This window comes from Nocardia sp. CDC519 (genome assembly GCF_059509835.1).
Window position 1 is genome coordinate 2021962 of record NZ_CM183377.1, and the last position, 86726, is coordinate 2108687.

75 protein-coding genes (1 of these 75 running past the window's edge) are annotated in these 86726 nt (G+C 68.1%); 47 read left to right on the forward strand and 28 right to left on the reverse strand.

Annotation, left to right across the window (positions count from 1 at the left end; translation table 11 throughout):
• Positions 1-116: the 5' portion of a LysR family transcriptional regulator gene (locus AC5W7N_RS08980; protein WP_280211802.1), read on the reverse strand. Its footprint begins 742 nt before the window's first position; only the first 116 of its 858 coding nucleotides appear in the window; it begins with the start codon at positions 114-116; its stop codon lies beyond the left edge, outside the window.
• A 133-nt stretch (positions 117-249) separates the two neighbouring features.
• Here AC5W7N_RS08980 and AC5W7N_RS08985 point away from each other — a divergent pair, with 133 nt between their 5' ends.
• The 3 genes from AC5W7N_RS08985 to AC5W7N_RS08995 all read left to right on the forward strand — a co-directional run bounded on the left by AC5W7N_RS08985 (position 250) and on the right by AC5W7N_RS08995 (position 3539).
• Positions 250-1554 carry an NAD(P)/FAD-dependent oxidoreductase gene (locus tag AC5W7N_RS08985; protein ID WP_194989301.1) on the forward strand — a complete coding sequence of 435 codons (1305 nt, stop codon included), beginning with the start codon at positions 250-252 and terminating at the stop codon, positions 1552-1554.
• Between the two features lie 198 nt (positions 1555-1752).
• Positions 1753-2580, forward strand: a complete 828-nt coding sequence (locus AC5W7N_RS08990; RefSeq protein ID WP_194989300.1) for a GNAT family N-acetyltransferase — start codon at positions 1753-1755, stop codon at positions 2578-2580.
• 5 nt (positions 2581-2585) lie between these two features.
• Entirely contained in the window at positions 2586-3539 is a 954-nt protein-coding gene (locus tag AC5W7N_RS08995) for a lysophospholipid acyltransferase family protein (RefSeq protein ID WP_228815124.1), read from the forward strand.
• Positions 3540-3699: 160 nt separating this feature from the next.
• On the opposite strand, the gene AC5W7N_RS09000 is transcribed toward AC5W7N_RS08995, so the two are convergent.
• From AC5W7N_RS09000 to AC5W7N_RS09010, 3 genes are all read right to left on the reverse strand, one after another.
• Complete coding sequence (locus AC5W7N_RS09000) at positions 3700-4881, reverse strand: NADH:flavin oxidoreductase (protein WP_495923504.1); 1182 nt, start codon at positions 4879-4881, stop codon at positions 3700-3702.
• A complete protein-coding gene (locus tag AC5W7N_RS09005) occupies positions 4878-5462 on the reverse strand; it encodes a TetR/AcrR family transcriptional regulator (protein ID WP_495923505.1) in 585 nt (194 codons plus the stop codon). Before AC5W7N_RS09005 ends, AC5W7N_RS09000 begins: the two co-directional genes overlap by 4 nt.
• An 87-nt stretch (positions 5463-5549) precedes the next feature.
• Positions 5550-5909 carry a hypothetical protein gene (locus AC5W7N_RS09010; protein ID WP_195019773.1) on the reverse strand — a complete coding sequence of 120 codons (360 nt, stop codon included), beginning with the start codon at positions 5907-5909 and terminating at the stop codon, positions 5550-5552.
• 229 nt (positions 5910-6138) lie between these two features.
• On the opposite strand from AC5W7N_RS09010, the gene AC5W7N_RS09015 reads away from it, so the two are divergent.
• The 5 genes from AC5W7N_RS09015 to AC5W7N_RS09035 all read left to right on the forward strand — a co-directional run bounded on the left by AC5W7N_RS09015 (position 6139) and on the right by AC5W7N_RS09035 (position 13204).
• A complete protein-coding gene (locus AC5W7N_RS09015) occupies positions 6139-7365 on the forward strand; it encodes a cysteine desulfurase family protein (protein WP_495923506.1) in 1227 nt (408 codons plus the stop codon).
• Positions 7365-8465, forward strand: a complete 1101-nt coding sequence (mnmA, locus tag AC5W7N_RS09020; RefSeq protein ID WP_163817193.1) for a tRNA 2-thiouridine(34) synthase MnmA — start codon at positions 7365-7367, stop codon at positions 8463-8465. The genes AC5W7N_RS09015 and mnmA overlap by 1 nt, the downstream gene beginning before the upstream one ends.
• 70 nt (positions 8466-8535) lie before the next feature.
• Positions 8536-9579 (forward strand): methionine synthase, encoded by a 1044-nt coding sequence (locus AC5W7N_RS09025; RefSeq protein ID WP_195019771.1) that lies wholly within the window; start codon positions 8536-8538, stop codon positions 9577-9579.
• Between the two features lie 173 nt (positions 9580-9752).
• Positions 9753-11864, forward strand: a complete 2112-nt coding sequence (gene ligA / locus AC5W7N_RS09030) for an NAD-dependent DNA ligase LigA (protein ID WP_495924063.1) — start codon at positions 9753-9755, stop codon at positions 11862-11864.
• Between the two features lie 8 nt (positions 11865-11872).
• Complete coding sequence (locus tag AC5W7N_RS09035) at positions 11873-13204, forward strand: MFS transporter (RefSeq protein WP_495923507.1); 1332 nt, start codon at positions 11873-11875, stop codon at positions 13202-13204.
• Here AC5W7N_RS09035 and AC5W7N_RS09040 read toward each other — a convergent pair.
• Positions 13143-13703, reverse strand: coding sequence for a peptide deformylase (locus tag AC5W7N_RS09040; protein WP_495923508.1), 561 nt, complete (start codon positions 13701-13703; stop codon positions 13143-13145). The genes AC5W7N_RS09035 and AC5W7N_RS09040 overlap by 62 nt on opposite strands.
• Before the next feature lie 46 nt (positions 13704-13749).
• On the opposite strand from AC5W7N_RS09040, the gene AC5W7N_RS09045 reads away from it, so the two are divergent.
• The 5 genes from AC5W7N_RS09045 to AC5W7N_RS09065 all read left to right on the forward strand — a co-directional run bounded on the left by AC5W7N_RS09045 (position 13750) and on the right by AC5W7N_RS09065 (position 18178).
• On the forward strand, positions 13750-14295 hold the full coding sequence (locus tag AC5W7N_RS09045; RefSeq protein ID WP_495923509.1) for a PadR family transcriptional regulator: 546 nt from the start codon (positions 13750-13752) through the stop codon (positions 14293-14295).
• 171 nt (positions 14296-14466) lie between these two features.
• Entirely contained in the window at positions 14467-15945 is a 1479-nt protein-coding gene (locus tag AC5W7N_RS09050; protein WP_495923510.1) for an FAD-dependent oxidoreductase, read from the forward strand.
• Positions 15946-16003: 58 nt separating this feature from the next.
• Positions 16004-17248 (forward strand): AAA family ATPase, encoded by a 1245-nt coding sequence (locus AC5W7N_RS09055; RefSeq protein ID WP_163817205.1) that lies wholly within the window; start codon positions 16004-16006, stop codon positions 17246-17248.
• 37 nt (positions 17249-17285) lie between these two features.
• Positions 17286-17621, forward strand: coding sequence for a hypothetical protein (locus AC5W7N_RS09060; RefSeq protein ID WP_163817207.1), 336 nt, complete (start codon positions 17286-17288; stop codon positions 17619-17621).
• A 50-nt stretch (positions 17622-17671) separates the two neighbouring features.
• Positions 17672-18178, forward strand: coding sequence for a GNAT family N-acetyltransferase (locus tag AC5W7N_RS09065; protein ID WP_163817209.1), 507 nt, complete (start codon positions 17672-17674; stop codon positions 18176-18178).
• A 33-nt stretch (positions 18179-18211) separates the two neighbouring features.
• Here the strand turns inward: AC5W7N_RS09065 and AC5W7N_RS09070 are convergent, their stop codons facing one another.
• A complete protein-coding gene (locus AC5W7N_RS09070; RefSeq protein ID WP_036538548.1) occupies positions 18212-18862 on the reverse strand; it encodes an ACT domain-containing protein in 651 nt (216 codons plus the stop codon).
• A 434-nt stretch (positions 18863-19296) separates the two neighbouring features.
• On the opposite strand from AC5W7N_RS09070, the gene gatC reads away from it, so the two are divergent.
• Positions 19297-19596, forward strand: coding sequence for an Asp-tRNA(Asn)/Glu-tRNA(Gln) amidotransferase subunit GatC (gene gatC / locus AC5W7N_RS09075; RefSeq protein WP_163817211.1), 300 nt, complete (start codon positions 19297-19299; stop codon positions 19594-19596).
• Positions 19593-21119: an Asp-tRNA(Asn)/Glu-tRNA(Gln) amidotransferase subunit GatA gene (gatA, locus tag AC5W7N_RS09080; protein WP_195019766.1), complete on the forward strand. Its 1527-nt coding sequence runs from the start codon at positions 19593-19595 to the stop codon at positions 21117-21119. Before gatC ends, gatA begins: the two co-directional genes overlap by 4 nt.
• A gap of 47 nt (positions 21120-21166) precedes the next feature.
• On the opposite strand, the gene AC5W7N_RS09085 is transcribed toward gatA, so the two are convergent.
• The 3 genes from AC5W7N_RS09085 to AC5W7N_RS09095 form a co-directional block, all read right to left on the reverse strand.
• Positions 21167-21601, reverse strand: a complete 435-nt coding sequence (locus tag AC5W7N_RS09085) for an SRPBCC domain-containing protein (RefSeq protein ID WP_324197329.1) — start codon at positions 21599-21601, stop codon at positions 21167-21169.
• A gap of 52 nt (positions 21602-21653) precedes the next feature.
• Positions 21654-22889: an alpha/beta-hydrolase family protein gene (locus tag AC5W7N_RS09090; protein WP_495923511.1), complete on the reverse strand. Its 1236-nt coding sequence runs from the start codon at positions 22887-22889 to the stop codon at positions 21654-21656.
• A 458-nt stretch (positions 22890-23347) separates the two neighbouring features.
• Complete coding sequence (locus AC5W7N_RS09095; RefSeq protein WP_228807031.1) at positions 23348-24136, reverse strand: hypothetical protein; 789 nt, start codon at positions 24134-24136, stop codon at positions 23348-23350.
• A gap of 167 nt (positions 24137-24303) precedes the next feature.
• Here AC5W7N_RS09095 and AC5W7N_RS09100 point away from each other — a divergent pair, with 167 nt between their 5' ends.
• From AC5W7N_RS09100 to AC5W7N_RS09110, 3 genes are all read left to right on the forward strand, one after another.
• The gene (locus AC5W7N_RS09100) at positions 24304-25560 is read left to right on the forward strand and encodes a sensor histidine kinase (protein WP_163817218.1); all 1257 of its coding nucleotides are present in this window, start codon (positions 24304-24306) and stop codon (positions 25558-25560) included.
• 111 nt (positions 25561-25671) lie between these two features.
• Entirely contained in the window at positions 25672-26337 is a 666-nt protein-coding gene (locus AC5W7N_RS09105; RefSeq protein ID WP_036538541.1) for a response regulator, read from the forward strand.
• 69 nt (positions 26338-26406) lie between these two features.
• Positions 26407-28842 (forward strand): serine/threonine-protein kinase, encoded by a 2436-nt coding sequence (locus tag AC5W7N_RS09110; RefSeq protein WP_495923512.1) that lies wholly within the window; start codon positions 26407-26409, stop codon positions 28840-28842.
• Between the two features lie 79 nt (positions 28843-28921).
• On the opposite strand, the gene AC5W7N_RS09115 is transcribed toward AC5W7N_RS09110, so the two are convergent.
• From AC5W7N_RS09115 to AC5W7N_RS09125, 3 genes are all read right to left on the reverse strand, one after another.
• On the reverse strand, positions 28922-31414 hold the full coding sequence (locus AC5W7N_RS09115; RefSeq protein WP_495923513.1) for an FtsX-like permease family protein: 2493 nt from the start codon (positions 31412-31414) through the stop codon (positions 28922-28924).
• Positions 31411-32118: an ABC transporter ATP-binding protein gene (locus AC5W7N_RS09120; protein WP_495923514.1), complete on the reverse strand. Its 708-nt coding sequence runs from the start codon at positions 32116-32118 to the stop codon at positions 31411-31413. Before AC5W7N_RS09120 ends, AC5W7N_RS09115 begins: the two co-directional genes overlap by 4 nt.
• A gap of 83 nt (positions 32119-32201) precedes the next feature.
• The gene (locus AC5W7N_RS09125; RefSeq protein ID WP_163817226.1) at positions 32202-32522 is read right to left on the reverse strand and encodes a hypothetical protein; all 321 of its coding nucleotides are present in this window, start codon (positions 32520-32522) and stop codon (positions 32202-32204) included.
• Between the two features lie 195 nt (positions 32523-32717).
• Here AC5W7N_RS09125 and AC5W7N_RS09130 point away from each other — a divergent pair, with 195 nt between their 5' ends.
• The 7 genes from AC5W7N_RS09130 (at position 32718) to gatB (ending at position 42396) form a co-directional block, all read left to right on the forward strand.
• Positions 32718-34106 carry a sensor histidine kinase gene (locus AC5W7N_RS09130; RefSeq protein ID WP_194991963.1) on the forward strand — a complete coding sequence of 463 codons (1389 nt, stop codon included), beginning with the start codon at positions 32718-32720 and terminating at the stop codon, positions 34104-34106.
• The gene (locus AC5W7N_RS09135) at positions 34103-34786 is read left to right on the forward strand and encodes a response regulator (RefSeq protein WP_163817230.1); all 684 of its coding nucleotides are present in this window, start codon (positions 34103-34105) and stop codon (positions 34784-34786) included. The genes AC5W7N_RS09130 and AC5W7N_RS09135 overlap by 4 nt, the downstream gene beginning before the upstream one ends.
• Positions 34787-34864: 78 nt before the next feature.
• Complete coding sequence (locus tag AC5W7N_RS09140; RefSeq protein WP_495924065.1) at positions 34865-37126, forward strand: serine/threonine-protein kinase; 2262 nt, start codon at positions 34865-34867, stop codon at positions 37124-37126.
• Between the two features lie 212 nt (positions 37127-37338).
• A complete protein-coding gene (locus tag AC5W7N_RS09145) occupies positions 37339-38241 on the forward strand; it encodes a serine hydrolase (protein ID WP_178128404.1) in 903 nt (300 codons plus the stop codon).
• A 76-nt stretch (positions 38242-38317) separates the two neighbouring features.
• Positions 38318-39352 carry an ATP-dependent 6-phosphofructokinase gene (locus AC5W7N_RS09150; RefSeq protein WP_104359124.1) on the forward strand — a complete coding sequence of 345 codons (1035 nt, stop codon included), beginning with the start codon at positions 38318-38320 and terminating at the stop codon, positions 39350-39352.
• A 72-nt stretch (positions 39353-39424) separates the two neighbouring features.
• Positions 39425-40822, forward strand: coding sequence for an alpha/beta hydrolase family protein (locus AC5W7N_RS09155; protein WP_495923515.1), 1398 nt, complete (start codon positions 39425-39427; stop codon positions 40820-40822).
• A gap of 65 nt (positions 40823-40887) precedes the next feature.
• Positions 40888-42396 (forward strand): Asp-tRNA(Asn)/Glu-tRNA(Gln) amidotransferase subunit GatB, encoded by a 1509-nt coding sequence (gene gatB / locus AC5W7N_RS09160; RefSeq protein WP_495923516.1) that lies wholly within the window; start codon positions 40888-40890, stop codon positions 42394-42396.
• A 123-nt stretch (positions 42397-42519) separates the two neighbouring features.
• On the opposite strand, the gene AC5W7N_RS09165 is transcribed toward gatB, so the two are convergent.
• Entirely contained in the window at positions 42520-43632 is a 1113-nt protein-coding gene (locus AC5W7N_RS09165) for a PQQ-dependent sugar dehydrogenase (protein WP_195007009.1), read from the reverse strand.
• 133 nt (positions 43633-43765) lie between these two features.
• On the opposite strand from AC5W7N_RS09165, the gene AC5W7N_RS09170 reads away from it, so the two are divergent.
• Positions 43766-44671, forward strand: coding sequence for a DoxX family protein (locus AC5W7N_RS09170; protein WP_495923517.1), 906 nt, complete (start codon positions 43766-43768; stop codon positions 44669-44671).
• A gap of 193 nt (positions 44672-44864) precedes the next feature.
• On the opposite strand, the gene ilvD is transcribed toward AC5W7N_RS09170, so the two are convergent.
• Together ilvD and AC5W7N_RS09180 are read right to left on the reverse strand one after the other, a co-directional pair.
• Complete coding sequence (gene ilvD / locus AC5W7N_RS09175) at positions 44865-46706, reverse strand: dihydroxy-acid dehydratase (RefSeq protein WP_163817393.1); 1842 nt, start codon at positions 46704-46706, stop codon at positions 44865-44867.
• 162 nt (positions 46707-46868) lie between these two features.
• Positions 46869-47483 carry a PH domain-containing protein gene (locus AC5W7N_RS09180; RefSeq protein WP_495923518.1) on the reverse strand — a complete coding sequence of 205 codons (615 nt, stop codon included), beginning with the start codon at positions 47481-47483 and terminating at the stop codon, positions 46869-46871.
• Between the two features lie 332 nt (positions 47484-47815).
• On the opposite strand from AC5W7N_RS09180, the gene AC5W7N_RS09185 reads away from it, so the two are divergent.
• From AC5W7N_RS09185 to ilvC, 3 genes are all read left to right on the forward strand, one after another.
• Positions 47816-49783 (forward strand): acetolactate synthase large subunit, encoded by a 1968-nt coding sequence (locus AC5W7N_RS09185; protein ID WP_194991969.1) that lies wholly within the window; start codon positions 47816-47818, stop codon positions 49781-49783.
• A complete protein-coding gene (gene ilvN / locus AC5W7N_RS09190) occupies positions 49780-50283 on the forward strand; it encodes an acetolactate synthase small subunit (protein ID WP_014352179.1) in 504 nt (167 codons plus the stop codon). The genes AC5W7N_RS09185 and ilvN overlap by 4 nt, the downstream gene beginning before the upstream one ends.
• 64 nt (positions 50284-50347) lie before the next feature.
• Entirely contained in the window at positions 50348-51349 is a 1002-nt protein-coding gene (gene ilvC, locus AC5W7N_RS09195) for a ketol-acid reductoisomerase (protein WP_174343942.1), read from the forward strand.
• Between the two features lie 61 nt (positions 51350-51410).
• On the opposite strand, the gene AC5W7N_RS09200 is transcribed toward ilvC, so the two are convergent.
• Positions 51411-51833 carry a PPOX class F420-dependent oxidoreductase gene (locus AC5W7N_RS09200; RefSeq protein ID WP_163817397.1) on the reverse strand — a complete coding sequence of 141 codons (423 nt, stop codon included), beginning with the start codon at positions 51831-51833 and terminating at the stop codon, positions 51411-51413.
• A gap of 95 nt (positions 51834-51928) precedes the next feature.
• The gene (locus AC5W7N_RS09205; RefSeq protein ID WP_495923519.1) at positions 51929-52177 is read right to left on the reverse strand and encodes a hypothetical protein; all 249 of its coding nucleotides are present in this window, start codon (positions 52175-52177) and stop codon (positions 51929-51931) included.
• A gap of 456 nt (positions 52178-52633) precedes the next feature.
• On the opposite strand from AC5W7N_RS09205, the gene AC5W7N_RS09210 reads away from it, so the two are divergent.
• Positions 52634-53995: a DUF2252 domain-containing protein gene (locus AC5W7N_RS09210; RefSeq protein ID WP_195019755.1), complete on the forward strand. Its 1362-nt coding sequence runs from the start codon at positions 52634-52636 to the stop codon at positions 53993-53995.
• Here AC5W7N_RS09210 and AC5W7N_RS09215 read toward each other — a convergent pair.
• Positions 53925-54677: a hypothetical protein gene (locus AC5W7N_RS09215; protein ID WP_194992691.1), complete on the reverse strand. Its 753-nt coding sequence runs from the start codon at positions 54675-54677 to the stop codon at positions 53925-53927. The two genes, AC5W7N_RS09210 and AC5W7N_RS09215, sit on opposite strands and share 71 nt — an antisense overlap.
• The gene (locus tag AC5W7N_RS09220) at positions 54677-55108 is read right to left on the reverse strand and encodes a VOC family protein (RefSeq protein WP_163817405.1); all 432 of its coding nucleotides are present in this window, start codon (positions 55106-55108) and stop codon (positions 54677-54679) included. Before AC5W7N_RS09220 ends, AC5W7N_RS09215 begins: the two co-directional genes overlap by 1 nt.
• A 159-nt stretch (positions 55109-55267) precedes the next feature.
• Between AC5W7N_RS09220 and AC5W7N_RS09225 the strand changes: the two genes are divergently transcribed.
• The 11 genes from AC5W7N_RS09225 (at position 55268) to AC5W7N_RS09275 (ending at position 69214) form a co-directional block, all read left to right on the forward strand.
• Positions 55268-56242 (forward strand): GlxA family transcriptional regulator, encoded by a 975-nt coding sequence (locus AC5W7N_RS09225; protein WP_195007011.1) that lies wholly within the window; start codon positions 55268-55270, stop codon positions 56240-56242.
• A 39-nt stretch (positions 56243-56281) separates the two neighbouring features.
• Positions 56282-57175 (forward strand): AAA family ATPase, encoded by an 894-nt coding sequence (locus AC5W7N_RS09230; protein WP_495923520.1) that lies wholly within the window; start codon positions 56282-56284, stop codon positions 57173-57175.
• A gap of 214 nt (positions 57176-57389) precedes the next feature.
• Positions 57390-58763 carry a vWA domain-containing protein gene (locus tag AC5W7N_RS09235; protein ID WP_495923521.1) on the forward strand — a complete coding sequence of 458 codons (1374 nt, stop codon included), beginning with the start codon at positions 57390-57392 and terminating at the stop codon, positions 58761-58763.
• 135 nt (positions 58764-58898) lie between these two features.
• The gene (locus tag AC5W7N_RS09240) at positions 58899-60056 is read left to right on the forward strand and encodes a DNA cytosine methyltransferase (RefSeq protein WP_495923522.1); all 1158 of its coding nucleotides are present in this window, start codon (positions 58899-58901) and stop codon (positions 60054-60056) included.
• Positions 60057-60254: 198 nt separating this feature from the next.
• On the forward strand, positions 60255-62810 hold the full coding sequence (locus tag AC5W7N_RS09245) for a Z1 domain-containing protein (protein WP_495923523.1): 2556 nt from the start codon (positions 60255-60257) through the stop codon (positions 62808-62810).
• Complete coding sequence (locus AC5W7N_RS09250) at positions 62810-63826, forward strand: PD-(D/E)XK motif protein (protein ID WP_495923524.1); 1017 nt, start codon at positions 62810-62812, stop codon at positions 63824-63826. The genes AC5W7N_RS09245 and AC5W7N_RS09250 overlap by 1 nt, the downstream gene beginning before the upstream one ends.
• Positions 63823-65781: a hypothetical protein gene (locus AC5W7N_RS09255; protein ID WP_495923525.1), complete on the forward strand. Its 1959-nt coding sequence runs from the start codon at positions 63823-63825 to the stop codon at positions 65779-65781. Before AC5W7N_RS09250 ends, AC5W7N_RS09255 begins: the two co-directional genes overlap by 4 nt.
• 260 nt (positions 65782-66041) lie before the next feature.
• Positions 66042-66674, forward strand: coding sequence for a hypothetical protein (locus AC5W7N_RS09260; protein ID WP_495923526.1), 633 nt, complete (start codon positions 66042-66044; stop codon positions 66672-66674).
• Positions 66671-67480, forward strand: coding sequence for a DUF6339 family protein (locus AC5W7N_RS09265; protein ID WP_495923527.1), 810 nt, complete (start codon positions 66671-66673; stop codon positions 67478-67480). The genes AC5W7N_RS09260 and AC5W7N_RS09265 overlap by 4 nt, the downstream gene beginning before the upstream one ends.
• Before the next feature lie 127 nt (positions 67481-67607).
• Entirely contained in the window at positions 67608-68756 is a 1149-nt protein-coding gene (locus AC5W7N_RS09270) for a helix-turn-helix domain-containing protein (protein WP_495923528.1), read from the forward strand.
• Positions 68757-68914: 158 nt separating this feature from the next.
• Positions 68915-69214 carry a hypothetical protein gene (locus AC5W7N_RS09275; RefSeq protein WP_495923529.1) on the forward strand — a complete coding sequence of 100 codons (300 nt, stop codon included), beginning with the start codon at positions 68915-68917 and terminating at the stop codon, positions 69212-69214.
• A 241-nt stretch (positions 69215-69455) separates the two neighbouring features.
• Here the strand turns inward: AC5W7N_RS09275 and AC5W7N_RS09280 are convergent, their stop codons facing one another.
• Positions 69456-70259, reverse strand: coding sequence for an LLM class flavin-dependent oxidoreductase (locus AC5W7N_RS09280; protein WP_495923530.1), 804 nt, complete (start codon positions 70257-70259; stop codon positions 69456-69458).
• A 259-nt stretch (positions 70260-70518) separates the two neighbouring features.
• Here AC5W7N_RS09280 and AC5W7N_RS09285 point away from each other — a divergent pair, with 259 nt between their 5' ends.
• Positions 70519-70722, forward strand: coding sequence for a cold-shock protein (locus AC5W7N_RS09285; protein ID WP_030521844.1), 204 nt, complete (start codon positions 70519-70521; stop codon positions 70720-70722).
• Between the two features lie 66 nt (positions 70723-70788).
• Here AC5W7N_RS09285 and casI read toward each other — a convergent pair whose 3' ends face one another.
• From casI to AC5W7N_RS09315, 6 genes are all read right to left on the reverse strand, one after another.
• The gene (gene casI, locus AC5W7N_RS09290) at positions 70789-72444 is read right to left on the reverse strand and encodes a steroid-22-oyl-CoA synthetase (protein ID WP_495923531.1); all 1656 of its coding nucleotides are present in this window, start codon (positions 72442-72444) and stop codon (positions 70789-70791) included.
• A 30-nt stretch (positions 72445-72474) separates the two neighbouring features.
• A complete protein-coding gene (locus AC5W7N_RS09295; protein ID WP_495923532.1) occupies positions 72475-73026 on the reverse strand; it encodes a nuclear transport factor 2 family protein in 552 nt (183 codons plus the stop codon).
• Positions 73027-73056: 30 nt separating this feature from the next.
• Positions 73057-74100: an alcohol dehydrogenase catalytic domain-containing protein gene (locus tag AC5W7N_RS09300; RefSeq protein ID WP_194989342.1), complete on the reverse strand. Its 1044-nt coding sequence runs from the start codon at positions 74098-74100 to the stop codon at positions 73057-73059.
• 3 nt (positions 74101-74103) lie between these two features.
• Positions 74104-75285, reverse strand: coding sequence for an LLM class flavin-dependent oxidoreductase (locus AC5W7N_RS09305; protein ID WP_194989343.1), 1182 nt, complete (start codon positions 75283-75285; stop codon positions 74104-74106).
• Positions 75286-75432: 147 nt separating this feature from the next.
• Entirely contained in the window at positions 75433-76071 is a 639-nt protein-coding gene (locus AC5W7N_RS09310) for a TetR/AcrR family transcriptional regulator (RefSeq protein WP_163811539.1), read from the reverse strand.
• A gap of 77 nt (positions 76072-76148) precedes the next feature.
• Positions 76149-76820, reverse strand: a complete 672-nt coding sequence (locus tag AC5W7N_RS09315; RefSeq protein ID WP_495923533.1) for a dihydrofolate reductase family protein — start codon at positions 76818-76820, stop codon at positions 76149-76151.
• A 108-nt stretch (positions 76821-76928) separates the two neighbouring features.
• On the opposite strand from AC5W7N_RS09315, the gene AC5W7N_RS09320 reads away from it, so the two are divergent.
• Positions 76929-77426, forward strand: a complete 498-nt coding sequence (locus tag AC5W7N_RS09320; RefSeq protein ID WP_495923534.1) for a winged helix-turn-helix transcriptional regulator — start codon at positions 76929-76931, stop codon at positions 77424-77426.
• Positions 77427-77589: 163 nt separating this feature from the next.
• On the opposite strand, the gene AC5W7N_RS09325 is transcribed toward AC5W7N_RS09320, so the two are convergent.
• A complete protein-coding gene (locus AC5W7N_RS09325) occupies positions 77590-78864 on the reverse strand; it encodes an APC family permease (RefSeq protein WP_495923535.1) in 1275 nt (424 codons plus the stop codon).
• Positions 78865-79733: 869 nt separating this feature from the next.
• Here AC5W7N_RS09325 and serA point away from each other — a divergent pair.
• Positions 79734-81332 (forward strand): phosphoglycerate dehydrogenase, encoded by a 1599-nt coding sequence (gene serA, locus AC5W7N_RS09330; protein WP_036538467.1) that lies wholly within the window; start codon positions 79734-79736, stop codon positions 81330-81332.
• Positions 81333-81581: 249 nt separating this feature from the next.
• Positions 81582-82589 (forward strand): 3-isopropylmalate dehydrogenase, encoded by a 1008-nt coding sequence (locus AC5W7N_RS09335; protein WP_163811552.1) that lies wholly within the window; start codon positions 81582-81584, stop codon positions 82587-82589.
• Between the two features lie 217 nt (positions 82590-82806).
• On the opposite strand, the gene AC5W7N_RS09340 is transcribed toward AC5W7N_RS09335, so the two are convergent.
• Complete coding sequence (locus AC5W7N_RS09340; RefSeq protein ID WP_195019742.1) at positions 82807-84003, reverse strand: MFS transporter; 1197 nt, start codon at positions 84001-84003, stop codon at positions 82807-82809.
• 369 nt (positions 84004-84372) lie between these two features.
• Here AC5W7N_RS09340 and AC5W7N_RS09345 point away from each other — a divergent pair, with 369 nt between their 5' ends.
• Both AC5W7N_RS09345 and gltX read left to right on the forward strand, forming a co-directional pair.
• On the forward strand, positions 84373-85146 hold the full coding sequence (locus tag AC5W7N_RS09345) for a fumarylacetoacetate hydrolase family protein (protein ID WP_163811554.1): 774 nt from the start codon (positions 84373-84375) through the stop codon (positions 85144-85146).
• Between the two features lie 13 nt (positions 85147-85159).
• Entirely contained in the window at positions 85160-86632 is a 1473-nt protein-coding gene (gltX, locus tag AC5W7N_RS09350) for a glutamate--tRNA ligase (protein ID WP_163811556.1), read from the forward strand.
• The last annotated feature ends 94 nt before the right edge of the window (positions 86633-86726 follow it).

Here is an 86726-nt window from a genome sequence, read left to right on the forward strand (position 1 = left end):
AGCCGGGCGATCTGATGACTGATCGCCGACTGCGAGATGAAGCAGCGGGTCGCGGCCCTGCTGAAGCTGAGCTCCTCGCACACCGCGACGAAGTAGGTGAGCTGGCGCAGCTCCACCGTTACCTCCATTAATTAGTGATTCAGATAAGAGTCATCTGAATTATGCGCCCTGACGGGTGAAATATCTCGACTCCTGATAACGGTTCTTCATGATGAACAGGCTGTCATGATCAACAGGGGTGTTGTGAGGATGCGTAATACGGAAGCCGTACGGGCTGCGGAAACGGAGTTCGTCGAAGTCGTCATCGTCGGATCGGGCTTCGGCGGCCTCGCCGCGGCCAAGCAGTTGGCCAAATCGGATGTGCCCTACGTGCTGATCTCGAGCACGCCGGAACATTTGTTCCAGCCGCTGCTGTACCAGGTCGCCACCGGCGTGCTGGCCGCCGACGAGATCGCACCGCCCATCGCCTCGATCCTGCGCAGGCACGAGAAGGCCGATGTCCGGCTGGGCAAGGTCACCGCGATCGATCCCGATGCCGCCGAACTCGTCTACGAGACCGCCGATGGGCCGCGCCGTATCCGCTACGGCTCGCTGATCGCCGCCACCGGCGCCAACCAGTCGTATTTCGGCCGCGACGATTTCGCCGAGAAGACCTTCTCGCTCAAGACCATCGACGACGCCAAGCGGCTGCGCGCCCAGATCGACCACGTCTTCACCGAGGCGAAGCGCGCCGACAAGGAGACCCGCGAGCGGCTGCTCAGCTTCGTCGTCGTCGGAGCCGGTGCCACGGGTGTCGAGGTGGCAGGCCAGCTGGCCGAACTCGCCAAGCGCTACTACCACCAGGACGTGTCGGTCACCCTGGTCGAGGGCGCCGGTGAGGTGCTGCCGCCGTTCGGTGGCGGACTGTCGGAGTACGCGAAGCAATCGCTCACCAAGGGCGGGGTCGAGGTGCTGCTCGGCACCTTCGTCACCGATATCGAACCCGGCAAGGTGACCGTCAAGGACAAGCAGGGCGTCGAGCACCGGATCGCCGCGGAGACCGTCGTCTGGTCGGCGGGTGTGCAGGCCAGCGGCTTCACCGAGATCCTGGCCGAAGCCACCGGCGCCGAGACCGACCGCGCCGGGCGGCTGCTGATCAACCCGGACCTGACCGTCGGTGGCTACGCCGACATCTACGCCATCGGCGATATGACCTCGCTGAAGGGCTACCCGGGCCAGTCGCCGGTCGCGATGCAGGAAGGCAGGCACGCCGCCGACATCATCCGGCGCAAGAAGCTGCCCGGCACCGAGTTCGAGTACTGGGACAAGGGCAGCATGGCGGTGATCCGCCGGCGCAGCGCCATCGCCAAGGTGAGCGACAAGATCAAGTTCAAGGGCCTGATCGCCTGGTACATGTGGCTGGCGGTGCACCTGTTCTATCTGGTCGGCTTCCGTAACCGGTTCATGGCGGTGATGGGCTGGCTGGTCGCCTTCACCGGCAACGGCCGCCCCGGTTTCGCCGAGATCGACAAGGACCGCCCCGCCGTCGAGCAACAACCACCTATAGCTGCCTGACCAGGCTCGATACCTGCCGCGATCGCGTTGTCCCGCACCGGGACGGCGCGATCGGTTGTGCGTGGCCGACGCCGCAGGGAACGCGCGTCGACGTCGCGGTGAACACCGGGTGTGACGGCCGTCTCGTTCACCGAACGGGCATACACGCGACACTCGGCGGACGCTCCGGCGCAGTCTGCGGCTGGCCTCATAACGGATATGACTATTACGTCCGTGTTGACAGCCCCGGCTCGACCGACGGACACCGGGGTGGAACGGTCTCGGTATTCACTGGTCGTCTCCTCCGATACCGAGCACCGCACGGCAGCACAGCGCCTGCGCTACGACGTCTTCGCCGCCGAACCCGGCTTCGAAATCCCCGATGACGGCACCGGCCTCGACGCCGACCGCTTCGATGAGCACTGCGATCACCTGCTGGTTCGCGACGAGCTGACCGAGCAGTTCGTCGGCTGCTACCGGATGCTGCCGCCGGACAAGGTCGCCGCCGCGGGCGGCTATTACACCGCCACCGAATTCGACCTCACCCGCCTCGATCCCACCGGCCACCGCATCGTCGAGATGGGCCGCGCCTGTGTGGTGCCCGATCACCGCAACGGTTCGGTGCTGACCCTCATGTGGGCGGGCATCCTGCACTACATCCAGCTCACCGGATACGAGTGGGTGATGGGATGCGTGTCGGTGCCGATGCGCGACACTCCGGAGGATCCGGCCGGCGTCAACGTGCGCGGCGTACGCGACCTGCTGCTCGGCCGCCACGCCTGCGACCCCGAACGCCGGGTTGACCCGTATCGCCCGGTCGTGGTGGACGGCAAAACGCTCGACGAGCTCACCCCGCCCGCACGCCCCAAGCTGCCGCCGCTGCTGCGCGGCTACCTGCGCCTCGGTGCGGAGATCTGCGGTGAACCGGCTCACGACCCCGACTTCGCGGTCGCCGACTTCGTCGCCCTGCTCGGCCTCGACACCATCAACACCCGGTACCTGGAGCGGTTGCAGGGCGCCGCCGCCGGATTCGACAGCGGGCGGTGAGCGTCATGGTGTTCGACGCCCCGCCCGCGACCGCGGTGCATTCGTGGATGCCGGTCAGTCCCTGCGGGCCCGGCTGCGTTCAGGCCACCGATGCCGCGGGTTCGGCTCGGGTGGCCGGCCGTGCGGTCCGCCTGGCCGGACTGCTGGCCAGCTACCCGGCGGCCCATATCCTCACTCCCGCGCGCCGGCGCGAACAGCTGCAACGCGAGTACGCCCGCGCGGTGCTGCGCAGCTGCGGTATCACGCTGCGCGTGATCGACAATCGCGGATCGGGCGGTGGGCTCGGCGGGGATGCGCAGGGCCCGAGGGCGCAGTATGCCTCGCCCGGCACCGGTGTACTGGTGGTCGCCGGACATATCAGCTGGTCGGATGTGGTCGTGCTGGCCGCGGTGCAGCCGCTGAGCTTTGTCGCGCGCGCCGATCTGATCGACTGGCCGATGCTCGGCGGGCTGGCCAAGCTGATGCGGATCATTCCCATCGAGCGCGAGCGGTTGCGGACGCTGCCCGGGGTGGTCGCGCAGATCGCCGAACGCCTGAGCGCCGGGGAGCGGGTGGCGGCGTTCCCGGAGGGCACCACCTGGTGTGGGCGGGCCTTCGGCAAGCTGCGGCCCGCGCTGTTCCAGGCCGCGATCGACACCGGCACGCCGGTCCAGCCGATCCGGTTGCGCTACCTGGACGCGCACGGAGAGCCCTGCACCGCACCGGGTTTCGTGGGTGACGACACCTTCGCCACCTCGGCCCGGCGCATTCTGCGCTCGCGCGGCATCGTCGCCGAGATCGTGCTGGAGCCGATCCAGCAGCCCGGCTCCGACCGGCGTGAGCTGGCTCGGCGGTGTGAGGAACTGATGCGCACACCGCAGCTCTCCGATGGCGCGCGTTCGGCCCTCGCGGCGGCGAACTCCCACCTGGCAGATGCGGTCGCGCGGACGGAGCGGGCGCACACTGTCGCAGGGGTCTAGCGGGCGCACGTTCGCGAAAGGGAGGTAGGCGTCCGTCGTCGCCGCCCAGCGGCCACCCGCGCGGCAGGCCCACGCTGTCGGCGGAATCGCCGAGTCGAGTGCCGCCCAGCGCAGGGCAGCCGAGTGTGTGGTCAGCAGTTGTCCACCGACGACGGCGGATTCACCGCGGCACCGGCTGGTCCGGGCCTGCGAGCACGCAGGTGGTGCGGCTGAAGATCGACGGCATGCACTTGTTGCAGTGCGTGCACAGTGATGGCGTGTTCGCGTTCTGCTGGATCCGCAGCAGCAGATCCGGTTGCCGCAGCAGTGCCCGCGCCATCGCCACGAACTCGAATCCCTCGTCCATCGCCCGCTGCATGGTCTCGGCGGTGGTGATGCCGCCGAGCAGGACCAGCGGCATCTTCAGCTCGTAGCGGAACTGGCGGGCCAGGTCGAGCATGTAGGCCTCGCGGTACGGGTATTCGCGCAGGAAGAACCGTCCGCCCAGCCGCATGCCCCAGCCCATCGCCCCGGGGAAGGCCTTGGCGAATTCCTTGCGCGGGGCATCGCCGTGGAACAGGTACATCGGGTTGAGCAGCGAACTTCCGATGGTCAGCTCCAGGGCATCGAGGGTGCCGTCGGCTTCGAGCCAGCGCCCGATCTGCAAGCTCTCCTCCAGCCGCAGCCCGCCGACCACACCGTCGTCCATGTTCAGTTTCGCCAGCACCGCGAGGCGTCCACCGACCGCCTCGCGCACCGCCTCGGCGACCTCACGCGCCAGCCGTGCGCGGTTGACGAGGCTGCCGCCGTAGGCATCGCGCCGGTGGTTGAGCAGCGGGCTGAAGAACGAGCTGATCAGGTAGTTGTGCCCGAAATGCAGTTCGACAGCGTCGAACCCGGATTCCTCGGCGGTGCGGGCGGCGTCGGCGAAGGCGCGCACCACGCGCCGCAATTCGGCCGCGTCGGGGCGCACGGTCCGAGCCATGCCCAGCGGACTGAACATCCGGCCCGGTGCGAGCGCGGGTACACGGTTGGACGCGGCATTGGCGACCGGCCCGGCGTGCCCGATCTGTGCGCTGGCGGCCGCGCCTTCGGCATGGATGGCGTCGGTGAGCCTGCGCAGGCCGGGCACCGCCTCCGGGCGCATCCAGATCTGATGCCGGTCGGTGCGGCCCTCGGGGGAGACGGCGCAGTAGGCGACCGTCGACATCGCGACTCCGCCGGCCGCGGGCGCGCGGTGGTACTCGATCAGATCGTCGGTGACGAGCGCGTCGGGTGTGCGGCCCTCGAAGGTCGCCGCTTTGATCACCCTGTTGCGCAAGGTGATCGGACCGAGCCCGGCGGGGGTGAAAACCGTGTTCATCGTGCCTCCACCGATGCGCTCAGGCCCGCGGTCACGAACGCCCGCAGTGTCGCGACCATCTGCGGCGACAGGTCACGATCCTCGGCCAGCGGCGAACCGAACTGGCCCAGAATGAGATCGAAGGCGAGCATCCAGCGCGACCGCGCCTCATGCGCGGACAGCGCCGGATACTGCTGCTGCAGCAAGTCGGCGAACGGGTCGAGGGTGAACCAGCGCGCGGTCCAGCCGATGTCCTGACGACCGAGCACCAGCCGCGCGAGCAGCCGGATATGCAACCGGCCGATCGGATCGTCGGCCAGCCGGGCCAGCGGGTCGAGCACCGCGTCCACGCATTCGGCCACCGTGGCCGCCCGCTCGGCGAGATCGTCCAGCGACGCCTCCCACAGCGGTCCGAGCCTGCTCTGCAACAACGCGGCGACCAGCGCCTGCTTGGACCCGAAGTGGTAGTGCACCGCGGCCGGGTTGACCTCGGCCGCGGCGCACACCGCGCGAATGGATACCCGCTCATAGCCCGATTCGAGCAGTAGGCGCTCGGCGGCCGCCAGCAGCCGCTCCCGGGTATCGGTGTCGACTCGACTCATGACACCGAGTAGAACACGTTTCAATCAGTGATTCAAGCAGTGATCGGAAGGCGGTCCTGCGCCCGCCGTGTTCGGCGTTGCGCCAGGTCAGAAAGCGCTACCGGTGGATGGCAGCGGGAAATGCCCACGGCCGTGGTGGCCTCGATCCCAGTCGTGGCGACCGTGGCGGCCCCGGTTCCAGTCGTGGTCGTGGTCGTGGCCGCGATTCCAGCTGCCGTGCCCGCCGTGGCCGTGGCCGTGGCCGTGGCCGCGACCATGCCCGTGGCCATGACGCCCGTGACCGGGCCGTTCGGCGGCGTCGAGACCGTCCGCAGGTTCCAGCGCGACGGGCGCCGCGAAGGCGGGGACCGCGAGTGCGGTGATCGGTGCAAGAGCGAGTGTGGAGGCCACCGCGATCCTGGCCAGAGTGCGCCGGGTGCGGTTGTGCGGGTGATTGTTTCGGCTCATCGGAATTACCTCGTTCGATACGGTCGCCGAGCCGGAACGGCCCGGCCGTGGTGATCGCGGGCCCGTTCGGCCGAGCCGCAACCATCTATCGACGAGTAATGTACCGCTGAATAACGGCACGATCAATAGGTATATGATCCGGATGTTGGCCGGTGGCCCGGCTCACCGTTGACGAGGGGCGACCGGCCGGGAATAACCGGATGCCGGTGACGGCTATCCTTTACTGGTCATGAAGTCGGGTTTCCCGGGTCCGGTCAACGCTGCGCCCAAGACGGTCTACCTCGATCATGCGGCGACCACACCCATGGTGCCCGCCGCCATCGAGGCGATGACGGCTGCGCTGGGACTGGTCGGGAACGCCTCGTCGCTGCACGGATCGGGACGGGCGGCGCGGCGGCGGGTGGAAGAGGCGCGCGAATCCATCGCCGCCGATCTGGGCGCGCGGCCGTCGGAGGTCATCTTCACCGCGGGCGGCACCGAAAGCGACAATCTCGCGGTCAAGGGCATCTACTGGGCCCGCCGCGATGACGATCCGCGCCGCACCCGCATCATCGCCAGCGCGATCGAGCATCATGCCGTGGTCGATACGGTCGAATGGCTGGAACAGCACGAGGGTGCCAGCGTGACGTGGTTGCCCGTCGACGCCGACGGTGTGGTGTCGGTGACCGCCCTGCGCGCGGAGCTGATGGCGCACGCCGATGAGGTCGCGCTGGTGAGCGTCATGTGGGCGAACAACGAGATCGGCACCATCCAGCCGATCGCCGAACTCGCCGCGGTGGCAGCCGAATTCGGCGTGCCCATGCACAGCGACGCGGTGCAGGCGGCGGGGCAGGTGCCGATCGACTTCGGCGCCAGCGGACTGTCGGCGGCGAGTTTCGCCGGGCACAAGGTCGGCGGTCCGCACGGGATCGGCGTGCTGTTGCTCGGCAGGCAGGTGCCGTGCGTGCCGCTGCTGCACGGTGGCGGGCACGAGCGCGATCTGCGGTCGGGCACGGTCGATGTGGCCGCTGCGGTCGGTCTCGCGGCCGCCCTGCACGAGGCGGTGAGCGAATTGCCCGCACGCACCGTCGAATTGACGCGGCTGCGCGACGAACTGATCGCCGGCGTGCGGGAGCTGATCCCCGACGCCGTGCTCAACGGCCCGCACGACGAGCGCAGGCTCGCAGGCAACGCGCACTTCACCTTCGCAGGCTGCGAGGGCGATTCGCTGCTGATGCTGCTCGATGCCGCCGGTATCGAATGCTCCACCGGCTCGGCCTGCAATGCCGGGGTCGCCTCGCCCAGCCATGTATTGATCGCGATGGGCGTCGAGCCGTGGCAGGCGCGCGGATCATTGCGTTTTTCGCTGGGGCACACCAGTACCGGCGCGGATGTGCAGGCGCTGCTTGAGGTGCTGCCGCAAGTCGTCGAACGAGCCAGGGCCGCGGGCCTGGCCGGTGCGAAGGGAGGCCTCTGATGCGAGTACTCGCCGCGATGAGCGGTGGTGTGGATTCGGCGGTGGCCGCCGCGCGCGCCGTCGACGCGGGCCACGAGGTGGTCGGCGTCCATCTGGCGCTGTCGGCCACACCGGGCACGTTGCGCACCGGTTCCAGGGGCTGCTGCTCCAAGGAAGATGCCGGTGACGCCCGCAGGGCGGCCGATGTGCTCGGGATCCCGTTCTATGTCTGGGATTTCGCCGACCGCTTCAAGGAAGACGTGATCGACGATTTCGTGGCGGCCTACGCGGCGGGGGAGACCCCGAACCCGTGCCTGCGCTGCAACGAGAAGATCAAGTTCTCCGCCTTGGCCGATCGCGCGATCGCCCTCGGTTTCGACGCCGTCGTCACCGGCCACTACGCCCGCCTGTCCGATGGCGTGCTGCGCCGCGCGGTGGACGCCGACAAGGACCAGTCCTATGTGCTGGCCGTGCTGACCGCCGAGCAGCTCTCGCGGGCCATGTTCCCGGTCGGCGACACCCCGAAGCCGCAGATCCGCGCGGAGGCCGCCGAGCGCGGACTCGCGGTCGCGAACAAGCCGGACAGCCACGACATCTGCTTCATCCCCTCCGGTGATACCCGCGCGTTCCTCGGCGCCAAGATCGGCATCCGGCCCGGTGCCGTCGTCGATTCCGACGGCACCGAACTGGCCACCCACGACGGCGTGCACGGCTTCACCATCGGCCAGCGCAAGGGCCTCGGTCTGCCGGGCCCGGCCGCCGACGGCAAGCCGCGCTACGTCACCGAGATCGACCCCGACTCGGGCACCGTGAAGGTCGGTTCGGCCGAGGAGCTGCAGGTGTGGACGATCGAGGCCGATCGCGCGATCTGGACTTCGGGTTCGGCGCCGGATGGTCCGATCGAATGCGTGGTGCAGGTGCGCGCGCACGGCGGCACCGCCCCGGCGGTCGCCGAGGCCACCGGTTCCGGCTTGACGGTGCAGCTGCGTGAGCCGCTCACCGGTGTCGCCCGCGGCCAGGCCGTGGTGCTGTACCAGCCCGACGCCGACGGCGATCGGGTGATCGGCAGCGGCACCATCGCGGCGACCGCGCGCACGGCCGCGTCCGGCGCGCATCGGTGACCGACACCGTCGTCGCCCGGTGGCCGGGCCTGCCTGGTGCGAGCTGCGACATCGCGGGCGAGGGTGAACTGTGAGCACGGAAACACGAGCGGGCCTGCCCGCAGGCGTCGCGACCGCCATCGGCTCATGGCCCGGCACCGATCCGCGCGAGGCGGCCGCCATCTCGGTGGGTGAAATGCCGGGTCTGCCGCATCTGGTCGAGCTGCCCGACCGTGGGGTGGGCGCCGACATGATCGGCCGGGCCTCGGCGCTGCTGGTCGACCTGCGGTTCGACACCACACCGCGCGGCTACCGGCTCGCGGACCGCCCGGGCGCGACCTCGCGCCGCGCGTCGGATCTGCTGCGCACCGATCTCGACGCGCTCGACGAGGCGTGGGAGACGGCGGGCCTTCGCGGCTCGGGCCGCACGGTCAAAGTGCAGGCCGTCGGCCCGCTGACGCTGGCCGCCGAGGTCGAATTGCGCTCCGGGCACCGGGCGCTCACCGATCCGGGCGCGCTGCGCGATCTGTCCGCCTCACTGGCCGAGGGCCTGGCCCAGCACGTGGCCGACGTGGGCAAACGCCTCGACGCCGAGGTCGTGCTGCAATTGGACGAACCCGACCTGACCGCGGTACTCAATGGATCGCTGCGCGGCGCCAGCGTGCTCAATACCGTGCGCGCACTGCCGGAACCCGAGGCGCTCGCGTTGCTCGATGCCGTCATCGCCGCACAGAACGTTCCCGTCCTTGTCCACACCTGCGCCGCCCCGCCCGCCCTGCCATTGCTGCGGCGTTGCGCCGCGACGGCCGTCGGCTTCGATCTGGCCACCATCGGCACCGCCGAACTCGACGCCATTGGCGAGCTCCTCGATGGCGGCACACAGCTGGTCCTCGGCCTGGTGCCGACCGCCGCGCCGGCCACGCCGCTCGGCTGGCGCGAGATCGCCGAGCCCGGAGTGCGTTTGATCGACCGGCTCGGCTTCCCCCGCCGCACCCTCGCCGACCAGATCCTGGTGTCGCCGGCCTGTGGTCTGGCGACGGCGCCGCTCGATTGGGCTCGGCGTGCGCTTGCCCTCGCCAGGGACGTCGCGACCGCATACTCCGATGAACCGGAGTCGCTGTCGTTCGACGGTTAGACCGGCGGCACGCCGAAGGGCCTCGCGTCGGCGTATCCGCCCGGTGCGCGGTTGCGGCAGCGCGTGGACGTGCGTGAACGTGGCGGGAATTGTCGGTGGGCTCGGCTAATGTTCGACTCGTGAGTGACACCGGAAGCCCCGCCACCTCAGCGCCCGAGGAGACCGTGCCTGCCATGGATGCCGCCGCGCCGGCTGCCGAGTCCGCGAGCTCGCAGCAGCGTCAGGAATGGCAGCAACTGGCCGACGAGGTGCGCGAGCATCAGTTCCGCTACTACGTGCGTGACGCTCCGATCATCTCCGACGGCGAGTTCGACGCGCTGTTCCAGCGGCTGCTGGCCATGGAGGAGGCGCATCCGGATCTGCGCACGCCCGATTCGCCGACCCAGCTGGTCGGCGGCGGTTTCGCCACCGATTTCACCGCTGTCGACCATCTCGAACGCATGCTGTCGCTCGACAACGCCTTCGATTTCGACGAGCTTCGCTCCTGGGCCGCGCGCGTGGAGGCCGAAACCGGGCCGGGCCTGCACTATCTGTGCGAGGTGAAGATCGACGGTGTCGCGCTGAATCTGGTGTACGAGAAGGGCAAGCTGGTGCGCGGCGCCACCCGCGGCGACGGACGCACCGGTGAGGACGTCACCCTCAATGCCCGCACCATCGACGACATTCCCGGCGAGCTCACCGCCCACCCCGATCACCCGATTCCGGATCTGCTGGAAGTCCGCGGCGAGGTGTACTTCCGGCTCGAGGACTTCGAGACGCTGAACGCCGCCATCGTCGCCGAAGGCAAACCGCCCTACGCCAATCCGCGCAATACCGCCGCGGGTTCGCTGCGCCAGAAGGACCCGTCGGTCACCGCGCGGCGGCGGTTGCGGATGATCTGCCACGGCTTCGGCCGCATCGAGGGATACACGCCGAGTTCGCAGCACGAGGCCTACAACGCGCTGGCCGCGTGGGGGCTCCCGGTGTCCACGCACACCAAGCTGGTGCAGGGCGTCGACGCGGTGCTGGAACGGGTGGCCTACTGGGGCGAGCATCGCCACGATATCGAGCACGAGATCGACGGCCTGGTCGTCAAGGTCGACGAAATGGCGCTGCAGCGCCGACTCGGCTCCACCTCGCGGGCCCCGCGCTGGGCCATCGCGTACAAATATCCGCCCGAGGAAGCCACCACCAAGCTGCTCGATATCCAGGTCAATGTCGGCCGCACCGGCCGGGTCACCCCGTTCGCGGTGATGGCGCCGGTGAGCATCGCCGGGTCCACCGTCGCGATGGCCACCCTGCACAACGCCTCGGAGGTGCAGCGCAAGGGTGTGCTCATCGGCGACACGGTCACCATCCGTAAAGCCGGCGACGTGATCCCCGAGGTGCTCGGGCCCGTGGTCGACGCCCGCACGGGCGAGGAACGCGCCTTCGTGATGCCGACCCACTGCCCCGAATGTGGCACCGAACTCGCCCCGGAGAAGGAAGGCGACGCCGATATCCGCTGCCCCAACCAGCGGTTCTGCCCCGCCCAGCTGCGTGAACGGGTCTTCCACATGGCCGGGCGCGGCGCCTTCGACATCGAGGCGCTCGGCTATGAAGCCGCCGTCGACCTGCTCAAATCCGGGGCCATCACCGACGAGGGCGATCTGTTCGACCTCACCGATGAGCGCCTGCTCACCACCTCGCTGTTCGTCAACAAGAACGGCACACTCTCCACCAACGGGCGCCGGTTGCTCGACAATCTCGCCGCGGCCAAGAACCGCCCGCTGTGGCGGGTGCTGGTCGGGCTGTCCATCCGCCACGTCGGCCCCACCGCCGCCCGCGCGCTCGCCGCCGAATTCGGCAGCCTGGAGCGCATCAGCGAGGCCTCGGTCGAGGAGCTGTCGGCCACCGACGGCGTCGGCCCCACCATCGCCGTCGCGGTCGCGCAATGGTTCACCGTCGACTGGCATCGCGCCATTGTCGACAAATGGCGGGCCGCCGGGGTGCGGATGGAGGACGAACGCGACGAGTCCATCGAACGCAACCTCGAAGGCCTGTCGATCGTCGTCACCGGCTCGCTGGAAGGCTTCTCCCGCGACGGTGCCAAGGAAGCGATCATGGTGCGCGGCGGTAAGGCCGCCGGCTCGGTATCGAAGAAGACGGCCTTCGTCGTGGTCGGCGATTCCCCCGGATCCAAGGCCGCCAAGGCCGAGGAACTCGGTGTCCCCATTCTCGACGAAGACGGTTTCCGCACCCTGCTGGAATCGGGCCCGGACGCGGTGCGGCCCGCGTCGAGTGAGATCGAGACGCCCGCCGAGTAGCGCGCGGGATGGGGGGACGACTCGACGAGCGCGGCCGGTCGACCGGCGCTGTCCTAGCACCGGCCCAGCGGCTCGCCCCGGATTTCTACCGGCTATGGGGCGCCTACACGGTGAGCCAGATCGGTAGCGCGCTCGGCGCCGGCGCGCTACCGATGGTGGCGATCCTCGTGCTCGACGCCTCGAACCTGCAGGTGTCGTTACTGGCGGCCATGGCAGGCGTGGCGAGCGCGGCCATCGCGCTGCCGATGGGTTCTTTCATCGATTTCCGGCGGAAACGCCCGATCATGGTGTGGGCGGACCTGCTCGTCTTCGCGGCGTTGGCCAGTGTGCCCGCGGCCGCATGGCTCGGTGTGCTCACCTACGCGCAGCTGTCCGTGGTCGTCACGGTGCAGACGGTGTGTGCGATCGTCTTCAACGCCGCCAACAGCGCGTACCTGAAATCGCTTGTGCCGCAGGAGCAGCGAATCGGCGCCAACAGCCGGATGGAGACGACGTTCTGGACCGCCTCCACCCTTGGCGCGCCGGTCGGCGGCGCGCTCATCGCGATCTTCGGTCTGACGCTCACCGTCCTCATCGACGCCGTCAGCTATCTGCTCGCGGCGCTCGGAATCCGCAGCATCCGCACCCCCGAGCCGAACCCGCCCGGCCGACGCCCGCACCGTCATCGGCTCGCCGAGCTCCGCACCGGCTGGGCCGTTATCTTCGGCCATCCGGCGCTGCATCGGCTGTTCTGGAACGCGATGGTCTTCGGCGGGTCCATCCTGATGACCACACCGCTGATGGCGCTGCTCATGCTGCGTGAACTGGGTTTCGCGCCTTGGCAATACGGGCTCTCGCTCGGCCTGCCATGCGTGGGAGGGTTGATCGGGTCGATCTGCGCACCCGGACTGGTCCGCGCCTTCGGCGAACGGACCGTGCTGCTCGGATTCGGCGCCCTGCGCACCTGCTGGCTCGCGCCGCTGCTGCTCGCCGGCCCGAACCCGCTCGGCCTGGTCATCATCATCGCCACCGAAACCCTGCTGCTGTTCTGCGCGGGTGTGTTCAACCCGGTGTTCACCACGTTCCGGATGAACAACACCGCCGACGGGCAGACGGCTCGGGTCGGCACCGCGTGGTCGATCAGCTCTAAATGCGCGCAGCCGCTGTTCATCGCCGCCGGTGGTTTGCGTCGCGGCCGCGGTCGGGCTGCGGGTCGCCATCGCCGTCGCCGCGATCGTCGTCATCGCGAGTTCGGTGCTGCTTCCCTGGCGCCACATGCCACCGGCACAGCAGTGACGTTCAGCGGGCCGGTTCGGACGGCAGCCAGGAACGGCCGGGCTCGGTCCAGTTGTTGGCCTTGATCATCCGGCGCGCGGCGCGCTGGTTGCGGCCGATCAGGCGATCCAGGTAGAGGTGGCCGGCCAGATGGTCGGTTTCGTGCTGGAAACAGCGGGCCAGATAGGCGGTGGTGGCTTCGATGGTGACCGGGCTTCCGGTGACGTCGACGCCGGTGATCTTCGCGTACCCGGCGCGCCCGGTGGGGAACCATTCGCCGGGCACCGACAGGCAGCCTTCGAGGTCGTCGTCGGGGTCGGGCATGGTCTCGGGCAGCGCGGAGGTCTCCAGGACCGGGTTGATCACGTGTCCGCGGTGGTGGACGCCCTCGTCGACCAGGTCGTAGACGAATGCCGCGCGGGGATCGCCGACCTGGTTCGCGGCGAGTCCGGCGCCATTGGCCGCGGTGTTGGTCTCGAAGAGGTCGTCGATGAACGCGCGCAGTTCGTCGTCGAACACGGTGACCGGGGTGGCCGGTGTGGTCAGCCGGGGATCGCCCGCGATGAGGATGGGTCGCACAGTCATGCAATGCAGAGTACTCAAATCCGAGTACTCGTGGCAGACTGGCACGGTGAACGAGACTCGGCTGTTCGTCCTGGCCGCACTGGCCAAACGCGGCCCCATGCACGGCCATCAGCTGCGCCGCGATGCCCGGCTCGACCGCGCCGACCTGTGGTCGCGGGTCAAACCCGGTTCGCTCTACAGCGCTCTGCACCGGATGGCCGACGAAGGCCTCATCCGCGCGCTGCGCACCGAGCAGCCCGGCGCGCTACCGGCTCGCACCGTCTACGAGGTCACCGACGAAGGCTTGCGGGAATTGCGCGCACTGCGCGATGAAGCCTTCACCGAGATCGACATCCGGCCCGACCCTGTCGATCTCGCCCTCGCCGTCAGCGCCGATCTCGACCGGGAACTGTTGCGCGGTTACCTCGACGACCGGATCGCCGCCCTGCGGGCCCGCGCCTCGCACATCGAACACCTCCTCGATCGGCGCTGGCCGGATCAGAGCGCGGCCGACGACCTCATCGCCGAGCACGCCCGCATGCGCATCCGCAGTGAAATCGACTGGCACAAAAAGGTCCTGGCAGATCTGGACAAGCTCGATCAGCCGCACTGATCCGGCGACGCGGCCCCCTCGCCGCACCGGTCTGTGGTCGAGCCGGGTGACGGCGGGTGGCGCCGCGCCCGTCTCCCACTGACTGGACACACCGCTGCCTCCGCCGATCCGCCGACCCTACTGTGACCCGCACCACGCCGATGACGTAGTTGCCGAGCACAGGAGAACCGGATGAGCGCCCGCGTCCCCGTCACCCCGATCGCCGCCGCCGATATCGCGGCCTACGACCACGAAACAGACGTTCTCGTGGTCGGTTACGGCTGCGCGGGAGCCGCCGCCGCACTCGACGCCGATGCCGCCGGGGCCGAGGTGATCCTGCTGGAACGGCAGAGCGGCGGTGGCGGTTCGTCGGCGCTGTCCGGCGGTGAGATGTATCTCGGCGGCGGCACACCCATCCAGCAGGCCTGCGGATTCGACGACACCGCAGCGGATATGGAGAAGTTCCTGCTCGCCGCGCTCGGACCCGACGCGGACCAGGAGAAGGTGGGGCTCTACAGCCGCGAGAGCGTCGCGCATTACCAGTGGCTGACCGGACACGGCGTACCGTTCAAGCCTTCGCTGTGGGATTCGCCGACCTGGGTGCCGCCCACCGACGACGGTCTGATGTGGATGGGGGAGAACGCCTATCCGTTCAACGAGATCGCCACGCCTGCCCCGCGCGGGCACCGCGTCACCTCCGACGGCTTCGGCGGCAAGGTGCTGATGGCGGTGCTGAGCGAGGCCGTGGACCGCACCGATATCGCGGTGCACACCGATACCGCCGCGCTGCGGTTGATCGTCGACGGCACTCGCGTTGTCGGCGTGGCGGCGCGGCATTTCGGTGCCACGGTGACCTACCGGGCGCGCCGCGGCGTCGTCCTCACCACCGGCGGGTTCGCCGACAACGCGGAGATGCTCGCCCAGCACGCGCCGCAGCTGGTGGGGCTCGGCGTCAACAGCGACGGCGGCGACGACGGACGCGGCATCGTCATCGCGCAGGCCGTCGGCGCGGCGGTGAAGCACATGTCCGCCGGACAGGTCGGCATCTCGCTGGTGCCGGGGATGATGGTGCGCGGCATGATCGTCAACGATGTGGGCCAGCGGTTCATCAACGAGGACGTCTACCCCGGTCTGGTCGGCCAGGCCGCCCTGTTCAAGCACAACCTGCGGGTGTGGGTGATCCTCGACGAGCAGGCCTACGAAGAGGTGCCGGTCGACGAACGCTGGGGCGTGCAGCCACATTTCGTCGCCGAGACCCTTGCCGAACTCGAGCAGGAGATCGGCATGCCCGAGGGCGCGTTGCAGCGCACCGTCGGCGAATACAACAGGTACGCCGAGCGCGGTGAAGACCCGTACTTCCACAAGTCGGCGCGCTGGCTGCGGCCGCTGCGCTCACCGTTCGCCGCGATCGACGTGCGCCGTGGCATGGCCCCGCCCGAATACGGTGACGGCGGGACCGCGGGCGGTGGCGCCGAGGTGTTCACCATCGGCGGGCTGCGCACCACCGTCGACGGGCACGTCCTCGATCTCGACGGCGAGCCGATCCCCGGCCTGTTCGCCGCGGGCCGGGCCACCTCCGGCCTGCACTCGTGGGGCTATATCAGCGGAACCTCGCTCGGCGACGGTACCTTCTTCGGCCGCCGCGCGGGCCGGGCCGCCGCGGCGCAGTAGCCGCGCCTGCCGCGAGCCGATGTCGCGATAACCGCGCGGAGCGGGAAGGATGGCCCGCATGCTGCGCAGTTTTCAGGTGACCAATCACAAATCGCTGGCCGACCGGCAGGAGTTGCGGTTGAGTCGCGGATCCGGCCCGGTCGCGGTGCCGGTGACGGCGGTCCACGGCGCCGCGGGTGCGGGCAAGTCCAGCCTGATCGACGCGCTCGGCCAGATGCGTGACGCGGTGCTGCATTCGGTCACCGGCTGGGATCCGTATGCGGGGCCGGTGCGTTCGCCGCATCTCGGGTTCGCCGATCGGCCGACCGAGTTCGTGGCCTCGTTCGTGGCCGAGGGCTGCCCGTACACCTATGGCTTCGCACTCGACAATGCCGACGTCATCGCGGAATGGCTGTACGCGCACCCGCGTTCGCGTAAGCGGATCGTGTTCGAGCGCACGGGCGAACAGATCAAGATCGGTCCGATGTTCGAGGCGGCGCGCTACGGGATCAGCGCGCTGGCGCCGCTGGTGCGGCCGAACTCGCTGCTGCTGAGCCTGGCGGGGCAGATGTATGCCGAGGCGCTGGTGCCTGCCTACCGCTGGTTCGAATCGATGCTCGAGGTGCAGCGCGGGCCGGTCGAACCGGAACGGGTCGAGCACCTGGTGGGCAGCCACATCTCCCGGTCCGCGGAGAACGCCGCCCGGCTGCTGACCCTGCTGCGCACCGTAGACCTCGGCATCACCGATCTGCTGATCGCCGAGAACGATCCGCTCTACGCCGATTACCTGCGCGAACTCGACGTCGATATCGCCGGGCTCACCGAGCAGGCCGAGCGGGCGGTGTCTTCACCCGCCTACGCCGAGTCGCTGCTCAGCGATAACGGCGTCACCCCCGTGCTGCTGGAACGCGAGCTGACCAATCTGAAGAACGCGCGCGACGCTCTCTACGAGCGGATGGTGGACCGTCGCGGTGTCGGGCTGCGGCTGGTGCACGAGGGCATCGACGTCCCGTTCCACATCGGCGACGAATCCACCGCCACGCTCACCTTGCTGCGGCTGCTGCCGACCATGCTCGACGCGCTCGACTCGGGCAAGGTGCTGGCCGTCGACGACATCGGCGGGCAGCTACCCGCCGAGGAGACCGACCGGCTGATCCAGCTGTTCCAGAACCCCGAAACCAATGCCCGTGGCGCCCAATTGATCTTCACCACCAACAACCGCACTCTGATCGACCGGGGCAACGGCCGGTCGAGCCGGACCCGCTCCTCGGTCTGGCAATTGCGCCGCACCGAGCACGGCACCAGCGAACTCACCCAGCGCTGAGCGCCGTCGCCGGCCGGGTCGCCACTAGGCTGTGCTCATGCTGGAATTCGCGATGCTGGTGATCATGGTCGGCGCTCTGGCCGGGATGATCGCGCTGGTCCTGCGCGGCCGTCGCGGCGTCCGGCTGTCCGAGCCGGAGGTCGGCACGCTCTATGTCACCGGGGTGAGTCCGCGCCCCGACGACCTCACCGGGGAGCAGTACGTGACCATCACCGGCAACCTGACCGGTCCGATGGTCGAGGGCGCGGTCGTCTACGGCCGCTTCGCCTGGGACGTGAACAACTGGCCGTCCATCGGCGACACCTTCACCGTCGCCTACCCGCCGGGCAAACCGGACAAATGGCAGCTGTACAGCCCCGGCGCCGCGGGGTAGCCCGGCGCCCGCCCCGGAGCCGGGCGCGCTCGCGATGGCAGGATGCTGGCATGGGTGTGAATGCCGAGCCGATCGTCCGGGACGCACTGCCGGGGGAGTACGCGACAGTGTCGGAGCTGACCGTCGAGGTGTACGTCGGCGAGGGTTATGTGCCCGCAGGCAACCCTTACGTGCACGAACTCGCCGATGTCGAGCATCGGGCGGCGTCGGCGCAGGTGCTGGTGGCGGTGCACGAGGATCGAGTGGTCGGCTCGTTGACCGTGGCCCGCCCGGGGACGCCGTATGCGGAGATCGCGCGGCCCGGCGAATTGGAGTTCCGGATGCTCGCCGTCGACAAACGTGCCCGCGGTCTCGGGGTCGGGACGACGCTGGTGCGGACGGTGATCGAGATGGCTGCGGCGCAGGGGTTCGACGCGGTGGTGCTGACCACGATGGCGCCGATGGTCGACGCCAGGCGCATCTACGACCGATTCGGTTTCGTCCCGGTGCCCGAACGGAATTGGCACACCGAGGACGGCCAGCCGCTCACGGTGCTGCGCTTGCCCCTGGCCGGCTGAGCGGAGGGTTCGGTCGTCGCGTCGAGCCGCGGATCAGCCGAGGACAGTGGCCACGATGCCGGCCAGATAGCCGAGCCGCGCGACCTCCGAGGGCCGGAAGTCGGGTCCGCCGGGGCGTCCGAGCAGCAGCACCTTGCTGGAATCGCCCAGCGGGGCGGCCGCGAGTTTGGTGTCCATATCGCGCCAGATCTCGGGCACCCAGTCGGCCTCGGGATCGAGCACGGTCGGCTTGTTCAGTGGCATCCACGGCGCCGAGGAGGCCTGGGTTTCCGGGGCACTCTGGCTGCCGACGACGCGGTAGGCGCCCTGCGGGCCGAGGTCGAGAATGGTGCTCCAGCCGACGCGCAGCACCCGGGGCGCGCCGTCGACGAGCACCTGTAATCGGTCGTCGCGGGCGCTGGCGACCTGGTCGATCAACTCGAGCTCGCGGTGGGTGTCCAGCACTCCGGAGTACGGCCGGATGGAATCGACGCGCACATCGCTGATCGATTCCGCGGCGGTGATCAAGGTGTCGGGCAATGCCCCCGGCGACACCTCGACGACCAGATCGTCGACCGCGAAGCCTGCCCCGCGTTCCACGACATCCAGGGAGAGGATGTCGGCGCCCACGGAGCCGAGTGCGAGTGCGAGTGCACCGAGGCTTCCCGGACGATCCGGAAGTTGCACGCGGAGCAGGTAAGACACGTGCTGTCCTTTCCTTGGCGGCCGAGCCTGGCGAACGTATACCCGGTCTGGCAATCCTTACACCCTCGAGCGCCGGTTATCGAGTCGAAAGTTTCCGTGATCCACTCGGTTTGCCGATGCTTCCGGTGATTTCAGCATGTCGGTCGGATGTCTCGTAGATGTATCGAACATGAACCAGTCGTGAACGAAGCGGTGTCGATCCATGGCGTGCCGCCGGCGCGATGAGGGCTGCGGTGGGCGATGTGCCGACCGGATACCTGTCTCGGCGCGTGACCGGCGCCGGCGTCGGCGCGACCGAGGGAGCGACGCGCTGGGCGCGGGAAGGGCGCGGCGGGCCGGTCGCTAGGCTATGCGTGGCTGTCGCGTATGCAGCGGTGTCAGACGCTGTACGCAACGCACGTCCGTCCACGCGCAACTTTCGAAAGGGGTCCGCGGTGCCCGCCATCTCCCGCGACGAGGTCGCCCACCTCGCCCGGCTGTCCAGGCTCGCCCTGACCGACGACGAACTGGATCAGTTCGCCGGTCAGCTGGATTCGATCCTCAGCCACGTGCGGACCATCTCCGAGGTCGCCGCCGCCGACGTCCCCGCCACCGCCTCGCCGAACCCGGCGACCAATGTCACCCGCCCGGACGTGGTGGTGCCCGGCCTGACCCCGAACGAGGCCCTCTCGGGTGCGCCCGCGGTCGAAGAGCAGCGGTTCATGGTGCCGCAGATCCTCGGGGAGGAAGAATGAGTTCAGCATCGCAGAGCGATTCCGTGAGGGGCGGTGGCCGGGCGACGGGTGGGCGCGACTTGACGCAGCTGTCGGCGGCGGAGCTGGCCGGCAAGATCCACTCCCGCGAGGTCACCTCCACGCAGGTCACCCAGGCGCATCTGGACCGCATCGCCGAGGTCGACGGCGAATACAACGCCTTCCTGCACGTCGCCGGTGAGCAGGCGCTCGAGGCCGCCGCGGCGGTGGACGCCGCGCTGGCCGCGGGGCAGGCGCCGGCCTCCCCGCTGGCCGGAGTTCCGTTGGCGCTCAAGGACGTGTTCACCACGACCGATATGCCGACCACCTGCGCGTCGAAGATCCTGGAAGGCTGGGTGTCGCCGTACGACGCCACGCTGACCACGCGGCTGCGCGAGGCGGGAATCCCGATCCTCGGCAAGACCAATATGGACGAGTTCGCCATGGGTTCGTCCACCGAGAACTCCGCCTACGGGCCGACCAAGAACCCGTGGGACACCACCCGCATCCCGGGCGGATCCGGCGGTGGTTCGGCCGCGGCGCTGGCCTCGTATCAGGCGCCGTTGGCGATCGGCACCGATACCGGTGGCTCGATCCGGCAGCCCGCCGCGGTCACCGCGACCGTCGGCACCAAGCCCACCTACGGCACCGTCTCGCGTTTCGGCCTGGTCGCCTGCGCGTCCTCGCTGGATCAGGGCGGCCCGTGCGGGCGCACGGTGCTCGACACCGCGCTGCTGCACGAGGTGATCGCGGGCCACGATCCACGTGATTCCACCTCGCGCGATGTGCCCGTCCCCGCGGTGGTCGCCGCGGCGCGCGCCGGCGCGAGTGGTGATCTGCGCGGGGTGAAGGTCGGTGTGGTCAAGGAATTGCATTCCGACAGCTATCAGCCCGGTGTGCTCGAATCCTTCGATGCCGCCGTCGCGGTGCTGAAGGAGCTCGGGGCCGAGGTGATCGAGGTGTCGTGCCCGCACTTCGAATACGCGCTGTCCTCGTACTACCTGGTCATGCCGAGCGAGGTGTCGTCGAACCTGGCCCGCTTCGATGCCATGCGCTACGGCCTGCGCGTCGACGACGACGGCGCGCACAGTGCCGAACAGGTGATGGCCGCGACCCGCGCCGCCGGTTTCGGTCCCGAGGTCAAGCGCCGCATCATGATCGGCACCTACGCGCTGTCGGCCGGCTACTACGACGAGTACTACGGCCAGGCGCTCAAGGTCCGCACCCTGATCGCCCGCGATTTCGACGCCGCCTACGAGCAGGTCGACGTCCTGGTCTCGCCGACCAGCCCGTTCACCCCCTGGAAGCTGGGTGAGAAGGTCGACGACCCGCTGGCGATGTACCTGTCGGACCTGTGCACCCTGCCCACCAACCTGGCCGGTCATCCGGCGATGTCGGTGCCGTCGGGGCTGAGCAAGGACGACGGCATGCCCGTCGGCCTGCAGATCATGGCGCCGGCGCTGGCCGACGACCGGCTGTACCGGGTGGGTGCGGCCTATGAGGCGGCCAGGGGCCCGATCGCCTGAGTTCGCGATGATCCCGCACCGCGTTCCTCCGGTGCGGGATCGTCCGGTCAGGAGGCGTGCAGGCGCTCGGCTTGTCGCGCAACGCCTTCGGTCATGCCGGTGAACCCGCGCCGCAGCGCCTTGCCGAGCGCGAGTTCCACGACCGGCTTCAACCAGCCGCCCAGTTCGAAATGCGAGTCGTAGCGGGTGCGGTCCGGTCCGAGCGCGGTGACGGTGTGGGTGCGCCTGCTGTGCAGCGCCCCGAACGGCACCGGCTTCATCGAATAGCTGAACTCCTCGCCGGGAGTGTGGCTGGTGATGAACTCACGCTGGCGTCGCGGCTTCGAGCCGGTGAGGTGGACGACCATGTCGATCGGCGCGCCGACCTCGAGGGTGGAGCGGCATTCGCTGACGAAGGGGTTCCACTCGCCATATCGCTCGAATCCGGTGATCACACCCCACACGACATCGGCGGGTGCGGCTATCTCGACTGTTCCGTCCACGACAAACACACCCAAAACTAGAACCTGTTTCACAGTGGGGTCAACCCCTGCCTCAGCAGTCGGGCAGTGCGGTGCCCTGGTCCGCGCCGTAGCGGTGACCGTGCCCGGGTGGGGCGTCCAGGGCGGCGAGCAGGTCGGCGGTGGTCTGCAGGAAGCTCACCACCGGCAGCCAGCCCGGTACCGGCGCGTCCACGCGCGCGCCGCTCAGATCCGGGGCACGCCACAGCAGCGACGGCGACCAGTGCACCACCGGGTCGGAGGAGTTGGCCAGCACGGTGGCGCCGGTGCGGTGCACGGACCCGACGGGCGGCCCGGCCCACAGCACCGAGCAGGTGCGGCGGTCCTGCTCGGCGGCGTCGGCGAAGATCGCGCTCCCGCCCAGCGCGCCGAGGCTCTGGCCGTAGACGTGCAGGTGCGGCTTCACCGCGAGGCCGGCGATGCGTTGCTCTACCGCTGTGAACAGGGCCCTCGCGGATTCGGCGGCGGCGTCACGGCCGAACAGGAACGTCGCCCAGCTCGGCGCGTAGGAGTACTGCAGGCCGACCAGCGCGACGTCGCCGTGGAAGCGTTCGTCGAGGCCTTTGATCGCATTGGCATCGATCCATCCCGACCCGGTGGGGACCGCGATCACCACATGCGAGCGCGTCAGCCCGCCCGCCCGTTCCAACTCTCGAACCGCCAGCGCGACACGGGAATCCAGGTCTGGCGCCGACTGCACGCCCACGTACACCCGCACCGGCCCGAGCGGCTCCCCGGAGACGAACCGCCTGCCCTCCGCGCCCAGTGACGGCCAGCTGACCGCGGAATCGGCGCTACCCGAACGCGTCGCCGAGACCGGGCGCGGCACCTCGGGATCGATCGCGGCATTGGCGCTTGCGTACGCGCCGCGCCGCCAGTCGACGATCGAGGGCACACCGAGCAGACCGAGCGCCGCGGCCACGACCACGCCGACGGCGATCGTGCGAGTGCGGCCGAGTGTGCGTACCACCCAGGCGGTTCCGCGAGCCAGGCCGTAGAGCGCTCCGGCGATCGCCGTCGCCCCGAGCGCGCACCACAGCCAGTATTCCGGTCCGATCGCCGGGGTTCCCATCGCCGCGCGCAGCCGGTTCTGCCAATGCCCCGCGTGTGCCGTCGCGGCGGCGATCAGCATCGCCGTCGCGCCGAGCACCGGCATCCGCCACCGGGACAGGTCCCCGGCCACACCACACCTGCGCAGGATGAAACGCCCGACGCCCGCGACCCCGAGCACGAGCGCCACCAGCAGGCCCGTCAGCACCGCCTGAGCCATCGGTGTCCGCGGCAGCAGACCGGGCGCGAGGGACATCAGCGTGCCGGCGCCGACGGCCAGTGTGGTGCCGATGCGCGGTGCCCGGAGGGCCTGCCCGCGGCGCCCGCGCGGGACCGGTCTCTCGCGGCCACGGCGATGACGCGGGGGCGCGGCCGTCCGGGCGCGACGGAGCCGAGGCGCCGCGACGCTAGCCCCCGGCGAATTCTGAAGGCCGACAAGGGCCTTGGGTGCGGTGGGGGACTGTTCGCGGGTGGCCGCGGCATGTGCCCGCCTGCTCGAACCATCCGGCGGCCGGGTGGCCGGTTGCGGTCGGCGGTGGGTCGGCCGCTCGGACGCGCGAACGCGGGCGGTCAGGGTCGTGGAATCGCTCATCGGGCAACCTCTGCTGTGCTGAAAGGAATGTCGACGGTGCCGGCGGAAGGGTGGACGGGGGCAGCTGATGGTGGTTTCGGTGCCGCTCAGATCGCCGGGACAGGTGCGGCGCCCCACGACGCCGGGCCGGCCGGCCGCGTGCGCGCGATCGCGCGACGTCCACGGCCGAGCACGATGACGCCGGTGAGCGCGGTGGCGGTGAGCGCGGCGCCTCCGAACAGCCAGGGCCGGGCGGACGTACTCGCGCCGGCCCCGCCGAGGAAGGATTCGGTGACCGGGACGCCATAGCCCTGCCGACGCGAATTCAGGTCGACAAAGGTGTCGGCGACCGCGGCCATGGTGTGGCAGCGGCCCCGGGCGAAGGGTGCGGTCCGGGTATCGCAGGCCAGGCTCATCCGCTCACCCAGCCTGCGGTCGATCGCCTGTCGCGCCCACGGGCCCAGCGGTGCGCCCTGCCGATCGGCATACCGCAGCAGGTCGTAACCGAGGTCGTGTGCCTTGCAGGCGGTGTCGAACTCGGTGGGCAACGGCACCGGTGACGAGCAGTCGCCGTGCGGGGCGACCAGCAGCCCGTCGACCAGCGCGGGGCGGTAGCCCATCACCTCGGCGAAATCGGCGGGGACGGCGGCGGCCGAACCGGGGCCGCCGGAGGTGAGGTCGGTGACAGCGGCGGTGGCCGAGGGGTCCTGCGGGACGGGCGCGATGGTCGCGGCCTGCGCGGCGGGGGCCAGCATGACGGTGGCCGCCATGGTCGTCAGCGCGGCGGCGGTCAGGGCGGCGACCCGGCCGCGGCGCACTCGGCTGGCGCAAGGGCGGGCGGGGTCGGCCGGCGTCGACGGGCGGAAACCGCGACGGGCGCTGGTCGGTGTGCTCATGATCATCGACGCTAGGAACGCGCGGTCTACCGGGGCGTCCCGCCGCGGAGCGGTTCGCGGGCCGTGCCTGCGGGGGAGCGGTCACCCGGGGTAGGACCTGGGTAGGGGGTCGGAATTCATCCGCCGGTATGAGGCCCACCCGGGCCGGAGTTCCTAGGGTCGTAGCTATGACGGACCCGACTGTCGCGACTACCGACCTCAGCACCCCCGCCGCCCGGCGCCGCGCCCGGCTGCGGCAGCTGAACGCCAGGATGTGGTTCGACCTGTTCACCGTGCTCGCCGCGGTGGTGCTGTTCACCGTGGCCTGGCCGACGCTGCACCTCACCCACGACGTGCCCGCCGCAGTGCAACCGTTCCTCGCCGCGCTCGCGGCCTTCCCGGTCCTGCTCGTCCGGCTCAACCCGTCGCTGGGCTGGGCCATCTCGGCGGGCTCTGCGCTGGTGATCGCCCTGGCGATCCCGCACACACCGGGCAACGACATCCCGTTCCAGGTCGTGCACATCATCACCCTGCACGTGCTGCTGTTCGCGGTGGCGCTGCGGGCGCCGGTGCCGATGATCGTGGTGGTGTGGGGCGCGACCTCGCTGCTGCTCGGCACCACCATGGCCGGTGACAGCGCGTTCTCCGAGTCGGTGTGGGCGTGGCCGGTGTCCTTCGGCGCCATTGTGCTGTTCGCGCTGCTGATCCGGTGGCTGGTGCAGTCGCGCCAGCTGCTCACCCAGCAGGAGGAGGCCAACGAGCTGGAACGGGCCCGGCGCGCCATTCTGGAGGAGAAGGCGCGCATCGCCCGCGATCTGCACGATGTGGTGGCCCACCACATGTCGCTGGTGGTGGTGCAGGCCCAGACCGCGCCCTACCGGGTGGAGGGCGTCACCCCGGCCGCGCGCGCCGAATTCGAATCCATCGGGTCCACCGCCCGCGAAGCGCTCAACGAGATCCGCGGCATGCTCGGCGTGCTGCGCAGCGACGGCCAGCTGCCCGAACACGCGCCGCAACCCACCGCCGCCGACGTCGAGACGCTGTTCCTCGGTGCGAGCCGCGCCGGCGTCGCGATCGACTGGAACGTGGACGGGCCGCTGTCGGCGGTGTCGGATACGACCGGCCTCGCGCTGTACCGGATCGTGCAGGAATCGCTGTCGAACGCCTCCCGGCACGCGCCGGGCGCCGCCGTCCACGTCCGGATCACCGTGTCCGCCGATGTGGAGATCGTGGTGAGCAACGATCCAGGGGCCACCGCCGCCCGCCCGGTCGGCAACGGCGGCCACGGCATCACCGGTATGCGGGCCAGGGCGCTGGCCGCGGGCGGTGAGCTGACCGCGAGTCCGCGCGCGGACGGCGGCTTCGAGGTGCACGCCCGGCTGCCGATCGGCCCCGCCCCGGCACTCGGGGTGCCGTCCTCGACGAGCGTCGAATCGGTGGGCTGAGACCGGATCATCGCCGGGTGGGCGAAGGATGCTGCCCGTGCGCGTCATCGGTCCCGGCGCGGGACGTGGCGCAGGGCGCTTGCTTCCGCCGACGGCAATTAGGGTGGGCGCGTGGCTATAACGGTTCTGATCGCCGACGACCAGGCGATGGTGCGCCAAGGCTTCGGCGCCCTGCTCGCCGCGCAACCCGATATCAGTGTGATCGGTGACGCGCCCGACGGGAAGGTCGCGGTGGCGGAGGCCAAACGGCTGCGACCCGACGTGGTGCTGATGGATGTGCGCATGCCCGAGATGAACGGTCTCGACGCCGCCCGCGCCATCCTCGCGGCCGGCTTCGATCCGCCGGTGCGGGTGCTCATGCTCACCACGTTCGACATCGACGACTACGTCTACGAGGCGCTGAGCATCGGTGCCAGCGGGTTCCTGCTCAAAGACGCACCTGCCGAGGAACTGGTGCGCGCGGTGCGGGTGGTCGCCGACGGTCAGGCCCTGCTCGCGCCGACCGTCACCCGCCGCCTCATCGCCGACGTCACCAGCCGCCGCGCCGCCGCCCGCGCCAAACCGGCTCCCGCCCTTGCCGCCCTGACCCCACGTGAACGGGAAGTGCTCGAGCTGATCGCCAAGGGCATGTCCAATACCGAGATCGCCGAGGCGCTGTTCGTCGCCGAGCAGACCGTGAAGACCCACGTGTCGAAAGTGTTCGCCAAGCTGGACCTGCGCGACCGCGCCCAGGCGGTGGTACTCGCCTACGAATCCGGGCTCGTCACCCCTGGTTGATGCGTTGACCGCAAACGCGTCGCGGCCCGGTAGGCTCACGGGGCCGTCTGTCACCGGAAGGGGGTCGCGTTGCTCAACAGCGGTGACGTTTTCGCCGGGTTCACCATCGAGCGACTGCTCGGCCAAGGGGGCATGGGATCGGTGTACCTGGCCCGTCATCCCCGGCTGGACAAGCAAACCGCGCTCAAGCTGCTGAACCGGGATCTGTTCGCCGACGCCTCGGTACGCGCGCGTTTCGAACGCGAGGCCGACCTGGCCGCCCAGCTCGACCATCCGAGCATCGTCGCGGTCTACGACCGTGGCACCGAAGCCGATCAGCAGTGGATCAGCATGCAGTACATCGATGGCGCCGACGCGTCGTCGGTGACCGCGCTGACCCTGCCGCCCGAACGTGCGGTGCAGATCATCGAAGGGGTCGCCGACGCCCTCGATTACGCGCACGGCATCGGCGTGCTACATCGGGATGTGAAGCCGGGCAACATCTTGCTGGCCCGTTCCAGCGCGGGCCACGGCGAACGGGTATTCCTCACCGACTTCGGCCTGGCCCGCTTGCGGGCGCAGACCACCCAGCTCACCCAGCAGGGCATGTTCACCGCCACCCTGGCCTTCGCCTCGCCGGAGCAGATGACCGGCTCCGAACTCGACGGCCGTTCCGACCAGTACTCGCTGGCGTGCACGCTGTATTGGCTGCTCACCGGTATGGCCCCGTTCGATTCGCCGAACCCGGCCGACATCATCCACGGCAATCTGCAACTGGCCGCGCCGCCGCTGGCGGTGAAACGGCGCGGGCTGCCGCAGTCTCTGGATGCGGTGCTCACGGTCGCGATGGCCAAGCATCCGAGCCACCGTTTCGGCACGTGTGTGGAATTCGCCGCGGCCGCCCGGCACGCGCTGAGCAACCCGGGGTATCAGCCGGTGCCCCCGCGCGGCGCGCCGCCGGCGGCCTACCCGCCGCCCGTCGCGGGGTATCCGGCCGTGCCGCCGATGGCCCAGGCCCCGGCTGCCGCGCCGATGCCCCCGGCCCCGGCTGCCGCGCCGATGCCGCAGCATCCGCCGGCGGCGCCGATGACCCCGGCCGCGCCGCCGTATCCGGCCCAGCACGGTATGCCCGACCAGACCGCCAGCGCGGGCTCGGCGGCCCCGCAGGCTCCTCCGGCTCCGCCGGCCGGGCAGCCCTCCTATGCGGTACAGCAGAGTGCGCCCGCCGATCAGGCACCTCAGCCGGGTGGTCCGGCGGCCCAGGGCGTCGCTTCATCCGCCGGACAGCCGGGCGGCGGTTCCTTCGCGCCGTCGCCGGCGCGGGGGCAGCCCGGCGCCATGCCGCTACCTGTGGAAAGCGTTATCCCACAAGCGGTTCCCTCGACCGCGTCCGGTTCGGACTCGCGCGGGCAGGCCGATCCCGCAGTAGGATCCGAGGCACAGCAGTCCGGGCCGAACGGGCACGAGACACCCGCTGGGTCGAGTGCCGGGACCGATTCCGGGAACTCGGGAGCCGGCGGTGCGGTCGTGAGCGACTCGGCCAGCGGCACCGGTCATCCGGGGGAGTCCGCCGGTACCGGCGACGCCGCTGACACCGGCGGCAACGACAACAGCAACCATCCGACCACGGTGACCGCCTATCCCGGATCTCAGGCCGCGTCGTCGCTTCGGCTCAAAGGCGAACCCGCACAACCGGCTTCACCGGACGCCGGTAACGGGTCGTCCGGCGCGCCCGCAACCGCCGCCCCGCAGGGTCATCGGCAACCCGCGCACAACGGCGGCCCGGGATTCGGCGCCGCACCTCCGTACGCTCCGAATCCGCATCCGGGGCAACAAGCTCCGGTCAAACGCGGCAGCAGTCCGGCATTGATAGCGGTGTTCACCATCGTCGGCTTCCTCGTGGTACTGCTGGTGCTCGCGGTCGTGGTGCTCGTGGTCGGCGGCGACGACAGCGACGAGGCCGCTGCCTCGGCAGGGTCCACGTCGACGTTCACACCGGCGAAAGACATCACCCCGCAGGAGGATCCGGTCGAGCGCAGCCGCCGCATCTTCCCGAGCCTGCTACCGCAGGGAACAGCTGACACCGGCCAGGGGTATCAGGGTGCCGTGTGCACCGCCTACGAGCCCGATGATCCGGTACGCATCGAAGACCGCGCACTGTCGTCACGCCCGTGGACAACGGTGTGGGAGTGCCGTCGCCGCGTCGAATCCGATACGCACATGAGCTACACCATCGTGGTGTACGAGGACGCCGACGATGCGCGGGCTGTGCTCGGCGAACTTCCGCCCAATTCCCGCAGCACCGGGGCCAAGAGCGGGGCGGCGTACACCTCCTACCACTGGATCGAGCCGGAACCGGACGGGCCGCTGACCACCACCCATCTGGTGGTGGGTTTCGGCGGTGCCGATCCGATCCGCGCGAATGCCTTGATCTCGGTGCGGCACTCCGGTCCGATCGCCGACGAATTCGGCCGGCTGTCCTCGGAGAACGCCGTCATGCAGTGGTGGGCGGACGCGCCGCTGTAAACCACCGACGGCCGGCGTTGCCGATAGCGAACGGCCCGGTGCGCGGCAGATCGCGTACCGGGCCGTTCGTCGTCACCCGTCAGTCGACGGCCAGCGCCTCCACGATCGGCATCCGCGCCGCGCGCACGGCGGGCGGGATCGAGCCGAGCAGCGCCAGCAGCAGCGCGAGCGTGCCGTAGACCAGCAGCAGCGGGCTCGGTTCCCACACGACGTCGATGGTCATCGCATGGCCGATCGCGATGGTGGACAGATACTGCACCACCACGCCCACCACCAGACCGATGGCCGCGCCGGTGATGCCGATGCCGGCCGCCTCGGCCAGCACCGAGCGCAGCAGGAACTTGCGGCCGGTGCCCATGGCCCGCAGCACACCGAGTTCGCGGCGCCGATCCAGCACCGACAGCATCAAGGTGTTCAGCAGCGCCACCGTCGCCACCAGCACCACGATCCACAGGATGGCGTTGCTCATCGACGTGCCCTGCCGCAAGCTCGCCGAAATCGCGTCCACCGCTTCGCTTCCGGACTGGATACTCAACTGCGGCCCGGCCAGCTCGCGGATCGCGGCCTTCGCCGCCGCGACGTCGACGCCCGGTTTCAGGTCGATGCCGATGATGGTCTCACCGGGCCGCTGATACCACTCGTGTAGTCGCGAAATATCCATCACCACGATGCCGGAGATCACCGAGAAGTACGGGATCACCTGCACCACCCGCACCGTGTGGTCGCCGGTCGGGGTCGGCAGCGTCAACTCGTCGCCCACCTCGGCGCCGAGCGAGCGCGAGACATCGCGGGAGAGCACCACACCCGTGCCGGTGCCCATCTGCTCGGCGCTGGCCGGCGTGATCGCGCCCTGCACCTGGGTGACGACGTCGGAGGGGTACCCCTGCAACATCACCCGTCCGGTACCGAGGGTCGCGAATGCCATCTGTCCCGCGCGTGCCTGCTCCACCTCGGGGAGCGCGGCGATCTTGTCCACCAGGCCCTCCGGTAGCAGCGGCCCGGTGGGGAACTGCTCCATCGACACCGGGCTCACGTACAGATCGGTATCGCCGAGATCCTCGAACGAGGTCGTCGCCGAGTCGACCAAATTGCTCGACGCCCCACCCGTCGACACGGTCGCCGCGACGCCGATCATCACCGTCATCATCGTCGCCCATACCCGGCGCGGCGCGCGTTCGAGTGTGGTCGCGCCCAACGCTCCCGGTGCGCCGAACCAGCGCGCCACCACGGCCGAGGCGTGCACGATCGGCCCGGTCGCCGCGAAGCACAGCGCCACCGCCGCGCCGAACGACAGTGAGATCGCGGCCAGCGAGAAGCGCCCGAGGTCGGTGCGCGCGATGACGACCGCCGCAACGGCCAGCGCGATACCGAGAACGGCTGCGGCCCAGCGCAGCACCGGACTCGTGGCATCGCTGCGCCCAACCCCGATCGGCACCAGCGCCTCGATCGGCTGCACCTTGTACACCTGACGTGCGGCGATACCCGCAGCGGCGACACTGGCCAGCACACACGCCGCGATCGCCAGCGGTACCGCGTACCCGGGAACCATGTATTCGGTGCGGGCCTCGACCGATTGCACGATCGCCGCTGGCAACTGCGCGATCGAGACCCGGCCCATGAAGATGCCGACCACCGCGCCCACCGCACCGCCGAACAAGCCGAGCAGGGCGGCCTCGACCAGCAGATCGCGCACCATCGGCCCGCGCTTGCCGCCGATCGCGCGCAGCAGCGACAGGGTGGGCCTGCGCTGGGCCACCGCCATGCTCATCGCGTTGTAGATGAGGAACGCGGACACGATCAGCGCGGCCGCCGCGGCCATCAGCGTCGAGTACCGCACGATCATGATCGCGCCGCCGGCCTGCGCGGTGCGCAAACCGGGATCGGCGACCACAGCCCGTCCATCGACCGCGTCGGTCAGCGCGGCGCGTAGCGCCTCGATATCGGTGCCGGGTGCGGCGAGGATCTGCACCGAATCCAGCCGCCCGGCCCGATCGGTGATCTTCTGCGCCAGCGGCAACGGCGCGGCCACGATATGGCCGGAGTTGAGTTTGCCGGAGGTCTCGGGATCGAGCACCCCGGCGACGGTGACGGTGGCCGACCCCAGCGGGAACTGCTCACCTTCGGCACGGCCGACCGCGTCACCGACCAGCACCCCGTTGGGCACCGAGAGCAGCTTCGCGGCCATGGCGCTCATCGGCCCGGCCAGTTCGCTGCCGAGGGCGGCGACGGAGGCGTCGGCACCGATCAGGAGCGTGCGATCCGCACCGGTGCCCACCTGGGCACGCAACATCGGCACCGCACTCTCCACGCCAGGAGTGGTGGCGATCGGCGCGAGCAACGCCTGTTCGAAACCGGCATCGGTGATGCCGGTGATCTCGAGGACCGCATCGCCGCCGAGTCCGCGGGTGAGCCGGTCGACCGATCCGGTGACCGAGCCCGCGATGCTGAGGACCGAAACCAGCAGGCCGGCCGAGACACCCATGACGGTCAGCGACATCATGGTGCGCCCGCGGTGGGCGAGGAGTTCGCCGATATTGAACAGCCGTAGCCGATCCCATGCGGCGCGGATCATGCGTTGACCGTCCGCTCGGCACGCTCGTCGGAGCCGATCTTGCCGTCGCGCAGGGTGACCACCCGGTCGCAGTAGCGAACCGCACCCATATCGTGGGTCACCATCACCACCGAATTGCCCGAGCCGGCCACCTCACCGAGCAGTTCGAGAATCGAGGCGCCGGTCTTGGAATCGAGGTTGCCAGTGGGCTCGTCGGCCAGGATCAGCGGCGGGTCCATGATCAGCGACCGTGCCACCGCCACCCGCTGCATCTGACCGCCGGACATTTCCGCGGGCCGGTGTTCGGCCCGCTCGGCCAAGCCGACCCGGTCCAGCAGCTCCAGCGCGCGCGGCTTGGCCTTGCGTAGTCCGGTGCCGTCGAGCAACTTCGGGATGGCGACGTTTTCCCAGGCCGACAGCGTCGGGAGCAGATTGAAGAACTGGAACACGAAACCGACCCGGTGCCTGCGGAATTCGGATTGACGCTCCTCATCGAGGCTGCCGATCTCCTCACCCTGGAATCGGATAGAACCCGAGTCGGGGCTGTCGAGCGCGCCGAGCAGATGCAGCAGCGTGCTCTTGCCCGAGCCGGACGGTCCGATGATCGAGGTGAATTCGCCCGCCGCGATGTCCAGGCTGATCCCGTCGAGGGCGCGTACCACCTGGTCGCCGACCAGATACTCCTTGTTGACGTTCGACAGTTCCAGCACGGCTGGTTGCGTCATCGCGTTCCCCGCCCTCTCTCTAGCGTGTATTTCGTTGGGTAGGCGCGTGTTCGACGACGCCTCCGGGATCGGCCGGTGCGACGCTACCGTGCCATCGCCTCGGCCGCGCTCGGGTGGCGTCGATTCGGGCCGTCCAGCAGCGCATGGAGTTCGGGCTGTTCGGCGCACAGTTCGAGGTAGGCCTCCAGCTGCGGCCTGCCCTGTTCGTGGGCTTCCTCCAGCTTGGCCTCCAAGTGCACGTTCCACCGGTTGCGCAGCGCCAGCAGCAGCCCCTGCCGCCCACCGAAGAGGCGGTCGAGATCGGGCAGGCCGTCGAAGAGATCGGGGCGGTGCGGATCGATGGCAGCGCGAGCGAGCACGGTGTGCATGATGTCGATGCGGGTGTGCTGATCTTCCCAGGTCATGGCTTCTGGCCTTTCGTGAGCTGGGTCTTCGGGTTTGCGGGAGCCACGCCACTCGAGAGCGTCGATTCACGCTACAAACGCGGCCGCGGCGTTGTCGTCGTGCCAGGGACGCGAATTCTTCTCCTACCGTGGGTGGAGAGGCGGCCCGATCACCGGACGATGTGCCGGAGCCGGCCGGGCGAATATCCTGGCAGGATGAGTGCGAGCAGCGTCACACCCGAGCCGGGGTTCGTCGGCCCGGTGGCGCCGTTCCGGGAGAGCGGGCGCCTCCGCGATCGGATCGTGGCCTTCGTACGCAGCCCGTGGGCGGCGTTCCGGCGCAATCTCGACGAATTGCCGTTCGACTATCCGCCCGGCGTGGTCATCATCGCCGACCTGGCGTTCTTGCTCACCGGTATCGCCGCCACCGTTCAGCGGCACGAGTACTTCCCGTCGGCGCTGCCGCTGCTGGCACTGGCGCTGTTGTTTGCCTCGCTGCCGCTGTTCGCCTTTCTCGGTGTGGTACCCACCCCGGCCCAGCTGATGGTCACCTCGCTGGGCGCCACCGTGATGTATCTCGCGCAGCCCGTCGCGACCGATTTCGCGCCCTTCGTGCTGGTCGTCGCGGCGGGCGAGGTCGCGGCGATCTCCTCGAAACGGGTCAGCGTGCCCTTTGTGGTGGTCTCGATCGGCCTGCTGGTGATGTTCGACAGCTTCGGCAAACTGCCCTGGCTCGAGGATTCGGTGCCCCTCGAGGGCATGCCGATGTACGCACTGGGCATCGTGCTCGGCTGGATGGTCGGCGTCATGCTGCAATCACAGCGGCGGTTCCTCTACCAGGAACGCGAATACCAGGGCATCCGCGCGGCCCAGGCGGCCGCCGAGGAACGCAGGCGGATCGCCCGTGAGGTGCACGACGTCATCGCGCATTCGCTCAGCGTCACCCTGTTGCATCTCACGGCCGCACGGCACTCGCTACAGACCGACCGCGATGTCGACGAGGCCGTCGACGCGCTGACCGACGCCGAACGTCTCGGCCGCCAGGCCATGGCCGATATCCGCCGCACCGTGGGGCTGCTGGACGGGCCGTCCAAGAATCTGGCCGAACCGAGCGCCGAGGACATCGCCGCCCTGCTCGATGATTTCGCGCGGGCCGGGCTGTCCATCGACGCGAAGATCACCGGCGACCTCGACTCGGTCTCCGCCGCCGTCGGTCTCGCGCTCTACCGCATCGGCCAGGAGTCGCTGGCCAATGTCGCCAAGCACGCGCCGGGCGCCGATGTGTGTTTCCGGCTGGCGGTCGATCCGCTGACCGTCACCCTGGCCGTCGCGAACACCTTGCCCGCCGGCTCGCTCACGAGCGGGACAGGAATGGGACTGACGGGGATGCGCCATCGGGCCGAACTGCTCGGCGGCCGGATGACCGCGGGACCGGATGGCGACGGCTGGTCGGTCGAGGCGCGATTTCCGCACGCTCCGCCACGGACGAGCGTGCTCTGCGGGTGGTTGACCGGCGGACTGCCGGTGACCCTGGGACCGAGGGGACGGCGCGACCACGATGTGGCCTTCGGGCCGAGTGGTCCGATAAGACAGGAGAACGCGTGACCACTGCGGCAACGGAGACCACGATCGCGGTACTGGTGGTCGACGACCAGGAGTTGGTTCGCGGCGGACTGCGCCGGATCCTGCGCCGCCGCGACGGTTTCGTCGTCACCGAATGTGCCGACGGTGACGAGGTCGTTTCCGCCATTTCGGCCGAACCGCCCGACGTCATCCTGATGGATCTACGGATGAAACGGGTCGGCGGCATCGAGGCGACCCGGCTGGTCCGGATGCGCCCGGATGCACCGCCGGTGCTGGTGCTGACGACCTTCGACGACGATCAACTGCTCTCCGGGGCGCTGCGCGCCGGCGCGGCCGGATTCCTGCTCAAGGATTCCCCGGCCGAGGATCTCATCCGCGCCGTGCGCACCGTGGCAGGCGGTGGCGCCTGGCTCGACCCAGCGGTGACCGGCCGGGTGCTGTCGGCGTATCGCACGGTGCGCCCGGCGACACCGACGGATGCCAGGCTGGCCGAGCTGACCGCCCGCGAGTACGAAGTCCTCGAGCTCATCGGCCGCGGCCGGGTCAACTCCGAAATCGCTCGTGAGCTCGGCATCTCAGAGGTCACCGTGAAAAGCCATGTCGGACACATATTCGGCAAGCTGGATCTGCGCGATCGGGCCGCCGCGATCGTGTTCGCGTTTGACCACGGGGTGGTCTCACCAGGACAATCCACTGTTTGACGGGCAGGTTCCGGTCCCGGACCGCACGGTCGCAGACGACCGCGACCAGCGCCCGGGAGTGGAGGATTGACACCGGTGGTGGCACCTGGGTCCGACGTGGGAAAACGGTTCGGGCCGTACGAGTTGCGGTCGTTGCTGGGCAAGGGGGGCATGGGTGAGGTCTACGAGGCCTACGACACGGTCAAGGACCGGGTAGTCGCGCTCAAACTGCTCTCCGACGAGCTGGCCCAGGATCCGGAGTATCAGGTCCGGTTCCGGCGCGAATCGCAGGCCGCGGCGCGGCTGGCCGAACCGCACATCATCCCCATCCACGACTGGGGCGTGATCGACGGCAGGCTGTTCATCGACATGCGGCTGGTTCCCGGCTCGGATCTGCGCACCATCCTGCAGACCAGTGGCGCGCTGAGCCCGCATCGCGCGGTGTCGATCATCGAGCAGATCGCCGCGGCCCTCGACGCCGCCCATGCCGACGGACTCGTGCACCGCGACGTCAAACCCGCCAACATCCTGGTCACCGAGGCGGGCTTCGCCTACCTCGCCGATTTCGGCATCGCCCACACCGAAGGCGACAGCGCCATCACCATGGTCGGCGTCGCCATCGGCTCCTACACCTATATGGCGCCGGAGCGCTTCGATATCGGCCCGGTCACCAGCCGCGCCGACATCTATTCGCTGGCCTGCGTACTGCACGAATGCCTCACCGGCGCCTCGCCGTTCCCCGCGGCCAGCATGAGCGTGCTGATCCGATCGCATCTGGCCGAACCGCCGCCGCGTCCGAGCGTGCAACGCCCCGGCGTGCCGGCCGCGCTGGACGCGGTGATCGCGCGCGGCATGGCCAAGGATCCGAACGACAGGTTCCCCACCGCGGCCGAACTCGCCCGCGCTGCCCGGGCCGCGCTGCCTGCCGCCGCGGGTGCGCCCGCGGCCGGGTCGGCGCCCGCGACCGGTGGTTTCGCGCGTTTGGTGGTGCGGCCGCCGGATCCGTCGCGGACCGGCGAGCTGAGCGCGGTGGCGCCGGAGTCGACCGGCGAGGTGTCGTTGCCCGTCATCCGTCCGAGCGGACCGACCGAGGTGAGCCCGACCGAAACCCAGTTCACGCTGCCGACCCAGGAGATCGGGGTGGCGCCGGGAACCGGCCCGGTGCCGCAAGTGCGCCCGTTCCCCGACGCGCACCTGTACGAGGGTGCGCAGCTGCACCCCGCGGTCGATCCCGCCGCGCGACCCGATCTGCCCGACTATGCGGGCCCGGCCGCGCCGACCCTGCTGGGCGGGATCGCCGCAGCGGCGTCCACCGGCTCCGGTGGCGAGTCCGGCACCGCACCGCGCGGCCACGACGGAGGTGACGCACCGTACCCGCCCAGCGAGACGACCCGCGTCTACGGCGCCGCCGAATCCGCGCCCACCGCCCGCCATCCCGGCGCCGCCGGGTACCGCGACGACGAAGACCGCGCCGGCTACCCGGCCGATCAGGAAACCCGCTTCTACGGCGCGGGTGGCTTCGGCGCACGCCCCGACGACGACCGAGCTGCCGATGACGGGCCCGCGGGCGGCTACCCCGCCGATCAGGAAACCCGGATCTACGGCGCGCCGGTGGAACCGCCTCCCGGCCACGCACCCGCCTATGGCTCGTCACCGGGATATCCCCAGCCGGCCGGTTACGGCGCACCCCCGCCCCCGCCCTACGGTGAACACGCCGGTTACGGCGCCCCCGACCCGCGGGTCGGCGGATACGGCGAGGAGTACGGCGCCGAGCGCGGTGGCTATCCGCCCGGCGGGCACCCACCCGCCGGATACCAGCCCGACCCATATGCGCATGACCCCTACGCGCACGACCCTTATGCGCCACAGGGGCGTCGCCGTTCGGTGGTGCTGCCCATCGTGATCGGTGTGCTGGTGGTCGCCGTCATCGCCATCGGCGCCGTGGTCGGCTTGCAGATGTTCGGCTCCGATGACGCCGAGTCGACCACCGCACAGACTACCGCCGCCGCGCCCACCTCGGCCGCCGCCCGCACCGGCGGCACCACGGGTTCGGCCAGGACCTCGACCACATCGGCCCGGCCGACGCCGATCGCGTTGCCACCGGGTGCCCGCCCGTGCGGTCCACCGGCGACGGTCGCCTTCGCCAACGCCGCGGTCGGTACTCAGGTGACCAGCTGCGAGTTCGCCGAGGAGGTCCGCAAGGCCTACGCCGCGGCGGCCGGCGGTGGGCGCGGTAGCGCGCCCGCTTCGGTTGTCGCCGCCAGCCCCATCACCGGCCGGACCTACACCATGAGCTGTTCCGAGCAGGATCGGCTCGTCACTTGCACCGGCGGGGACAACGCCGTGGTGTACGTGTACTGAGGTCAGGCGAATCCGGTCGATTGTCCAGTAGGTGAGTCGTCGAGATCGGTTGTGCGTAACCGGGTTCGGTCGCGAGCGATCGGGTATTCTCGGCGCCCCGGGCCGTTGCCGCAGCACCGCAACAGGCGGTCCGGGCGCCGAACAAGTACGGTTTCCGGATGCTGCACCGACACCGAGACCGGGGGGAGATCGCAACCAGAATGTGTCGAAACATGCCAACTGAACACGCGGGACGCTTCCCTGAGATCCGACGGCGGGCGGCCGTGGTCGTCGCCGTGCTGACGGCGCTAGTGGTGGTGTCGTGCGGCAGCGAGGCCGAGCCCGCGACACCGGCGATGCCGAGTGTCACCGAGGCGGCGGCCAAGGCCGAGCACGAGGGCCTCTCGATCGTCGTCCCCGGGACGCTGGCCGCCGATATCGCCGAGCTGAGCAAGAGCCAGCAGGGGCGGCTCGGCCTGGCGATCATGCCGGTCGGCGGGGAAAAGCTGGTGACCTTCGGTGATTGGACCACCGGCCCGGCCTGGTCGACGATGAAGGTGCCCTTGGCCATTGCCGCGCTGCGCAAGAGCCAGGGCAGCCCGTCGTATTCGACGACCGCGGCCATCACCGCTTCCGACAACTCCGCCGCCGACGCGCTGTGGCAGTCGCTCGGTACCCCGCAGGAGGCGGCGCAGGCGGTGCAATCGGTGTTGCGCGAGGGCGGTGACGCGGTGACCACCGTTCCCGCCACCAAGGCCAGGTCGGAATTCTCGGCTTTCGGCCAGGCCGAATGGGCGCTGGCCGATCAGGTGCGTTTCGCTTCGCGGCTGCCGTGCCTGCCGGACTCGGCCGAGGTCGTCGCCTTGATGGGGCAGATCATTCCGAATCACCAGTGGGGGCTGGGTTCGGTGTTCGCGGCCGCCGACTTCAAGGGCGGCTGGGGTCCCGATTCCGAAGGTGCCTATCTGGTGCGCCAATTCGGCCTCGTCCCGGCGGCGGGCGGGCAGATCGCGGTCGCGTTCGCCGCCCAGCCCGCGTCGGGCAACTTCTCCGACGGGATGACCATGCTCAACAAGATGGCGACGTTGATTTCGCAGCATCTGCGCGAACTCAGCGGCGGGAAGTGCCCCTCCTGAGTCCCGCGGTCACTGTTACTCATCGTTCACGGGGGCGGGGCTCCATCGGAGCCCGATGCGAGGCAAGATAGCGGCCATGCGCATCGGAGTCTTGACCGGAGGCGGAGACTGCCCAGGGCTGAATGCTGTGATCCGCGCCGTCGTACGCACCGCGAACGGGCGTTACGGTGACGCGATCGTCGGTTTCCAGGACGGCTGGCGCGGCCTACTCGAGGATCGCAAGATCCAGATCTTGAACGACGACCGAACCGACCGGCTGCTCAACAAGGGCGGCACCATGCTCGGCACCGCACGCACCAATCCCGACGTGCTGCGCGACGGGCTCGGCCGGATCCAGCAGACCCTCGACGACAACGGCATCGAGGCCCTCATCCCGATCGGCGGTGAAGGCACCCTCACCGCGGCCAGCTGGCTGTCCGACGAAGGTGTGCCGGTCGTCGGCGTGCCCAAAACCATCGACAACGACATCGACTGCACCGACGTCACATTCGGCCACGACACCGCGCTGGCCATCGCCACCGAGGCGATCGACCGGTTGCACACCACCGCCGAATCGCATCAGCGGGTCATGCTGGTCGAGGTCATGGGCAGGCACGCGGGCTGGATCGCGATCCACGCGGGCATGGCGGCGGGTGCTCACCTCACCCTGGTGCCCGAGGTTCCCTTCGACGTCCAGCAGGTGTGCGCGATGATCAAGCGCCGTTTCCAGCGTGGTGACAAGCATTTCATCTGTGTGGTGGCCGAAGGATCGCATCCCGCGCCCGATTCCGGATTCACCCTGCGCGAGGGCGGTGTCGACGAGTTCGGGCACGAGCGGTTCACCGGTGTCGCCCAGCAGCTCGGCGTGGAGATCGAGCGCCGGATCGGCAAAGAGGTTCGCACCACGGTGCTCGGGCACGTGCAGCGCGGCGGCAGCCCGACCCCGTACGACAGGGTGCTGGCCACCCGTTTCGGACTGCATGCCGCCGAGGCCGTGCACGCCGGGCATTTCGGGCAGATGGTCGCGTTGCGGGGTACCGAGATCGGCCTGGTGCCATTGTCGGAGGCGACCAAACAGCTCAAACGGGTCCCGGCCGAGCGGTATCGGGAAGCCGAGGCGTTCTTCGGCTGAGCGGTCCGCCTCGGTGCGGCATCGCTGTGCGGCTTCCGCGGAAACGCGTGCCCGATCAGTACTGTGAAGATCATGCGTGCGCGACGAGTGGCGGTACTGGTGCTGTCGATGGTGGCCGCGATGGTGCTGGCCGGGTGCTCCGACGACGGGTCCGATTCCGGATCGGCGACGGAGAACCCGGTACGCGGTGACTGGCACGGCAAGATCGACGTCCCCGGCCAGCCCCTCGAGATCGGGGTGGACTTCCTGTCCGCCGACAGTGCCACCATCGACATTCCGTCGCAGGGCGTAGCGGATGTGTCGCTCGACGAAGTCGTCGCGGAACCGGATCGGGTGGAGTTCACCATTCCCGACATACCGGGCGATCCCGCCTTCCATGGCCGACTCGACACCGGCGCCGGGCAGATCACCGGCGATTTCACCCAGTCCGGGCAGACATTCCCGCTGGTCATGCGGCCCGGCGCGCTGACGCCCGCGGCTCGCCCGCAGGAACCGAAACCGCCGTTCCCGTACGAATCCGAGGACGTCAGCTACCCGAACGGCGACATCACCATCGCCGGCACGCTGACCAAACCCGAAGGTGACGGCCCGTTCCCGGCCGTGCTGATGCTGACCGGCAGTGGCCCGCAGGATCGCAATGAAGAACTGTTCGGGCACAAGCCGTTTCTGCTGCTCGCCGATACGCTCACCCGCGCCGGGTACGCGGTACTGCGCACCGATGACCGCGGCGTCGGCGGCACCAGCGGCGATCTCGATCAGGCCACCTACGACGATCTGGCGGGCGATGCCGCGGCCGGGGTGGTTTACCTGCGCACCCGCGACGATATCGACCCGGCGCGCGTCGGCCTGTTCGGGCACAGCGAGGGCGGCTACCTGGCCCCGCTGGTCGCATCGAAACCCGACAGCGGGGTGGCGTTCGCGATCCTGATGGCCGGGCCCGCCGTCCCGGGCGGGGATGTGCTGATCGAACAGAACCGCGCGCTGTTCGCCGCCGGCGGCGCGTCCCCGGAGGAGACCGCCGCGCAGGTCGGCTACATCACCGCGCTGGCCGACGCGATGCGGGCAGGCGATCTCGACAAGGCCCGGCAGGTGGCGCGCGAGCACAACCAGACGCTGCCGGAAGGCCAGCGGATGACCGACGAACAGATCGACGCCCTGCTCACCCCGTCGATGACCTCGTTCATGAGCTACGACCCGGCTCCCGCGCTGTCGGCGCTGCGGGTGCCGGTGCTCGCCTTCTTCGGCGAGAAGGATCTGCAGGTCCTGCCGAGCCAGAACGAACAGCCGATGCGCGATCTGCTCGCAGGCGACCCGGATGCCACCGTGCACACCTTCCCCGGGCTCAACCACCTGATGCAGCCCGCCGGAACCGGATTGCCCAGCGAGTATTCGACCATCGAGACCACCATCGCGCCCGAGGTGCTCGACTACGTGAAGGACTGGCTCACCCAGCGGGTGCCGGCGAATTAGCCGCGCGCCGAGCATGCGCGGACCGTCGGCACGCCCGCCGGTAGCCCTTACATAGACTGTTCGCCATGAGCGCACCTACCGTCGAACTGATGGATTACGCCGATGTCGTGACCCGGTACGAGCCGGTGCTCGGCATGGAGGTTCACGTCGAGCTGTCCACCGCGACCAAGATGTTCTGCGGGTGCCCCACCGAGTTCGGCGCCGAACCGAATACCCAGGTGTGCCCGGTGTGCCTCGGCCTGCCCGGATCGCTGCCGGTGGTGAACGAGAAGGCCGTCGAATCGGCCATCCGCATCGGCCTGGCGCTCAACTGTTCGATCACCCCGTGGGGCCGGTTCGCGCGCAAGAACTACTTCTACCCGGATCAGCCGAAGAACTACCAGATCAGCCAGTACGACGAGCCCATCGCCACCGAAGGGCACCTGGATGTGGTGCTCGACGACGGCAGCACCTTCCGCGTCGACATCGAGCGCGCGCACATGGAAGAAGACACCGGCAAGTCGGTGCACATCGGCGGCGCCACCGGCCGCATCCACGGCGCCAGCCATTCGCTGCTCGATTACAACCGCGCCGGTGTGCCGCTGATCGAGATCGTCACCAAGCCGATCACCGGCGCGGGGGAGCGGGCGCCGGAGGTGGCGCGCGCGTACGTGACGGCGCTGCGCGATCTGCTGAAGTCGCTGCACGTGTCCGACGTCAAGATGGAGCAGGGTTCGCTGCGCTGCGACGCCAACGTCTCGCTGATGCCGGTCGGCGCCACCGAATTCGGCACCCGCACCGAGACCAAGAATGTCAACTCGCTGCGCAGCGTGGAGGTGGCCGTCCGCTACGAGATGCGCCGTCAGGCGGCGGTGCTGGCCTCCGGCGGTTCGATCGTGCAGGAGACCAGGCATTTCCACGAGGCCGACGGCTCCACCTCGCCCGGGCGCCGCAAGGAGACCGCCGAGGACTACCGCTACTTCCCCGAACCGGACCTGCGCCCGGTCGCCCCGGACGCCGAGTGGATCGAGCAGTTGCGCACCACGATTCCGGAATACCCGTGGCTGCGCCGGGCCCGCATCCAGTCCGAGTGGGGACTGTCGGACGAGGTGATGCGCGATCTGGTGAACGCGGGCGCTCTCGATCTGATCATCGCCACCGTCGACGCGGGCGCACCGGCCAACGAGGCGCGCTCCTGGTGGGTGGCCTATCTGACCGAGAAGGCCAAGGAGCGCGAGGTCGCGCTGGAGGATCTGCCGATCACGCCCGCCCAGGTGGCCGAGGTGATCAAGCTGGTCGAGGCCAAGACGGTGAACAACAAGGTCGCCAAGCAGGTCGTCGACTTCGTGCTGGCCGGTGAGGGCGATCCGGCGCAGATCGTTGAGACCAAGGGCCTCGGCATGGTCAGCGATGAGGGCGCCCTGCAAGCCGAGGTCGACAAGGCGTTGGCCGCCAACCCCGATATCGCCGACAAGATCCGCTCCGGCAAGGTGCAGGCCGCCGGCAAGATCGTCGGCGACGTCATGAAGGCCACCCGCGGTCAGGCCGACGCGGCCCGCGTCCGCGAACTGGTGCTGGCCGCCTGCGGCGCCTGAGCCACCGGACAGCGAACTCCCGCCCGCGCTGATGCGCGGGCGGGAGTTCATGTTTCGGCTCCGGCGGCTGCGCGGCATCCGGTCACGACGCGGGCGCGCCGTGACCGGATTGTCAGCCCGGGATCAGTCCGGCCCACCTCCGCCGGCGGCGGGCGGCGGAATCCGTACCACCCGATCGTCGAACGGTCCCGGCGTGCCGCCCTCGTTCTTGTTGACCGTGGACACCCAGATGGTGCCATCACCGCCGGACGCCGCACCGCTGAGCTGGCCGTACTTGTCCTGCGCCACCAGGGTGGGTGCCGCGGTCACCGCATGGGTGTCCGGATCGGTGACGGCCAGCGCCAGCGCCTTCGCACCGGTCAGTGCGATCGCCACGCCGTCGGCGGCCGCCGCGCAGCCCGCGACGCCGGGACGATCCGGCCAGGTCCAGGCCGTGCTGACGGCACCGTCGGGTGCCAGTCGCTGCAACCGGTCCTCGGTCGCGGTGCGGTCGGTGATCCAGACGCCCTGGGTGCTGTCGAGGCAGATATCGCCGGCGGTGCCGATCCCGGAGATCACCACCTCCGGCGACGCCGAACCGTTGGGGCTCGGTGAATTCACCCGCAGCAGCTTGCCCGCCAGCGACGATTGCGCCGCGGCCGCGCCGGGATTGCCCGCGTCGCCGGTGAGTACCAGTAGCCGATCCGGCCCGGTGAATTCGATGGCGCCGCGATTACCGGTGGCGCCCTTCGGGATTCCGGTCAGCACCGGCTTCGGCGGGCCGCCGCCCTGGGCGATCCGCACCACCCGGTTATCGCTCGGGGTGGTGATGTAGGCGTAGAGCAGGCCGTCCTCGCCGTAGGTGGGCGAGAGCGCGAGATCGGTGAGTCCGCCGTCACCGGAACCGTCGACGTCGACGCGCGCGATCTCCACCGGCGGCTGCTCGGGCACCACCTTCATGATCCGTCCGGTGCGCCGTTCGGTGACCAGCGCGGACCCGCCGAGCGAGACCAGACCGCCGGTGGTGTCCAGGCAGGTCGCCACCACCGCCGGATCGGGGTCGATGCACGGCCCGCTCGGGCGGGTGGTCGAGGTCGGCGGCTGATCGGGCTTCTTCGGCTCGATATTCGCGCCGTGCAGCGTCGGCTCGGGCGTGAACGGACTGGACGCGGAATCATCGAACCGCGCGCAGCCACCCAGCAGCATCGAGCCGAGCACTGCCCCCACCACCAAGCGCCTCGCGCCAACCGACTTCATACCCCAAACGTAACGGAAACCTCGGACCGCGCGCCTGTCGCGGGTGCCCACCCGGTGTGGCCGAAACAGGTCACCGGACACGCCGTCGTCCAAGAGGGTTAACCGCCGGGCCCTCGCGGCTTAGGCTGAACGGGTGAGCGACAAGTCGAAAGACGAGCCCGAATCCGCTGCGAGCACGGCGGAGCAGCGGGCGGTGTCATCGTCGGAGGGCGGCGTCGGCAGCCCCTACGATTCACCGACCGGCGAGTTTCCCGCGGTGGGCGACGAGCGTCCGAAGCTGACCAAGCAGATTCCGCGCACCGAAGAGGAGCTGGGGCTCGACCCGGAGGTCGACGCCGCCGGCGCGGGCGCTCCGGCCGGGAAGGACTCCGCCGCGGCGGCGGCGGGCTCCGACGCGGACGCGAAGAGCGCCGATCCGGACGCCACCTACGCCTACGCGAGTATCCCGCCCGCCGCCGCGCCGCCCACCGGTGCCACGGCCAACCGGGTGCGCCGCCGCAACGGCGACAACCGGCGCGGCACCCTCGATCTCGGCCTGTTCCTGCTGCGGCTGGTCGTCGGTGGCACCTTCCTTTACCACGGCATGCAGAAGCTCGCGGGCTGGTTCGACGGCCCAGGCATCGACGGCACCCGCCAGATGATGGAGAAGGGCGGCTGGGACCATCCGTCGCTATCGGCCGCGATGCTCATCGCCGGTGAGGTCGGCGGCGGCATCCTGCTCATCCTCGGCCTGGCCACTCCACTGGCCGCGGGCGCGGTGCTGGCCGTCATCCTCGACGCCTGGGCCTGGAAGCAGGGCATGCACCCCGACTTCCAGTACACGCAGGGCACCGGAGCCGTCGAGCTGGAGACGATCCTCGCCGGCACCGCCGCGGTCATCATCCTCACCGGTCCCGGCCGCTGGGCGCTGGACCGCAGCCGCGGCTGGGCCACCCGCCCGGCCTGGGGCTCGTTCGTGGTGCTGCTGCTCGCGATCGCCGCGGCCGCGGGTGCCTGGTGGTACCTGCACGGCGGCAACCCCTTGGTCGGCATCGTCTGATCTGATCCGCCTCCGATCCGCCTCTCCGTTGCCGGTCGTGAGTGCCGTTCGGCGTGCCGTTGCGGGCCGGCGGTTGTGTGGTCGGCTGAATTCTGGGCGTACCCGGTGAGTTACCCGGACCGTGCGAAATCAGTTGTCACGTTCGAAAACCAGTAGGCGCTCCTCGCCTGGGAGGAGCGCCTACTTTCGTGTCCTACTTCACGTGCCGCACGGCACCTTTGTCGGCCGAGGTCGCCATGGCCGCGTATGCGCGCAGCGCCGTCGTCACCGGACGGTCGCGGTTCACCGGCTGCCACGGCCGTTCCCGCGCCTCCATCTTGGCGCGCCGTTCGGCCAGCACGGCGTCGTCGACCAGCACCTCGAGGGTGCGGCTGGCGACGTCGATGCGGATCTGATCGCCGTCCTCCACCAGACCGATGACGCCACCACTGGCCGCCTCGGGGGAGATGTGGCCGATCGACAGGCCCGAGGTGCCGCCGGAGAACCGGCCGTCGGTGATCAGCGCGCACTCCTTGCCGAGCCCGGAGCCCTTGAGGAAGGCGGTGGGGTGCAGCATCTCCTGCATGCCTGGACCGCCGGCCGGGCCCTCGTAGCGCACCACGATCACATCGCCGGGCTTGATCTTCTTGGCCAGGATCACCGACACGGCCTCCTCCTGGGATTCGACCACCACGGCCGGGCCCTGGAAGGTGAACAGCTCCTCGTCGATGCCGGCGGTCTTGAGGATCGCGCCGTCGGGGGCGATATTGCCGCGCAGCACGACCAGTCCGCCCTCGGCGGTATAGGCGTGCTCGAGGTCGCGGATGCAGCCGTTGGCGGCGTCGGTGTCGAGCGAGGACCAGCGGTTGTCGGTGGAGAACGGCTCGGTGGTGCGGACCCCGCCCGGTGCGGCGTGGAACAGTTCGATGGCCTCCTCGGAAGCCTTGCCGGAGCGGATGTCCCAGGTGTCGAGCCATTCGTCGAAGCTCGCGGTGTGCACCGTGGTGACATCGGTTTCCAGCAGGTTCGCCCGCCGCAGCTCGCCGAGCAGCGCCGGGATGCCGCCCGCGCGGTGCACGTCTTCCATGTGGTAATCGGAGTTCGGCGCCACCTTCGACAGGGTCGGCACCTTGCGGCTGATCTCCTCGATCGTGTTCAGGTCGAAGTCGATCTCACCCTCCTGCGCGGCGGCAAGGGTGTGCAGCACCGTGTTGGTGGAACCACCCATCGCGACGTCGAGGGCCATCGCATTGCGGAAGGCCTTGGCATTGGCCACATTGCGCGGCAGCACCGAGGCATCGTCGTCGCGGTACCAGCGGGTGGCGATGTCGATGATCACCTTGCCCGCCTTCTCGAACAGCGCGCGGCGCGCGGCATGGGTGGCCAGGGTCGACCCGTTGCCCGGCAGCGCGAGTCCGAGCGCTTCGGTGAGGCAGTTCATCGAGTTCGCGGTGAACATGCCAGAGCACGAACCACAAGTCGGGCAGGCGCTGCGCTCGACCTCGTCGAGCCCTTCGTCGCTGACCGCCGAGTTCGCGCTGGCCGAGATCGCGGTGACCAGGTCGGTCGGCGCCTGCGCGACACCGCCGACCACGACGGCCTTACCGGCCTCCATCGGGCCGCCGGAGACGAACACCGCGGGGATGTTGAGCCGCATGGCCGCGTTGAGCATGCCGGGGGTGATCTTGTCGCAGTTGGAGATGCACACCAGCGCGTCGGCGGTGTGTGCGTTCACCATGTATTCCACCGAGTCGGCGATGATCTCGCGGCTGGGCAGCGAGTACAGCATGCCGCCGTGTCCCATCGCGATGCCGTCGTCGACGGCGATGGTGTGGAACTCGCGCGGCACACCACCCGCGGCGCGCACCGCGTCGGCGACGATCTCGCCGACGTCCTTGAGGTGCACGTGCCCTGGCACGAACTGGGTGTAGGAGTTGGCGATGGCGACGATCGGCTTGCCGAAATCGGAGTCGGTCATACCGGTGGCCCGCCACAGAGCGCGGGCGCCGGCGGCATTGCGGCCGATGGTGGTGGTTCGTGAACGAAGCGGTGGCATGGATGTCCTCGGTCGGGTCGCGGGGGCTGATGTGCGACGACGCTGAGCGGCTCGGCGGTCCGGCCGGGGGGTGCCCGGCGGTCCGGCCGGCGCACTGCTCGGCGTTTCCTCGACGTTACTCCCGCACCCGGCACGGGCTGTGTGCCGGTGGGGGAGCGGGGATCAGCTACCCGGGGCGGTGTCGGTGTCGCGTGCGGCCGCGGTATCGGCCTCGCTGGGGGTCGGTGTGTCGCCGCCCGTGGTCGGGTCGGCGCCCGAAGGGGGCTCGGTGGTGCCGGTGGTGTCGGCGTCCGCCGATGCGATCGGTTCCGCGGGTCCGGCGAACGGGTCGGGGATTCGTCCACCCGAAGCGTCCACCAGTTCGCGCAATCGGTCGTAGCTTACCGCCGGTAGTTTTACCTCGCTCTCGTCGTCGAGGTGGACCCGGACATAGCCACGCTTGGGAATGCGGATGCCGCGCACCTGCGCCCAGTCGATGTGGCGGGATCCGAAGACCGTGCGCAGATCAAGTCCCGCCCCGGAGACGGTGGTCTGGGTGCGCAGAATCCACACCGACACCGCGATCGGCAGCGCGAACAGCCACCACAGCGCGGCGGGCCAGCCGACGAACGGGAAGAACACGCACAGCACCAGCACCAATACGCCGATGAAGTTCAGTCGTGTGATGCGGATGACACGGGCCGGTGTGCCCTCGCTCGCCTGACCACCCGTATCCGGCGCCGCGTCGGACGTGTGGGACGATTTAGCCGGTGGCACGGACTGATGCGGTGATGACACACCACCATCCTCGCATCATGGTGGACGGACTCGAGCACCCACTGTCGTCCCACATAATGGGACGGCGTAGGCAAGCAGTTTGACTCTTCACCTCACGCACAAATACCGTCATGCGCGTGAATCGAAACGAGTTGCTCGTAATCGGCCGGCGCGTCCAGCGTTGAGCCCGACTACCTGATACGTCAGCTCGCACTGCGACGCGCCACCCTCGAACAGCCATGGGCTGTCGGGGGCTTTTTTGTGTTCGGACCATGACCGCTGTCCGGACGGGCAGGCACCGCCACTCGCGGCTCGCCCGGGGTCATAACGACAAGAGGTAAGGAACCAAGACGGTGAGCGCACCAACCGCCCGGCCCGGGCCCTCGGCCCGCAGGCCAGCGCCTTCGGCGAACCAGCCGGCAGCTGCCGGTACTCCCGCGACGACCACGGCCAACCGCCGCCAGCTCCCGCCCGAGCGGGTCACCGGCGCGCAGTCGGTCGTCCGCTCGCTCGAGGAGCTCGGCGTCGACACCGTATTCGGCATTCCCGGCGGCGCCATCCTGCCCGTCTACGACCCGCTGTTCGATTCCACCCGGGTGCGGCACGTCCTGGTGCGCCACGAGCAGGGTGCCGGTCACGCCGCCACCGGGTACGCCCAGGCCACCGGCAAGGTCGGTGTCTGCATGGCGACCTCGGGTCCCGGCGCCACCAACCTGGTCACCCCGATCGCCGACGCCCAGATGGACTCGGTGCCGATCGTCGCGATCACCGGTCAGGTCGGCCGCGGACTCATCGGTACCGATGCCTTCCAGGAAGCCGACATCTCCGGCATCACCATGCCGATCACCAAGCACAACTTCCTGATCACCGACGGTGCCGACATCCCGCGCATGATCGCCGAGGCGTTCTACCTGGCCTCGAGCGGTCGTCCGGGCGCGGTGCTGGTCGACATCCCGAAGGACGTGCTGCAGGCGCAGACCACCTTCAGCTGGCCGCCGGAGATGCGGCTGCCCGGCTACCGCCCGGTCACCAAGCCGCACGGCAAGCAGGTGCGTGAGGCCGCCCGGCTGATCGCCGAGGCCAAGGCGCCGGTGCTCTACGTCGGCGGCGGCGTGATCAAGGCCGACGCCTCGGCCGAGCTGCTGGAGCTGGCCGAACTGACCGGCATTCCGGTGGTGACCACGCTGATGGCGCGCGGCGCGTTCCCCGACAGCCACCGCCTGCACTGCGGCATGCCCGGCATGCACGGTTCGGTGGCCGCGGTGGCGGCGCTGCAGAAGTCGGACCTGCTGATCACCCTCGGTGCCCGGTTCGACGACCGCGTCACCGGTCAGCTGGACTCCTTCGCGCCCGGCGCCAAGGTCATCCACGCCGATATCGACCCCGCCGAGATCGGGAAGAACCGGCACGCCGATGTCCCGATCGTCGGTGATTGCCGCGAGGTGATCATCGAGCTGATCGAGACCCTGAAGTCCGATCCGGCCCAGACCATGCCGTTCGAGCTGACCGAATGGTGGACCTACCTCGACGGCATCCGCGACGCCTACCCGCTCGGCTGGACCGCGCCGAGCGACGGCTCGTTGTCGCCGGAGTTCGTCATCGACGCGCTCGGCCGCCTGGCCGGACCGGATGCGATCTACTGCGCGGGCGTCGGCCAGCACCAGATGTGGGCCGCCCAGTTCGTCAAGTACGAGAAGCCGCGCACCTGGCTCAACTCCGGCGGTCTCGGCACCATGGGCTACGCCGTCCCGGCCGCCATGGGCGCCAAGATGGGCGCGCCGGAGAAGGAGGTCTGGGCGGTTGACGGTGACGGCTGCTTCCAGATGACCAACCAGGAGCTGGCCACCTGCGCGGTGGAGGGCGTGCCGATCAAGGTCGCGCTGATCAACAACGGCAACCTCGGCATGGTCCGCCAGTGGCAGACCCTGTTCTACGAGGAGCGCTACTCCAACACCGATCTCGGCACGCACACCCTGCGCATCCCCGATTTCGTCAAGCTGGCCGAAGCGCTCGGCTGCCACGGCATCCGGGTGGAGAAGGAAGAAGACGTCGAGGCCGCGATCCGGGAGGCGCAGTCGATCAACGACCGCCCGGTCGTCATCGACTTCATCGTCGGCAAGGACGCCCAGGTGTGGCCGATGGTCGCCGCGGGCACCAGCAACGACGAGATCATGGCCGCCCGCGGCATCCGTCCGCTGTTCGACGAGGACGAGACCGCCGCCGAGCCCGCCGTCATCCACGAGGCGCTGTCGCATGACCGGACGCAGGCCGGCCGTCCCGCCGACACCACCGCACAGACCAGCGAGGGGAACCAAGAATGAGCAGCACCCACACCCTCAGCGTCCTCGTCGAGGACAAGCCGGGCGTGCTGGCGCGAGTGGCGAGCCTGTTCTCTCGCCGCGGCTTCAATATCGAATCGCTGGCGGTCGGCGGCACCGAGGTTCCCGACATCTCCCGGATGACGATCGTCGTCACCGTCGAGGATCTGCCGCTCGAGCAGGTGACCAAGCAGCTCAACAAGCTGGTCAACGTCATCAAGATCGTCGAGCAGGACGCCGAGGCCTCGGTGGCCCGCGAGCTGATCCTGGTGAAGGTGCGCGCCGACGCCAGCGTGCGCACCCAGGTGATCGAGGCCGTTACGCTCTTCCGGGCGAAGGTCATCGACGTGTCACCGGACGCGCTCACCGTCGAGGCGACCGGAACCCGGTCCAAGCTCGACGCGCTGCTGCGGATGCTGGAACCGTACGGCATCCGTGAGATCGTGCAGTCCGGTGTGGTGGCGGTCGGCCGCGGGCCGAAGTCGATCACCGCGACCCGCTGAGCAGCCGAATCAGTCTTTTCTAACTCCTAGAAATCGAGAAGGGAACCCAATAGTGGCAGTCGAGATGTTCTACGACGACGATGCCGATCTGTCGATCATCCAGGGCCGCAAGGTCGCGGTGATCGGTTACGGCAGCCAGGGCCACGCGCACTCGCTGAGCCTGCGCGACTCGGGTGTCGAGGTCCGCGTCGGCCTCGCCGAGGGCTCGAAGTCGCGGCCGAAGGCCGAGGAGGCCGGGCTGACCGTCGGCACCCCCGCCGAGGTTTCCGCGTGGGCCGACGTGATCATGGTGCTGGCCCCCGACACCGCGCAGGCGTCGATCTTCACCAATGACATCGAGCCGAACCTGAAGGATGGCGACGCGCTGTTCTTCGGCCACGGCCTCAACATCCACTTCGGCCTGATCAAGCCGCCGGCCAACGTCACCATCGGCATGGTGGCGCCGAAGGGCCCGGGCCACCTGGTGCGTCGTCAGTTCGTCGACGGCAAGGGCGTTCCGGCGCTGATCGCGGTCGATCAGGACCCGAAGGGTGAGGGCCAGGCCCTGGCGCTGTCCTACGCCAAGGCCATCGGCGGCACCCGCGCGGGCGTCATCAAGACCACCTTCAAGGAAGAGACCGAGACCGACCTGTTCGGTGAGCAGGCCGTGCTCTGCGGTGGCACCGAGGAACTGGTCAAGACCGGTTTCGAGGTCATGGTCGAGGCCGGTTACGCGCCGGAGATGGCCTACTTCGAGGTGCTGCACGAGCTCAAGCTGATCGTCGACCTGATGTACGAGGGCGGCATCGCCCGGATGAACTACTCGGTCTCCGACACCGCCGAGTTCGGTGGCTACCTGTCGGGCCCGCGGGTCATCGACGCCGACACCAAGAAGCGGATGCAGGACATCCTCAAGGACATCCAGGACGGCACCTTCGTCAAGCGTCTGGTCGCCAACGTCGAGGGCGGCAACAAGGAGCTCGAGGCGCTGCGCAAGCAGAACGCCGAGCACCCGATCGAGGTCACCGGCGCCAAGCTGCGTGGTCTGATGAGCTGGGTGGATCGCCCCATCACCGAAACCGCGTAAGTTCCGCGCGCGAGAAAGGGCCCGTTCGCCGGTGGCGGACGGGCCCTTTCGCGTGTACGCCTCAGGCGACGGTGCGGGCGCGGCCGCTCGGATCGGCCGGGTCGATATGCCAGCTGTGCACCCGGCGCGGGTGGATGCGGATGACGTCATGGGAGAACCACTCCGGCACCACCGGCGGTACCTCCACGGTGAGCGTTTCGGCGATACCGCGGATTTCGACGCCGCGGCCCTTGCCAGGGACGAGTTCGCCGGGCCGATCGGGAGTGAGGTCGTCGAACAGCACGCTCACCTTCGGGTTGACGAGCACATTGCGGTAGCGCCGGGTGTTCGCATGGTTCGGTCCGCCGATATCGATGGTGTCGTCGTCGTTGAGGCGGAAGCCGAGCGGAACCGTCATCGGCTGGCCGTCCGGGCTGACGGTGGACAGCCGGCACAGCCGCACGGTGTGCAGATACGCGCGTTCGACGTCGGTGAGAATTGCCATGACATCGAACGTAGGACCTCGACGAAGGTTGAGGTCAAGGAGTGATGCGGGCGGGACCCCGACCGGTCGTGCTCGCCTTTCCCGCCCGCGGTCGCTCAGAAGCTGCCGAATCCGCGCGGAATGATATGGCGCAGCAGCCACCAGAGCGGGTCGTGCCCGTGACCACGATCCCAGTTGCGGTCCCAGTCACGGTCCCACTTCTTGTCGTGATCCCATTTCTTGTTCTTGTCGTGGTCCCACCGGTCCCAATCGCCATGGCCTGGGCGATCGACCTGAGTGATACCGGGCGGTGCCGACGCCGGATCGGCAGCGGCCGGAACCGCGACGGCCGTCAGCGGAAACACTGTTATCGCACCGGCGACGGCGACGCGCGCCGCCGTCCGGCGAAACGCGGTTGATGTGGTTGTCGAGAACACCTTCTTATCCTTTCCAGCATGCTGCGGATCAGCCGATCGCAGCCCTCGCCGTGATTCGAGCGCTGGTCCGGGCGTAGCGGTGGCCTCGCGGGCTGTGCGAGCGGTGCGGGAACACGCCTGCCGTGCCGGACGGGCACTCGGGCGACACCGGATCCCGGCCGGCCGACGTGGTCGGGGCGAATCGGTCGAGCAGCGGTGACACACCCCCTACTCTTCCGCAATTGGCGGCAAAGGTCACGGGTGCGGACAGGTTCGGACCGAGGATCATTCGAATGGATGAGACCCCACCCATGCGGGCACGCCGACCGGGTCGGGGGCAATAGGGGACACACCGGATTTCGCCGCGTCGTTGTACTGTTCTCGGCCGCGGGCAAGACTGTGTGGATGACGAATACGGTCGCCGACACTCTGGCGTCGGAGCGCGAGCACGCTGGTCGCGCGGTGCGCGCGCAGCTGCCACGTTCGGCTCTCGGCCAGTTGCGGCTCGCCCCGGAACGCGACCCGATCGCCATCCTGGAACGGCAGGCGGCCACCCGCGTTCCCGAGCTGGTGCCCATCCGCTACGCGCGGATGGCGGCCGGGCACTTCCCCTTCCTGCGCGGCGCTCCGGCGATCATGGCGGCCGACCTGGCGGCCACCCCGAACACCGGCCTGACGGTGCAACTGTGCGGCGACGCGCACCTGTCCAACTTCGGTGTCTTCGCCTCACCGGAACGGTCGCTGGTCTTCGACCTCAACGATTTCGACGAGACACTGCCCGGTCCCTTCGAATGGGATGTGAAACGTCTGGCGGCCAGCATCGCGGTCGCCGCACGCGCCAACGGCTGCACCGATGACGCGGCGGCCGCATCGGCGCGCACCGCGGCGGCGGCCTACCGCGACGGCATGCGACGGCTGGCCGGACGTGACTCCCTCGACGTCTGGTACGAGCAGGTCGACGCCGACACCCTGGTCGATCTGGTCCGTAAACCGAAGCGCCGCAAGAACGTCGAGAAGACCCTGGATGCCGCCCGCCGCCGCACCAGCCTGCAGGCGCTGCACAAACTCACCGAGCTCGGTCCCGACGGTCGCCTGCGCATCCGGCAGCAACCGCCACTGCTCACACCGGTCGCCGTCGCCGATGCCGACGCCGTCGAGGAGGTCTTCGCCGCCTATCGCCGCTCGCTGCCCGAGGAACGCCGGGTGCTGGTGAACCGGTACCGGATCGTGGATTTCGCGCGCAAGGTGGTGGGCGTCGGCAGCGTCGGCACCCGCTGTTTCGTGGTGCTGCTCATCGACCGCGACACCGGCGGCCCGCTGTTTCTGCAGGTGAAGGAGGCCGAGGAATCGGTGCTCGCGCCGCATCTGACGCCGAGCGTGTTCCGCAATCACGGCCACCGCGTGGTGCACGGGCAGCGATTGATGCAGTCCGCGAGCGATATCTTCCTCGGCTGGATCGCCGGACCGCAGGGCCGCCACTTCTACTGGCGGCAGTTGCGCGATATGAAGGGCTCCGCCGAGATCGACACCATGTCACCGGCCGGCCTGCGCCAGTACGCCGCGCTGTGCGGGCACACCCTCGCCAGGGCCCATGCCCGCTCGGGCGACCGCATCGCCATCGCCGGCTATCTCGGGTCCGGCGATTCGTTCGACCGGGCCATGGCCGAGTTCGCTCTCGCTTACGCCGATCAGACCGTCAGCGATCACCGAGCGCTGGTCGAGGCCATCGAATCCGGACGCGTCGAAGCTGTGGCGAACCCGTACTGAACCGTGGCGTGGCCGGACCGCGCAGGCACTGCGTGGCCGCGCGGGTAGCGGTCTGACGCGCGGTGAGTCCCGCCATCTCGAACTGATCCATGGCCGCGTCCAGATCGAACAAATCGTTGTCGCCGAACACATTCGCCACCGTGTCATGGCTCACCGCGCCGATCTCGGCGGCACAGATCAGAGTGATCGCGTGCGCGCGTTGTTCGTCGTTGGGGCGGCCGGTCGCCAGGCAGGTGATGAGCTCGGCGACCGAGTCGGTGGTCCACAGGCCGGGCAGTGCCGAGGCCGCCTGCGCCACCGAGGGGGAGTCGGCGCGATACCAGCGTCCGGCATCCCACCAGTAGCAGAACGCGGTGAGCCCGGTGTCGGCGTGCGGGTTCAGCATCGGGTCGACGGCCCAGTCCGGTGGCTCGGGATGCACCGGCGGTGGTGCGTCGTCGTCGAGTCGCAGCGCGTCCGAGGTCCACACGCCGCCGGAGAGCACCGCGCGGCCGCCGGGCAACGCGTACAGCGTCGAGCCGCTGTTGCCGGAGCTCTCGAACCATGCCAGCGACGGCAACATTCGCGGCCCCCACTGCGATCCGGCGGCGGCGAAGGCAGCCGACATCGCCGCCCATCTGGCCCAGAGCTGGGCAAACGGCGGTAGGTCGACCTCGGTACAGGTGCGGGTCCGTACGCCCATCAGATCCCCGCGGTCAGTTCGAGGTGGATACCGTCGGGATCGTTGAAGCCGAGGATCGCGATACCGAATTGATCCATCTCGACGATGTCGCCGTGTGCCACGCCCGCCTCGTCGAAGCGGGCGATGGCCTTCAGTAGATCGTCGCGGGAATCGACGGTGAAGCTGAGATGGTCGAGACCGACGCGTTCGGAATCGAAGCGATCGTCCGGGTCGGCCACCGGCCGCAGTCCGAGCAGCATCCCGCCGGGGGTCTGGAACACCACGCCGCCGTAGAGCTGGAACGGGTCGGCGCGCACGAGTGGATCGGCCGGGTTGCCGGGCGATTCGGCCGCCACTTCGAAGCCGAGCACGTCCTCGTAGAACTCACGCGAACGTTCGAGATCGGTGACCGTCAACCGGATGTGGTGGACGAGGCTGGTGGCAAGCGACATGCGGGACTCCGAGGGTGTCGATCGGCGGACGACGGCTGGGGGCTGCCGGGGGTGAGGGGGCCGAAACTGTGCGGGCCGTCACTGGAACTGAACAGACACTATGCGGCCCGTCCGCCATTACCGAGTGTCGGAAACGACATGTTCAGTACTATTCCCGACATGGATGTCGGGGTGTTCGTGATGGATGGTGTGGCCGACTTCGGTTTGGCGGCACTGCAGGAGACCTTCAACACCGCCAACGCGGCCCGCGACCAGCTCGACACACCACCCGCGCCGTGGCGGGTGCGCACCATGTCCTTCGGCGAGAGCGTCACCTCCGGGCATGGGCACACCATCGCCACCACACCACTGGTCGACGGCACGCCCGAACCCGACATGATGATCGTGCCCGCGGTGCAGGTGCTCGATCCCGAGCCGTTGGTCGATCTGGTGACCTCGGCCCGCAGCAAGCCCGTGCTGGATCGGATCCGGCAGGTCCACGAGAACGGCACACATGTGGCCGGCGCCTGCTCGGGGACCTTCTTCCTGGCCGAGGCCGGTGTCCTCGACGGATCCGCGGCCACCACCAGCTGGTGGCTCGGCCCCACGTTCCGCCGCCGCTACCCGCAGATCGCGCTCGACGAGAGCCGGATCCTGTGTCGCGGCCCGCGGGTCAGCACGGCGGGCGCCGCGCTGTCGCACATGTATCTCGCGCTGTCGCTGGTGCAATCGGTGAGTCCGGCGCTGGCCGAACTCACCAGCCGATATCTGATCGCGGGCAACGGGCGCAGGCAAAGCGACTTCGTGCTTCCCGAAATCGTCGCCCGCGGCAATTCGGTGACCGCGGCCTTCGAACGCTGGGTGCGCGACCATCTGGCCGACCAGTTCCTGATCTCCACCGCCGCGCAGGCGATCGGCGTCACCGAGCGCAGCCTGCAGCGCGCCACCCAGGCCGAACTCGGCATGTCACCACGCGACTTCGTCAACGACATCCGTTTGGAGCGTGCCGCGCATCTGCTGCGCACCACTGATCTGACGCTGGACGCCGTCGCGGCGCGGGTCGGCTATCTGAACGCGGGAACCCTGCGGGGATTGGTGAAACGCCGCCGCGGCGTGACGATTGCCGAGCTGCGGTCCTCGCCGCTCGCATGGTGAAGCGAGGCCGGCGACCGATGCGTTTTACACTGTCTACCGATGAGTAACTTCTTTGCCTCGGTGGACGAGGTGACCCGCAGGCTCACCGACGCCGGTTATCTGCCGTCCACCGATATCGCCACCGCCGTGTTCCTGGCGGGCCATCTGGGCAAACCGCTGCTCATCGAAGGCCCCGCCGGCGTCGGCAAGACCGAACTGGCGAAGGCCCTCGCCGTTACCGCCGCGGCCGAGCTGATCCGGTTGCAGTGCTACGAGGGCATCGACGAAGCGCGCGCCCTCTACGAGTGGAACCACGCCAAGCAGCTGCTGCGCATCACCGCCACCGAAGGCGAAAGCTGGGACAGCACGCGCGAGCACGTCTTCACCGAAGAGTTCCTGCTCTCGCGCCCACTGCTGGCCGCCATCCGCAACCCCGAGCCCACCGTGCTGCTCATCGACGAACTCGACAAGGCCGATGTCGAACTCGAAGGGCTGCTGCTCGAGGTGCTCGGCGACTATCAGGTCAGCATCCCCGAACTCGGCACCATCCGCGCCGTCCGCAAACCGTTCGTCATCCTGACCTCCAACGCCAACCGCGAGCTATCGGAGGCGTTGAAGCGACGCTGCCTGTACCTGCACATCGACTATCCGACCGCCGAGCTGGAACGCGCCATCGTCCGGCTGCGCGTGCCCGAACTCGATGCGGCCTTGGCCGAACCGATCGTGCGCACCGTCGGCGCGCTCCGTCAGCTCCCGCTGCGCAAGGCGCCGTCGGTCGCCGAAACCGTCGACTGGGCACGAACTCTCGTCGCGCTGGGGACTCGGCGACTCACGGGTGGAGTGGTGCGCTCCACGCTCGGTGTGCTGTTGAAACATCGGTCCGACCATCAGGTCGCGGTGGAGCGGCTCGAGCTGGATGGGGCAGACGCGGCAGCGGAGTCGGCGTGCGGCTGACTCGCAGGGCGCGAGGCGCGGCCCCGGGTCACGGCGCCGCCCGGTTCGGTGCACCGAGCGGGCGCCTATCGGACGCGCCTACGCGCCCTTCCTGGCCACGCCCTTACCGCCGAAACCGCACCGGGGGATCTCGGGTGTGGGCAGCCCCGGATGGGGGCGACAGGTGACGCCGTCCGGACCCGCTCACCTCGAGGCCGGATCGCGCCACGAATCGATGACCGACCGCCTCGTCGCGTTCGTCACGCTGCTGCGCGAACACGGCATCAACGTCGGCCCCAGCGAAACCATCGATGCCGCCGAAGCCATTGTCGCGCTCGGCACCGACAACACCGACCGCCTCCGCTCCGGCCTCGCCGCCACCCTGCTGCGCCGCAACGGTCAGCGCGCGGTCTTCGATCAGCTCTTCGACCTCTACTTCCTCGGTCGCGGCGGGTACGGTCAAGTGCGCGAACCGAATTCCGATGCCATTGCGACCTTGCGCGACGAACTGGTCACCACTCTCGCCGACAACCCCGACGCCACACCCGAACTCGCTCGCCGCGCCCTCACCGAACTCGGCGGCTACGGCAGCGGGGGACAGGGCGCGGGCGCATCGGGCGTCGTGACCACCGCCTCCGGCGCGGGTTGGTCGTCGTACCTGACCCTGAAGGCACTGCAGCCCGACGACCTCGCCGAACGCATCGTCGCCCGAATGGGCGCCTCCACCAGCGAATTCGACACCGCCGTGCACACCATCGAAGCCGACCGCCGCCTGCGCGCCTTCCGCATCGCCCTGCAAACCGAGGCCCGCATCCGTTCCGCCGAACTGCGCGGCACCGACTACATCGCCCGCCGCGGCGTCGAGTCCAGCAGCGACCGCATCGATTTCCTCGGCGCCCGTGAACAGGACCTCGCCGAGATGCGCCGCCTCGTCCACCCGCTGGCCCGCAAACTCGCCACCCGCCTGGCCGCCCGCCGCCGCAAAGCCGTCCGCGGCCAGATCGACCTGCGCCGCACTCTGCGCGCCTCCATGTCCACCGGCGGCGTCCCCGTCACCCCCGTCCTCCGCGCCCGCAAACACGGCCGCCCCGACCTCGTCGTCCTGGCAGACCTCTCCGGCTCCGTCACCGGTTTCGCCGAATTCACCCTCCTGCTGGTCGCCGCCCTGCAAGACCAATTCAGCCGCGTCCGCAGCTTCGGCTTCATCGACACCTGCGCCGAAATCACCCCCTGGTTCACCCCCGGCACCCCGCCCACCCCCGACCTCACCGCCCGCATCATCCGCGAATCCGGCGTCACCCGCTTCGGCAGCAGCAACTACGGCGAAGCCCTCTCCGGCTTCGTCACCAACCACCTCGACGCCCTCGGCCCCCGCGCCTCCCTCCTCATCCTCGGCGACGCCCGCACCAACCGCACCGACCCAGGTCTCGACGCCCTCTCCCTCATGCTCGACAAGGCCAAGCACGCCTACTGGCTCAACCCCGAACCCGCCCGCTCCTGGTCCACCGGCGACTCCGCCGCGCACGTGTACGCCGAGCACATCACGATGCACGAATGCCGGAACGTAGTGCAGTTGGCCGAGGTCGTCGGGCGGCTGCTGCCCGCGTGAGTGCGGGGGCTCTCCGCTGCGGACAGGTTGTGATCAACGGGCCGAACTGATCGGGATGCCGTCTCGGGTTACCCGAAGGGTGGGCACGCCGCATCCTTCCCCCGGCATCGAACAGATGGCCGATAAGATCACAAAGTGCTTGCCAGCTCCGAGGACGTCGCGAATGCCGAACTGGTCGATCTTTTCGCAGGTCCCGGTGGCCTCGATGTGGCCGCCACATGGCTGAAAATCAAGTCGGTCGGGATCGAGATCGACGAGAACGCGGTGGCGACTCGCAGGGCTGCGGGTCTATCGACGCTGATGTCCGACGTACGGGACTGGTCGCCATCCGACTTTCCGGCTGCGAAAATCCTTACAGGTGGGCCCCCGTGCCAGACGTATTCGGTAGCGGGCTCGGGTGCAGGCCGTAAACGCCTCGAGACTGTCCGCGGCTTGGTACGCCATATGGGCGAAAACGGGCCGTTCAGTGTCGACACATGGCTGGGGGACCTCGAGGATGAGCGCACAGGTCTCGTGCTCGAGCCACTGAAGTGGGCAATGGTCGCGATGGCCGCCGACCGTCCGTTTGAAACGATTGTGCTCGAACAAGTGCCTACTGTTCTCCCGGTGTGGCGGGAATACGTCGACGTGCTGCGTGCGATGGGCTACTTCGCCGACGCGGACGTGATGCGAGCGGAGGAGTTCGGTGTCCCCCAGACACGCAAGCGGGCAATCCTTATCGCTAGGTTGAGCGATCCGGTGAAGTGGCCCGAGCCAACCCATCGCCGGTATGTGCGTCATCAGAAAGACCGCCCTGACAACGGAGCGCTCGACTGGATCCCGATGAGCAAGATCCTGAACATCTCTGGGAAGTTCGTTGTCGTTTCCAATTACGGAACAGGCGGCAGGCCAGATCTTCGTGGCAAGCGATACTTCGACGAGCCCGCCTACACAGTCACGGGCAAGGTCTCTCGCAACCGGATCATCGACCTCGGCGGCAATTACATTCGGCATATCAACATTGACGATGCAAGCCGGCTGCAGACGTTTCCCACGGGCTACCCATGGTCGGGCAAGGACATCGCGCAGCAGATCGGTAACGCGATACCTCCTCGGCTCGCCGCTCATGTCCTGTGCGCAGCGGTGCATGGCGTGCTGCCTGCGGTGCAGGGGCTGGACGAGGCGGTCGGAGGAACGTGGGAGCAGGCTCGGCACGGCGGGTTCGATCTGGTGGGCGGCGGAATGTCTGCCATCGACGGGCCTCTTGCGCTCTTCAGGGAGCCAGCGCGCTCCACACCCAGTCTGGTTGGCTGAACCGTGACTTCGCGCCACTCGCGGCGACGAGTGACATGTAGCACTTTCTGACTGCAGTGCGATAGCAATTCCAGTGATGAGGTCGACGTCGCTTCCGATCCGCTCCCCGAAGGCGGTAGCAACGCTTAGCCTTACCGCTAGTGCAGGGGGTTCGAACCCGCCGTCGTACCAGAGCGAGTGCAGACAGTAGGAGTGCCGGTGAGTGATCTGATCGATGAACAGTACGACGTCTTCAAGTCGTTTCTCGACAAGGACACCCCTGCTGAAGCTGTCAAGAAGCTTGCCCTGTTCGCATCTCCCGACGTTATCCAGCGGATTCAAGAGCGCTACAGCCAGGACATGATCTGGATCCGCGACATGCAAGAACCACGCTCCGTAGTCATCGACAACTACGAGACCTGGTATGCGGGCCCGCATCCGGATGATCGACTCTGGCCGGCGATTGCCAAGGGCCTCCTCAAGCAGGGTTGGCCCCAGACGCCCGCGATCGACAGCTTGGACGCGTCCTCGACTCGCATTGTCTCGCTGCTTCGTCATCCGCGAGAAATGAGCTTCTCGACTCGTGGCCTTGTCGTCGGCTACGTGCAATCGGGCAAAACCACAAACTTTACCGCTGTGATGGCGAAGGCTGCTGACCGTGGATACAAGCTGTTCATTGTGCTCGCGGGTATCCACAACGGCTTGCGCCGACAGACTCAGGCGCGCTTGATTCAACAGCTCGTCGAACCCAATCCCAGTATGTGGTCACAGATCACCGACCTCGATCACGATTTCCGCCCGACCGCCAACCCAGCGAGTTTCTTCGGAAAGGCAAACAAGACGCATGTACTGTGTGTCGTCAAGAAGAATGCGACAGTCCTGCGGAAATTGGTTAGGTGGTTGAGCGATGCCTCGGACTACCTCTCAGATTGCCCGGCCCTGATCATCGACGATGAGGCCGATCAGGCCACCGTTGCAACGGCGTCGATCAATCCGCTGATTCGGCAGATTCTCGATACTCTGCCCAAATCGGCGTACGTCGGATATACGGCGTCCCCTTTCGCGAACTTGCTGATCGACCCTAGTGCGAAAGACCTGTATCCGCAACACTTCATTGTGAACCTGCCGAAACCTGAAGGCCATTTCGGTACCGAAGTGCTATTTGGTCGGTATGCGCTCGACGGGGAGGACCCGAACGAAGTCGACGACGGCTACGACATGATCCGAAACGTTCCCGATGACGACGTGGAGCTTGTCCGCCCGAAGACGAAGGCGGATGCCGATGGATTCATGCCGGTGGTGACGGACACCCTTCGGCGCGCCGTCCAATACTTCTGGCTCACTACCGCTGCTCGACGAGTTCGAGGGACGGGTAATCCGCACTGCACCATGCTGATCCACACGAGCGTGCGGACGGCCGTGCACAACAGCTTCTATGCCCCGCTGGAAGCGCTGCGGCGCAGAACGATTCGAGACCTCGATGATGATGCGCTGCACCAAGAGCTGAAGCAGCTTTGGGTGACCGAGACGAGCCGTGTCTCCGCCGAGTCGTTCGGAGAACGGCCGGTTCCTTTCGACGAAGTGGTCGAACAACTGCCTCGTGTGCTGCGTGATTGTCGGATCGTTATGGACAACTCGGAAAGTACCGATCGTCTCGACTATGAGAACGGCCCCGTTGTCGCGATTGCCGTCGGGGGAAACACCCTTTCTCGCGGCCTGACACTCGAAGGGCTTTCGGTCAGTTACTTCGTGCGTTCGGTGTCCACGTATGACACGCTGCTACAGATGGGCCGGTGGTTCGGATACCGAAATGGGTACGCAGACTTGCCGCGGATATGGATGACCGCCGAGTTGGAGGACTGGTTCCGTCATATTGCCACCGTCGAGACCGAGATGCGACGGGATATAGATGTATATATGACCGAGGGCAAGACGCCGATGAACTTCGCGGTTCGGTTGCGGACCCATCCCGCTTTGCGGGTCACGGCGGCCGCCAAGATGAAGGACGCGGTGACAGCGGCATCATCCTACGGAGGAAAACGAGTCCAGACCCGGTATTTCCGGACTGATGCTGAATGGCTTCTGGGAAATCAAACCGCGGCAAAAAACCTCGCCGCAGGCGCGCTCGACCAAGGGCGCGTCGATGACCGCACCAGTGCGGGGCGCTACCTCATCCGGGATGTACCGAGTCACATCGTGCTGGATTTCCTCCGGGAATACGAGTTTCACGAACGATCGCAGGAGTGCGACGCGGATTTAATTTCTGGGTATATTGAGAAGCGAATCCGAAATGCTGGCGCACTTCGCCGATGGAATATTGCTATCATCGGCAATCCGCAGAAAGGCGCTGACGACGGCTTCGAATTTGCTCCCGGCGTCTCGGTCGGCCGCATCGTCCGGTCTCGATTCGGCACACCTCAACCGGATTTTGCCGACATCAAGACGTTGATGAGCCGTCGCGATGCCGCTATCGATCTCGACGGTGATACCGAAAAGATGACCGAAGATGATATAACGAGCGCCCGGGCGGTCCAATTGCCTGATACTGGCCTTCTGGTGTTGTATCCGATCGATCGCGTCTCCAATCCCGATCCAGCGAAGCAGAAACGTACCCCGCTCGATGTGCCCGAGCACGTCATAGGCGTAGGAATGGTCTTTCCAAAGCCAGAGCACGACAGCACAGTTGCTTGGGAGTCGACTTACATCTCGGCCGATCTTTCGGGCGTTGACATCGAGGAAGAGGACTTCAGCCTGATCGAGGCGGAGGAGCTCTGATGATCTCCGCTGTTCGCGTTGTCGTAGACGAGCATTGGCGTCGGCTGGAAGGCTCCGGGCAGATCACGGAGAACGCGCTCAGGCTTGCGGACCTACCGGTTCCGACCCCCCTCGGACACGTGGCTGCGGCAGTAGATGCCGATGGCCACCGCCATCTGCTCGTGCCCATCGGTAGCCATCAGATCGTCCGAAAAGGGTTGAATGGTCCCGTATTGCAACTCAGGAAAAGGGCGCTCGAGGACCGCGAAACCTACCGACTCTATGCCGATCTCGGTTGCCTGCGCCGAGATCTGAACGATATTTTCACGATGCTGTGTGCGGATGTGCTCGTCGCAACCGAAACCAGTCCTGAAAATCCTGTCAAGACGCTCAACCGTGTTCTAGATCGGTGGAAAGCCCTGTTTCAAAACCCGGGCCCGCCGCTGGGCCCGCACGAGTTGGCCGGTTTATTCGGCGAACTGACGGTGCTTGCTCGACTTCTGGAGCGGGACGGCAGCGCGTATCGCACGTGGCGTGGACCGTCCGGCCATCGTCATGACTTTGCCGCTGACTCGGCGGCAGTCGAAGTGAAGACCTCACTGACGACGGATGGCCGTGCGGTTCGTATTCACGGATTGGACCAGCTCGAACCGCCGATGGGTGGTCCGTTGGGGCTGGTCTGGATGCGCTTGCTCCGGGCTGAGTCGACAGGGGTCGGGTTCTTGGCGCTGGTTGCAAGGGTTCTCGACCTTGCGGATGACGAGAGCGCCGTGTTGGGCCTGCTGGCGTCTGTCGGCTATCGCGTCGCCGACGACGCCCACTACTCCCATGTGCGGTTCATGGTTGATGAAGAGCGTTGGTACAACGTTGATGTCGCGTTTCCACGGCTCACACAGATCGATTTGGCGGCTGCGGGCATATCAGCCAACATCCGGGATGTCGACTACACGATCGACTTGTCGCCGGAGTCGCCTGCCCCGATGTCTCAGAGTGCAGTGGACGAACTTCTGGGTGCCATGATCGAGGAGTTTGCGTGACAGCACCGAGCTGGGTCTCCCAACCGTTTCCACCTGAAGGCGCCAGCGCAGCCGAAGGTATCAGGAATCAGCTGGGAAAGCCCGAGTTGGACCATCTGACGATCCTTGTCCGCGAGTCGGCGCAGAACAGCTGGGATGCTCGGATCGGAGACGGAGTCACAGTCCACTACCGCATCGATCTTCAGACAGTCAGTGCTGCGGACGCGTCGGCTTGGCGCGAACACATGACACGCCGCGCCCCGATGAAGGATGTCCTGCCGTTACGCGAATCACTGAATAAGCCCACGATCAGAGTCCTTTCCATTTCCGACCGGGGAACGCGGGGTCTAGGTGGACCGACGAGGGCAGATACGGTCACCGACAAGGGGCGGGATTTTGTTGCCTTTCTCCGCAACATCGGAGAGCCGCGCGATCAGAGCCTCGGCGGTGGTACGTATGGATTCGGTAAGGGGATCCTGTATCTCGTGTCGAATTCGGGCACGATCTTGGTGCATACGAGATGCCAGTATGAAGGCCGTTACGAGACCAGGCTGATGGGTGCGGCTCTCTGGAAGAGCTATGACGCGAATGACGTCGGTGGCAAACGACGCTACACGGGACGCCATTGGTGGGGAGACGCATCGGGCGATGTGATCGAGCCATTGGTAGGTGGCGCGGCCGATGCGATGGCTTCCAGGCTCGGTTTGCGTCCGTTCGGCGAGTCCGAGACTGGCACGACCATCGTCATCATCGATCCGCACCTCGACGACCGGACGCCGGTCGAGGTCGCTGAGTACCTCGCGGACACAATCGCATGGCAACTGTGGCCGAAGATGCTGCCGGGCAGTCGTGGTGTCCCCCCTATGCGGTTCACAGTGACGTGCGATGGGATCGAATATTCCGTACCGGACCCCACGAAGCTGAAGCCACTACGGTTGTTTGTGTCGGCTTACACCAAGATGGTCGACGGCCGGGGAGAAGACCTCCGCCACGGGCGATCCAAAAAGCTGCTCGGTCGGCTCGGGATCGAGCGAACGATGTCTCAGAGGTTCGAGCCGAGTTCGGCCGCGAGAATGGCAGGCTTCGACTCGGGCATGGTGCACCATGTATGTCTGATGCGACCGGCCGAACTGGTGGTGACTTATTGGCAGGGGCCGAAGCCGCCCAGCGAGTACATCGCATACGCGGGTGTGTTCCGAGCCGACGAGTCGATGGATGAAACCTTTGCCGCCGCCGAGCCGCCGACACACGATAGTTGGAACCCGCAGTCTTTGGAAATGCCCGACAGTTCCTATGTGAGGGTGACATTTACGCGGTTGAAGGAGTCGGCGGAGCGTATCACTGGTTTGGCCGGCGCCCGTGAGGTCGAGGTCGCTCAGATTTCGCTGGGTGCTGCAAGTGATCAGTTGTCTCCGCTGGTCGGGGGTGCGTGGGGAATCGGCTCAGCAACAGATTATGGAAGGCCAGGCGACACGGAAGTTATTAAGAGACGACCAGCGCGTCGCCGCCCGTCGGGAGCCCCGAACATGGGCGATCGTGGGGCCGAGCTTGGGCTCGATTCGACTGGATTCGAGTCTTCAGAAAGCAGAGGGCAAGACGGGGGTTCCCAACCTATGCCGGGAGCTGAACCGAAACGGAGGCGTCCCAAGATCGAGTATGTCGGTGATGCCTACCTTGATGACTACTGGGGAAACGCGGTGGTGGTCCAGGAATTCCGGCTTCCCCTCAAACTCGCCCAGCGAGTCTCTGCCGACCTTGCCGTGGCTGTCGCGACGGACGGAAGCCTCGAAACGGATCCGCCCGCCGGCGCGGAAGTTCCGGGACTCGTGGGGTGGGAGGATCCGACCGGGCAACTGCACACGACGCCGACATTCGTAATCGAAGGCGGCACAGGTGATGTCTGGAAGGCAATTGCGAAACCGGCCGCTGACACAATGACGGATATCGTGCTGTTCACCGAGGCGGTGGGGTCCTGATGGTTCACCGTGTTCTGCCCTACCGAACTCCTTCGCCTGATGTTGTTCATGCCGGTGACTGGCTGCTGCAGATCGACGGGGACGAACTCCCGTTACCAGAGGCGTACCCGCACTGGGACTACCAGACGACCCTATTCTTACGGCGAGAGATCCGGGTAGATCGAGCGCGAGCAATTGCGGAGTCTCGTCTGGCGCCAGAGACCGACTTGGCCTTGGCAGCCGTGTGGACTTCGTCCGGCTCGAAGCTCAGGGGGCCGGTCATGCGAACAGCTGTTCCCGATTCCGGCACCGTCGAACTGCGTGCCGAGTTGCCCGGATCGGACCTCGGCGGCACTCTGGTGCTAGACACCTTCCTGGTTCTTGCACGTCGCAGGCACGGCAATGATCGGCCGATCGCGGCGCGTCGCGGTGGTTCAGTGCTGTGGTCGGATCGAACTCAGATTCGGTTGCAGGGTGATGCACCGCAATTCCCGATCGCGATCGTTGACTTCGCGAAGACAAACTATCCGGATGCGGCTGCATGGCACCTGGAGATCGGTACTCTCGATGCAGCGACGATGGGTTCGCTGCTACTACTGGTGAACGAGCGGCAGCCGGTGATTGCCGAAGCGCTACAGAGAGCAGGCAATCCGCGGCCACAGGACAAGATCGCACTGGCGATGCTTCGGGTGGATGTTGCCCGGACGATGGTTGATCACGCACTACACCAACCTGAGTTCGACGATGAGTCCGAATATCCCGACGAGACGATCGGTGCAACTCTTCAAGAACTCTTCGAACGACTGTTCCCAGGTCGATCGGTGACGGATATTCGCCTCAGGGCGGAGCAATCGCCCAACGTCTTCGCCTCTGAGCTCCAGGCGGCGGCGAAGATTTTCGAGGGGGTCGCATGACACTGCTCTACCCGAGGCTGCTGCGTCACCGTGCAAGAGAACTGGCGTCCGAGTATCGAACTCTGGGACCGCTCGATCTCGCAACACGATGGGGGACAGCCGATGACGCGGCTGTCTACGTAGCGACAGGTGGCGCACGGGTCAGCCCGGAAAAGTTGCAGAACCTCAGGGAAATCCTCGTCGACTTGGCCAAAGAGTCCGGCTTTCCGGAGCCTCCATCAGCAGACCAAAAGGTCAAATTCGACCTCAAATCCGCGGCGCTGCTCCACAGCGAAATGCGGATCGCGCCGGCCGAAGCCGCTGCGGGTGACGTTTGGGCGTTCTTGGCCCTAATCGTGTTGCCCGACGTTGCTCACTGGCGCTATCCCAACCCGCCGGGCGACCGCGTCTTGGGCTCCGACCTGACTCGCCATGTCTTCGGCCGGATGTGGTGGCGCGCTCAGCTGGTGTATTCCCCGGCCGATACCAACCCCTATTCGGCCCTTGACGTGCTGGGGGAGGCAGCATTCGACCAGATTTATGCACGGCGCACATCGCTGGGCGGAAGTCCTCATCTGATCAAATCAATCCTTCGGGTGTGGAACACGCTGGACTTCAAAGGCATCCCCGAGCGAGAGGTCTTGCGTGACTTTTTGAAACGACTGCTGCGCCTGGCGCCGTTGGTCGCGTTCGATGCCATGGATGAACCGGCGCTCGACGAAGAGTTACTGATAGTTGCTGAGGAAGCAGTACTTGGAGTGCTTCAAGCTCGCGGATTCAGTCTCGAGGAGGCAACTGCGAGGGCGGCTGTGGCGGGCCTTGGGTGAACGAGCCCTAGTCGTGGCAGAAGCGTCCGAACACTCGACGTCACGTTGGCGCAAGCAAGATGGTGTCGAGCAATGCCATGCCCCAACTCTGCGCGGCTGACCCGTAGCAGCAGTTAGCCTGGAACATATGGACCTCGGGGAACGGCTCCAGAGCATCCGTAAACGGCGCGGGCTTACTCAACGTGAGCTCGCGGAGTCGGCCGGTGTGTCGGTCTCCCTGATCCGCAAGATCGAGCAGGGTGAGCGGAATGACGCCAGGATCGACACGCTGCGACGGTTTGCAGTTGCCCTCGACTGCCCGGTGACGGTTCTCCTCGGTCCGGCCCCGGATGCTCCGGACAGCGGCGGAGGCGGTGAGCTGTGGGCGCCAACGCGGGATTCGCTCGTGCGCGCTGCTGAGGATGCGGAGCTGCCGGTACCTGGGCTCGAGGCGGCGCTGGCGCACGCGACGCGGCTGTATCACGACAACGAATATGAACAGCTTGCCCGGATCTTGCCGCGTTTGGTTCAGGACGGGAATGCCGCGCCGCCGCTGTTGCGTTCACGGGTATTACAGCTGGCTGGGTCGGTGCTGGTGCAGACACGCCAACTGGAGCCCGCCCGGCTGGCGCTGAACCGTGCGCTGACGGAGGCGGAATCCACGGGCAACGTGCTGGATGCGGGATCCGCCGTTGTCACACTGTGCTGGCTGCTGATTGTGGAACGCCAATTCGACAGAGTGCGCCATCTCGCCACAACGTGGGCCGACCGGATAGAACCCCGCTTATCCGTAGCTACGACGCGTGAGGTGTCTACTTGGGGCTGGCTGCTGTTGCGTGGGTCGGCCGCGGCGGTACGTGACAACCGGCCGGACGAGGCCGAGGACATGATGCGTCTCGCCGCGGCAGGCGCGGTCGCCGTCCGGCCGGAACGGAGCCCTTATCACCAATATTGGACGACATTCAATCCCGCGACAGTTGCGATGAAGCGAGTGGAGAATGCCGTCGTCGACGACCGCCCGGATCTCGCGCTACGCCTGGCGCGCGATATCCCGTCGGACCTGAGTCCGACTTCGGACAACCGCAACCGTCACCTCTTGGATGTCGCTGCGGCACAGGTTGATCTGCGGCGCTACGACGTCGCTGTGGAGGTTCTCGCGAAGCTGTCCGCTGAAGTACGGCCGTGGTTCGTTGAGCAACGGTTGTCGCGGGAAATCCTGGGCCGCATCATCGCCAAGCGGAGAACGTTCACACCGCAGATGCGAGAGCTCGCAGGAGTGCTCGGGCTCGAGTACTGATGTGATACTTCCCTTCCAACTCCCTGAAAGTGCCATAGTCACAAGACCTCTGAATACACAAAGCTGCGAACCGGCCCCGCTGCCGGGACGCAGCCGATCCTTCCCGGCTTCCCCGGCGGCGGGTGCATACCAATCGTCGACCGATGGGTGGTGGGTGAATGAAGCCAGTAGCGTTGGGATGGATCGACTATGACCGCAGTACCGCGCCGGAATGGGATGAGGCGCAGGTGAAGCGGTTGACACGGCGGCTGGGTTATCAATTGGTGTGGCCCGCTGGGGTATCGGTGCTGCCGCTGTGCGACCAGGTGCGCGATTCCGATGCAGACGCGGTGATCCTGCCTTCGCCGTATCACCTCGGCGCGCTAGAACTGAATGCGCTCATGCACATCGTTGACGTGGAGACAGTGCTTCCGCGATTGTCGTTCGCTCGCTGGTCGGCCATCGGGATACAGGTGTGAGCGGCTTGACGGTCCTTACGGGATATGTCATCGCGGTAGGCCTTCCGATCCTGGTGATAGCCGGGGCGATCTGGTGGCCACACGACAAGGACGGCAGTTAGGCTCTCTGCCGCGACGAGCCGGGTGGCGAGGCTCGAGACCGACGCCGCGGCTGAGGCCGGTGATCACCGCGCGCTTGCCTTTGAGGCTGGGATCGCAAGTCCGGTCCAGTTCGCGGCATGGCGAGACCTGGTCGGCGCCCCTAGCGCCCACCCAACTCGGCAACAACCGGAGCGTAGCGCTCCGCGAAGTCGGCGCCGATCACGAAATAGGTGAAGCCGATTTCGTCTCGGCGGCGCTGGATTTCAACGATGGCGGCGGCGGGGTCGTCGGGTAGGACGGTCAGGGCGTCTGCGGCGCGGAGGGCGGCGGGGTCGGTGGCGGGGTGGGCCATGTGGGGTGCGACGGTGTCGCCGATCACCGGTACGTGAAGGGCGAGTTCGAGGTCTGCGGTGGCGCGGAAGTTGTGTGCGATACGCGCGACTTCATCGCGGGGCTGTTCGCCGAGCGTGAAGGTTACTATGTCGGCGATGTCCGCCGCCAGCGCTTGCGCCTTCGGGCCGTAGACCGCCATCGCGACCGGGGTGCGGCGGCCGGGGCCGTCGAGATCCCGGAGCGTGTCGACTGTTGTGCGGATTTCGCCCAGACGCTCCGTCGGCGGGGTGGCGACCACACCCTTGGCGCGGAGTTCGTCGTCGATTCCTGGCCTGCCGGTGCCGATGCCCATCTCGAATCGGCCATCGGTCAGCAATGTCAGGGAGTGCGCTTCCCATGCCGTCAACCATGCGGGACGCAGCGGAGAGGCGTACACCCAGGTGCCGACACGCATATCGGTCAGCGCCGCGGCGGTGGCGAGCATGGGGGCGGGCGCCGGTTGCGTCTGGGGGAAGTCGGGCACCAGTAGCGTCGAGTAGCCGTAGTCGGCGATGCGGCGTACCCGATCTCGCCACGTGCTCGGATCGGTGCTGAGCGGGGCTACGACCCCGAATCGAAACGGCCTCGTCATGCCTGCGCTCCCGTCGGTCGGTTCCTCGGAGATGTGGACGACGCACGCGCCCGAAATTCATCGGGCCGGCGGCGCCGCGGCCGTGACCCCCGTTACCTGGGCAATCGTCCACACTCCATAGTGGAATGCGCGGAGGGATAGTTACCTCACAGTCACGTGCCCCAGAGGTGGAGGAATATCGCAAAGCATGGCATCGTTGTAGGCGAGACCGGGCTTGACATTTGCTCGGCTCATCTACAGGAAGTATGAAGTACAGAACATGGCTCAAGGCAGCGTGAAGTGGTTCAACAGCGAAAAGGGCTTCGGCTTTATCGCGCAAGACGGAGGCGGCCCTGACGTCTTCGTGCATTACTCGGCAGTTTCCGGGTCGGGTTTCCGGACCCTCGAAGAGGGTCAGCGTGTGGAGTTCGAGATCGGGCAGGGCCAGAAGGGTCCGCAGGCTCAGGACGTCCGCGCTATCTGAACAGCGTGACTTTCGCAAGCCCCGCGCCGTACGGTGCGGGGCTTGCCCCTTTTCCTGGGAGGGATGTCAGAGCAGTCGCTGCCGGTCGTGGCGGACGAACTCCTGCTCGAACGTCCTCTTATCGGAATCGGACATCAGCTGGTATGCGCCGCGGTCCCAACGGTAGACGGCATCGGTTGTCCGCCATTTCTGTTGTTGCAGTTCGCGTTTGACGACCTTCCCCGAGCCGGTCACCGGCAGCGCGGACGAGACCCGGAGCAGTCGCGGTGTCGCTTTGCGGCCGAGATCGGCTTGCCCGGCGAGGAAGGAAGCGAACTCGACCGGATCGAACACCTCGGGCTCGTGCACTTCGATCGCCGCCATCACCAGATCACCTGAACGCGGATCCGGTACCGCGTAGACACCGGTGGCCAGGACGCTGCGATGCCGGCGGACAACCTGTTCGATCAGCAGTGCCGAGGTGTTCTCGCCGTCGACCCGGATCCAATCACCGCGACGGCCGGCGAAGTAGAGGAACCCGGCTTCATCGATATAGCCGAGATCGCCGGTCCAGTACCAGCCGTTGCGGACGCGTTCGGCGTCCGCGGCCGGATTGTTGTAGTAGCCCTCGAACGCCGCCGCGCCGTCCTTGTTCACCATTTCGCCCACAGCTTCGTCGGGGTTGAGGACGCGGCCGTGCTCGTCCACCCGAGCTGGTGCGCAATCCCGCAGCGTCGAAGGATCGACGACGGCGATACCGGAGTGCGCCGGACGTCCCAGGGCGCCGACCGGGGCGGCCGGGTCCAGCCGCACCGAACCCGCGCCTTCGCTGGACCCGTAGGCCTCGAGCAGCGGTGCCCCGAACCGGCGGGCGAACTCGGCTTTGTCGGCCGGTGCGGCCTCGGTGCCGAAACCGCGTTCGAGCCTGTTGTCGCGGTCATGCGGGGTCTCGGGGGTGGCCATGAGATAGCCGAGGGCCTTGCCGACATAGGTGAAGAAGGTGGCGCCGAAGAACCGGATATCGGGCAGGAAGCCGGACGCGGAGAATTTCGGCGTAAGGCAGATCGTGGCGCCGCAGGCGAGTGCGGGTGCCCATAGGCCCATCAGCGCGTTGCCGTGGAACAGCGGCATGCAGCAGTAGTCGATGTCGTCGCGATGGTGGCCGTATTTGAAGTTCGCGTAGGCCAGCCGCGCCAACCTGCCTTGGCTGCATCGGACGGCCTTGGACCGGCCGGTGGTGCCGGAGGTGAACAGCAACAGGAACAACGAGTCCGCGCCGACACCGTCGGCAATGGTCGGGTCGACGCGGTGCGCGTTCAGCATGTCCGCGTAGCGGGGTTCGTCGATGACGAGAAACCGGTCCTCGGCCAGACCGAGATCCAGCTCCCGCAAGCGCGCCGCACCGGAGCGGTCGGTGACGATCAATTGGCAATCGACGAACCGGATCTCCTCGCGCAGTTCGGCGGCTCCGTGCGTGGGGTTGATTCCGGCGATGGTGGCGCCGGCGAGTGCCGCCCCGCCGAGCCAGAACAGGAAGTCGGGCACATTGTCGAGCAGCACACCGATGTGGAACGGGCCGTCGACCCGCAACGCCCGTGCGAGGGCCGCCCGCGCGGCCGATTCGCGGACCACGGCGTCCCAGGTCCAGTCGCGCTGCCTGGTGCGCAGTCCGAGATGGTCGTCGCCCACGCGCGCCATGAGCATGCGAGCGATGTCGGATTTGTGGTCGGCCGAGGTGGTCATCGCCGGCAACCTTTCATCGAAGACCTCCGCTCAGCTCGGCGAGCGCATGAGGTCGACGTACTGCTGCGGCAGTTCGTCCGGCCGCAGCAGGGTGATGTCGGCGGGTCCCGACTGATAGGAATCCTCGCCGACGATGCGTCCGTCCTCGTCGACCGGCCACAGGATCAGCTGGCGGTTGGTGACCAGATAGTGGGCGGATTCGTCACCGACCGGGAGACCGATCCTGGCGGCGTAGGAGCCGGGGTAGATCTGCTTGAGGAAGCCTTCGGTCACCACGCAATAGTCGTCCACGACGATGCGATCGATGTCGAACTCGAGGATATTGGTGCGCGTGGCCAGGAAGTCGGTGTAGTACCGGCGGACGCCGTCGATCCCCTTCGGCCCGCGGTCGATACCCGCGTTCCAGAAGTGATAGTCGGGCGTCTCCGACAGTGTCGCCATCAGGGCGTCGAGGTCGGGCTCGGCCTCGGCCTTCATATGGTCGATCACGGCGCTCAAGACGATGCGGTGCCTGCGATCGGAGGTGTCGGCGAGGCGTTGTTCGAGCGGTTCCCAGGTACGGGTGGGGTCGATGACGGGCATCGTGGAATTCCTTTCCGGAACAAGGGGGCATCACGCTTGTGGCAGGACGAGGATCTTCACGTGATCGTCGGGGTCGCGCAGCGCCTGGAAGGCGTCGGCGACGCCGTCGAGTCCGACCCGGCCGGTGATGATGGCCTCGGCGTCGATCTCGCCGTCGGCCAGCCGTTGCAGCACGGTGTCGTAGGCGCGCTCGTAGCTGCCGTGGCCGAAGTTGATCGCGATCATCCGGAACTGACCCACCACCGGAACGATGGTCTCCTCGGCGAAACCGGCCGCCAGCACCTGGATACGCGATCCGAACGGCAGGGTGTGCAGCAGCGAGTCGAGAATGCCCGGGCGGCCGCTGCATTCGTAGGCGATGAGGATTCCCGAGCTCGGTGCGGCCTGCTCGTTCCACACGGCGACCGGATCCTGTTCGGCCGGGTCGACGACGATATCGGCCCCGAGTGCTCGGGCCAGGGCGCGGCGGCCCGGCGAAGGTTCGGACGCGATGACGGTCCGGGCGCCGTGCGCCTTCGCCGCAAGGATCGCGCCGAGTCCGATCGGGCCGCAGCCGATGACGAGTGCGGAATCCTCGGCGGTCAAACCCGATTGCTGCACATGCATCTCGCCCACATGCAGCGGTTCGGCCAGGGTGGCGTGCTCGAGCGAGAGACCGTCCGGAACGTGACGTACCCAGAACGCGTCGACGACGATGAATTCGCCGAAGCCGCCGTGGTATTCGTTCGAGTAGCCGATGATCGTCGGAATGCCGGTGCCGGTCTCGGTGCTGACCCCGATCCCCGCGACGCGGTCGCCGACGGCGAAATCGGTAATACCCGAGCCGGTTTCGACAACCGTGCCGGCATACTCGTGCCCAAGGACCACCGGCCGCCGTGGATCGAAGACGGCCAGCGGGTAGCCCGCTTTCTCGGCCACCTCGACGAAACGACACGGATCCTTCGACATGCTCAGATCGCTACCGCAGATCCCGCACGCGGCGACCGCGATACGCAGTTGGCCCGGACCGACGGCGGGCGGATCGGCGACCTCGGTCACGGTGAACTCGCCGTCGGCGAACTGTGCTGCACGCACGACTCACGCCCCCTTCTGCGCGACGCCGTAATAGTCGGTGTGGGCCTTGGTGATCGCGCTGACCAGACCGCCGATCAGGTACTCGCGGTTGTCCTCGGCGAATTGCAGGCTGGCTTCGCGGCCGAGGTTGCGGCGCTTGAAATGCGGGATCACCTCGGCGGCGAACAGCTCGTAGCTGCGTAAGGTGTCCTCCCAGTTCGCCATGTCGACGTGCAGTACGAGCAGGGTGCCGAACCCACCGGTCTTCTCGATCAGCCGCTCGATCTGGGCGATCGCCTCATCGGGCGTGCCGATGATGGCTTGACCGAACTCGCCGAGGGTGTCGTTGCGCCACTGGTCGATGATTCCGCGCGGGGAGTCCGCCCACGCCGGACGGACACCGGTCTGCCGGTTGACGTAGGCGGCCATCGCGCCGATGCGGCGGCTCACCGCACGTTCGGCCTCGGCACGCGACTCCGCCAGGAACATCGGATTCACCAGCCGCCAGGTCGAGCGGTCGGCCACGTGCCCGTGCTCGGCGCACACCTTCTCGTAGACGCCCCAGTTGCGGTCGAGGGCCTCGAAGCCGGTGGGGGAGCCGGCCGCCAGCGACAACAGCGAAAGTCCGTGGGTGCCTGCCAGCACCGAACCATTGGGCGAGATCGTCGACGCGGCCGCCACCTCGATGCCGGCCGGATCGTAGGTGGGCAGCTGCGCACGGGCGTCTCGCAACGTGAACCAGTCGGTGTTCATGTTCACGACCTCGCCGCGCAGCAGCGCCACTATCGCCTCCAAGGCTTCGCCCTGCCGTCGACGTTGGTCGGAAGGGTCGATGCCCATCATGTGCGCGTCCAGCGGGATCTTGCCCGGTCCGGTGCCGACGATCAGCCTGCCGCGGGTCTGCAGGTCGAGCTGGGTGATGCGGTCTGCGGTGATGAGCGGGTGGTGATACGGCAGCGACATGACGCCGGTGCCGAAGCGGATGCGCTGGGTGCGCTCGGCGGCGGCGGCGATGAACATGTCCGGGGCGGGGACGATTTCGGCTCCGGTGGAGTGATGCTCACCCATCCAGGCCTCGTCGAAGCCGAGGTGATCGAGGTGTTCCATGAGGTCGATATCGCGGCGCAGTTGCAGCGCTGGATCGGCGTCGAGCGGGTGATACGGGGCGAGGAAGGCGCCGAATCGCAGTGATCGGGAGGTCCACACGGGCGTCGTCTCCTGACGGGATCGGGACGAGATGAGTGAGTGGGGTCACATCCGCTCACGGGTTCGTGTGTACCAGAGAGTTGGATCATGTGATCCAGAAATATCCCGCTGAGTGGAACGCCACGCGGTCGGTGGGCGCCGCGCCGCTCAGGAGGGGAGGAGGCGTTCGACGCCGCCGATCACGAACGTGACGACGTCGTCGTAGAAGGTGGCCAGCTCCGCCGCCGAAAGCCGGGTGCCGTCGCGGCTCCACTCGTCGGCCTGGCTCAACGCCTGCACGAAACCCATCAGCGACACCGCCCAGCGCGCGGCCAGCCGCTGCGGATCGGCATCCGGAAAAGCCCGGCGGACCTGGGCGAAGAGCGCCTCTGGCAGCTGCTGGTCGGTCGCCGCGAGCACCGGATGGCCCTGCGGCGCGATCTGGGCGATGATCTTGATCCAGCGCATGCCGCGGGTCCGATGACGTTGCAGCAGTTCCAGATACGGTGTGGTCACGGCTCGGACCAGCGATTCGGCATCCGGCGGGCGCGGTGCGTCCGCCAGTAGGCCGACGTTGGCGCGAATGCGATCGCGCACCGGTGCGCCGAGGTCGACCAGGACGGCGGCCAGCAGCTCATCCTTGCTGCCGAAGTGGTAGTGGACCGAGGCGGCGCCGAGCCCCGCCGCGGCGTTGATCGCCCGCACCGAGACCGCGTCGACGCCGTGGGTGGCGAAGAGTCGCTCGGCCGTCTTGATCAGACGCAGCCTGGTCGCGTCGCCTTGGCGGTTGCGGGCGGGGGAAGTCATGGGCCCAGCCTTGCACAGCCTCGAGCGGGTGCACGTGCGCCGGGAATGCGAGCAATCGATCGAATCAGGTGTTCCGGTCATCCACCGGCTGTGTCCCGGTGCTGGTCCGATGTTTGCCGGGTGATGCGCATGTGGGATACGGCGGGGGAGCCGGCGAGCACCTCGACTCGGTAGCCGGGCAGGGTTCCGAGGTCGTCGAAGAGTCGTTCGCCGGAGCCGAGCAGGACCGGGACCACCGACAGGATCAACTCATCGATCAAGCCGCTCCGCAAGAACTGGCGCAGGGTCGCCGCGCCGCCGGCGATGCGGACATCCTGGCCATCGGCGGCGGAGAAAGCCTGCCGCAGCGCCTCTTCCGGAGCAGCTGCGATGAAATGGAAGGTGGTTCCGCCCGTCATCGGCACCGAGGGGCGCAGGTGATGGGTGAGCACGAAGACGTCGTGGTGGAACGGCGGATTCTCGCCCCACCAGCCGGTCCAGTCGTGGTCGGGCCACGCGCCGCGCACGGGCCCGAACATATTGCGGCCCATGATCGCCGCGCCGATGCCCTCGTTGTGGGTGGCGACGATGTCGTTGTCGATGCCGGTCCCGCCGCCCTCTTCGCCGAGCATCGCCCGCCCCGCGCGGGTGGCGAACATCCAGTCGTGCAGCCGTTCGCCGTTCTCGCCGAGTGGATTCTCGACGCTCTGATTCGGGCCCGCGACGAAGCCGTCGAGCGAGCAGGAGATGGTGGCGCGCACCTTGGGCATGACGTCCTCCTCGGAAAGAGGTGATTGCATTTCGCAATCGCTCGAGTGGAACCGTAACCCTTAGTGGTTGTATATTGCAAGCGGTAGGTCGAATAGGAGGAGGGCGGCATGCGCGAAGACGGTCGTTCGGGTTGCCCGATCAACGCGACCATCGAGGTGATCGGCGACCGGTGGACGCTGCTGGTGCTGCGTGACGTGATGTTCGGCAACCGCAGGCACTTCCGCGAGCTCTTGGCCGGCTCCGAGGAGGGCATCGCCTCCAATATCCTGTCCGACCGGCTCAAGCGGCTGGTGGCGGCCGGACTGCTGAGCCGCGAAGATGCCGGGCCCGGCCGCAAAGCCGAATACCGGCTGACCGAGCCCGCCATCCAGCTGGTGCCGATCATGGCGCAGCTGGGGTCCTGGGGGCTGCGCCACCGCGAGACCACCCATCGCCTGCGGGTCCGGGCACAACTGCTGGAGGAGGGCGGCCCGCAGCTGTGGGAGGAGTTCATGGACGAGCTGCGGGAGCTGCACCTCGGGACGCCTCGCCCCGATCTGTCGGCTCCCCGTGCGAGTGAACGATTGGCGCAGGCCTACGCCGCGGCTGCGGGCGTGGACGGCTGAACTCCGCTCAACCCTGCCCCGCACCGCGGGACTACAGCCGATTCCGGTCCGCGGTTGCTTCTCGGCGGAAGAACGTCGCGGTCAGGTCCCTGATCGCGGCCATATCGCGACCCTGCGTCTTCGGGACCCGGCGTTGTGCGTAGCGGACCTGCTCGACCGGCGGTCAGGTGCCGTGGCGTCCCGCCCCCCGCCGGGCGAGGTACACCACTGCACCCAGGGCGGCGACGGCCGCGCCGGCGAGAACCGATTCCGCCGGCAAGGTGAACGCGAGGACAAGGCAGCCGCTCAGACCGATTGCCGGGACGGCGCGGGGTGGGCGGCCTTCGTTTCGGGGCAACGTCCAGGCGGAGGCGTTGGCGATGGCGTAGTAGAGCAGCACACCGAAGGAGGAGAAGCCGATGGCCGCGCGGAGGTCGGCGGTGGCGGCGGCGAGGGCGACCACAGCGCCGACGGCGATTTCGGCGTGGTGCGGGACGCCGGTGCGCGGATGAACGGCCGCGAGGGCGTGGGGCAGGTGATGATCGCGGGCCATGGCGAGGGTGGTGCGCGAGACACCGAGGATCAAGGCCAGCAGCGATCCGAGCGCGGCGACCGCGGCGCCGGCGCGGACGATGGGCGACAGCCAGTCGGCGCCCGCGGCCTGGACCGCACTCGTCAGTGGCGCGCTGGATTCGGCCAGCCGCTGCGGCCCGAGGGCCACCAGAGCGGCGACCGCCACGGCCACGTAGACCATGAGAGCGATGCCGAGTGCGATCGGGATGGCGCGCGGGATGGTGCGGGCTGGGTCGCGCACCTCCTCGCCGAGGGTCGCGATGCGGGCGTAGCCGGCGAACGCGAAGAACAACAGGCCCGCCGCTTGCAATACCCCGAGCGGCGTGATGTCGGATCCGAACGCCAGGTGGTGCGGATCTGCCTCGGACGACGTGCTCGCGGCGACGACCACCGCGGCGAGCACCGCGAGAACGACGGCGACGATCACCCTGGTCAGTAGCGCCGACTTCTGGACGCCGAGATAGTTCACCGTCGTCAAGGCGATCACCGCCGCGACCGCCACCGCGTGCGCATGTCCCGGCCAGACATACACCCCGACCGTCAACGCCATGGCCGCACACGAGGCGGTTTTGCCGATCACGAAACTCCAGCCCGCCAGGTACCCCCAGAACGGGCCGAGCCGTTCCCGGCCGTAGACGTAGGTGCCGCCGGAGTCGGGGTAGCGGGCAGCCAGCCGGGCCGAGGACGTCGCATTGCAATAGGCGACCACCGCAGCGACCGCGAGCCCGAGCAGCAGCCCGCTGCCCGCGGCCTCCGCGGCCGGCGCAAGGGCGGCGAAGATTCCGGCGCCGAGCATCGCGCCGAGGCCGATCATGACCGCATCGGGGACGCCGAGGTGTCTGTGTAATCGCTGCGGGCGCGGCTGGTTCGAGGATGGGCGGGGCACGGCGGCTCCTGGCAGGCGGCGGAATTCGCCGCTCACCTTATCCACGACGGTGCGGCGGCGCCGGATGAGACGTCGGGGCTTGGGACCTGGGTGTGCGCGATCCAACGTCGATCCGGACGTGAACGGCTGCCGCACCGCCCCGCATCGCAGCCGGGTGGCTATCGATGCCCACCGTTGGAGAGGAATTCCAAGGAATATGGCGCAGCTAATTGTTCGCCCTTCCGTGCCGCCTGCGCCGGCGCTGCGACGGCCGATGTTCGCGAATTGCCCATGAAATTGTGGGCACCACGTTAAGTAATTTCTCAGATTATTCCTCCGGCGGGCTCTCGCACGTGCCGTGATCGAACCGTAACCAGGGCATTTGTCCGTTTTCGCTGATAGGACGCCTGCATCGCGGCCGTCTGGCTCACAGGAGCCCGTAATTTGTGGCCTGCGTCACTAATGGGTAATTTCCCGTAACCGATTCTGCACGCGGCTCGATGGACCGTGTGTCAGCCAGTTCGACTGGATTGAATTTCGACGAGAGGTATTTTCATGATCCCCGTTATCATCGACACCGGTAGCGCCGCTGTGAACGGTCTTTTCGACACCCTGGGTGCGGCCCTGCACGGCCTGGTGAACACCCTGTGGACGGGCTCGTTCGGCGGCTGATCAGACGCTGCGGTCGCGGACGCGACCTGACTCCTGCCCCGGCCTTCCTCGTAGCGGCCGGGGCAGGTCCGTGTCCGGAGGAAAACGGCTACCACGAACCCTCGGCCGCCCGACTGAGGACAGCCGCCTACCAGGCGGTAGGTGGCGCGGAAATTGCGCCAACTAAGCTTGGCCCCGGTAACTGCCGACCCCCATTTCTTCCCCAGGAGTAACCCACAGTGAGCCAAGCAGGCCGTCCTGTAGTTCTGATCGCCGACAAGCTCGCCCAGTCGACCGTCGACGCGCTCGGTGACGGTGTCGAGGTCCGCTGGGTCGACGGTCCCGACCGTCCGGCGCTGCTGGCCGCCGTTCCGGAGGCCGACGCGCTGCTGGTGCGCTCGGCCACCACGGTCGACGCCGAAGTGCTGGAAGCCGGTAAGAACCTGAAGATCGTCGCCCGCGCCGGCGTCGGCCTCGACAACGTCGACGTGCCCGCCGCCACCGAGCGCGGCGTCATGGTCGTCAACGCGCCGACCTCCAACATCCACACCGCCGCCGAGCACGCCGTCACGCTGCTGCTCGCCGCGGCCCGTCAGGTGCCCGCCGCCGATGCCACCCTGCGTGAGCGCACCTGGCAGCGCAGCAAGTTCAACGGCGTCGAGATCTTCGGTAAGACCGTCGGCGTCGTGGGCCTCGGCCGCATCGGCCAGCTGTTCGCCGCGCGGCTGGCCGCCTTCGAAACCCACGTCATCGCCTACGACCCCTACGTGTCCCCGGCCCGCGCCGCCCAGCTGGGCATCGAGCTGGTGACCCTGGAGGAGCTGCTCGGCCGCGCCGACCTCATCTCGGTGCACCTGCCCAAGACCCCGGAGACCAAGGGTCTGCTGAGCAAGGAGAAGCTGGCGCTGACGAAGCCGGGCGTCATCATCGTCAACGCCGCCCGCGGTGGCCTGATCGATGAGCAGGCCCTGGCCGACGCCATCAAGTCCGGCCACGTGCGTGCCGCGGGCCTGGACGTGTTCGAGACCGAGCCGTGCACCGACAGCCCGCTGTTCGACCTGCCGCAGGTCGTGGTGACCCCGCACCTGGGCGCCTCCACCACCGAGGCCCAGGACCGCGCAGGCACCGATGTCGCCAAGTCGGTGCTGCTGGCCCTGGCCGGTGAATTCGTCCCGGGTGCAGTGAACGTCACCGGTGGCGTCGTCGGCGACGAGGTCGCCCCGTGGCTCGACATCGTGCGCAAGCAGGGTGTGCTGCTCGGCGCGCTGGCCGACGAACTGCCGGTGAGCGTGGAGATCCAGGTGCGTGGCGAGCTGGCCGCCAGCGAGGTCGGCGTGCTGGAGCTGTCGGCGCTGCGCGGCATCTTCTCCGCGCACGTCGAGGACCAGGTCACCTTCGTCAACGCGCCGGCGCTGGCCCAGGAACGCGGGATCAGCACCGAGGTCACCACGGTCTCGGAGAGCCCGAGCCACCGCAGCGTCGTCGATCTGCGCGCGGTGTTCGGCGACGGCCGCACGCTGAACGTGGCGGGCACGCTGACCGAGCCCGCTCAGGTGGAGAAGATCGTCAACATCAACGGCCGCAACTACGACATGCGTGCCGAGGGCCTGAACCTGGCCGTGCTCAACTACGAGGACAAGCCGGGCGCGCTTGGCAAGATCGGCATGAAGCTCGGTGAGGCCGAGATCGACATCCTGGCCGCGCAGCTGACCCAGGACGTCGACAAGGAAGGCGCCACCGTGATGCTGCGGGTCGGCAAGGAGGTGCCCGCCGAGGTGCAGGCCGCGATCGGCGAGTCCGTCGGCGCCACCAAGGTCGTCCAGGTCGACCTGTTCTGATTCACCGGGCACTGCCCGAACTGTGTCGTCGAGCCCCGTTCCGTATGGAGCGGGGCTCGACTACATCGGCCGGTCGCGTAGCGTGGCCGCATCGCCCACACGAGCTCGGCACGATCACCTCAGGCGCCTGCGCACAACACCGGTTTCCCAGTGTCCGGGACGAGTTCGCCCTGGTCGCGGCCCGGTTTCGGGCACCGGCTATCGTTGCGATGTTCACGGGCGCATCATCGGAAACGGAGCACTGCTTTCATGAAACTCGCTGTCATCCCGGGCGACGGTATCGGTCCCGAGGTCATCGCCGAAGCCCTCAAGGTGCTCGACGTGGTCTCACCCGGGGTCGAGAAGACCGAATACGACCTGGGTGCCAAGCGGTACCACCGCACCGGCGAGATCCTGCCCGAATCGGTGCTGCCGGAGCTGAAGCAGCACGACGCGATCCTGCTCGGCGCGATCGGCGACCCGTCGGTCCCCAGCGGTGTGCTCGAGCGCGGGCTGCTGCTGCACACTCGGTTCGCGCTCGACCATCACGTGAACCTGCGCCCGTCGAAGCTGTTCCCCGGCGTCACCAGCCCGCTCGCGGGTAACCCCGACATCGACTTCGTGGTGGTGCGCGAAGGCACCGAGGGCCCCTACACCGGCACCGGCGGCGCGATCCGGGTGAACACGCCGCACGAGGTAGCCACCGAGGTCAGCACCAACACCCGGTTCGGCATCGAGCGGGTCGTGCGCTACGCCTTCGCGACCGCACAGCAGCGGCGCAAGCATCTGACCCTGGTGCACAAGACCAATGTGCTGAGCTTCGCCGGATCGCTGTGGCAGCGCACCGTCGACGAAGTGGGCGCAGAATTCTCCGACGTCGAGGTGGCCTACCAGCACATCGACGCCGCTACCATCCACATGGTCAACGATCCCGGTCGCTTTGATGTGATCGTCACCGACAACCTGTTCGGCGACATCATCACCGACCTGGCGGCCGCCGTCAGCGGCGGCATCGGCCTGGCCGCCAGCGGCAACATCGATGCCTCCGGCACCAACCCGAGCATGTTCGAGCCGGTGCACGGCAGCGCGCCCGATATCGCGGGTCAGTCCAAGGCCGACCCGACCGCCGCGATCCTGTCGCTGTCGCTGCTGCTGAACCACCTCGGCGACACCGAGGCGGCTGCGCGGGTGGAAGCCGCGGTCGCCAAGGATCTGGCCTCGCGCAGCGGGGTGGCCTCGACCGTGGAGATCGGCGACCGGATCGCCGCCTCGGTCTGAGTCGTCTGTCGGCAAGGCCCCGCGCTCTTTTCGAGCGTGGGGCCTTTCGACTGCGCGGTGACGCTTGCCTGCTTGTCGGCGGGTGCCTATCGAGTGGACGTCGCCCGGGGCATGGCACCTGTGGCGCTGCGACGTCTGCCGGTGGAGAGGATCCAGAGCGTCGAGCGGTCGCCCGCGAATCCCGGCGCCTGTCTGTGCGGTCGAGCTCGCGGAGTGTTCAGCGCGGCGCAACATCCTTGGGCACCAACGGAATCGCGACGACGGCGAGCGCGGCGGCGGCCAGGTACGTGGCGGGGAATCCGGCGTAGGTGATCAGCGCGCCGAAGACCGGCGGGACCACGGCCAGCACCAGATTCTGTCCGGTGTTCTGGATGCCAAGTCCGCGCCCACTCCAGTACGGCCCGGCGATCTCGGCGACCGCGGTGAAGGCCAGACCGTTGTCGGACACGGTGACCACCGACGCGATCACCAGCAGGGGAATGGCCAGCCACCACCACTGTGCCCAGGCCGCCAGCGCCAGTGCGGCCATCGTCAGTACGGCGGCGACCGCGACCGAGCGCAGCGGCCCCAATCGGCTGCCCACCCGATCCGACCAGGCGCCCGCGCCGATCCGGCCCGCCGCACCCAGCAGCTGGGTGGCGGTGACCAGAATCCCGGCGACCGGCAACGACCATCCGATATCGCGATGCAGCCACAGCAACGCGAACGTCCACACGGTGGCCTGCGGGAACACCAGCAGCACCGACACCGCGTGGATGCGCAGCAGGGTCGTCGAGCCGCGATAGGGATTGGCCCGGTCCGCGGCCGAGCCCGCCGGCCGGGGCGGATCCACGATTCCGATCAGGCAGCCCACCGCGGCGACCGCCGCCATCAGCGCGGGCACCAGGATCGCCACCGCCGCACCGTGCGCGCCGGCGACCCACGGAATGGCCACGGCGCCGACTCCGACGCCCAACGGCTGCGCGGTCTGCCGGATGCCCATGGCCAGCCCACGGCGATGGGGCGGGAACCAGCCGACGATCACCCGTCCGCTGGCCCCATTGGTGCTCGCGGCGCCGACGCCGCCGAGGAACAGCAGCACGCCGAGCGCCGGATAGCTCGACGTGGTCGCGGCCGCGGTACCCGCGACGAACATCACCAGCGGACCGCCGACGAGCACCTTGCGCTCACCGATCCGGTCGACGACGTATCCCCACGCGATCAGGGTGCACACCAGCCCGACGGTCGGCATGGCCACCAGCAGGCCTGCCGTCGCCAATGGCATCCCGCGATCGGTCAGCGCGGGGAGCAGGAACGGGACACCGTGCACGAAGACCGCGCTGGAGGCTTGGGCGAAGACACCGAGACCGAGCATCGACCACCGTCGGAACGCGTCGACCTGCGGTGTGGTCGCTGCGGAAGCGTTCACGGCCATCGGTAGCCCACCTCTCTCGCATCTCACTATATGGAAAGTCAATCTCACGCAGTGAGCATCGGTGGTAACCGTACACCCGGGGACCGGCCGCCCTGAACCATCGGATGTGTCTGACTTCTCACATCGGATGAAGGCGCGCGGTGCCGGCCGCTCGGTGCATCGCCTGCGGATCGGCGGACCGTGAACGCCTCGCGGGCGAGCTGGGCGGTGGCCGCCGACTCGCTCGCGTTCGGCGTACGGCCGACGGTCACGCGGGGACGCGCGGATCCGCTTGCGGGTACCAGTGAACCGGTAGCCCGGCGCCGGGCGACCGGACCGCCCGGACCGCCGCGTTCGGGCAGGTGGAGCCGGGTCGATAGACTCCGACCCATGCGTCTAGGTCGAGTTGCCAGTCCGGATGGAGTCGCCTTCGTCAGCATCGAGGGCGAGGGTGGCGACAGCGTCGCCAAGGAGATCGCCGAACACCCCTTCGGCACCCCGACGTTCACCGGGCGCAGCTGGCCGCTGGCCGATGTGCGCCTGCTCGCGCCGATCCTGGCCAGCAAGGTGATCTGCATCGGCAAGAACTACGCCGCGCACGCCGCCGAAATGGGCGGCGAGGCACCCGCCGATCCGGTCATCTTCATGAAGCCGAGCACCTCGATCGTCGGGCCGAACGCGCCGATCATCCTGCCGCCCAGCTCCTCTCAGGTCGACTACGAAGGCGAGCTGGCCATCGTCATCGGCCGTCCGTGCAAGGATGTGCCCGCCGCCCGCGCCCTCGACGTGATCCTCGGCTACACCGTTGCCAACGACGTCACCGCCCGCGATCAGCAGCGCCACGACGGGCAATGGACCCGGGCCAAGGGCTACGACACCTTCTGCCCGCTCGGCCCATGGATCGAAACCCAGCTCGATCCCTCGGACCTGGAGATCGTCACCGAACTCGACGGTGAGGTGCGCCAGCGCAGCCGCACTTCGCTTCTGCTGCACGATATTCCGAAGCTCATCGAATGGGTGACCACCGTGATGACGCTGCTGCCCGGCGACGTCATCCTCACCGGGACCCCCGAGGGCGTCGGCCCGATGACCGCGGGGCAGAACGTCTCCGTCACCGTGTCCGGTATCGGCACGCTGACCAATCCTGTTGCCGCCAAACGCTGATCGAAAGAGAGCCATGACTGAAGTACGGGTCCGATTCTGCCCGTCGCCCACCGGGACGCCCCACGTCGGCCTGATTCGGACGGCGTTGTTCAACTGGGCGTACGCCCGCCACCACGGTGGTGCTTTCGTCTTCCGGATCGAAGACACCGATGCGGCACGCGATTCCGAAGAGTCCTACCGCGCGATCATCGACGCGTTGCGCTGGCTCGGACTCACCTGGGACGAGGGGCCCGAAGTCGGTGGACCGTACGGGCCCTACCGGCAATCCGAGCGCCGGGATCTGCATCTGGACGTGGTGCGGCGGCTGCTGGAGGCGGGGGAGGCCTACGAGTCCTTCTCCACCCCCGAGGAAGTCGAGGCACGCCACCTCGCCGCCGGACGCGACCCCAAACTCGGCTACGACAACTACGACCGCGATCTCACCCCCGAGCAGATCGAGGCCTTCCGCGCCGAGGGCCGCGCGCCGGTGGTGCGGTTGCGCATGCCCGACACCGACCTCACCTGGACCGACCTGGTGCGCGGCGAAACCACCTTCAAGGCGGGCACCGTGCCGGACTTCGCGCTGACCCGCGGCAACGGCGCCCCGCTCTACACCCTGGTCAACCCGGTCGACGACGCGATGATGCGCATCACCCATGTGCTGCGCGGTGAGGACCTGCTCTCCTCGACACCGCGCCAGCTCGCGCTCTATGCCGCGTTGCAGCGGATCGGGGTCGCGGAATTCACCCCGGAGTTCGGCCATCTGCCATTCGTGATGGGCCCGGGAAACAAGAAACTGTCCAAGCGCGATCCCGAGTCGGACCTGTTCGCTCACCGCGACCGCGGCTTCATTCCCGAGGGTTTGCTGAATTATCTGGCGTTGCTCGGCTGGAGCATCGCCGAAGACCGCGACGTGTTCTCGATGTCGGAGATGGTCGCCGCCTTCGACATTTCGAAAGTCAATTCGAATCCGGCCCGTTTCGACCAGAAGAAGGCCGATGCGCTCAACGCCGAGCACATCCGTTTGCTGGACGTGGGCGATTTCACTCATCGTTTGCGCGAGTACCTCACCGAACACGGGCATATCGGCGCCGAAATCGACGAAAAGACGTTTGCCGTGGCCGCCGAACTGGTGCAGACCAGGATCGTCGTACTGGCCGACGCATGGGATCTGCTGCGATTCCTGTTCGCCCCCGACGAACAGTTCGCTATCGACCCAGCCGCGGCCGCGAAGAATCTCGGCGCCGACGCGGCGCCGGTATTGGACGCAGCCATTGCCGCACTGGACTCGCTGACCGCGTGGACCACCTCCGCTATCGAGGAGGTGCTCAAAACCGCGCTGATCGACGATATGGGCCTCAAACCGCGTAAAGCCTTCGCGCCGGTGCGCGTCGCGGTGACGGGCTCACACATCAGCCCACCGCTCTACGAATCGCTGGAACTGCTCGGCCGCGACCGCACCATGGCACGGCTGCGGGCCGCGCGGACGCAGACGCCGGCCGGCTGAGCCGACGGTCCCGGGGGGGGGGGGGGGGGGGGGGGGGGGGGGGAGGAGAAGAAAAAAACAAAAAACCGACAAAGCGGGGGGTGGTGTAGGCGCT

What these genes read in the sequence shown, in the direction of transcription:
- AC5W7N_RS08985 (WP_194989301.1), top strand. Translation starts at nt 250, where the DNA reads ATGCGTAATACGGAAGCCGTACGGGCTGCGGAAACGGAGTTCGTCGAA.
- AC5W7N_RS08990 (WP_194989300.1), top strand. Translation starts at nt 1,753, where the DNA reads ATGACTATTACGTCCGTGTTGACAGCCCCGGCTCGACCGACGGACACC.
- AC5W7N_RS08995 (WP_228815124.1), top strand. Translation starts at nt 2,586, where the DNA reads ATGGTGTTCGACGCCCCGCCCGCGACCGCGGTGCATTCGTGGATGCCG.
- AC5W7N_RS09000 (WP_495923504.1), bottom strand. Translation starts at nt 4,881, where the DNA reads ATGAACACGGTTTTCACCCCCGCCGGGCTCGGTCCGATCACCTTGCGC.
- AC5W7N_RS09005 (WP_495923505.1), bottom strand. Translation starts at nt 5,462, where the DNA reads ATGAGTCGAGTCGACACCGATACCCGGGAGCGGCTGCTGGCGGCCGCC.
- AC5W7N_RS09010 (WP_195019773.1), bottom strand. Translation starts at nt 5,909, where the DNA reads ATGAGCCGAAACAATCACCCGCACAACCGCACCCGGCGCACTCTGGCC.
- AC5W7N_RS09015 (WP_495923506.1), top strand. Translation starts at nt 6,139, where the DNA reads ATGAAGTCGGGTTTCCCGGGTCCGGTCAACGCTGCGCCCAAGACGGTC.
- mnmA (WP_163817193.1), top strand. Translation starts at nt 7,365, where the DNA reads ATGCGAGTACTCGCCGCGATGAGCGGTGGTGTGGATTCGGCGGTGGCC.
- ligA (WP_495924063.1), top strand. Translation starts at nt 9,753, where the DNA reads ATGGATGCCGCCGCGCCGGCTGCCGAGTCCGCGAGCTCGCAGCAGCGT.
- AC5W7N_RS09035 (WP_495923507.1), top strand. Translation starts at nt 11,873, where the DNA reads ATGGGGGGACGACTCGACGAGCGCGGCCGGTCGACCGGCGCTGTCCTA.
- AC5W7N_RS09040 (WP_495923508.1), bottom strand. Translation starts at nt 13,703, where the DNA reads ATGACTGTGCGACCCATCCTCATCGCGGGCGATCCCCGGCTGACCACA.
- AC5W7N_RS09050 (WP_495923510.1), top strand. Translation starts at nt 14,467, where the DNA reads ATGAGCGCCCGCGTCCCCGTCACCCCGATCGCCGCCGCCGATATCGCG.
- AC5W7N_RS09055 (WP_163817205.1), top strand. Translation starts at nt 16,004, where the DNA reads ATGCTGCGCAGTTTTCAGGTGACCAATCACAAATCGCTGGCCGACCGG.
- AC5W7N_RS09060 (WP_163817207.1), top strand. Translation starts at nt 17,286, where the DNA reads ATGCTGGAATTCGCGATGCTGGTGATCATGGTCGGCGCTCTGGCCGGG.
- AC5W7N_RS09065 (WP_163817209.1), top strand. Translation starts at nt 17,672, where the DNA reads ATGGGTGTGAATGCCGAGCCGATCGTCCGGGACGCACTGCCGGGGGAG.
- gatA (WP_195019766.1), top strand. Translation starts at nt 19,593, where the DNA reads ATGAGTTCAGCATCGCAGAGCGATTCCGTGAGGGGCGGTGGCCGGGCG.
- AC5W7N_RS09090 (WP_495923511.1), bottom strand. Translation starts at nt 22,889, where the DNA reads ATGGCTCAGGCGGTGCTGACGGGCCTGCTGGTGGCGCTCGTGCTCGGG.
- AC5W7N_RS09095 (WP_228807031.1), bottom strand. Translation starts at nt 24,136, where the DNA reads ATGAGCACACCGACCAGCGCCCGTCGCGGTTTCCGCCCGTCGACGCCG.
- AC5W7N_RS09100 (WP_163817218.1), top strand. Translation starts at nt 24,304, where the DNA reads ATGACGGACCCGACTGTCGCGACTACCGACCTCAGCACCCCCGCCGCC.
- AC5W7N_RS09115 (WP_495923513.1), bottom strand. Translation starts at nt 31,414, where the DNA reads ATGATCCGCGCCGCATGGGATCGGCTACGGCTGTTCAATATCGGCGAA.
- AC5W7N_RS09120 (WP_495923514.1), bottom strand. Translation starts at nt 32,118, where the DNA reads ATGACGCAACCAGCCGTGCTGGAACTGTCGAACGTCAACAAGGAGTAT.
- AC5W7N_RS09125 (WP_163817226.1), bottom strand. Translation starts at nt 32,522, where the DNA reads ATGACCTGGGAAGATCAGCACACCCGCATCGACATCATGCACACCGTG.
- AC5W7N_RS09130 (WP_194991963.1), top strand. Translation starts at nt 32,718, where the DNA reads ATGAGTGCGAGCAGCGTCACACCCGAGCCGGGGTTCGTCGGCCCGGTG.
- AC5W7N_RS09145 (WP_178128404.1), top strand. Translation starts at nt 37,339, where the DNA reads ATGCCAACTGAACACGCGGGACGCTTCCCTGAGATCCGACGGCGGGCG.
- AC5W7N_RS09150 (WP_104359124.1), top strand. Translation starts at nt 38,318, where the DNA reads ATGCGCATCGGAGTCTTGACCGGAGGCGGAGACTGCCCAGGGCTGAAT.
- AC5W7N_RS09155 (WP_495923515.1), top strand. Translation starts at nt 39,425, where the DNA reads ATGCGTGCGCGACGAGTGGCGGTACTGGTGCTGTCGATGGTGGCCGCG.
- gatB (WP_495923516.1), top strand. Translation starts at nt 40,888, where the DNA reads ATGAGCGCACCTACCGTCGAACTGATGGATTACGCCGATGTCGTGACC.
- AC5W7N_RS09165 (WP_195007009.1), bottom strand. Translation starts at nt 43,632, where the DNA reads ATGAAGTCGGTTGGCGCGAGGCGCTTGGTGGTGGGGGCAGTGCTCGGC.
- ilvD (WP_163817393.1), bottom strand. Translation starts at nt 46,706, where the DNA reads ATGCCACCGCTTCGTTCACGAACCACCACCATCGGCCGCAATGCCGCC.
- ilvN (WP_014352179.1), top strand. Translation starts at nt 49,780, where the DNA reads ATGAGCAGCACCCACACCCTCAGCGTCCTCGTCGAGGACAAGCCGGGC.
- ilvC (WP_174343942.1), top strand. Translation starts at nt 50,348, where the DNA reads ATGTTCTACGACGACGATGCCGATCTGTCGATCATCCAGGGCCGCAAG.
- AC5W7N_RS09200 (WP_163817397.1), bottom strand. Translation starts at nt 51,833, where the DNA reads ATGGCAATTCTCACCGACGTCGAACGCGCGTATCTGCACACCGTGCGG.
- AC5W7N_RS09210 (WP_195019755.1), top strand. Translation starts at nt 52,634, where the DNA reads ATGACGAATACGGTCGCCGACACTCTGGCGTCGGAGCGCGAGCACGCT.
- AC5W7N_RS09215 (WP_194992691.1), bottom strand. Translation starts at nt 54,677, where the DNA reads ATGGGCGTACGGACCCGCACCTGTACCGAGGTCGACCTACCGCCGTTT.
- AC5W7N_RS09220 (WP_163817405.1), bottom strand. Translation starts at nt 55,108, where the DNA reads ATGTCGCTTGCCACCAGCCTCGTCCACCACATCCGGTTGACGGTCACC.
- AC5W7N_RS09225 (WP_195007011.1), top strand. Translation starts at nt 55,268, where the DNA reads ATGGATGTCGGGGTGTTCGTGATGGATGGTGTGGCCGACTTCGGTTTG.
- AC5W7N_RS09230 (WP_495923520.1), top strand. Translation starts at nt 56,282, where the DNA reads ATGAGTAACTTCTTTGCCTCGGTGGACGAGGTGACCCGCAGGCTCACC.
- AC5W7N_RS09235 (WP_495923521.1), top strand. Translation starts at nt 57,390, where the DNA reads ATGACCGACCGCCTCGTCGCGTTCGTCACGCTGCTGCGCGAACACGGC.
- AC5W7N_RS09250 (WP_495923524.1), top strand. Translation starts at nt 62,810, where the DNA reads ATGATCTCCGCTGTTCGCGTTGTCGTAGACGAGCATTGGCGTCGGCTG.
- AC5W7N_RS09260 (WP_495923526.1), top strand. Translation starts at nt 66,042, where the DNA reads ATGCGAACAGCTGTTCCCGATTCCGGCACCGTCGAACTGCGTGCCGAG.
- AC5W7N_RS09265 (WP_495923527.1), top strand. Translation starts at nt 66,671, where the DNA reads ATGACACTGCTCTACCCGAGGCTGCTGCGTCACCGTGCAAGAGAACTG.
- AC5W7N_RS09270 (WP_495923528.1), top strand. Translation starts at nt 67,608, where the DNA reads ATGGACCTCGGGGAACGGCTCCAGAGCATCCGTAAACGGCGCGGGCTT.
- AC5W7N_RS09275 (WP_495923529.1), top strand. Translation starts at nt 68,915, where the DNA reads ATGAAGCCAGTAGCGTTGGGATGGATCGACTATGACCGCAGTACCGCG.
- AC5W7N_RS09280 (WP_495923530.1), bottom strand. Translation starts at nt 70,259, where the DNA reads ATGACGAGGCCGTTTCGATTCGGGGTCGTAGCCCCGCTCAGCACCGAT.
- AC5W7N_RS09285 (WP_030521844.1), top strand. Translation starts at nt 70,519, where the DNA reads ATGGCTCAAGGCAGCGTGAAGTGGTTCAACAGCGAAAAGGGCTTCGGC.
- casI (WP_495923531.1), bottom strand. Translation starts at nt 72,444, where the DNA reads ATGACCACCTCGGCCGACCACAAATCCGACATCGCTCGCATGCTCATG.
- AC5W7N_RS09295 (WP_495923532.1), bottom strand. Translation starts at nt 73,026, where the DNA reads ATGCCCGTCATCGACCCCACCCGTACCTGGGAACCGCTCGAACAACGC.
- AC5W7N_RS09310 (WP_163811539.1), bottom strand. Translation starts at nt 76,071, where the DNA reads ATGACTTCCCCCGCCCGCAACCGCCAAGGCGACGCGACCAGGCTGCGT.
- AC5W7N_RS09315 (WP_495923533.1), bottom strand. Translation starts at nt 76,820, where the DNA reads ATGCCCAAGGTGCGCGCCACCATCTCCTGCTCGCTCGACGGCTTCGTC.
- AC5W7N_RS09320 (WP_495923534.1), top strand. Translation starts at nt 76,929, where the DNA reads ATGCGCGAAGACGGTCGTTCGGGTTGCCCGATCAACGCGACCATCGAG.
- AC5W7N_RS09335 (WP_163811552.1), top strand. Translation starts at nt 81,582, where the DNA reads ATGAAACTCGCTGTCATCCCGGGCGACGGTATCGGTCCCGAGGTCATC.
- AC5W7N_RS09340 (WP_195019742.1), bottom strand. Translation starts at nt 84,003, where the DNA reads ATGGCCGTGAACGCTTCCGCAGCGACCACACCGCAGGTCGACGCGTTC.
- AC5W7N_RS09345 (WP_163811554.1), top strand. Translation starts at nt 84,373, where the DNA reads ATGCGTCTAGGTCGAGTTGCCAGTCCGGATGGAGTCGCCTTCGTCAGC.
- gltX (WP_163811556.1), top strand. Translation starts at nt 85,160, where the DNA reads ATGACTGAAGTACGGGTCCGATTCTGCCCGTCGCCCACCGGGACGCCC.